Origin of the sequence: Streptomyces sp. NPDC059454 (genome assembly GCF_042749965.1) — a bacterium.
Classification (GTDB): Bacteria; Actinomycetota; Actinomycetes; order Streptomycetales; family Streptomycetaceae; genus Streptomyces.
Genome location: NZ_JBHYVC010000003.1, coordinates 56,246 through 169,316 on the forward strand (window position 1 = coordinate 56,246; position 113,071 = coordinate 169,316).

General features: G+C 71.5%; 102 protein-coding genes and 5 tRNA genes (1 of these 107 only partly in view). 31 read left to right on the forward strand and 76 right to left on the reverse strand.

The window, feature by feature from the left end; genetic code table 11:
• Positions 1-21: 21 nt before the first annotated feature.
• From ACFXAE_RS02830 to ACFXAE_RS02850, 5 genes are all read right to left on the reverse strand, one after another.
• Positions 22-1,119 carry an ATP synthase F0 subunit B gene (locus tag ACFXAE_RS02830; RefSeq protein WP_384706983.1) on the reverse strand — a complete coding sequence of 366 codons (1,098 nt, stop codon included), beginning with the start codon at positions 1,117-1,119 and terminating at the stop codon, positions 22-24.
• A 96-nt stretch (positions 1,120-1,215) separates the two neighbouring features.
• The gene (coaD, locus tag ACFXAE_RS02835; protein ID WP_384706985.1) at positions 1,216-1,695 is read right to left on the reverse strand and encodes a pantetheine-phosphate adenylyltransferase; all 480 of its coding nucleotides are present in this window, start codon (positions 1,693-1,695) and stop codon (positions 1,216-1,218) included.
• A gap of 26 nt (positions 1,696-1,721) precedes the next feature.
• The gene (gene rsmD / locus ACFXAE_RS02840) at positions 1,722-2,309 is read right to left on the reverse strand and encodes a 16S rRNA (guanine(966)-N(2))-methyltransferase RsmD (protein ID WP_384706987.1); all 588 of its coding nucleotides are present in this window, start codon (positions 2,307-2,309) and stop codon (positions 1,722-1,724) included.
• A 49-nt stretch (positions 2,310-2,358) separates the two neighbouring features.
• Positions 2,359-4,566 carry an ATP-dependent DNA helicase RecG gene (gene recG / locus ACFXAE_RS02845; protein ID WP_384706989.1) on the reverse strand — a complete coding sequence of 736 codons (2,208 nt, stop codon included), beginning with the start codon at positions 4,564-4,566 and terminating at the stop codon, positions 2,359-2,361.
• A gap of 64 nt (positions 4,567-4,630) precedes the next feature.
• Positions 4,631-6,367, reverse strand: coding sequence for a DAK2 domain-containing protein (locus ACFXAE_RS02850; protein ID WP_384706991.1), 1,737 nt, complete (start codon positions 6,365-6,367; stop codon positions 4,631-4,633).
• Positions 6,368-6,634: 267 nt separating this feature from the next.
• Between ACFXAE_RS02850 and rpmB the strand changes: the two genes are divergently transcribed.
• On the forward strand, positions 6,635-6,820 hold the full coding sequence (gene rpmB, locus ACFXAE_RS02855) for a 50S ribosomal protein L28 (protein WP_004924906.1): 186 nt from the start codon (positions 6,635-6,637) through the stop codon (positions 6,818-6,820).
• A 150-nt stretch (positions 6,821-6,970) separates the two neighbouring features.
• On the opposite strand, the gene thiD is transcribed toward rpmB, so the two are convergent.
• Positions 6,971-7,819, reverse strand: coding sequence for a bifunctional hydroxymethylpyrimidine kinase/phosphomethylpyrimidine kinase (gene thiD, locus ACFXAE_RS02860; RefSeq protein ID WP_384706993.1), 849 nt, complete (start codon positions 7,817-7,819; stop codon positions 6,971-6,973).
• Positions 7,816-8,781, reverse strand: a complete 966-nt coding sequence (locus ACFXAE_RS02865) for a thiamine-phosphate kinase (RefSeq protein WP_030866190.1) — start codon at positions 8,779-8,781, stop codon at positions 7,816-7,818. Before ACFXAE_RS02865 ends, thiD begins: the two co-directional genes overlap by 4 nt.
• Positions 8,782-8,987: 206 nt before the next feature.
• Here ACFXAE_RS02865 and ACFXAE_RS02870 point away from each other — a divergent pair, with 206 nt between their 5' ends.
• Together ACFXAE_RS02870 and ACFXAE_RS02875 are read left to right on the forward strand one after the other, a co-directional pair.
• On the forward strand, positions 8,988-9,221 hold the full coding sequence (locus tag ACFXAE_RS02870) for an Lrp/AsnC family transcriptional regulator (RefSeq protein ID WP_037933238.1): 234 nt from the start codon (positions 8,988-8,990) through the stop codon (positions 9,219-9,221).
• A 20-nt stretch (positions 9,222-9,241) separates the two neighbouring features.
• Positions 9,242-9,742, forward strand: a complete 501-nt coding sequence (locus ACFXAE_RS02875; protein WP_384706996.1) for a DUF3515 domain-containing protein — start codon at positions 9,242-9,244, stop codon at positions 9,740-9,742.
• A gap of 19 nt (positions 9,743-9,761) precedes the next feature.
• On the opposite strand, the gene ACFXAE_RS02880 is transcribed toward ACFXAE_RS02875, so the two are convergent.
• The 3 genes from ACFXAE_RS02880 to ACFXAE_RS02890 all read right to left on the reverse strand — a co-directional run bounded on the left by ACFXAE_RS02880 (position 9,762) and on the right by ACFXAE_RS02890 (position 12,818).
• Positions 9,762-10,919, reverse strand: coding sequence for a D-alanine--D-alanine ligase family protein (locus ACFXAE_RS02880; protein WP_384706998.1), 1,158 nt, complete (start codon positions 10,917-10,919; stop codon positions 9,762-9,764).
• An 82-nt stretch (positions 10,920-11,001) separates the two neighbouring features.
• Positions 11,002-12,012, reverse strand: coding sequence for an NAD(P)H-dependent glycerol-3-phosphate dehydrogenase (locus ACFXAE_RS02885; protein WP_384707000.1), 1,011 nt, complete (start codon positions 12,010-12,012; stop codon positions 11,002-11,004).
• Positions 12,009-12,818, reverse strand: a complete 810-nt coding sequence (locus ACFXAE_RS02890) for a lysophospholipid acyltransferase family protein (protein ID WP_384707003.1) — start codon at positions 12,816-12,818, stop codon at positions 12,009-12,011. The genes ACFXAE_RS02885 and ACFXAE_RS02890 overlap by 4 nt, the downstream gene beginning before the upstream one ends.
• Positions 12,819-13,039: 221 nt before the next feature.
• On the opposite strand from ACFXAE_RS02890, the gene cofC reads away from it, so the two are divergent.
• Positions 13,040-13,678 carry a 2-phospho-L-lactate guanylyltransferase gene (cofC, locus tag ACFXAE_RS02895; RefSeq protein WP_384707007.1) on the forward strand — a complete coding sequence of 213 codons (639 nt, stop codon included), beginning with the start codon at positions 13,040-13,042 and terminating at the stop codon, positions 13,676-13,678.
• A gap of 9 nt (positions 13,679-13,687) precedes the next feature.
• Positions 13,688-13,891, forward strand: a complete 204-nt coding sequence (locus tag ACFXAE_RS02900) for a hypothetical protein (protein ID WP_030824720.1) — start codon at positions 13,688-13,690, stop codon at positions 13,889-13,891.
• Positions 13,892-13,990: 99 nt separating this feature from the next.
• Here ACFXAE_RS02900 and ACFXAE_RS02905 read toward each other — a convergent pair whose 3' ends face one another.
• From ACFXAE_RS02905 to leuC, 4 genes are all read right to left on the reverse strand, one after another.
• A complete protein-coding gene (locus ACFXAE_RS02905) occupies positions 13,991-14,635 on the reverse strand; it encodes an HU family DNA-binding protein (protein ID WP_384707010.1) in 645 nt (214 codons plus the stop codon).
• Between the two features lie 136 nt (positions 14,636-14,771).
• Positions 14,772-15,002, reverse strand: a complete 231-nt coding sequence (locus ACFXAE_RS02910) for a hypothetical protein (protein WP_384707013.1) — start codon at positions 15,000-15,002, stop codon at positions 14,772-14,774.
• Positions 15,003-15,278: 276 nt separating this feature from the next.
• The gene (gene leuD, locus ACFXAE_RS02915) at positions 15,279-15,872 is read right to left on the reverse strand and encodes a 3-isopropylmalate dehydratase small subunit (RefSeq protein ID WP_384707016.1); all 594 of its coding nucleotides are present in this window, start codon (positions 15,870-15,872) and stop codon (positions 15,279-15,281) included.
• A 6-nt stretch (positions 15,873-15,878) separates the two neighbouring features.
• Positions 15,879-17,309 (reverse strand): 3-isopropylmalate dehydratase large subunit, encoded by a 1,431-nt coding sequence (leuC, locus tag ACFXAE_RS02920; RefSeq protein ID WP_384707018.1) that lies wholly within the window; start codon positions 17,307-17,309, stop codon positions 15,879-15,881.
• A gap of 195 nt (positions 17,310-17,504) precedes the next feature.
• On the opposite strand from leuC, the gene ndgR reads away from it, so the two are divergent.
• Positions 17,505-18,218, forward strand: coding sequence for an IclR family transcriptional regulator NdgR (gene ndgR / locus ACFXAE_RS02925; protein WP_384707021.1), 714 nt, complete (start codon positions 17,505-17,507; stop codon positions 18,216-18,218).
• A gap of 125 nt (positions 18,219-18,343) precedes the next feature.
• Here ndgR and ACFXAE_RS02930 read toward each other — a convergent pair.
• The 9 genes from ACFXAE_RS02930 to ACFXAE_RS02970 form a co-directional block, all read right to left on the reverse strand.
• Positions 18,344-18,416: transfer RNA gene (locus ACFXAE_RS02930), tRNA-Glu, on the reverse strand.
• 27 nt (positions 18,417-18,443) lie between these two features.
• A tRNA-Gln gene (locus tag ACFXAE_RS02935) sits at positions 18,444-18,515 on the reverse strand.
• Positions 18,516-18,535: 20 nt separating this feature from the next.
• Positions 18,536-18,608, reverse strand: a tRNA-Glu gene (locus ACFXAE_RS02940).
• Positions 18,609-18,670: 62 nt separating this feature from the next.
• Positions 18,671-18,743 (reverse strand) — tRNA-Glu (locus ACFXAE_RS02945).
• Positions 18,744-18,782: 39 nt separating this feature from the next.
• A tRNA-Gln gene (locus tag ACFXAE_RS02950) sits at positions 18,783-18,854 on the reverse strand.
• A 91-nt stretch (positions 18,855-18,945) separates the two neighbouring features.
• Positions 18,946-19,680: an HAD family hydrolase gene (locus ACFXAE_RS02955; RefSeq protein WP_384707024.1), complete on the reverse strand. Its 735-nt coding sequence runs from the start codon at positions 19,678-19,680 to the stop codon at positions 18,946-18,948.
• Positions 19,681-19,755: 75 nt separating this feature from the next.
• Positions 19,756-21,270: a glutamate--tRNA ligase gene (gene gltX, locus ACFXAE_RS02960; RefSeq protein ID WP_384707027.1), complete on the reverse strand. Its 1,515-nt coding sequence runs from the start codon at positions 21,268-21,270 to the stop codon at positions 19,756-19,758.
• Positions 21,263-22,048, reverse strand: coding sequence for a fumarylacetoacetate hydrolase family protein (locus tag ACFXAE_RS02965; RefSeq protein ID WP_384707030.1), 786 nt, complete (start codon positions 22,046-22,048; stop codon positions 21,263-21,265). Before ACFXAE_RS02965 ends, gltX begins: the two co-directional genes overlap by 8 nt.
• Positions 22,049-22,211: 163 nt before the next feature.
• Entirely contained in the window at positions 22,212-22,400 is a 189-nt protein-coding gene (locus ACFXAE_RS02970) for a hypothetical protein (RefSeq protein WP_384707393.1), read from the reverse strand.
• 605 nt (positions 22,401-23,005) lie between these two features.
• Here ACFXAE_RS02970 and ACFXAE_RS02975 point away from each other — a divergent pair.
• The 8 genes from ACFXAE_RS02975 to ACFXAE_RS03010 all read left to right on the forward strand — a co-directional run bounded on the left by ACFXAE_RS02975 (position 23,006) and on the right by ACFXAE_RS03010 (position 33,639).
• Positions 23,006-26,851 carry a nitrate- and nitrite sensing domain-containing protein gene (locus ACFXAE_RS02975; RefSeq protein ID WP_384707033.1) on the forward strand — a complete coding sequence of 1,282 codons (3,846 nt, stop codon included), beginning with the start codon at positions 23,006-23,008 and terminating at the stop codon, positions 26,849-26,851.
• Positions 26,852-26,860: 9 nt separating this feature from the next.
• Positions 26,861-27,274 (forward strand): roadblock/LC7 domain-containing protein, encoded by a 414-nt coding sequence (locus tag ACFXAE_RS02980; protein WP_003993189.1) that lies wholly within the window; start codon positions 26,861-26,863, stop codon positions 27,272-27,274.
• A gap of 111 nt (positions 27,275-27,385) precedes the next feature.
• Entirely contained in the window at positions 27,386-27,781 is a 396-nt protein-coding gene (locus ACFXAE_RS02985) for a DUF742 domain-containing protein (protein ID WP_004924977.1), read from the forward strand.
• Positions 27,762-28,352 (forward strand): ATP/GTP-binding protein, encoded by a 591-nt coding sequence (locus ACFXAE_RS02990; protein WP_384707037.1) that lies wholly within the window; start codon positions 27,762-27,764, stop codon positions 28,350-28,352. Before ACFXAE_RS02985 ends, ACFXAE_RS02990 begins: the two co-directional genes overlap by 20 nt.
• A 376-nt stretch (positions 28,353-28,728) precedes the next feature.
• Positions 28,729-31,986, forward strand: a complete 3,258-nt coding sequence (locus ACFXAE_RS02995; protein ID WP_384707040.1) for a nitrate- and nitrite sensing domain-containing protein — start codon at positions 28,729-28,731, stop codon at positions 31,984-31,986.
• Positions 31,987-31,996: 10 nt separating this feature from the next.
• Positions 31,997-32,410 carry a roadblock/LC7 domain-containing protein gene (locus ACFXAE_RS03000; RefSeq protein ID WP_004983065.1) on the forward strand — a complete coding sequence of 138 codons (414 nt, stop codon included), beginning with the start codon at positions 31,997-31,999 and terminating at the stop codon, positions 32,408-32,410.
• A gap of 94 nt (positions 32,411-32,504) precedes the next feature.
• Positions 32,505-33,077: a DUF742 domain-containing protein gene (locus tag ACFXAE_RS03005; RefSeq protein WP_384707044.1), complete on the forward strand. Its 573-nt coding sequence runs from the start codon at positions 32,505-32,507 to the stop codon at positions 33,075-33,077.
• Entirely contained in the window at positions 33,058-33,639 is a 582-nt protein-coding gene (locus tag ACFXAE_RS03010) for an ATP/GTP-binding protein (RefSeq protein WP_030216560.1), read from the forward strand. The genes ACFXAE_RS03005 and ACFXAE_RS03010 overlap by 20 nt, the downstream gene beginning before the upstream one ends.
• A 225-nt stretch (positions 33,640-33,864) precedes the next feature.
• Here ACFXAE_RS03010 and ACFXAE_RS03015 read toward each other — a convergent pair whose 3' ends face one another.
• From ACFXAE_RS03015 to ACFXAE_RS03025, 3 genes are all read right to left on the reverse strand, one after another.
• Positions 33,865-34,059: an acyl-CoA carboxylase subunit epsilon gene (locus ACFXAE_RS03015; RefSeq protein WP_384707047.1), complete on the reverse strand. Its 195-nt coding sequence runs from the start codon at positions 34,057-34,059 to the stop codon at positions 33,865-33,867.
• 35 nt (positions 34,060-34,094) lie between these two features.
• The gene (locus ACFXAE_RS03020; RefSeq protein WP_384707050.1) at positions 34,095-35,678 is read right to left on the reverse strand and encodes an acyl-CoA carboxylase subunit beta; all 1,584 of its coding nucleotides are present in this window, start codon (positions 35,676-35,678) and stop codon (positions 34,095-34,097) included.
• 257 nt (positions 35,679-35,935) lie between these two features.
• The gene (locus ACFXAE_RS03025) at positions 35,936-36,799 is read right to left on the reverse strand and encodes an SDR family NAD(P)-dependent oxidoreductase (RefSeq protein WP_384707384.1); all 864 of its coding nucleotides are present in this window, start codon (positions 36,797-36,799) and stop codon (positions 35,936-35,938) included.
• A gap of 285 nt (positions 36,800-37,084) precedes the next feature.
• Between ACFXAE_RS03025 and hpnR the strand changes: the two genes are divergently transcribed.
• Together hpnR and ACFXAE_RS03035 are read left to right on the forward strand one after the other, a co-directional pair.
• Positions 37,085-38,584: a hopanoid C-3 methylase HpnR gene (hpnR, locus tag ACFXAE_RS03030; RefSeq protein ID WP_384707053.1), complete on the forward strand. Its 1,500-nt coding sequence runs from the start codon at positions 37,085-37,087 to the stop codon at positions 38,582-38,584.
• Between the two features lie 24 nt (positions 38,585-38,608).
• Positions 38,609-39,484, forward strand: coding sequence for a DMT family transporter (locus ACFXAE_RS03035; RefSeq protein ID WP_384707056.1), 876 nt, complete (start codon positions 38,609-38,611; stop codon positions 39,482-39,484).
• Between the two features lie 212 nt (positions 39,485-39,696).
• On the opposite strand, the gene ACFXAE_RS03040 is transcribed toward ACFXAE_RS03035, so the two are convergent.
• Positions 39,697-41,037 (reverse strand): glycosyltransferase, encoded by a 1,341-nt coding sequence (locus ACFXAE_RS03040; RefSeq protein WP_384707059.1) that lies wholly within the window; start codon positions 41,035-41,037, stop codon positions 39,697-39,699.
• Between the two features lie 104 nt (positions 41,038-41,141).
• Between ACFXAE_RS03040 and ACFXAE_RS03045 the strand changes: the two genes are divergently transcribed.
• Complete coding sequence (locus tag ACFXAE_RS03045) at positions 41,142-41,750, forward strand: YceI family protein (RefSeq protein WP_384707062.1); 609 nt, start codon at positions 41,142-41,144, stop codon at positions 41,748-41,750.
• Positions 41,751-41,861: 111 nt separating this feature from the next.
• Here ACFXAE_RS03045 and ACFXAE_RS03050 read toward each other — a convergent pair whose 3' ends face one another.
• From ACFXAE_RS03050 to ACFXAE_RS03080, 7 genes are all read right to left on the reverse strand, one after another.
• Positions 41,862-43,235: a hypothetical protein gene (locus ACFXAE_RS03050; protein WP_384707065.1), complete on the reverse strand. Its 1,374-nt coding sequence runs from the start codon at positions 43,233-43,235 to the stop codon at positions 41,862-41,864.
• Positions 43,236-43,321: 86 nt separating this feature from the next.
• Positions 43,322-44,926, reverse strand: coding sequence for a citramalate synthase (cimA, locus tag ACFXAE_RS03055; RefSeq protein ID WP_384707068.1), 1,605 nt, complete (start codon positions 44,924-44,926; stop codon positions 43,322-43,324).
• Between the two features lie 322 nt (positions 44,927-45,248).
• Positions 45,249-46,337: a branched-chain amino acid aminotransferase gene (locus tag ACFXAE_RS03060; RefSeq protein ID WP_384707071.1), complete on the reverse strand. Its 1,089-nt coding sequence runs from the start codon at positions 46,335-46,337 to the stop codon at positions 45,249-45,251.
• Positions 46,338-46,585: 248 nt separating this feature from the next.
• A complete protein-coding gene (locus tag ACFXAE_RS03065; RefSeq protein ID WP_384707074.1) occupies positions 46,586-47,629 on the reverse strand; it encodes a 3-isopropylmalate dehydrogenase in 1,044 nt (347 codons plus the stop codon).
• A gap of 67 nt (positions 47,630-47,696) precedes the next feature.
• Positions 47,697-47,825 carry a hypothetical protein gene (locus tag ACFXAE_RS03070; RefSeq protein ID WP_384707077.1) on the reverse strand — a complete coding sequence of 43 codons (129 nt, stop codon included), beginning with the start codon at positions 47,823-47,825 and terminating at the stop codon, positions 47,697-47,699.
• Between the two features lie 303 nt (positions 47,826-48,128).
• Positions 48,129-49,760, reverse strand: coding sequence for an L-glutamate gamma-semialdehyde dehydrogenase (pruA, locus tag ACFXAE_RS03075; protein ID WP_384707080.1), 1,632 nt, complete (start codon positions 49,758-49,760; stop codon positions 48,129-48,131).
• Between the two features lie 174 nt (positions 49,761-49,934).
• Positions 49,935-50,861, reverse strand: coding sequence for a proline dehydrogenase family protein (locus ACFXAE_RS03080; protein WP_384707083.1), 927 nt, complete (start codon positions 50,859-50,861; stop codon positions 49,935-49,937).
• Positions 50,862-50,999: 138 nt separating this feature from the next.
• Here ACFXAE_RS03080 and ACFXAE_RS03085 point away from each other — a divergent pair, with 138 nt between their 5' ends.
• On the forward strand, positions 51,000-52,235 hold the full coding sequence (locus tag ACFXAE_RS03085; RefSeq protein WP_384707086.1) for a PucR family transcriptional regulator: 1,236 nt from the start codon (positions 51,000-51,002) through the stop codon (positions 52,233-52,235).
• Here ACFXAE_RS03085 and ACFXAE_RS03090 read toward each other — a convergent pair.
• Entirely contained in the window at positions 52,216-52,809 is a 594-nt protein-coding gene (locus ACFXAE_RS03090) for a TetR/AcrR family transcriptional regulator (RefSeq protein ID WP_384707089.1), read from the reverse strand. The genes ACFXAE_RS03085 and ACFXAE_RS03090 overlap by 20 nt on opposite strands.
• 84 nt (positions 52,810-52,893) lie before the next feature.
• Between ACFXAE_RS03090 and ACFXAE_RS03095 the strand changes: the two genes are divergently transcribed.
• Positions 52,894-54,432: an MFS transporter gene (locus tag ACFXAE_RS03095; RefSeq protein WP_384707092.1), complete on the forward strand. Its 1,539-nt coding sequence runs from the start codon at positions 52,894-52,896 to the stop codon at positions 54,430-54,432.
• A gap of 51 nt (positions 54,433-54,483) precedes the next feature.
• Here the strand turns inward: ACFXAE_RS03095 and serA are convergent, their stop codons facing one another.
• The 6 genes from serA to ACFXAE_RS03125 all read right to left on the reverse strand — a co-directional run bounded on the left by serA (position 54,484) and on the right by ACFXAE_RS03125 (position 64,498).
• Complete coding sequence (gene serA / locus ACFXAE_RS03100; protein ID WP_384707095.1) at positions 54,484-56,073, reverse strand: phosphoglycerate dehydrogenase; 1,590 nt, start codon at positions 56,071-56,073, stop codon at positions 54,484-54,486.
• 267 nt (positions 56,074-56,340) lie between these two features.
• Positions 56,341-57,339, reverse strand: a complete 999-nt coding sequence (gene ilvC, locus ACFXAE_RS03105; protein ID WP_384707098.1) for a ketol-acid reductoisomerase — start codon at positions 57,337-57,339, stop codon at positions 56,341-56,343.
• A gap of 120 nt (positions 57,340-57,459) precedes the next feature.
• A complete protein-coding gene (gene ilvN, locus ACFXAE_RS03110; RefSeq protein WP_384707101.1) occupies positions 57,460-57,984 on the reverse strand; it encodes an acetolactate synthase small subunit in 525 nt (174 codons plus the stop codon).
• 21 nt (positions 57,985-58,005) lie between these two features.
• A complete protein-coding gene (locus tag ACFXAE_RS03115; RefSeq protein ID WP_384707104.1) occupies positions 58,006-59,862 on the reverse strand; it encodes an acetolactate synthase large subunit in 1,857 nt (618 codons plus the stop codon).
• A gap of 224 nt (positions 59,863-60,086) precedes the next feature.
• Positions 60,087-63,131 carry an EAL domain-containing protein gene (locus ACFXAE_RS03120; protein WP_384707107.1) on the reverse strand — a complete coding sequence of 1,015 codons (3,045 nt, stop codon included), beginning with the start codon at positions 63,129-63,131 and terminating at the stop codon, positions 60,087-60,089.
• A gap of 413 nt (positions 63,132-63,544) precedes the next feature.
• Positions 63,545-64,498, reverse strand: a complete 954-nt coding sequence (locus ACFXAE_RS03125; RefSeq protein ID WP_384707110.1) for a 2-hydroxyacid dehydrogenase — start codon at positions 64,496-64,498, stop codon at positions 63,545-63,547.
• Between the two features lie 75 nt (positions 64,499-64,573).
• Here ACFXAE_RS03125 and ACFXAE_RS03130 point away from each other — a divergent pair, with 75 nt between their 5' ends.
• Positions 64,574-65,572 carry an aldo/keto reductase gene (locus ACFXAE_RS03130; RefSeq protein ID WP_384707113.1) on the forward strand — a complete coding sequence of 333 codons (999 nt, stop codon included), beginning with the start codon at positions 64,574-64,576 and terminating at the stop codon, positions 65,570-65,572.
• A gap of 72 nt (positions 65,573-65,644) precedes the next feature.
• Positions 65,645-66,850, forward strand: coding sequence for a PQQ-dependent sugar dehydrogenase (locus ACFXAE_RS03135; protein ID WP_384707116.1), 1,206 nt, complete (start codon positions 65,645-65,647; stop codon positions 66,848-66,850).
• 4 nt (positions 66,851-66,854) lie between these two features.
• Here the strand turns inward: ACFXAE_RS03135 and ACFXAE_RS03140 are convergent, their stop codons facing one another.
• From ACFXAE_RS03140 to ACFXAE_RS03180, 9 genes are all read right to left on the reverse strand, one after another.
• Positions 66,855-67,043, reverse strand: coding sequence for a DUF6191 domain-containing protein (locus tag ACFXAE_RS03140; protein ID WP_384707119.1), 189 nt, complete (start codon positions 67,041-67,043; stop codon positions 66,855-66,857).
• Between the two features lie 34 nt (positions 67,044-67,077).
• Positions 67,078-70,155 carry an AAA family ATPase gene (locus ACFXAE_RS03145; RefSeq protein ID WP_384707122.1) on the reverse strand — a complete coding sequence of 1,026 codons (3,078 nt, stop codon included), beginning with the start codon at positions 70,153-70,155 and terminating at the stop codon, positions 67,078-67,080.
• Between the two features lie 316 nt (positions 70,156-70,471).
• The gene (locus ACFXAE_RS03150) at positions 70,472-70,648 is read right to left on the reverse strand and encodes a hypothetical protein (RefSeq protein ID WP_384707124.1); all 177 of its coding nucleotides are present in this window, start codon (positions 70,646-70,648) and stop codon (positions 70,472-70,474) included.
• A 131-nt stretch (positions 70,649-70,779) separates the two neighbouring features.
• Entirely contained in the window at positions 70,780-71,514 is a 735-nt protein-coding gene (locus tag ACFXAE_RS03155) for a TSUP family transporter (RefSeq protein WP_384707127.1), read from the reverse strand.
• On the reverse strand, positions 71,505-72,548 hold the full coding sequence (locus tag ACFXAE_RS03160) for an ABC transporter ATP-binding protein (RefSeq protein WP_384707130.1): 1,044 nt from the start codon (positions 72,546-72,548) through the stop codon (positions 71,505-71,507). Before ACFXAE_RS03160 ends, ACFXAE_RS03155 begins: the two co-directional genes overlap by 10 nt.
• Complete coding sequence (locus ACFXAE_RS03165) at positions 72,541-73,551, reverse strand: ABC transporter ATP-binding protein (protein WP_384707134.1); 1,011 nt, start codon at positions 73,549-73,551, stop codon at positions 72,541-72,543. The genes ACFXAE_RS03160 and ACFXAE_RS03165 overlap by 8 nt, the downstream gene beginning before the upstream one ends.
• Entirely contained in the window at positions 73,548-74,525 is a 978-nt protein-coding gene (locus ACFXAE_RS03170; protein WP_384707137.1) for an ABC transporter permease, read from the reverse strand. Before ACFXAE_RS03170 ends, ACFXAE_RS03165 begins: the two co-directional genes overlap by 4 nt.
• Positions 74,526-74,539: 14 nt before the next feature.
• Positions 74,540-75,469, reverse strand: coding sequence for an ABC transporter permease (locus ACFXAE_RS03175; protein WP_384707140.1), 930 nt, complete (start codon positions 75,467-75,469; stop codon positions 74,540-74,542).
• Position 75,470: 1 nt separating this feature from the next.
• Entirely contained in the window at positions 75,471-77,063 is a 1,593-nt protein-coding gene (locus tag ACFXAE_RS03180) for an ABC transporter substrate-binding protein (RefSeq protein ID WP_384707143.1), read from the reverse strand.
• Positions 77,064-77,374: 311 nt separating this feature from the next.
• Here ACFXAE_RS03180 and ACFXAE_RS03185 point away from each other — a divergent pair, with 311 nt between their 5' ends.
• The 4 genes from ACFXAE_RS03185 (at position 77,375) to ACFXAE_RS03200 (ending at position 81,636) form a co-directional block, all read left to right on the forward strand.
• Complete coding sequence (locus tag ACFXAE_RS03185) at positions 77,375-78,343, forward strand: 2-hydroxyacid dehydrogenase (RefSeq protein ID WP_384707146.1); 969 nt, start codon at positions 77,375-77,377, stop codon at positions 78,341-78,343.
• 68 nt (positions 78,344-78,411) lie between these two features.
• Positions 78,412-79,686, forward strand: coding sequence for a glucarate dehydratase family protein (locus ACFXAE_RS03190; protein WP_384707149.1), 1,275 nt, complete (start codon positions 78,412-78,414; stop codon positions 79,684-79,686).
• Positions 79,687-79,693: 7 nt separating this feature from the next.
• Positions 79,694-80,683, forward strand: a complete 990-nt coding sequence (locus ACFXAE_RS03195; RefSeq protein WP_384707152.1) for a 2-hydroxyacid dehydrogenase — start codon at positions 79,694-79,696, stop codon at positions 80,681-80,683.
• Between the two features lie 20 nt (positions 80,684-80,703).
• A complete protein-coding gene (locus ACFXAE_RS03200; RefSeq protein ID WP_384707387.1) occupies positions 80,704-81,636 on the forward strand; it encodes a 5-dehydro-4-deoxyglucarate dehydratase in 933 nt (310 codons plus the stop codon).
• A 58-nt stretch (positions 81,637-81,694) separates the two neighbouring features.
• On the opposite strand, the gene ACFXAE_RS03205 is transcribed toward ACFXAE_RS03200, so the two are convergent.
• From ACFXAE_RS03205 to ACFXAE_RS03220, 4 genes are all read right to left on the reverse strand, one after another.
• Positions 81,695-82,228, reverse strand: a complete 534-nt coding sequence (locus tag ACFXAE_RS03205; protein WP_384707155.1) for a hypothetical protein — start codon at positions 82,226-82,228, stop codon at positions 81,695-81,697.
• Positions 82,229-82,282: 54 nt separating this feature from the next.
• Positions 82,283-82,840, reverse strand: coding sequence for a GNAT family N-acetyltransferase (locus ACFXAE_RS03210; RefSeq protein WP_384707158.1), 558 nt, complete (start codon positions 82,838-82,840; stop codon positions 82,283-82,285).
• The gene (locus ACFXAE_RS03215) at positions 82,818-85,064 is read right to left on the reverse strand and encodes an MMPL family transporter (protein WP_384707161.1); all 2,247 of its coding nucleotides are present in this window, start codon (positions 85,062-85,064) and stop codon (positions 82,818-82,820) included. Before ACFXAE_RS03215 ends, ACFXAE_RS03210 begins: the two co-directional genes overlap by 23 nt.
• Positions 85,065-85,227: 163 nt before the next feature.
• Positions 85,228-85,530, reverse strand: coding sequence for a hypothetical protein (locus tag ACFXAE_RS03220; protein ID WP_384707164.1), 303 nt, complete (start codon positions 85,528-85,530; stop codon positions 85,228-85,230).
• Between the two features lie 187 nt (positions 85,531-85,717).
• Between ACFXAE_RS03220 and ACFXAE_RS03225 the strand changes: the two genes are divergently transcribed.
• Positions 85,718-86,521, forward strand: a complete 804-nt coding sequence (locus tag ACFXAE_RS03225; RefSeq protein WP_384707166.1) for a methyltransferase domain-containing protein — start codon at positions 85,718-85,720, stop codon at positions 86,519-86,521.
• Positions 86,522-86,587: 66 nt separating this feature from the next.
• Here the strand turns inward: ACFXAE_RS03225 and gatB are convergent, their stop codons facing one another.
• From gatB to ACFXAE_RS03250, 5 genes are all read right to left on the reverse strand, one after another.
• Positions 86,588-88,102 (reverse strand): Asp-tRNA(Asn)/Glu-tRNA(Gln) amidotransferase subunit GatB, encoded by a 1,515-nt coding sequence (gene gatB / locus ACFXAE_RS03230; RefSeq protein WP_384707169.1) that lies wholly within the window; start codon positions 88,100-88,102, stop codon positions 86,588-86,590.
• Between the two features lie 15 nt (positions 88,103-88,117).
• A complete protein-coding gene (locus ACFXAE_RS03235; RefSeq protein WP_384707172.1) occupies positions 88,118-88,357 on the reverse strand; it encodes a hypothetical protein in 240 nt (79 codons plus the stop codon).
• Complete coding sequence (gene gatA, locus ACFXAE_RS03240; RefSeq protein ID WP_384707175.1) at positions 88,354-89,850, reverse strand: Asp-tRNA(Asn)/Glu-tRNA(Gln) amidotransferase subunit GatA; 1,497 nt, start codon at positions 89,848-89,850, stop codon at positions 88,354-88,356. Before gatA ends, ACFXAE_RS03235 begins: the two co-directional genes overlap by 4 nt.
• Before the next feature lie 6 nt (positions 89,851-89,856).
• A complete protein-coding gene (gene gatC, locus ACFXAE_RS03245; protein ID WP_006130840.1) occupies positions 89,857-90,153 on the reverse strand; it encodes an Asp-tRNA(Asn)/Glu-tRNA(Gln) amidotransferase subunit GatC in 297 nt (98 codons plus the stop codon).
• A 403-nt stretch (positions 90,154-90,556) separates the two neighbouring features.
• Positions 90,557-90,928, reverse strand: a complete 372-nt coding sequence (locus tag ACFXAE_RS03250; RefSeq protein ID WP_384707178.1) for a DUF4267 domain-containing protein — start codon at positions 90,926-90,928, stop codon at positions 90,557-90,559.
• An 85-nt stretch (positions 90,929-91,013) separates the two neighbouring features.
• On the opposite strand from ACFXAE_RS03250, the gene ACFXAE_RS03255 reads away from it, so the two are divergent.
• Complete coding sequence (locus ACFXAE_RS03255; RefSeq protein ID WP_384707181.1) at positions 91,014-91,604, forward strand: TetR/AcrR family transcriptional regulator; 591 nt, start codon at positions 91,014-91,016, stop codon at positions 91,602-91,604.
• A gap of 81 nt (positions 91,605-91,685) precedes the next feature.
• Here the strand turns inward: ACFXAE_RS03255 and ACFXAE_RS03260 are convergent, their stop codons facing one another.
• The 6 genes from ACFXAE_RS03260 to ACFXAE_RS03285 all read right to left on the reverse strand — a co-directional run bounded on the left by ACFXAE_RS03260 (position 91,686) and on the right by ACFXAE_RS03285 (position 99,646).
• Positions 91,686-93,950: a putative bifunctional diguanylate cyclase/phosphodiesterase gene (locus ACFXAE_RS03260; protein ID WP_384707184.1), complete on the reverse strand. Its 2,265-nt coding sequence runs from the start codon at positions 93,948-93,950 to the stop codon at positions 91,686-91,688.
• Between the two features lie 260 nt (positions 93,951-94,210).
• The gene (gene ligA / locus ACFXAE_RS03265; RefSeq protein WP_384707187.1) at positions 94,211-96,406 is read right to left on the reverse strand and encodes an NAD-dependent DNA ligase LigA; all 2,196 of its coding nucleotides are present in this window, start codon (positions 96,404-96,406) and stop codon (positions 94,211-94,213) included.
• 14 nt (positions 96,407-96,420) lie between these two features.
• On the reverse strand, positions 96,421-97,428 hold the full coding sequence (locus ACFXAE_RS03270) for a methionine synthase (RefSeq protein ID WP_384707190.1): 1,008 nt from the start codon (positions 97,426-97,428) through the stop codon (positions 96,421-96,423).
• A 161-nt stretch (positions 97,429-97,589) separates the two neighbouring features.
• On the reverse strand, positions 97,590-98,288 hold the full coding sequence (locus ACFXAE_RS03275) for an SDR family oxidoreductase (protein WP_384707193.1): 699 nt from the start codon (positions 98,286-98,288) through the stop codon (positions 97,590-97,592).
• An 18-nt stretch (positions 98,289-98,306) separates the two neighbouring features.
• A complete protein-coding gene (locus ACFXAE_RS03280; RefSeq protein ID WP_384707196.1) occupies positions 98,307-98,846 on the reverse strand; it encodes a TIGR00730 family Rossman fold protein in 540 nt (179 codons plus the stop codon).
• Positions 98,843-99,646 (reverse strand): class I SAM-dependent methyltransferase, encoded by an 804-nt coding sequence (locus ACFXAE_RS03285; protein WP_384707199.1) that lies wholly within the window; start codon positions 99,644-99,646, stop codon positions 98,843-98,845. The genes ACFXAE_RS03280 and ACFXAE_RS03285 overlap by 4 nt, the downstream gene beginning before the upstream one ends.
• A gap of 87 nt (positions 99,647-99,733) precedes the next feature.
• Between ACFXAE_RS03285 and ACFXAE_RS03290 the strand changes: the two genes are divergently transcribed.
• A complete protein-coding gene (locus ACFXAE_RS03290) occupies positions 99,734-100,057 on the forward strand; it encodes a DUF427 domain-containing protein (RefSeq protein WP_384707201.1) in 324 nt (107 codons plus the stop codon).
• Positions 100,058-100,137: 80 nt separating this feature from the next.
• Positions 100,138-100,917 carry an alpha/beta fold hydrolase gene (locus ACFXAE_RS03295; protein ID WP_384707204.1) on the forward strand — a complete coding sequence of 260 codons (780 nt, stop codon included), beginning with the start codon at positions 100,138-100,140 and terminating at the stop codon, positions 100,915-100,917.
• Between the two features lie 28 nt (positions 100,918-100,945).
• Here ACFXAE_RS03295 and mnmA read toward each other — a convergent pair whose 3' ends face one another.
• The gene (gene mnmA, locus ACFXAE_RS03300) at positions 100,946-102,076 is read right to left on the reverse strand and encodes a tRNA 2-thiouridine(34) synthase MnmA (protein ID WP_384707207.1); all 1,131 of its coding nucleotides are present in this window, start codon (positions 102,074-102,076) and stop codon (positions 100,946-100,948) included.
• 60 nt (positions 102,077-102,136) lie between these two features.
• On the opposite strand from mnmA, the gene ACFXAE_RS03305 reads away from it, so the two are divergent.
• Entirely contained in the window at positions 102,137-102,841 is a 705-nt protein-coding gene (locus ACFXAE_RS03305; RefSeq protein WP_384707210.1) for an N-acetylmuramoyl-L-alanine amidase, read from the forward strand.
• Here ACFXAE_RS03305 and ACFXAE_RS03310 read toward each other — a convergent pair.
• The 3 genes from ACFXAE_RS03310 to ACFXAE_RS03320 form a co-directional block, all read right to left on the reverse strand.
• Entirely contained in the window at positions 102,838-104,007 is a 1,170-nt protein-coding gene (locus ACFXAE_RS03310) for a cysteine desulfurase family protein (protein ID WP_384707213.1), read from the reverse strand. The genes ACFXAE_RS03305 and ACFXAE_RS03310 overlap by 4 nt on opposite strands.
• A 69-nt stretch (positions 104,008-104,076) precedes the next feature.
• Entirely contained in the window at positions 104,077-104,343 is a 267-nt protein-coding gene (locus tag ACFXAE_RS03315; protein WP_384707216.1) for a DUF4190 domain-containing protein, read from the reverse strand.
• A gap of 52 nt (positions 104,344-104,395) precedes the next feature.
• Positions 104,396-104,563: a hypothetical protein gene (locus tag ACFXAE_RS03320; protein ID WP_384707219.1), complete on the reverse strand. Its 168-nt coding sequence runs from the start codon at positions 104,561-104,563 to the stop codon at positions 104,396-104,398.
• Positions 104,564-104,675: 112 nt separating this feature from the next.
• Here ACFXAE_RS03320 and ACFXAE_RS03325 point away from each other — a divergent pair, with 112 nt between their 5' ends.
• A complete protein-coding gene (locus ACFXAE_RS03325; RefSeq protein WP_384707222.1) occupies positions 104,676-105,332 on the forward strand; it encodes a TetR family transcriptional regulator in 657 nt (218 codons plus the stop codon).
• Between the two features lie 129 nt (positions 105,333-105,461).
• Here the strand turns inward: ACFXAE_RS03325 and ACFXAE_RS03330 are convergent, their stop codons facing one another.
• The 7 genes from ACFXAE_RS03330 to ACFXAE_RS03360 all read right to left on the reverse strand — a co-directional run.
• Positions 105,462-106,322, reverse strand: coding sequence for a thioesterase family protein (locus ACFXAE_RS03330; protein ID WP_384707225.1), 861 nt, complete (start codon positions 106,320-106,322; stop codon positions 105,462-105,464).
• Positions 106,323-106,381: 59 nt separating this feature from the next.
• Positions 106,382-107,038, reverse strand: a complete 657-nt coding sequence (locus ACFXAE_RS03335) for a trimeric intracellular cation channel family protein (RefSeq protein ID WP_384707228.1) — start codon at positions 107,036-107,038, stop codon at positions 106,382-106,384.
• 122 nt (positions 107,039-107,160) lie between these two features.
• Positions 107,161-108,414: an ABC transporter ATP-binding protein gene (locus ACFXAE_RS03340; protein WP_384707231.1), complete on the reverse strand. Its 1,254-nt coding sequence runs from the start codon at positions 108,412-108,414 to the stop codon at positions 107,161-107,163.
• A complete protein-coding gene (locus tag ACFXAE_RS03345; RefSeq protein ID WP_384707234.1) occupies positions 108,411-109,412 on the reverse strand; it encodes an ABC transporter ATP-binding protein in 1,002 nt (333 codons plus the stop codon). The genes ACFXAE_RS03340 and ACFXAE_RS03345 overlap by 4 nt, the downstream gene beginning before the upstream one ends.
• A gap of 6 nt (positions 109,413-109,418) precedes the next feature.
• Positions 109,419-110,378, reverse strand: a complete 960-nt coding sequence (locus ACFXAE_RS03350) for an ABC transporter permease (protein WP_384707237.1) — start codon at positions 110,376-110,378, stop codon at positions 109,419-109,421.
• A gap of 1 nt (position 110,379) precedes the next feature.
• Positions 110,380-111,384: an ABC transporter permease gene (locus ACFXAE_RS03355; protein ID WP_384707240.1), complete on the reverse strand. Its 1,005-nt coding sequence runs from the start codon at positions 111,382-111,384 to the stop codon at positions 110,380-110,382.
• A 107-nt stretch (positions 111,385-111,491) separates the two neighbouring features.
• Positions 111,492-113,071: the 3' portion of an ABC transporter substrate-binding protein gene (locus ACFXAE_RS03360; RefSeq protein ID WP_384707243.1), read on the reverse strand. It continues 91 nt past the right edge of the window; 1,580 of the gene's 1,671 nt are visible here — the last part of the coding sequence; the start codon falls outside the window, past its right edge; its stop codon occupies positions 111,492-111,494.

Here is a 113,071-nt window from a genome sequence, read left to right on the forward strand (position 1 = left end):
CGCTCTCGGCCCAATCCGCCCCTACAGACCCCGCTCGCGCTCGTAGGCCCGCAGCTGTTCGGGCGTGATCATGCTGGTGTCGAAGAGGCTGGTCTCGTCCAGGGCATAGCCCTGCTGGGCCTGCTGGTCGTGCGCGGCCTGCTGCCCCTGGTTCGGGTCGTACGCCTGCCCTTGCCCGTCGTAGCCCTGGTACGCGGCGTACGGGTCGGCCTGCTGCTGGTAGCCGTAGGCGTCCTGCTGTCCGCCGTACTGCTGCTGGTAGCCGGCGTACGGGTCCGGCTGCTGCTGGACGGGGGCGCCTCCCGCCGGAGCGTAGCCGGAGGTGGGGGAGTAGGCGGGCTCCGGCGGGGCGTACGCCTGCTGCGGCGGCTCGGGCTGCCTGGCCGCGGCGGCGTCCTGCTCGGCGAGGGACGCGAGGTCGGCGAGGTAGTCGGCGTCGCTGGAGTGCTGGACGGTCGTCGGGTCGTCGGCGAGGGCACCGAGGTCGTCGGTGGCGATCCGGCCGTGCAGCTTCTGGCGGCCCCGCCCGACCGCCTCCAGGGTCTTGGCCAGGACCGCCTCGAAGGCGCCGAGCTTGACGTCGACGTACTCGTCGGCGGTGCGGCGCAGGGTCTCCGGGTCGTGGCTGCGCTCGGGGGCGTCCTCGTCCTCGTAGCCCTGCTCGTCCAGGCCGGGGCCGGTGCCGAGCAGCTTCTCGCGGCCACGGCCGACCGAGCCGAGCGTCTTGGTGAGGACGACCTCGAAGTTGGCCAGCTTGGAGTCGACGTAGTCGTCGGCCTCCGCGCGGATCTCCTCGGCCTCCTTGCGGGCCTCTCCGAGGATCCGGTCCGCCTCGGACTGCGAGCGGCGGGCGATCTCGGTGTCGGAGATCAGGGAGCCGCGCTGGGCGTGCGCGCCCTCGATGATCCGCTCGGCCTCCTGGCGGGCCTGCTCGACCATCTGCTCCCGGCCGCCGATCAGTTCCTCGGCCTGGGCGAGGGAGTCGGGCAGCGCCGCACGCACCTCTTCGAGCATCGAGAGCAGTTCGGCGCGGTTGACCACGCACGAGGCCGACATGGGCATCGACCTGGCACTGGAGACCGCGGCGACGATCTCATCGAGCTTCTTCTGCACGTCCACCGTGTGCTCGCCACTCTCTACAGCTGTGTTGGAGACGGACGGGACGACTGTACGGCCATGGGGCGTCCGGTGGACACCGGACGGCCGTACGGACGGTCAGTCCTTGCGCAGGCGTTCGGTGAGGGCCGTCAGGACCTCCGGCGGCACCAGGTGGGCGACGTCGCCGCCCCAGGCCGCGACCTCCTTGACGAGCGAGGAGGACAGGAAGCTGTAGGTGGGGTTGGTGGGGACGAAGAGGGTCTCCACGCCCGAGAGGCCGTTGTTCATCTGGGCCATCTGCAGTTCGTAGTCGAAGTCGCTGACCGCGCGCAGGCCCTTGACGATGGCGGGGATGTCGCGCTGCTTGCAGAAGTCGACGAGCAGGCCGTGGAAGGCCTCGACGCGGACGTTGCCGTACTCGGCGGTGACCCGGCGGATCAGGTCGATCCGCTCCTCGATCTCGAACAGGCCCTTCTTGGACTGGTTGATCATCACCGCGACGTAGACCTCGTCGTACAGCCGGGAGGCCCGGGCGATGATGTCGAGGTGTCCGTTGGTGATCGGGTCGAACGACCCGGGGCATACGGCGCGGCGCACTTGTGATCCCTCGCTCTCCGGTCCGGTCATCGTGCGTCTTCGCACGTAGAGGCGGCGCGACCGTACCAAAACGTTCCCTCGCCGTAGCGACGGGCCCGGATCGCCTCGAAACCGGACGGCCAGGCGAATTCCCCGCCTCGGGTGCTGCGCTCCACGGTGACGAGGGCTTCCTCGGCGAGCCAGCCCTGCGAGCGGAGTGTGAGCAGGATCTCGCGGAGATCGTCATCTGGGACGGCGTAGGGCGGGTCGAGGAAGACGATGTCGTACGGCTCCCGCGGGGGCGCGGCGCGGACGATCTGTTCCGCTCTGCCGGATCCGACCTCGGCGCCGGGCAGTCCGATCGCCTTCACGTTCTCCCGGACCGTGCGGACGGCGCGGGCGTCGGCCTCCACGAGCAGGACGTGTCCGGCGCCGCGGGACAGGGCCTCCAGGCCGACGGCGCCGGAACCGGCGTACAGGTCGAGGACGCGTTCGCCGTCCAGCGGGCCCCCGAGCAGGGACTGCCAGGTGGAGAAGAGGCCCTCGCGCGCGCGGTCGGAGGTCGGGCGGGTCCCCTGTCCCGGCGGAACGGCCAGGCGGCGTCCGCCGGCCGCGCCGGCGATCACGCGAGTCATGTCCTCGGTCCTTGTCGGTGTGTGCTGGTCGATGGCCGTCCCCAGTCTGTCAGCCCTTCTCCAGGTACTGCTCCCGCTCCTCGTCCAGCAGGGCGTCCAGCGCCGTGCGCAGGGCGGGCAGGTCCGCCAGGTCCGGGTCCGCGGCGACCACCGCCGCCGCCTCCTCCCGCGCCTCGGCGATGATCTCCTCGTCGTCGATGACGGTGAGCATGCGCAGGCTGGAGCGGGTGCCGGACTGGGCCTGGCCCAGGACGTCGCCCTCGCGGCGCTGCTCCAGGTCGATGCGGGAGAGTTCGAAGCCGTCGAGGGTGGCGGCGACGGCGTTCAGCCGCTGCCGGGCCGCGCTCGCCTCGGGCATCTCGGTGACCAGCAGGCACAGGCCCGGGGCCGAGCCGCGGCCGACCCGGCCGCGCAGCTGGTGGAGCTGGGAGACGCCGAAGCGGTCGGCGTCCATGATCACCATCGCGGTGGCGTTGGGGACGTTGACCCCGACCTCGATGACGGTCGTGGCGACCAGGACGTCGGCCTCGCCGGCGGCGAAGCGGCGCATGACGGCGTCCTTGTCGTCGGGCTGCATGCGCCCGTGCAGGACCTCGACCCGGAGCCCTTGCAGCGGCCCTCTCGCGAGCTGCTCCGCGATGTCGAGGACGGCGAGCGGGGGCCGCTTCTCCGCCTCGTCCTCGGGGGACTTCTTCCTGCCGGCCTTCTTCGGGTCGTCCTCCTCGTCACCGATGCGCGGGCAGACCACGTACGCCTGGTGCCCGTTGGCGACCTCCTCGCGGACCCGCTCCCAGGCGCGGGCGAGGAAGTGCGGCTTGTCGGCGGCCGGGACGACATGGCTGGCGATGGGCGAGCGGCCGGCCGGGAGCTGGTCGAGGACGGAGGTCTCCAGGTCGCCGAAGACCGTCATCGCGACCGTGCGCGGGATGGGGGTGGCGGTCATGACGAGCAGGTGCGGGGGCTGCTTGCCCTTGCCGCGCAGGGCGTCGCGCTGCTCCACACCGAAGCGGTGCTGTTCGTCGACCACGACCAGGCCCAGGTCGTGGAACTTCACCTTGTCCTCGATCAGCGCGTGCGTGCCGATGACGAGGCCGGCCTCGCCGGTGGCCAGGTCGAGCAGCGCGTGGCGCCGCGCCGCCGCCCCCATGGACCCGGTGAGCAGCACCACCTTGGTGGCGGCCTCCGCTCCCCCGAGCATCCCGCCCTCGGCCAGCTCCCCCATCATCTCGGTGACCGACCGGTGGTGCTGCTGGGCGAGCACCTCGGTGGGCGCGAGCATCGCCGCCTGCCCGCCCGCGTCGACGACGGCGAGCATGGCGCGCAGGGCGACCAGGGTCTTCCCGCTGCCGACCTCGCCCTGGAGCAGGCGGTGCATGGGGTGTTCGGTGGCGAGGTCGGCGAAGATCTCGGCGGAGACCTTCTGCTGGCCCTCGGTGAGGGTGAAGGGGAGGCGGTCGTCGAAGGCGGTGAGGAGGCCGTCCGGCTCGGGGCGGCGGGCCACGGCGGGGAGTTGCCCGTCGGCGTGGCGGCGGCGGGCGAGGGCGACCTGGAGGACGAAGGCCTCGTCCCACTTGAGGCGGGCGCGGGCGTCCTCGACGTCCGCCTTGGTGTGCGGGCGGTGGATCTTGAGGAGCGCTTCGGGGAGGGGGATCAGGCCGCGGCCCGCGCGGAGGGACTCCGGGAGGGGATCGGCGGCCTCCTGGGCGCCGGGCAGGACCGTCTGGAGCGCCTTGCCGATCTTCCAGGACTCCAGCTTGGCGGTGGCGGGGTAGATCGGGATGAGGGCGCCCGCCCACGTCTCGACCGTCTCCTCGGCATCACCACGCAGCAACTCGTAAGCAGGATGCGCTAGTTGAAGGCGACGGTTGAAGACGGAGACCTTGCCGGCGAACATCGCGCGGGTGCCCGGCAGAAGTTCCTTGTGCGGTTTGTGGACACCGGCGCCGAAGAAGACCAGTTGCAGCCGGCCGCTGCCGTCCGTGATGGTCACCTCCAGGCGCTGGCCCTTGCCGCGCGGGGCCTTGGCGGAGGCGAAGGTGTGCAGGCGGGCGTCGGCGACCTGGGCGACCACCGTGACGTGCTCGTCCATGGGGAGGTCGGCGAGGTGGGTGAGCTGGCCGCGCTCCTCGTACCTGCGCGGGTAGTGGTGCAGGAGGTCGCCGACGGTGTGCAGGCCGAGATGCTCGGCCATCACCTTCGCGGTGGCGGGGCCGAGCACCTTCTTCAGTGGTTCGTCGAGTGCGGGCACGGCATCCATTGCACACCACGGCACTGACAACACGCGGGTGCCGGGGCCCGGCTCCTCACGGAAGCCCGCCGGGTCACTCCACCCCGATGAGCAGCAGGGCGCCCTGTCTGCCGCCGTGGTACACCACCGTGTCGACGGCGAGGTAGCCCTCGCGGACGCGGGTCTCCAGGTGTGCGGCGACGGAATCGGGGGTGTCGTCGCCGAGGACCAGGGTGACCAGTTCGCCGCCGGCCGCGAGCATGCGGTCGAGGACGGTCTCGGCGGTGGCCGTGAGGTCCTGTCCGATCACGGCCACGTCCCCGTCGACCAGGCCGAGGACGTCCCCGGCCTGGCAGATGCCCGCCATGGTCCAGGACTGGCGCTCGGCGACGGTGACCTCGGCGTAGCGGGTCGCGCCCGCCGCCGACGTCATCGACACCACGTCCTCGTCGAAGCGGCGTTCCGGTTCGTGCACCGCGAGCGCCGCGATGCCCTGGACCGCGGAGCGGGTCGGGATGAGGGCCACCCGGACGCCCTCCGCCCGGACCTGCTCGGCCGCCGCGGCGGCGGTGTGGCGCAGGTCGGCGTCGTTGGGCAGCAGCACCACCTCCCGCGCGTGTGCACGCCGTACGGCCTGGACGAGTTCACCGCTCGCGGGCGGCTCCCCGGGGCGGGCGAGCACGGTGGTCGCGCCCGCCTCGGCGTACAGGCCCGCCAGGCCCTCGCCGGGCACCACGGCCACGACGGCCCGCTGAGCGCGTTTCCCGGGCGCCACCGGCTCGGCCCCACTCGTGTGGACGTCCCCCGCGCCGAAGTGGGTGATCCGGATCCGGTACGGCCGTCCGGCCTCGACCCCGGCCTCCACGGCGGCGCCCGCGTCGTCGACGTGCACATGGACGTTCCACAGGCCGTCCCCGCCGACCACCACGAGGGAGTCGCCCAGCGCGTCGAGCCGGTCCCGCAGCCGTGCGACGGCGGCGTCCGCGGCCTCCAGCAGATAGATCACCTCGAAGGCGGGCCCCCCGGGCCCCGTCCCCGTGGCCGCCCCCGGTGCGGCACCGCTGTCCGCACACTCGCCGAGGCCGCCGGCGTCCTCCACGCGCGTGTGCGGCCCGGGACCGGCGACACGTACGGAGCCGCTCCACGGGCCGCTCACCGCCGGCATGCTCCGCGGCGCCTCCCCCGTGAACGTCTCCGTCAGCGCCGCGAGCACCGCCACCAGTCCCCTGCCGCCCGCGTCCACCACCCCGGCGCGCCGGAGCACGGCCAGCCGGGCCGGAGTCTCGGCGAGTGCCGCGCGGGCGCCCTCGTAGGCCGCCCGCGCCACCGCCCCGCAGTCGCCCGCCGCCCCGCCGGCCGCTTCGGCGGCGGCCGAGGCGACGGTGAGGACCGTGCCCTCGACGGGATGCGCGACCGCCTGTCGCGCGGAGTCGGCCGCGTGCCGCAGGGCGGTCCGCAGCCCCTCCCCGTCGGCGTGGGCCGGGGCCCCGTCCCCGGCCAGCACCTGGGCCATGCCGCGCAGCAGCTGCGCCAGGATCGTCCCGGAGTTGCCGCGGGCGCCGATCAGCGCCCCGTGCGCCATCGCCCGTACGGCGTCGGCCAGCGCCGGCCGCCGGTCCCCGTCGGCCTCGTGCCCCGCGAACACCGCCTCCACCGCCGCGGTCGCCGACTCGACGGTCAGGTAGAGATTCGTCCCGGTGTCCCCGTCCGCCACCGGGTAGACGTTGATCGCGTCGATCTCCTCACGGGCCCGTCCCAGCGCTTCGAGCGCGAGACCGCACCAGGAACGCACCGCGAGAGCATCGAAGAATGTCTGCGGCACCTGCGCCACCTGCGCCTCCCTGAGCTGCCGACCGTGGCAGGCAGCGTAGACCGTGGGACGCCGCCCACCGGAAGAGGGCCGGAGGCGGGCCTCTGAGCTGCCGTGGTAGTTTCGTTCTACGGATGCAGCCGTTGTATGCTGCTCCGGTTGCCCGATCCCATCGGGCCTCTCCCCCGGCAACGCCACTCGGATTCCACAGGGCTCCTGGAGCTCGGAATCTCGATCCCGGCATGCCGGGATCAACCGTAAGTGCATCTGAAGTCTTTGGAGTGACCCGTGGCTGCCAACTGCGACGTCTGCGGCAAGGGGCCGGGCTTCGGCAACAACATCTCGCACTCGCACCGCCGTACGCCCCGTCGCTGGAACCCGAACATCCAGCGCGTGCGTACCGTGGTCGGTGGGACGCCGAAGCGCGTGAACGCCTGCACCTCGTGCATCAAGGCCGGCAAGGTCTCGCGCTGACGCTTTCGCTGAGCGCGCGGCCGTAGTCGGTTTCGCCGCAACAGCCGGTCCACCTTGGGGTGGGCCGGCTTCTTGCTGTGGGCCGGCCCGGTGCGCTTGCACGGTGGCCTGCGTTGGGCGGGCCGGGGGTGTGTTCGCGCAGTCCGGCGCTTACGGGGTGCCGTCGCGCCCACCCGTGCCGCCCCAGCGGCACGACTGCCCGCGGTGGGTGGGGCTGAGGTCCCACCCATGGTTCACCGGACCGATCCCCTCGCCCAGCGCGAAGCCGGCCGCTATCGCGCCGGTGACGTAGTCCTTGGCGGCTGTCACCGCCTCCGGGACGGATCGGCCCTTCGCCAGTCCCGACGCGATCGCCGACGCCAGGGTGCAGCCCGTGCCGTGGGTGTGGCGGTTGTCGTGCCTGGGAGCGCGCAGCCAGTACTCCCACGAGCCGTCCGTCAGCAGATCCACGGCGTCACCGGACAGGTGACCTCCCTTGATCACCACCCAGCGCGGCCCGAACTCCAGTACCGCCCGGGCCGCCCGGCGCAGATCGTCCTCCGCCTCGACCCGTACGCCGGTCAGTTGCGCCACCTCGTCCAGGTTCGGTGTGGCCACGGTCGCCACCGGCAGCAGCCTCGTCCGTACGGAGTCCAGCGCGGAGGCCGCGAGCAGCGGGTCCCCGTGTTTGGAGACCCCCACCGGGTCGACGACCGCCGGCGCGTCCGTGCCGGCGATCAAGTCGGCCACCGCCTCGACGAGTTCGGCGGAGGACAGCATGCCGGTCTTGACCGCCTGTACCCCGATGTCGTCGACGACGCTGCGGTACTGGGCCCGCACCGCCTCCACGGGCAGTTCCCAGGCGCCCTGCACGCCCAGGGAGTTCTGCGCGGTCACCGCGGTGAGCACGCTCATGCCGTGCACGCCGAGCGCCAGCATCGTCTTCAGATCGGCCTGGATCCCGGCGCCGCCGCCCGAGTCGGAGCCGGCCACGGTGAGCACCCTGGGCGGCGCGCTCATGACTCGATGTCCCCGAAGTGGTCCCAGCCGCCCTGGGTGGTCCAGGGTGCCCCGTCGACCGTCACCTGGGGCAGCGCCGACGGGTTGAGCACCTCGCCGATCACCTTCCAGCGGGCGGGCAGCTTCACGTCCGGCGGGAAGGTCGCCACGATCGCGTGGTCCTCTCCCCCGGTCAGCACCCACTGCATGGGGTCGACGCCGACGGCTTGGCCGATGTCGTTCATCTGCGAGGGGATGTCGATCGCGCCGGAGCGGATGTCGATGCGGACCTTGCTGGCCTCGGCGATGTGCCCGAGGTCGGCGATCAGCCCGTCGCTCACGTCGCACATCGCGGTGGCACCGAGCCCGGCGGCGGCCGGTCCCGCGTGGTACGGCGGTTCGGGGCGCCGGTGCGCCTCGACGAAGGCGCGCGGCGAGCGGAACCCGCGCGAGAGCACCGCGTGCCCGGCCGCGGACCAGCCCAGCCAGCCGGTCACCGCGACGAGGTCGCCGGGCTGCGCGCCGCCCCGGGTCACGGGCTCCTGGTTGCGCAGATCGCCGAGCGCGGTGATCGACACCATGATCGTGTCGCCGCGTACGACATCGCCGCCGACGACCGCGGCACCGGCCACCTGGCACTCGTCGCGCAGTCCGTCCATCAGCTCGCTGGGCCAGGTCACCGGCAGTTCCGCCGGGACGACGAGACCGAGCAGCAGGGCGGTCGGCACGGCGCCCATGGCGGCGATGTCGGCGAGGTTCTGCGCGGCGGCCTTGCGGCCCACGTCGTAGGCCGTGGACCAGTCGCGGCGGAAGTGCCGGCCCTCCAGCAGGATGTCGGTGCTGGCCACGACCCTGCGGTCGGGCGCGGAGACCACCGCGGCGTCGTCGCCGGGGCCGACCCGGACCGCCGGGGTGGTGGTGAGACGGGAGGTGAGCTCCCTGATGAGCCCGAACTCCCCGAGCTCACCAACAGTGCCCTTCATTTCCCTTTCGACCCTTCTATCCCTGTCCGTGCCCGGTCGCGAGTGATGCGAGCCCTCGCTACGGTCGAAGTGACCGTCAACTTCTCTCGTGTCTGTACCCCGGCGCGCAAGGCCCGGTTCCCGCAGGTCTCCCCGCGAGGAGCGGCGACGCGATACCGTGGCGTTCCTTTTCCCCACATGATCCTCGTGGCCGCCCTGGAGGTTCCGTGGTACAGGCGTACATCCTGATCCAGACAGAGGTCGGCAAGGCGTCGACCGTCGCCGAGCTGATCGGCAAGATCCCTGGAGTCATCCAGGCCGAGGACGTGACCGGACCGTACGACGTGATCGTGCGCGCCCAGGCCGACACCGTCGACGACCTGGGCCGCATGGTGGTCGCCAAGGTCCAGCAAGTGGACGGCATCACCCGCACCCTGACCTGCCCGGTCGTCCATCTTTAGCCCCCGTCTACCCTGTGCCCGTGAACTCTTCCCGTCACCGGCACGCCGTCCTGTCCGCACTCGCGGTGCTGATCACCGCCGCGGGCTGCTCCTCAGCAGACGACAGCGCGTCCGCGGCGGTTCCCCGCCCGGACGCGAAGGTCACCGAGCTGTGTCAGAACCTGGACAAGGCCCTGCCGGCGACGGTGGACGGTGAGAGTCGCGACGATCCCGAGCCCGCGTCCGAACTGACCGCGGGCTGGGGCGGCGTGGCGATCATACTGCGGTGCGGTGTCGAGCGACCGCCGAAGATGGCCGATCCCAAGGTGGCCAACGGCCGCGACGCCGACGCGGTGCCGGGCGGAGTGAACGGCGTCGACTGGCTCATGGAGACGCGGGACGACGACATGCAGCGCTTCACCACCGCCAATCGCGAGGCCTATGTCGAGGTCGAGGTGGTCGACGGACGGGACAGCACGGGCGTGCTGATCGACCTCGCCCCGGCCCTTCAGAAGGCGATCCCCGAGGGGATCGCCTTCTGAAGCGTGCGTGCGCGGCGGCTCAGCGCAGCCCCGTCGACCGGCGCAGCGCCGCCCGCACCAGCAGGTCGACCAGCTCCGGGTAGCTCACCCCGGTGGCCTGCCACATCTGCGGGTACATCGAGATGGGCGTGAAGCCGGGCATGGTGTTGATCTCGTTGATCACGAACTCGCCGTCCTCGGTGAGGAAGAAGTCCGCGCGGACGAGCCCTTCGCAGGAGGCCGCGTCGAACGCCTCCACCGCGAGCCGCCGCACCTCGGCCGTCTCCTCGTCGGTCAGCGGCGCGGGCACGATGCCGGGAGTGGAGTCGATGTACTTGGCCTCGAAGTCGTAGTACGCGTGCGCGTCGGGCGGCGGGATCTCGGCCGGCAGCGAGGCGCGCGGGCCGTCCTCGAACTCCAGCACTCCGCACTCGATCTCGCGGCCGCGCAGCGCCGCCTCGACGAGGATCTTCGGGTCGTGGCGCCGGGCCTCGGTGATCGCCTCGTCCAGGCCGGACAGGTCGTCGACCTTGGTGATGCCGATCGACGAGCCCGCACGCGCGGGCTTCACGAACAGCGGCCAGCCGTGCTCGCCGGCGAAGTCGACGATCTTCCTGCGGGCGGCGGACTCGTCCCGCTCCCACTCGCGCGGCCGGATCACCACGTACGGGCCGACCTTCAGCCCGAAGGAGGTGAACACCCGCTTCATGTACTCCTTGTCCTGGCCGACGGCCGAGGCGAGCACGCCCGAGCCGACGTAGGGGACGCCGGAGAGCTCCAGCAGGCCCTGGAGGGTGCCGTCCTCACCGTAGGGGCCGTGCAGCACCGGGAAGACCACGTCGACCTCGCCGAGCGCCTTGGGCACCGAACCCGGCTCGCTGTAGACGACTTCGCGGTTGGCGGGGTCGACGGGGAGCACCACGCCGCCCTCCGTCGACTCGGCGAGCTGCTCGACGCTGGGCGTACGGCGGTCGCTGATCGCCATGCGTTCCGGCTCGTCGGCGGTGAGTGCCCACCGACCGTCCTGGGTGATGCCGATCGGCAGGACGTCGTACGTGGTCCGGTCGATGGCCTTGAGGACGGCGCCGGCGGTGACCACGGAGATCCCGTGTTCGGAGCTGCGCCCGCCGAACACGACGGCCACACGCGGCTTGCGGGACGGCTGCCCGGGGCTCTGGGAGAGGTTCTCGGTGCTCATATCGCGATGAGAGTACCCGCCCGCGGTGCCGGGACGCAGCGCCCGCAACGCCGTGCGTGAGCCGAACGGAGGGGGCCGTCGCTCAGCGTCGTTCGGGCTTCGCGCTGCGCGACATCAGCTCCTCGACGGCGACCACCGGGGGCTTGCCCTCGTGCACGATGCCGACGACCGTCTCGGTGAGCGGCATGTCGACGCCGTGCCGGCGGGCCAGGTCCAGCACCGACTCGCAGGACTTGACGCCCTCCGCGGTCTGCTTGGTGACCGCGATGGTCTCCTTGAGGGTCAGGCCCTTGCCGAGGTTGGTGCCGAAGGTGTGGTTGCGCGACAGCGGCGAGGAGCAGGTGGCCACCAGGTCGCCCAGGCCCGCGAGTCCGGAGAAGGTCAGCGGGTCGGCGCCGAGCGCGACGCCGAGCCGGGTGGTCTCGGCGAGGCCGCGGGTGATGAGCGAGCCCTTGGCGTTGTCGCCGAGCCCCATGCCGTCCGCGATGCCGACGGCAAGGCCGATCACGTTCTTCACGGCGCCGCCCAGTTCGCAGCCGATGACGTCGGTGTTGGTGTACGGCCGGAAGTACGACGTGTGGCAGGAGGTCTGGAGCCGCCGGGCGACGCCTTCGTCGGTGCAGGCCACCACGGCGGCGGCCGGCATCCGGGCGGCGATCTCCCGGGCCAGGTTGGGCCCGGTGACCACGGCGATGCGGTCGGCGCCGACCTTGGCGACGTCGTCGATCACCTCGCTCATCCGCATCGCGGAGCCGAGTTCGACGCCCTTCATCAGCGACACCAGGACCGTGCCGGGCGCGAGCAGCGGCGCCCACTCGGCGAGGTTGCCGCGCAGCGTCTGCGAGGGGACCGCGAGGACGGTGAAGTCGGCGTCGCGCGCGGCCTCGGCCGCGTCCGCGGTGGCCCGCAGGTTCTCCGGGAGTTCGATCCCCGGCAGGTAGTCGGGGTTGGTGCGGGTGGAGTTGACCGCCTCGGCGAGTTCGGGGCGCCGCCCCCACAGCACGACGTCGCAGCCCGCGTCGGCGAGGACCATGCCGAAGGCCGTCCCCCACGATCCGGTGCCGAAGACGGCCGCCTTGACCGGCTCGCTCACGTGCTCAGCCCTTCTTCCCGCGCGGTGGGCCTGCCGCCCCGCGCCCGCTCCTGCGACCGGTTCTCCCGCCGCTGCGCGTACGTCCTGCGGCGCTGCTCGGCCCGCTCACGGCGCGGGTCGTACGGCGTCTCGGGGGCCTTCTCGCCGCGGATGTGCTCCAGCTGGCACGTGACGGCCGCCATGATGGCCTCCGTCGCCTCCTTGAGCAGTTCCGGGGTCATCTCCCGGTCGTAGAAGCGGTCGAGGTCCACCGGCGGCCCGGCCAGCACCCGGCTGGTCTTGCGGGGGAGCAGACTGGGCTTCCTGGCGTACGGCGGCAGCAACTCGTTGGCGCCCCACTGGGCGACCGGGATCACGGGGCACTTGGTCTGCAGGGCGACGCGGGCGGCGCCGGTCTTGCCGGTCATGGGCCAGCCGTCCGGGTCGCGGGTGAGGGTGCCCTCGGGGTAGAAAGCGACGCATTCGCCGCGCTCCACGGCGTCGATCGCGGCCCGGAAGGCGCTGAGCGCGTCGGTGCTCTCGCGGTAGACGGGGATCTGCCCGGTGCCGCGCATCGCGGCGCCGATGAATCCCTTGTCGAAAAGCCCGCTCTTCGCCAGGAATCTCGGAACACGTCCGGTGTTGTACTGAAAGTGCCCGTAGGCGAAGGGATCGATGTGCGAATTGTGGTTCACCGCGGTGATAAATCCACCCTCGGCCGGAATGTTCTCCATTCCGCGCCAGTCCCGCTTGAGCAGAACCACCAGCGGCGGTTTGCAGAGAACCGCGGCGAAGCGGTACCAGAAGCCGATTCTGCGGCGCGGCACAAGTACACCTTCCTCTTCCGAATGACAGGCCCAGGGCCCGGCCCCGGAGGCCGGGCGGGCCGCACAAGTGTCGCCCCGGGCCGCCGGTCTGTCGAGAACACCGTACGCCCGCCCGTCTCCCGCCACTGCCCTCGCAAGGAGCTTCGTGCCCCTTCCCCGACCCGTCCGCGGCCTGCTGCTCCGGGCGACAATGGCCGCGACAAGAGAGGGACGTAGCACTCGTGCAGTGGACCTTGGTGGTACCCCTGAAGCCGCTGGACCGGGCCAAGAGCAGGCTCTCGGACACCGCGGACGACGCCCTGCGCCCGGGCCTCGCGCTCGCCTTCGCCCAGGACACGGTGGCGGCCGCGCTGAAATGCCCGGCGGTACGGGATGTGGTGGTCGTCACGGACGACGCCCTCGCTTCCCGGGAGCTGGCCGCACTGGGGGCCGGAATCGTCCCGGACGAGCCGCGCGGCGGCCTCAACGCGGCTCTCGCCCATGGCGCGGCGGTGGCGGGCGCCGCTCGCCGCGCGGCTTGTGTCGCGGCCCTCAACGCCGATCTTCCGGCGCTCCGCCCGCCGGAACTGGCCCGTGTTCTCGATACGGCCGCCGCATTTCCGCGCGCGTTCCTCGCCGATGCCGCCGGGCTCGGCACGACATTGCTGGCCGCGAGCCGGGGCCGGGAATTGCGCCCGTTCTTCGGCTCCGGTTCCCGGGCCCGGCACCGGGAGTCCGGAGCCGTGGAGCTGGGCCTCGACGGTGTGGACTCGGTACGGCAGGACGTGGACACCGGTGACGATCTGCGGGCGGCGCTGGCGCTGGGCGTCGGCCCTCACACGGCCGCGGTCGCCGCGCGGTCGCTCATCGCGGAGCAGTAGGCTGCCGGCATGCAGGCCACCGCGTACACCTACGACCCCGACAGCCGCAGCGGTCAGGTGCTCCTGGACGACGGCACGCCGGTGCCCTTCGACGCCCCGGCGTTCGACGCGGGGGGTCTGCTGCTGCTGCGTCCCGGGCAGCGGGTGCGCATCGAGACCGAGGGCGAGGGCGGGGCCCGGCGGATCACGCTGGTGACGCTCCAGACGTTCTGACCGCCCGGGGCGCCCCCGCACACACCGCGGGCCGGACTCCCGGGGGAGTCCGGCCCGGCGCGTGAGTGCCGCTCGCCCGAAGGGGCAGGCCCCGGCCCGCTACTTCTTGCGGGCGGTGGTCTTCTTGGCGGTGGTCTTGCGCGCGGTCGACTTCTTGGCGGGCGCCTTCGTGGCCGTCGCCTTCTTCGCCGGGGCCTTCTTGGCGGTCGTCTTCTTCGCGGCGGCGGTCTTCGCCGTCGCCGCGGTCTTGGCGGGCGCCTTCGTGGCCGTGGTCTTCTTGGCCGCCGCCGTCTTGGTGGTGGCCTTCTTCGCGGTGGCGGCCTTCTTGGCCGTCGTCTTCTTCGCGGCGGCGGCCTTCTTCGCCGTCGTCTTCTTCGCGGCGGCCTTCTTGACCGTGGCCGAAGCGCCCCCGGTCAGGCTGCCCTTGGGCGCCTTCTTGACCGAGACCTCACCACCGCGCGGCAGCTTCTTCGAGCCGCTCACCAGGTCCTTGAAACCCTGGCCCGCGCGAAAGCGCGGAACGGAGGTCTTCTTGACCCGAACCCGCTCGCCCGTCTGGGGGTTACGGGCGTAGCGGGCCGGGCGGTCGACCTTCTCGAACGAACCGAAGCCGGTGACCGAGACCCGCTCACCCGAGACGACCGCGCGGACGATGGCGTCCAGTACGTGGTCGACGGCCTCGGCGGCCTGCTGGCGGCCGCCCACCTTGTCGGCAATCGCTTCTACGAGCTGCGCCTTGTTCACGTCTTCCCCTTCGGAGACATCGCCAGAACGAAAGTGTTCAAGCTTTTTCGCACGTTAGGCAGATATATACCGCAAATCAAACACGAAACGGGCTAATCACCCTTGTGCCGCAACGAACTCGGCTGCCTCGACTGGTTCAGCGTTCCTCTTCGGGGAATCGACCCTCGTCGAGGTCCTCGGTGAACCGCTCCAGACGCCCTGCCGCACCGGCGAGATCGTGTTTGGCCGCGGCCGTAATGACCAGCAGCTTCCGGGTCAGCGCCATCCGTACGCCCTCCGGGACTTGCAGTGCGCGCACCTTTGCGTGCGCTTCCTTGAGCTGGACCGCGACCGCCGTATAGAGCTGGAGTTGGCCGTCGTGTTCCATGCACAGATTGTGCCATCTGGGGCGAGTTGTCGCCTGCGCAGGGGGCAACTGCCGCCTCGGACGGCCGTCCGGACACACGCGGGGATCACGGGCACGTGACACGTGTACCCCAACAACCACCTTCGTAACGTGGCAAGTTGAGGGACCTCAAGGCGGCACGCGGGGCCGAACGGGTGCAGACGTGCCCGTACCCCCGATCGGGGCGATCGGGGGTACGGGAGGGATGATCCGGTGGCCGAAAGTCGACCTCAGGCGAGGACTTCGGCCGCGGTGGGGTCAGGCCGTGAGTGTCCTCGGCTTGAACGACGGGCGCTTCGCCTCGTACGCGGCGATGTCCGCCTCGTTCTGCAGCGTGATGGAGATGTCGTCGAGGCCGTTCAGCAGCCGCCAGCGGGAGTTCTCGTCGAGCTCGAAGGAGGCGGTGATGCCTTCGGCACGCACCTCGCGGGCCTCGAGGTCGACGGTGATCTCCGCCGTGGGGTCGGCTTCGGTGAGCTCCCACAGCGCGTCCACGATCTTCTGGTCGATCACCACCGTCAGCAGGCCGTTCTTCAGCGAGTTGCCGCGGAAGATGTCGGCGAAGCGGGAGGAGATCACGGTCTTGAAGCCGTAGTTCTGCAGCGCCCAGACGGCGTGCTCACGGGAGGAGCCGGTGCCGAAGTCGGGGCCGGCGACCAGCACGGTCGCCCCTGTGCGCTCGGGCTGGTTGAGGATGAAGGACGCGTCCTTGCGCCAGGCCTCGAACAACCCGTCCTCGAACCCGTCCCGGGTCACCTTCTTGAGCCAGTGGGCGGGGATGATCTGGTCGGTGTCGACGTTGCTGCGGCGCAGCGGGACGGCCCGGCCGGTGTGGGCGGTGAATGCTTCCATGACTGATCAGACTCCAGCGGGCGTACGGGCGTCGGCGGCGGCGAGGTCGGCCGGGGAGGCCAGGTGACCGAGGACCGCGGTGGCGGCGGCGACCTGCGGTGACACCAGGTGGGTGCGGCCGCCCTTGCCCTGCCGGCCCTCGAAGTTGCGGTTGGAGGTGGAGGCGGAGCGCTCACCGGGGGCGAGCTGGTCGGGGTTCATGCCCAGGCACATCGAGCAGCCGGCGTGCCGCCACTCGGCGCCGGCCTCCTTGAAGACCACGTCCAGCCCTTCGGAGACGGCCTGCAGCCCCACCCGCGCGGAGCCCGGGACGACCAGCATCCGCACGCCGTCGGCGACTTTACGACCCTTGATGATGTCCGCGACGGCGCGCAGGTCCTCGATCCGGCCGTTGGTGCAGGAACCTACGAAGACGGTGTCCACGCCGATGGAGCGCAGCTCCTGGCCGGCCTCCAACCCCATGTACTCCAGGGCCTTTTCGGCGGCGAGCCGCTCCGAGGCGTCTTCGTACGAAGCCGGGTCGGGGACGGACGCCGAGAGCGGGGCGCCCTGGCCCGGGTTGGTGCCCCAGGTGACGAACGGCGACAGTTCGGCGGCCTCGATGACCACCTCGGCGTCGAACTCGGCGTCCTCGTCGGACTTCAGCGTCTTCCAGTAGGCGACGGCCGCGTCCCAGTCCTCGCCCTTCGGGGCGTGCGGACGGCCCTCGAGGTAGGCGAACGTCGTCTCGTCGGGGGCGATCATGCCCGCGCGGGCGCCGGCCTCGATCGACATGTTGCAGATGGTCATCCGGGCCTCCATCGAGAGCTTCTCGATGGCCTCGCCGCGGTACTCCAGGACGTAGCCCTGGCCGCCGCCGGTGCCGATCCTCGCGATGATCGCCAGGATCAGGTCCTTGGCCGTGACGCCCTCGGGCAGTTCGCCGTTGACGGTGATCGCCATGGTCTTCGGGCGGGCCATCGGCAGTGTCTGGGTGGCCAGCACGTGCTCGACCTGGGAGGTGCCGATGCCGAACGCGAGTCCGCCGAAGGCGCCGTGCGTGGAGGTGTGCGAGTCGCCGCAGACGACGGTCATGCCGGGCTGGGTCAGGCCCAGCTGCGGGCCGACGACGTGCACGACGCCCTGCTCGACGTCACCCAGCGAGTGCAGCCGGACGCCGAACTCGGCGCAGTTCCCCCGCAGCGTCTCCAGCTGGATCCGGGAGACCGGGTCGGCGATCGGCTTGTCGATGTCGAGGGTCGGGGTGTTGTGGTCCTCGGTCGCGATGGTGAGGTCGAGACGGCGCACCCGGCGGCCGCTCTTGCGCAGGCCGTCGAAGGCCTGCGGGCTGGTCACCTCGTGCAGCAGGTGCAGATCGATGAAGAGGAGGTCGGGCTCGCCCTCGGCGCGCCGGACGACGTGGTCGTCCCAGACCTTCTCCGCGAGTGTCCTACCCATCGCTGTCCCTCCGGCCGGCAGGTGGTGCGCCGGCCCAACTAGATCTGTGCGGAGACGGCGCCCGCACCCCTGCTTCCGGGTGTCCGCCGCCGGGCCCGGTGGTCCACGGGCCTCGTCGCTTCCGTGCTTCCAGAGTGGCGGGTTCCATCGAAAATTGAACTTGCGTTTCACAGAGTGAGACGCAAGTATCGTTGCATGGACAACAGTAGCGGCGTCGGCGTTCTGGACAAGGCGGCCCTCGTCCTGAGCGCTCTGGAGTCCGGTCCGGCCACCCTCGCGGGGTTGGTCGGGGCCACCGGACTGGCACGACCCACGGCCCACCGCCTGGCGGTGGCGCTGGAACACCACCGCCTGGTGGCGCGCGACATGCAGGGCCGTTTCATCCTCGGCCCCCGCCTGGCCGAACTGGCCGCGGCGGCGGGCGAGGACCGACTGCTCGCCACGGCGGGCCCGGTGCTCACGCATCTGCGCGACATGACCGGCGAGAGCGCCCAGCTCTACCGGCGCCAGGGCGACATGCGCATCTGCGTCGCCGCGGCGGAGCGCCTCTCGGGCCTGCGGGACACGGTGCCGGTGGGCTCCACGCTCACGATGAAGGCCGGCTCCTCGGCACAGATCCTCATGGCCTGGGAGGAGCCGGAGCGGCTGCACCGGGGCCTGCAGGGCGCCCGGTTCACGGCGACGGCCCTCTCGGGCGTACGACGCCGGGGCTGGGCCCAGTCGATCGGTGAGCGCGAGCCGGGCGTGGCGTCCGTCTCCGCGCCGGTGCGCGGGCCGTCGAACCGCGTGGTGGCCGCCGTCTCGGTCTCCGGCCCCATCGAGCGCCTGTCCCGCCACCCGGGCCGGATGCACGCCCAGGCCGTCATCGATGCCGCCGGCCGCCTCTCGGAGGCACTGCGCCGCTCCTGAAACCCGTCCGTACCGTCCTGTGGGAACAGGCCCGCCCCAACGCCGCGGCGGGCCCTCCCCCGATTGCCGGGTACGCGTTCCGGAACGCCGAAAGCCCTCCACCGAGGTGGAGGGCTTTCCCTGTGTACCCCCGACCGGATTCGAACCGGCGCTACCGCCTTGAGAGGGCGGCGTGCTAGGCCGCTACACAACGGGGGCGTGGATCATACGTTGCCGCAGATCCTGCTGGTCTACCTGGACTCGAACCAAGACTAACTGAACCAGAATCAGTCGTGCTGCCAATTACACCATAGACCAATGATGGTTTAGACCAGTCGTACCCCCGACCGGATTCGAACCGGCGCTACCGCCTTGAGAGGGCGGCGTGCTAGGCCGCTACACAACGGGGGCCCTAGCGATCCTGCGTCGATGACGGCGGGAGCTACCCTGACCACCCTCGCGGGAAGGATCTGTACCCCCGACCGGATTCGAACCGGCGCTACTGCCTTGAGAGGGCAGCGTGCTAGGCCGCTACACAACGGGGGCTTTGCGGATGAGATCCGCGGTGCAGATGAGCTCTGCGAGCTGGCCTACCTGGACTCGAACCAAGACTAACTGAACCAGAATCAGTCGTGCTGCCAATTACACCATAGGCCACTGGAACGCAATCCCCTGAGGGGTTCTTGTTCTAGTTTGACGCTTGGGGGTTCCGGCCTTCCGGCCCGCTCCCCGCGGCGCAGGAAGAACATTACCCGAAGGTGGACGGGGCTCCAAAACGAGTATCGGCGGCGAGTATCGCGGGAAGTTCGGCGAGGGTGGCGATACGGCGTGGTCCCACGGGCGGTTCGACGGTCGCGCAGGCACCGCCGCGGTCGATCCACACGGACAGCAGTCCGGCCTCCGCGGCGCCCCGGCCGTCGATCTCCGGATGGTCACCGACGTACGCCACCTGGTCCGGGGGCAGCGCCAGCGCGTCGCAGGCGGCGAGGAACGCGCCGGCCTCGGGCTTGGAGACGCCCAGCTCGGCGGCGCACAGGATGGCCTCGAAGCGGTCGTGGACGCCCAGGACGCGCAGCTTGCGGTCCTGGACGTGGAGGCTGGAGTTGGAGAGCACGGCGTGGCGGTGGCTGGCGGCGAGGGCGTCGAGGACGGGCAGCACGTCCGGGAAGAGGCTCCAGGCGGACTCGTAGTGCGTGACGTACCGCCGGAACCAGTCGTCGGCCTCGGCGTCCGTCAGCTCCGGGCGGCCCAGGAAGACCCGGGTGCGGTCGCGCCGCTGCGTCTCGAAGTCCACCTCCCGCGCGGCGAACCGCGCCCACTGCTGCTCGGTGACCTCCCGCCAGCGCACGAGGGCCTCCTCGGCCGACCCGTACCCGGCGATGATCCCCTCGGCCGCCAGGTGCGCGCGCATGCCCTCGCGGTCGGCGGTGGTGTAGTCGAAAAGTGTGTCGTCCACATCCCAGACGACGGCTTGGATCGCCATGCCTCCGACCGTACCCGGAACGTGAAGGGGCGGCGTCCGGATGCTTCCGGGCGCCGCCCCTTCACGGTCTGCGGGCTACGCGGCGAGCTTCGCCAGCGCCGCGTCGATCCTGGCCAGCGTCTTCTCCTTGCCCAGGACCTCCAGGGACTCGAAGAGCGGCAGGCCGACCGTGCGGCCGGTGACGGCGACGCGGACCGGGGCCTGGGCCTTGCCGAGCTTGAGGCCGTGGGCCTCGCCGGCGGCCAGGACGGCCTCCTTGAGGGACTCGGGGGACGTCCAGTCCGCCGCGTCCAGCTTCTCGCGGGCCGTACGGAGCAGGGCGTCGCTGCCCTCCTTCATGGCCTTGTTCCAGGACGCCTCGTCGAAGACCGGCTCCGGCAGGAACAGGAAGTCGACGTTGTCCGTGATCTCCGAGAGGACCTTGAGGCGGGTCTGCGCGTGCGGGGCGATGGCCTGCCACTTGGCCTCGTCGAAGGCCTCCGGGGCCCAGGGCGCGAAGGGGGCCTTGAGCCAGGGCGCGCAGCGCTCGGCGAAGTCCTTCACGTCGAGCATGCGGATGTGGTCGCCGTTGATCGCCTCGCACTTCTTCAGGTCGAAGCGGGCCGGGTTCGGCTGCACGTCGGCGACGTCGAAGGCCGCGATCATCTCGTCGATCGAGAAGACGTCCTGGTCGGCGGAGAGCGACCAGCCGAGCAGGGAGAGGTAGTTGAGCAGGCCCTCGGGCAGGAAGCCGCGCTCGCGGTAGAGGTTGAGCGAGGACTGCGGGTCGCGCTTGGAGAGCTTCTTGTTGCCCTCGCCCATCACGTACGGCAGGTGGCCGAAGGCCGGCGTCCGCTTGGCGATGCCCAGCCCGGTCAGCGCCTTGTACAGGGCGATCTGGCGCGGGGTGGAGGAGAGCAGGTCCTCGCCGCGCAGGACGTGGGTGATCTCCATCAGGGCGTCGTCGACCGGGTTGACCAGCGTGTAGAGCGGGGCCCCGTTGGCGCGGACGATGCCGTAGTCCGGGACGTTCTCCGGGGTGAAGGTCAGCTCGCCGCGGACCAGGTCGGTGAAGGTGATCGTCTCGTCGGGCATCCGGAAGCGGACGATCGGCTCGCGGCCCTGGGCCTTGTAGTCCTCGACCTGGGCGTCGGTCAGCTCGCGGCAGTGGCCGTCGTACCCGGAGGGCCTGCCGGCGGCGCGGGCGGCCTCGCGGCGGCTGTCCAGCTCCTCCTGGGAGCAGTAGCAGTGGTACGCGTGGCCGGCGTCCAGGAGCTTCGCCGCGACATCCTTGTAGAGGTCCATGCGCTGCGACTGGCGGTACGGCGCGTGCGGGCCGCCGATCTCGGGGCCCTCGTCCCAGTCGAAGCCGAGCCAGCGCATGGAGTCCAGCAGCTGGTTGTACGACTCCTCGGAGTCGCGGGCCGCGTCGGTGTCCTCGATGCGGAAGACCAGGGTGCCGCCGTGGTGCTTGGCGAACGCCCAGTTGAACAGGGCGGTGCGGACCAGGCCCACGTGGGGGTTACCGGTGGGCGACGGGCAGAAACGTACGCGTGGGGGTACCCCCTGCGCGAGCGAAGTCGAGGGCTTGGGGGAGGGTGCGCTAGCCACGCTTGACAACCTTGTTGGTGAGAGTGCCGATGCCTTCGATGGTGACGGCGACCTCGTCGCCGACGTTGAGGGGGCCGACGCCGGCCGGGGTGCCCGTGAGGACGACGTCGCCCGGGAGCAGTGTCATGGCCTCGGAGATGTTGACGATCAGGTCCTCGATGGAGTGGATCATCTCGCTGGTGCGGCCGAGCTGGCGCTGGGCGCCGTTGACCGTGAGCTGGATGGTCAGGTCGCCCGCGGCGGCGAGGTCGAGGTCCGTCTCCACCCAGGGGCCGAGCGGGCAGGAGGTGTCGAAGCCCTTGGCCCGGGCCCACTGCTTCTCGCGCTTCTGGACGTCGCGTGCGGTGACGTCGTTGGCGCAGGTGTAGCCGAAGATCACGTCCTTGACGCGCTCGCGCGGGACCTCGCGGCACATCCGTCCGATCACCACGGCCAGCTCGGCCTCGTGGTGCACCTCCTGGGAGAAGGAGGGGTACTGGATCTCGTCGCCGGGGCCGATCACCGAGGTGGCGGGCTTGAAGAAGGCGAACGGGGCGTCGGGCACCTCGTTGCCGAGTTCCCTGGCGTGTTCGGCGTAGTTGCGGCCGAAGGCCACCACCTTGTTGGGGAGCACCGGGGGCAGCAGCCTGACCTTGCTCACCGGGACCTTGGTGCCGGAGAGCTCGAAGTCCGCGAACGGGATGCCCTTGATGATGTCCAGGACGAGTTCGTCCTGCTTCTCGCCCTCGACCGCGCCGAAGGCGACGTTCCCGTCGATGGAGAATCTGGCGATGCGCACGGGATGCTTGTCCCCTTGACCGATCGGCTGAAGTCTGACGCTCCAGGCTAACGCGCAGGGGTCCTCGCCTCGCGCAATGACGAAGGGCGCCCCCGTTGCCGTGGGGCGCCCCTCGTTCGGTGGGCCTTGAGTGTTTCGCGGCCGGTGTCCGTATGGACCGGTGTCACTGCGCGGCGTCGGCCGCGACCGGGATCTCCATGAGGACGGTGCGCTTGGGGTTGGCAGTCTGGGTCGGGAGGTCGACGGTGTGCTCCTGCTGGACCGGCGTCTGCAGTTCATCGGCGCCGTCCAGGTGGGCCAGCGTGGTGCGCCGCGGGTTGGCGATCTTGTGGAACATCGTCGTCGTCTTCACTGTTTACTTGACCCTGTCCTGTTCACGGGCGCCCGGAGGGGGTCGGAGACCCCGGTGAGGGCGCGGGTTGTCGGTTTTGCCGTCCCTGTAAAGCGTCAGGCTAAACATGCGATTCCCCGCCGACCGCGGGCGAAGGCCTTGATCAGGGTGTGAGTTTGCTCACGGATCGCTGGACAAATCACCCATTCCGGCCCAGGTTCCGGCGAGACGGAATCGGACATTCACCCCCTGAAGCCATCATTCCGCTCCTGATCATGGCGACTGGGACACCCGACCTCCCCTGCCGACTCGCGGGCATACGTCCCTTATGGGGAGGTCGTTTTCTACCCGTGGTGATACGCCACTCACGTGGTGTCACGTATCTCACGGGTACACCCATGGGCCTTGTTGGAGATCCTGCACTGTGCTGGAATTCCACGGAACCGCCGCAGGATCGAGCCGGCGCACAGGGAGCGCACAGACGCGCCGAGTGGCGGGCGAGAAGGGGGAACCAGCGCCGGTCACTCACGACCACCACGGGGGCGTATTCAGGGCGCCCCTATGACGCCGACACCGTGCCTCGCCGTTCACGCGGAGGGGTGCCTGGTTCAGAGGTTGCGACGCTAGTGCAGGGACGTTTCAAGAGGGATGGCAGCGCTTCGGCGGAGCCGGAGCCGCACGGCGGGACTGGCCCCAAGGCCGTCAGCTCCTCGCCCCAGCACGCCCAGAACCAGGGCCCGACCACGTCCGGGAACGGCGGCGAGGGCTCCGCCGCGCCGGCCGGAGCACCGAGCCCGGCGCCGAAGGGCTCGACCGGCCCGGGGGCACGAATAGCCCTGCGGAACTGGCGGATCTCGACCCGTCTGGTGTCGCTGCTCGCCCTCCCGGTCGTCGCGGCCACCTCGCTGGGCGCACTGCGTATCAACCAGTCGATGGACGACATCCAGCAGCTCGACAACATGAAGCTGCTGACGGACATGACCAAGCAGGCCACCGAACTGGCCGCCGCGCTCCAGGAGGAGCGCGACCAGTCGGCCGGCCCGCTGGCGCACGGCGGCAAGGCCACCGACTTCTCGGTCAAGGGCTACCGCGAGAAGACCGACCGGGCGCGCAACCTCTTCATCGACAGCTCCGAGGAGATCGACGACGCCAGCAAGGACGGCAACCTCAAGGGCGTCCGCGACAACCTGGTGCAGCTCGCCGGTGAACTGGGCGAGCTCGAGAAGATCCGCAACACGGCGTTCCAGTCGGAGCGGAACTCCACCCAGACCGTCGAGGGCTACCACCGTCTGATCGAGAAGCTGGTCGAGCTCTCGCAGGACATGGCGGAGGCCACCAGCAACCCCGAGATGATCCAGCGCACCCGTGCCCTGGCGTCCTTCTCCTCCGCCAAGGAGTACGCGTCGATCCAGCGCGCGGTCCTCGCCGCGGCGCTGCCCGCCAGCAACACCACCAAGGGCGAGCTCTCCGACAACGACCGGCTCTACGCCGAGTCGGCGCTGGCGAGCCAGAAGTCCGAGATCCGCAGCTTCAAGAGCATCTACGGCGACGTCGCCGCCACCGAGCTGCTGCTGCCGATCGAGGAGGGCAACAGCACGATCAAGGCCACCGACGAGTACGCCGGGCGTGCCCTGGCCTCGGAGTTCGGCCTCTCGTCGGTCGGCAAGCGGTCCTACCGCGACTGGCTGGACGACAGCTCCACCAAGATCCAGCAGATGAAGAACATCGAGCTCACGCTGCTCGAGGACATGGAACAGAAGGCCCGTGAGCTGCGCAGCGCCACCGAGCGCGACGCGATCGTCTCCGGTGTGCTGATCCTGCTCGTGCTCGGTGTGTCGCTGGTCGGCGCCTTCGTCGTGGCCCGCTCCATGATCCGCTCGCTGCGCCGGCTGGAGGACACCGCCACCAAGGTCGCCCAGGAACGCCTGCCCGAGCTGGTCAAGCAGCTCTCCGAGTCCGACCCGCAGGACGTCGACACCTCCGTGGAGTCGGTCGGTGTGCACTCCCGGGACGAGATCGGCAAGGTGGCCGCGGCCTTCGACGACGTGCACCGCGAGGCGGTCCGCCTCGCCGCCGAGCAGGCCCTGCTGCGGGGCAACGTCAACGCGATGTTCACCAACCTCTCGCGCCGCTCCCAGGGTCTGATCCAGCGCCAGCTGTCGCTGATCTCCGAGCTGGAGTCCCGCGAGGCCGACCCGGACCAGCTGTCCTCGCTGTTCAAGCTGGACCACCTCGCCACGCGTATGCGCCGTAACGGTGAGAACCTGCTGGTTCTCGCGGGTGAGGAGCCCGGCCGCCGGTGGACCCGTCCGGTCCCGCTGGTCGACGTGCTCCGTGCCGCCGCCTCCGAGGTGGAGCAGTACGAGCGCATCGAGCTGTCCTCCGTGCCCAGCACCGAAGTGGCCGGCCGCGTGGTCAACGACCTCGTGCACCTGCTCGCCGAGCTGCTGGAGAACGCGACCTCGTTCTCCTCGCCGCAGACCAAGGTCAAGGTCACCGGTCACGCGCTGCCCGACGGCCGGGTGCTGATCGAGATCCACGACACCGGCATCGGCCTGTCGCCGGAGGACCTGGCGGCGATCAACGAGCGGCTCGCCGCGCCGCCCACCGTGGACGTCTCCGTCTCCCGCCGCATGGGTCTGTTCGTGGTCGGCCGGCTGTCGCAGCGCCACGGCATCCGCATCCAGCTGCGTCCGTCCGACTCCGGTGGTACGACCGCGCTGGTCATGCTGCCCGTCGACGTCGCCCAGGGCGGCAAGAAGCCGCAGGGCAAGCCGGGCCAGCCGGGCGCGGGTGGCGGTGGCCCCGCCGCCGCGCAGGCGGCCGCGGGTGCCGCGGCCGCACGGCGTGCCGCCGGCGCCGGTCAGTCCGCGGGCGGTGCCCTCGGTGCCGGTGCGTCCGGTGGTGGCCTGCTCGGTGCCGGTCAGGGTCCGCGGGCCGCGCTGCCCGGGCGGGACGGCGCGGGCCGGCCCGACGGAGCGCGGGGGCCGCAGGGTCAGCCGGGCAACTCCACGCCGTCGCTGTTCGACCGGGGTGCTCCCGGTGCGGCTCCGCAGGGCCGTCCGGCTCCGGCCGGCTTCGGCGGCCAGGCGCCCGGTGCCCCGCAGGGCACGCAGGCCGCGGGCCCGGGCGGACAGCAGGAGCAGGACGCCTTCGGTGGCGGTCGCGGCCAGGTGCCGCCGCAGCGCGGCAGCGGAAAGCCCGAGCGCGGCCGTCGTCCGCAGCTGCCGCCGCGCGGCGGTGCGCGCCCGGAACTGCCCGGCGGTGACCAGCAGCAGCCGCGCGTGCCCAGCTGGAGCGACGAGAACGCCCAGCCGCCGGTGCCGCGCGCCTCGCTGGACGCCCCGCGCGGTCACGAGGAGCCGGACGTCGCCCGGACGTCGGCCATGCCCCGGTTCGACGACCGGCAGGGCCCCGGCGCGACGGCGGAGATCCCCCGGTTCGACGAGCGTCAGAACCCCGGTGCGCCCGGCTACGGCGCTCCCGGTACCGACGCCCCGCAGAACACGGGCCAGTACGCCCAGCCCGGTGCGAACGGTGTCCAGAACACGGGCCAGTACGCCCAGCCCGGTGCGAACGGTGTCCAGAACGCGGGCCAGTACGCCCAGCCCAGTGCGAACGGTGTCCAGAACACCGGCCAGTACGCCCGCGGTGACGTCTTCGGCGCCCCGCAGGGCGGTCCGGGCGGACAGAACCCGGCCGCGACGGGCCAGTTCCCGGTCCCGCAGGGCTACGACAACGGCTCCACCGGCCAGTTCCAACTGCCGGGCCAGGACAACGGTGCCACGGGCCGTCACTCCCTCCCGGAGCGTCCGAGCGCCGCGGACCCGGCCGTCACCGGCCAGTTCGAGCGTCCGCAGCCGAACGGCGCGCACGCCGGCGGCCTGAACGCCCCGCGTCCGCCGGCCCCGCAGCAGCGGCCGGCCCACCCGCAGCAGCAGGGCAACGGCGGTGCCGCGCAGCGGCCCGACGAGCGCGCGGTGTCCGACGCGTGGGCGCTGCCGCCCGCGTCCGGCCCGGGCGACGGCCGTACGCCGCTGTACGACACCCTGGAGACCAACTGGTTCCACGGTGGCGGTGAGCAGGAGCAGGGCAACGGCTCGGCTCCGGCACCCCAGCAGCCGCAACAGCAACCCCAGCAGCCGCAGGGCCCCACCGGCCCGCAGCGGTCCGCTTCCACCGCCTGGCGCAGCTCGCCCAATGACGAGCTGGTCCGGCAGGCCGAACGCGTCCGGCAGCCGGCCGCGGGCGGCGTCACCACCTCCGGCCTGCCGCGCCGGGTGCCCAAGGCGAACCTCGTCCCGGGCACAGCTCAGCAGCAACAACACCAGAGCGGTCCTCAGGTCTCGCGCGCCCCCGATGACGTGCGCGGCCGGCTGACCAATCTCCGTCGGGGTATCGCACAGGGTCGTCAGGCCGGTACCACCCAGACCGGCACCTTCCCGAACCCCACTCACCAGCAGGAGCGATAGTTGAGCCCGATGAGCCAGGCGGCACAGAACCTCAACTGGTTGATCACCAACTTCGTGGACAACACCCCAGGGGTGTCCCACACCGTCGTCGTGTCCGCCGACGGTCTCCTGCTGGCCATGTCCGAGGGGTTCCCGCGCGACCGCGCGGACCAGCTCGCGGCCGTCGCTTCGGGACTGACCTCCCTGACGGCCGGCGCCTCCCGGATCTTCGAAGGCGGCAGCGTGGCCCAGACGGTCGTCGAGATGGAGCGAGGATTCCTTTTCCTCATGTCCGTCTCGGACGGCTCGTCGCTGGCCGTTCTCGCGCACCCCGAGTGCGACATCGGCCTCGTCGGCTACGAAATGGCGCTCCTGGTCGACCGCGCGGGGGCGGTCCTCACCCCGGACCTGCGCGCCGAACTACAGGGAAGTCTGCTCCACTGATCGGCCCCGGCACCACCCGTCTCACCAAATCACCGTCCGGCCGCCACATTCCCCCCACCGGCCCCGTCAGACGGCTTGACTGACCGACTTGCTGTCCCGCCCGGAGGACCCATGACCCCGCCCACCGCCTCTCATGATCCGTATGCGGAACCGTACGAGGACGAGGGCGACCAGCCGCTGGTGCGTCCCTATGCGATGACCGGTGGCCGGACCAGGCCGCGTTATCAACTGGCCATCGAGGCACTGATCAGTACGACGGCCGACCCGGCAGCGCTCATGGGGCTCCTTCCGGAGCACCAGCGCATCTGCCATCTGTGCCGTGAGGTGAAGTCGGTCGCCGAGGTCTCGGCGCTGCTCAACATGCCACTGGGTGTTGCCCGGATCCTGGTGGCCGACTTGGCGGAGGCGGGACTCGTCGCCGTGCACCAGCCGGGCGGCGACGAGACGACCGGCGCCCCGGATGTGACACTGCTCGAAAGGGTGCTCAGTGGACTTCGCAAGCTCTAGCGGCGGGGCGGTCTCCGACAGCCGTACCACCACGTCCGCGAAAATCGTGGTGGCGGGCGGCTTCGGCGTGGGCAAGACCACGTTCGTCGGCGCCGTCTCGGAGATCAACCCGCTGCGCACGGAGGCCGTCATGACGTCTGCTTCGGCAGGCATCGACGACCTCACCCACACCGGAGGCAAGACGACCACGACGGTCGCCATGGACTTCGGCCGTATCACCCTGGACCAGGACCTGATCCTGTACCTGTTCGGCACGCCCGGTCAGGACCGCTTCTGGTTCATGTGGGACGACCTGGTACGCGGCGCCATCGGCGCGGTGGTCCTGGTGGACACCCGTCGGCTGGCGGACTGCTTCCCGGCGGTGGACTACTTCGAGAACTCGGGTCTTCCCTTCGTGGTCGCCCTCAACGGGTTCGACGGGCAGCAGCCCTACCAGCCGGAAGAGGTGCGCGAGGCGCTGCAGATCGGACCCGACACCCCGATCATCACCACCGACGCCCGCCACCGCGCGGACGCGAAGAGTGCGCTGATCACATTGGTCGAGCACGCCCTCATGGCGCGTCTCAGGTAGAACCGAACAAGGAGCGACGTACGACGGTCGCCGTAGACGCACCGGAGCCGGCCGTGTCCTTCGACACGGTCGGCCTCGGTGTTCATAACGTTTCGGCAGAGGAATCGAGGGAGCCCGACACGCGATGCGGTCGCACAGTGCCGCTGCGCGCACGAACCGCTTGCCTTTTGCTGAAGCTCGTTCTTTATGACCGTTTTATCTGGGACTTGCATCACTCGGATTCCCCGCCTTCCAGTGTTTGGAAGAGCGCTGGTCGGCATGCTGGAATGCCTGAACTGCCCATTAGTCAAAGACGTATTCCGTAGTCGATGGCACATCGGGCGCTGAGACACTGCGGCACAACGTTGGTGCCGACCGCCGAGAGGTTGTTGGTCGAGTGAGGCGAAGCAAGAACAGTCCCGAGCCGTCGGCCCGGGGCAACTTCACGCCGCCGTCGCGCACAGCGGCGCCCGCCCCCGTACCCGGTCCCGAACCGACGGCCGCGCCCGCCAAGAGCGGAGGTCGCCTTTCCCCGCGCAACTGGTGCGTGACGACCAGACTGAACGCGATCCTGCTCATACCCGTGCTGGTCGGCCTGGTCATGGGCGGCTTCCAGGTGAAGGGCTCGATCGACACCTGGAACGAGGCCGAGGACGCGGAGAACACCGCGCGTCTGGTGCAGGCCTCCCTCACCTACGCCAACGCCCTCTACAACGAGCGGGACGTCACCGCGGTCCCCCTGCTGCAGGGCAAGGGCAAGGACGACCCGGACGTCGCCAAGGCCCGCGCCGCGACCGACAAGGCCGCCGACGCCTTCGACGAGGCCGCGCAGAGCATGCCGGACAAGCCCGGCCTGAAGCGCCGGATGGAGCTGTTCCGCCAGGCCGAGCCCCAGCTGACCGCGCTGCGCGCCGGGGCGTACACCTCCAAGCTCAAGGGTGTCGCGACCGAGGAGGGTTACGTCACCGTCGCCCACCCCTTGATGGAGTTCGCCAACGACCTCGGTCTCGGCACCGGCAACGTCACCAGCTACGGACGTACGGTCTACGCGATCTCGCTGACCAAGTCGGCGCTGTCGCTGCAGCGTTCCATCGGTATGCACCTGCTGGTGAAGCCCGGCCCGACCGACAGCCAGCTCGCCAGCCAGCGCGTGGCCCTCACCTCCTACGCCTACCTCGAGCGCATCGCCGTCGAGGAGTACAGGGGCGGTGGCACCGAGGCCGACGCGGAGAAGCTGGAGCAGACGGCGCAGCGGATCCAGGCCGAGGGCACGGCCATGGCCCGGGAGGCCAAGCAGCGGGACCCGGACTACGTGGCACCGCCCGCGAAGCCGGAGACGATGATCTCCGAGCTGGGCCGGCTCCCCTCCACCGACGCGGCCGCGCGCGGCGAACTCGCCGCCCAGGGCATCACCCCCGCCAACTGGTGGGCCGTGAGCACACTCAAGTTCGACGGTTACAGCGAGATCGAGTCCGACCTCACCGACGCCGCGGTGAGCGAGGCCGCGCAGATCGCCGACGACGCCCAGCGCGACGCCTTCATCACCGGTGCCGCCGTCGTCATCGCCCTGCTCGCCGCGTTCATCCTGGCCGGCATGGTGGCCCGCCAGATGAGCCGCTCCATGCGCCAGCTGCGCAACGCCGCCTTCGGCATCGCCGAGCAGCGCCTTCCGATGCTGGTCGACCAGCTCTCCCGGACCGACCCCGGCCGGGTCGACACCAAGGTCACACCGATCCCGATCTCCACCACCGACGAGATCGGCGAGGTCGCCCGCGCCTTCGACCAGGTCCACCGCGAGGCCGTCCGGCTCGCCGCCGAGCAGGCCCTGCTGCGGGGCAACATCAACGCGATCTTCACCAACCTGTCGCGCCGCAACCAGTCGCTGATCGAGGGCCAGCTGACCCTGATCACCGACCTGGAGAACAACGAGGCCGACCCGGACCAGCTGGAGAACCTCTTCCGTCTGGACCACCTCGCGACCCGTATGCGCCGCAACGGCGAGAACCTCCTCGTCCTCGCCGGCGAGGAGCCCGGCCGCCGCTGGGACCAGCCGGTGCCGCTGGTCGACGTGTTGCGCGCCGCCTCCTCCGAGGTGGAGCAGTACGAGCGCATCGAGCTGTCCGGCGTCCCCGAGGCCGAGATCCACGGCCGCGCGGTGACCGACCTCGTGCACCTGCTCGCCGAGCTCCTTGAGAACGCCACCACGTTCTCCTCCCCGCAGACCAAGGTCCGCGTCACCGCGACCCGTCTCCCCGACGGCCGCGTGATGGTCGAGATCCATGACAAGGGCATCGGCCTCACCGCCGAGGACTTCGCGGACATCAACCACAAGCTGGCCAACCCGCCGACCGTGGACGCCGCGATCTCGCAGCGCATGGGTCTGTTCGTGGTCGGCCGGCTGTCCGACCGGCACGGCATCCGGGTCCAGCTGCGCCCCTCGGGCGAGCAGGCCGGCACCACGTCGCTGGTCATGCTGCCGGACGCGATCACCCATGGTGGTGGCGGCGAGCAGCAGCTGGACCGCGACGAGTTCACGGTCTCGCAGATCATCCCGGAGCAGAACTTCCAGGGTGAGGACTTCGGCCGGCAGCCGCTGCGCACCGCCGCGGAGCTGGGTTTCGACGACACCCGCTACACGGAGGTCCCGGACGACATCCGCGATCTGGACCCGGTCGGCCGTTCCCGGATGCGCGAGGAGCGCCGGGCGGCCCTGGAGTCCCACGCGCAGCCCGAGCCGGGCGCCGCGAACGCCCAGGAGACTCCCGAGGCGCCCGCCTACCCGGACGAGTTCGCCGCTCCGCAGGGCTACGGCAACGGTCAGGGCTTCGACGGCGGCTACCAGGAGCAGCAGACCGCCGGGTACGACCAGCACGCGTACGGCAACGGGCAGCGGGCGGCGTACGAGGAGCCGCAGCAGCAGGCGTACGGCGAGGGGTTCTACGCGCCGGACGGCCAGGTGCCGCAGAACGACGCCTTCCCGGCCAACGGTGGCTACCCGGACCCCTCCTACGGGCAGCCGGTCCAGGACGGCGGCGCGGCGGCGGGTGCCGCCGACCCCTTCTCGTCCTTCGCCGAGCGGCGCCAGGCGGACGACTGGCCGCAGCAGGGCGGTTACCGGAACGGTCACCCGGACCAGTACCCTGCTCAGGCCCCGGAATCGGAAAATACGCAGGCCGCTGACGCGCGTGAGCAGGACAGCGTAGGCTTCGACCGTCCGGAACCAGCTGCCTCCGACGTCCACGCGATGACCGACGCCGGGCTTCCCCGCCGCGGACCCACCGCGGGCGGCGCGAACGGCTCGGGCGGGCCACGGCACGTGAACCAGGAGCCGTCGGCCTCCACTCCGGAGAGTGACGGCGACAGTGGCTGGCGTTCGACGAACGACGAGCGCTGGCAGCAGGCCTCGTCGCTCCGGAAGCCCAAGGCCGGCGGAGTGACCTCCTCCGGTCTGCCGCGACGGGTCCCCAAGGCCAACCTGGTCCAGGGAGCCGCCGAAACCACCCCTCAGGGAGGCCCCCAGGTCTCCCGCGCCCCGGAAGACGTCCGGGGCAGGCTGAGCAACCTGCGACGCGGTGTCCAACGGGGCCGCGGTGCGGGCAGTGAAACGAACGGTCAGGGCTTCGGTTCTGACAGCACCTACAACCAGGAGCGTTAGTGTGAGCCCGATGAGCCAGGCGGCACAGAACCTGAACTGGTTGATCACCAACTTCGTGGACAACACCCCGGGGGTGTCCCACACGGTGGTGGTCTCCGCCGACGGACTCCTTCTGGCGATGTCCGAAGGCTTTCCCCGCGACCGTGCCGACCAGCTCGCGGCCGTCGCCTCCGGTCTGACGTCTCTGACGGCGGGCGCCTCCCGGATCTTCGAGGGCGGCAGCGTGAACCAGACGGTTGTGGAGATGGAGCGGGGATTCCTGTTCATCATGTCCATTTCCGACGGTTCGTCGCTCGCGGTTCTCGCACATCCGGAGGCGGACATCGGCCTCATTGGGTACGAGATGGCCCTTCTGGTCGACCGTGCCGGTACGGTCCTGACACCGGACCTTCGAGCGGAGCTCCAAGGGAGCCTTCTCAACTAGAGGACGGACGGTGCGTTTTGGCGGCCCGGGGCCGTAAGGTTTCGGGACGCGGCTCCACAGAGATGGGCTCCAGGCACAGTCGGAGGAGGAGAAAGTGGCAACACCCCCAGGCGGTTCGTCGTCGGGCAACTGGTCGTACGGTCCCGCACAGGGCCAGAACGACGGTGCCCAGAGCGGGTACGGCTACCCCTCCGCCCCGAGCCACCGGCAGCCGTACGCGCCACAGGGCCCTGGTCCCTCGCCGTACGACCAGCCGCACGCCCCGCGCATCCAGCCCGTGCAGCCGCAGCGCCGAGCACCCGAACCGGCACCCGCCGGGGCGTCGCACAATCCCCTGGTGCGCCCGTACGCGATGACGGGCGGCCGCACCAGGCCGCGTTACCAGCTCGCCATCGAGGCACTGGTGCACACCACCGCGCAGCCGCACCAGATGCAGGGCCAGTTGCCCGAGCATCAGCGGATCTGCAACCTCTGCCGGGAGATCAAGTCGGTGGCCGAGATCTCGGCCCTGCTGACCATCCCTCTCGGCGTGGCCAGGATCCTCGTCGCCGACTTGGCGGAGGCGGGCCTGGTCGCCATCCATCAGCCCGGCGGCGACGAGAACGCCGGCGGCCAGCCAGACGTGACACTGCTCGAAAGGGTGCTCAGTGGACTTCGCAAGCTCTAGCGGCGGTCCTTCCCGCTCCACCACCTCGGCGAAGATCGTGGTGGCGGGTGGCTTCGGCGTGGGCAAGACCACGTTCGTCGGGGCCGTTTCGGAGATCAACCCGCTGCGCACGGAGGCCGTCATGACGTCTGCTTCGGCAGGCATCGACGACCTCACCCACACCGGGGACAAGACGACCACGACGGTCGCCATGGACTTCGGCCGTATCACCCTGGACCAGGACCTGATCCTGTACCTGTTCGGCACGCCCGGCCAGGACCGCTTCTGGTTCATGTGGGACGACCTGGTACGCGGCGCCATCGGCGCGATCGTGCTGGTGGACACCCGGCGTCTCGCCGACTGTTTCCCCGCGGTCGACTACTTCGAGAACTCGGGTCTCCCCTTCGTGATCGCCCTCAACGGCTTCGACGGCCAGCAGCCCTACCAGCCGGACGAGGTCCGGGAGGCGCTGCAGATCGGGCCCGACACCCCGATCATCACCACCGACGCGCGCCACCGTGCCGACGCGAAGTCGGCGCTGATCACTCTCGTGGAGCACGCGCTGATGGCGCGCCTGCGCTGACGGCTACGGCCGCCACAGGCGGCACCTCGTAGCGCCGAGTTGCGCAACGCCCCCTGCGGCCACCGGGCTGCCGGGGGCTGTTGCATGCCGGGTGCGGGCCGGTGCGGGCCGGTCGTGCCCACGCGACGGAGCCGCATGCCGTCACAGCCCTCGCGCCCCCGGGGGCGTTGCCCCGGCCGGGATACGAGAAGGGCCCCTCCTTCGGCGGAGGGGCCCTTCTCGGAGTCAGCGCCAGCTGTGGGGGGCTCGGAAGCCGCCTTCGCGTTCCAGACGGCGCCAGCCCGCGCGCGCACGGCCGTGGTGGGCCGGCGCGGCGGCGGACGGCTGCGCGGCCGCCCGCGCCAGCAGGATCGCCGTGATCGCGGCGACCTCCTCCGGCCCGGCGTGGCCCTTCTCGACGCGGATGTCAGGTGTGCTCATGGCTCTCAGTCTCCCTGGGAGAGATGTCCGCCGGGTTACTGCGGCGGGTTGCCGTGCTTACGGGACGGCAGATCGGCGTGCTTGGTCTGCAGCATCGCCAGCGAACGGATCAGCACCTCACGCGTCTGGGCGGGGTCGATCACGTCGTCGACCAGACCGCGCTCGGCCGCGTAGTACGGGTGCATCAGCTCGGACTTGTACTCCTTGACCATGCGTGCCCGCATGGCGTCGGGGTCCTCGGCCTCGGCGATCTGGCGGCGGAAGATGACGTTGGCCGCGCCCTCCGCGCCCATCACGGCGATCTCGTTCGTCGGCCAGGCGTAGGTGAGGTCGGCGCCGATGGACTGGCTGTCCATGACGATGTAGGCACCGCCGTACGCCTTGCGCAGGATCAGCGAGATCCGCGGCACGGTGGCGTTGCAGTAGGCGTAGAGCAGCTTCGCGCCGTGCCGGATGATGCCGCCGTGCTCCTGGTCGACGCCCGGGAGGAAGCCGGGGACGTCCAGGAAGGTGAGGATCGGGATGTTGAAGGCGTCGCACATCTGGACAAAGCGGGCGGCCTTCTCGGACGCCTCGATGTCCAGCACGCCCGCCAGCGACTGCGGCTGGTTGGCGACGATGCCGACGACCTGGCCGTCCATCCGGGCCAGGGCGCAGATGATGTTGCGCGCCCAGCGCTCGTGGACCTCCAGGTACTCGCCGTCGTCGACGATCTCCTCGATGACCTTGGCCATGTCGTACGGCCGGTTGCCGTCGGCGGGGACCAGGTCGAGGAGGACGTCGCCGCGGCGGTCCGCGTCGTCGGAGCACTCCACGCGCGGCGGGTTCTCCCGGTTGTTCTGCGGGAGCAGGGAGAGGAGGTAGCGCACCTCGTGGATGCACGTCTCCTCGTCGTCGTAGGCGAAGTGGCAGACACCGGAGGTCTCGGCGTGCACGTCCGCGCCGCCCAGGCCGTTCTGGGTGATCTCCTCGCCGGTGACCGCCTTGACGACGTCCGGCCCCGTGATGAACATCTGCGAGGTGTCGCGGACCATGAACACGAAGTCGGTGAGGGCGGGGCTGTAGGCCGCGCCGCCCGCGCAGGGGCCGAGCATCACGCTGATCTGCGGGATGACGCCGGACGCCCTGGTGTTGCGCTGGAAGATGCCGCCGTAGCCGGCCAGGGCCGAGACGCCCTCCTGGATGCGGGCGCCGGCACCGTCGTTCAGCGACACCAGCGGCGCGCCGGCCGCGATGGCCATGTCCATGATCTTGTGGATCTTGGTGGCGTGGGCCTCGCCCAGCGCGCCGCCGAAGATCCGGAAGTCATGGGCGTAGACGAAGACCGTGCGGCCCTCGACGGTGCCCCAGCCGGTGATCACACCGTCCGTGTACGGCTTCTTCTCCTCCAGACCGAAGCCGGTGGCCCGGTGCCGGCGCAGCTGCTCGACCTCGCGGAAGGACCCCGGGTCCAGCAGCAGTTCGATGCGCTCCCGCGCGGTCAGCTTGCCCTTGGCGTGCTGTGCCCGGGTCGCCTTCTCGCTCGGGCCCGCCAGCGCCTGGGCACGGATCTCGTGCAGTTCGGCCACGCGTCCGCGCGCGTCGGTCGGCTCACCCGGCACCTCATCCAAAACGGTCATGTAGTGACCTTACGAAGCCACCTGGGAATAGGAGCCGTCGACTCCTCACAGTCTCCGGGGTGTTTTCCTGGTACCCCTGAACAGAACCCCGGCGGCATGCAGCCGTTCCGACTGCTCAGAGCGCTTCCGGCTTGTAGGGGTCGCACAAAGACGTCACTTGAGAGCCGCCTCACATTCATGGGTGGCTCATGCACCCGTTCGGGTCGGTCCGCCCACCCGGAGCGTAGCGGTGGCGGTGGTCCGCTCGCGCCGGGGTCTCAGCCGAAGCGGTTCAGGAGCCTGCGGTAGAGGCCGGGAGTGAGGGCGCGCACCCGGGAGGGGAGGGCGAGCCAGGCGGGGATGTAGGTGTCGTCACGGCCCTGGGAGACGGCGTTCCAGACGGCGGCCGCGACCCGGCCGGGCGAGGTGGGGCGCGGGTGGGAGCGGTGGTACGGCGTGCCGCGGCGGGCGAAGAAGCCCGTCTCGACGGGGCCCGGCACGACGAGCGTCACCCCCACGCCCGTACCGAGCAGTTCCTGCCGGAGCGCCTCGGCGAACGCGGCGAGCCCGGCCTTGGCGGCGGAGTACACCGCCTCCTCCCGTACGCCCACCGAGCCGGCCACCGAGCCGACGAGCACCACCCGGCCGCCACCGGCCGCCACCATCGCGGGCAGCACCTCCCGTACGAGGTGCAGCGTCGCGTTGAGGTCCAGGAACAGCACCCGGTCGATGTCGGTGTGCGGCATCGTCAGGAACGGCCCCGCCCAGCCGATGCCCGCCCCGGCGACCAGCACGTCGATGCGTCCGGTCTCCCGCAGCGCGGCCTGGGCCAGCATCTTGGCCCCGTCCGGCGCGGCGAGGTCGGCGGGCAGCAGGACCGCCGAGGTGCCGGACGCCGTCTCCTCAAGGCGCCGCCGGTCCCGGCCGCTGAGCAGCAGGTGCCAGCCCCCGGCGGCGAAGCGCCGCGCGATGGCCGCGCCGATGCCCGAGGAGGCACCGGTGACGAGGACGACGCGCCGGTCCGTGCGCGTCGGCGGGCCGTGGTCGCGCGCCGCCGACGGGGCGGGGGCGGCGGCACGGGCGGCGCCGTGTGCGGGGCCCGCCGGGGGGTCGTAGGTGGAACCGGAGCCGGTGGTGGTCACGAGTCGGTCTCCCATGCGCTGTCGCTGCGGGTCCTCGTCATCCAGGACACCCCCGTTCCGGTGCACCTCGCCAGCGCTGGAGCCCGTCCCGCCCGGCCCGCTCCGGTCCCCGTCGGCGGGCGGTGTCCGGGCTCCCGGGGGCAGTGCGCCGCACCGCAGGACCACTCCTGTGGGCCGCGGGATGCGGCCAGGCGGGCGTATGGCGGGTACGCGGCCGCGTCTGCCGGGATACGAAGAGGGCACCCTTCCGTACCCGGTCCGTCCGGCCCCCGTGGCGAGGTCACCATGCGTCTGCTGCTCGTCCACCCCAGCGCCCTGATGTACTCCGAGATCTTCCTCCGGCTCGAACCGCTGGGCCTGGAACGGGTGGCGGGCGCCGCCCGCGAGGCCGGTCACGAGGTCCGGGTCGTCGACCTCCAGGTGCGGGGCGTGAACCGGCTGCGCGACGAGGTGCGGTCCTTCCGTCCGGAGGCGCTCGGCATTTCGCTGAACTACCTGGCGAACATCCCCGAGGCGATCGCGCTGGCGACGCGGGTGAAACGGGAGGTGCCGGGCTGCTTCGTGTTCCTCGGCGGGCACAGTGTCTCGTTCGTCGCCGAGGAGGTCGTCGAGCAGGCGGAGGGCGCGGTCGACGCGGTGGTCCGCGGAGAGGGGGAGCCGGCGGTCGCGCCGCTGCTGGAGGCGGTGCGCGACGGCGGGGTGGAGGGCGTGCCGGGCGTCGTCACGGCGGCCGGGCGCGGGCCGGCGCCGCTGATGCTGCACGGCATCGACGGACCGCTCCCGGCCCGCGATCTGATGCGCGACCGGCGCCGCTACTTCATCGGCGAGCTCGACCCGTGCGCGTCCGTCGAGTTCACCCGCGGCTGTCCCTGGGACTGCTCGTTCTGCTCGGCGTGGACGTTCTACGGCCGCAGCTACCGCAAGGCCTCGCCCGAGGCGGCGGCGGAGGACCTGGCGAGGATCCGCGAGCCGAACGTGTTCATCGTGGACGACGTGGCCTTCATCCGGCCCGAGCACGGGAACGCCATCGCCGCCGAGGTGGAGCGGCGCGGCATCCGGAAGAAGTACTACCTGGAGACGCGCGCCGACGTCCTGCTGCGCCATCCCGAGGTGTTCGAGCGGTGGGCGCGGCTGGGGCTGCGCTACATGTTCCTCGGCATGGAGGCGATCGACGCCGAGGGGCTCGACCTGTACCGCAAGCGGGTCGGCCCGGACGAGAACCTGAAGGCGCTGGAGACGGCACGGCGGCTCGGCATCAAGGTCGCCGTCAACCTGATCGTGGATCCGGCCTGGGACGAGGAACGCTTCCGCGTGGTGCGGGAGTTCGCGCTGGCCGTGCCGGAGATCGTGCACTTCACGGTGATGACGCCGTATCCGGGTACGGAGATCTGGCACACCGAGTCGCGCCGGCTCACCACCCGCGACTACCGCCTCTTCGACATCCAGCACGCGGTGGTGCCGACCGCGCTGCCGCTGGAGCGCTTCTACGAGGAGCTGGTGCGGACCCAGGCGGTCATCAACCGCAAACACCTGGGGGTGCGCACGGCGTTCGGCGCGGCGCGCGTGCTCGGGCGCAACCTGCTGCACGGGCAGACCAACTTCGCCCGCATGCTGTGGAAGTTCAACCAGGTGTACAACCCGCGCCGGCAACTCGCCGACCACGCACGGCCGGTGCGTTACGAACTGCCGCTCCCCCAGCGTCTCGACGTCGGCGACCGGCGCATGCTGTACGTCCACACCCGGGAGGCGACGCGGGGCGCGCCGACCGACCGGACACCGGACTGACCGGCCGCCGGGGGCCCCTCCGCCATGGCGATCGCCGTCCTCGCCTCGCTCGCCGCCGGTGTGTGTTTCGCCGTCGCGGGAGTCATGCAGCAGTGGGCGGCGGCCACGCGGCCGGACGCGGAGGCGCTCACCGCGCGGCTGCTGGGGCGCCTGGCGCGGGATCCGCTGTGGCTGTGCGGGATCGGGCTGGCGGTGGTGGCGTACGGTTTCCAGTCGCTGGCGCTGGCGTTCGGGCCGCTGAGTCTGGTGCAGCCGCTGATCGTCGCCGAGCTGGTCTTCGCGGTCCCGCTGTCGGCACGGCTGCACCGGCTGCGGCTGGGCCCGCGGGAGTGGTCCGGCACGCTCGCGGTGGCGGTGGGGCTGGCGCTGGCGCTGCTCTCCGCCCGACCGCACGGCGGCGACCCCGGGGCGGCCGGCCTGCTGCCCTGGCTCCTGGCCGTCGGCGCGGTCGCGGCCGTGGTGTGCGGTGCGCTCGCGACCGCGCGGGTGCTGTCCGGCCCGTGGCGGGCCTCGGCGACCGCGCTCGCCGCGGGGGCGGTGATGGGCACCCAGTCCGTCCTGCTGGCCGCGACGGTGGACCGGCTCCGGCACGGGCCGCTCACGGCCCTGGCCGCCTGGCAGACCTACGCGCTCGTCGCCGCCAGTGTGGGCGGCCTGCTGCTCATCCAGAGCGCCTTCCAGCAGGGCCCGCTGGCCGCGAGCATGACGGTCCTGGACGCGACCGAGCCGGTGGTCGCGGTGGCCATGGGCACGCTGCTCCTCGACGAGACGCTCCGCACGGGCTGGCCGGCCTCGGCGGCGACGCTGGCAGGTCTGGGTCTGGTGGCGGCAGGCATCGCGGCCTTGGACACATCACCGGTCATCGCGGCGTCACACGGCCGGCACACGGACCGGCGGTAGGACTTGGGGGCGCGGGGCTGTGTCGACATGCGGCTCCGCCGCGTGGGCGCAAAGGGGCCTGGGCAGAAAAGGGGCGCGGGGAACTGCGCAAAGGGGGTCTGGGGGCGAAGCCCCCAGGGACGGGACGGGAAGGGGCGGCGGGGGCGAAGAAACCCGGCGGCGGACGCGCGGTCGGCCACGGCGTGTGCCCGGGTGTCCCCGGGCGGGATGGTTCAAGCGGTACGGGAGCCGGCACGGCGGGGCGTGCGGGCGGCCGGACGGGTCCAGACCGGGAGGAGGTCCTCCTCGAGCACGCGGTCCCAGGTGGGATGGGTGATCCTGGACGTCTCCGCGGCCCGTCGCCGTACCGCCCCCCGTGCGGCAGGGTCCTCGGCCAGCGGGCGCAGGGCGTCCGCCCAGACCGACGGGTCGTCGGCCGGGACGACGATGCCGTCGAGGCCCGGTGCGGTCAGCCAGCGGGTGGTGTGCGCGCCCTCGGGCAGGACGACCGCCAGGCCGCACGCCATCGCCTCGGCGACGACGTTGCCGCTGGTCTCCGTACGGGACGGGAAGGCGAAGATGTCGCAGCCGGCGTACACCCGTGCCAGCCGGTCCTGCGGGAGCGGCCCGAGCAGGGTGACGTCCCGGCCGAGCACGCGGCGCACGGTGGCCTCCTCGGCGCCGGAGCCCGCCATGACCAGGTGCGCGGCGCCGCCCCGGGCGCGCAGCAGCCGGACGCTCTCGGTCAGCAGCGGTACGCCCTTGCTGGCGTCCAGCCGGCCGGCGAACAGCACCAGCGGGCGGTCGGCCGGGACGCCGTACGCGCGCGTCAGCCAGGCCCGCGCGGTGGGGTCGGGCCGGAAGAGTCCGTGGTCGACGCCCCGGCGCAGCAGGGCGACCCGGTACGGGCCGAGGACCCGGGCGAGTTCCGCGCGGCCTTCCGGGGTCGGGACGAGTACGCGTTCGCAGGGGTCCAGCAGCCGGTCCCGGCGCCGGCGCAGCGCGCTCTCGGCCCGGTCCGCGAGCAGGTCCTCCGCCCTCGGATGACTCCCGGGCAGCCACCGCTCGGCCAGGTAACGGGCGTAGACGGAGGCCAGCAGCGGTACGTCGGTGTGCACGGAGCCGATGAGCCGGGGCCGTGGGGCGGACCGCCGGGCCGCACGGCGGTGGAGCCGTACGGCGGTGGCGGCGAAGGCGAAGCTGTGGGTCAGGTGCCAGACGTCGTGGCGGGGCAGCAGGGCGGCGAGCCGCGGGTGGTACGGGGCGAGGTCGCAGACGTCCTCCGCGCGGTCGGCCGAGCGCGTCGCCGCCGAGCTGAGCACCGGCCGGAGCATCACGAACCGAACGTGCGGGGAGAGCGGCTCGACCCGCTCGCGTTCGCCGAGGAAGTAGACGGTCAGGTCGAGGAGTGCGCCGCCGGAGCCGTCGGGCAGGCGCTCCGTGAGGCGGGCGGCGCTCCGCGCGAAGTGCTCCCAGCACTTCACCTGGCCGCCCGACGTATCGCGCCGCACCAGCTCCACCAGGACCGCGACCGAGGACACGGCCGGCGAGTACCACGCGTCGCGGCGGCCCAATCACGCCACCTTCGCCAAGCATGTTGAAAGTTAAAGGGAATAGGTCTACGGTGGACCTCGTTGGATTAGTTGAACATTAAACGTCATCCCCCGGGAGGAACATCATGGGCATCTTCAGCCGCAAGGACAACGAGACCGCCACCGCTACCGCCGACTCCGCGGTGAACCCGGACCTGGCCGCGCTGACCGGTGAGTACACGATCGACCCCGCGCACAGCACGTTCGGCTTCGTCGCCCGGCACGCCATGGTCACCAACGTCAAGGGCAGCTTCCAGGACTTCACCGGCACGCTGCACCTCGACGGCACCGACCCGTCGAACTCCACGGCCACCATCGACGTGGTGATGGACAGCATCGAGACCGGCAACGCCGACCGTGACGGCCACCTGAAGAGCGCCGACTTCTTCAAGACGGACGAGTTCCCGGCGATGACCTTCCGCACCACCAAGGCGGAGGCCCTCGGCGGCGACGACTACCGCATCACCGGTGACCTGACCATCCTGGGCACCACCCGGCCGCTCACCATCGACCTGGAGTTCAACGGCGCCGCGAAGGACCCCTTCGGCAACGAGCGCGTGGGCTTCGAGGGCAAGGCGGAGATCCTGCGCTCCGAGTGGGGCCTGACCTGGAACGCGGCGCTGGAGACGGGCGGCGTCCTGGTCTCCGACAAGATCAAGCTGAACTTCGACATCTCGGCGATCCGCAACGCCTGATCCCGCCGACGCGGCGCCCCGCCCGGCACCGCCTCCCGAGCACGCCCGCCTCCCGACTCCCCGCAGGGGAAGGCGGGCGCTCGGCATGCCTGCGGGAGACTCCCCGACGGCTCAGAAACCGCCGCCGAAGTCCCCGCCGCCGCCTCCGCCGCCTCCGCCGCCGAAGTCGCCTCCGCCGAAGCCGCCGCCCCCGCCGAAGTCGCCGCCGAAGTCCCCGCCGTCGAAGTCCGCGCCCGAGACGTCGCCGCCCTCGTAGCCGCCGAAGTCCCCGTAACCGGCGCCGTAGTCGGCCCCGTAGGCGGGGCCGGCCATCATGCCGCCGAGCATGGTGCCGACGAGCAGTCCGGGCAGCAGGCCGCCGCCGAAGTAGCCGCCGGCCCAGGGCCCGTACGCGGGACCTGCGTCCCAGTAGGGGCGACGCCCGTACTCGGTGTCGACCTCGCGGACGGCGGGATCGCGGCCGTCGGCCAGCCGGGCCCGGTCGGCCGCGCACACCGGGACCTCGCGCTCGGCGCCGCCCGACGGCGTCCAGACGGCGTCGGCGACCGAGGGACCGTGGCGCGGGTCGAAGAAGCAGGGCGGGCGGCGCTCCGGCAGCGGGCGTCCCTCCCGGCGCGCGGCGAGGGAGGCGAGGGCGAAGCGGCCGTCCTCCACGGCCTGGGTGACGGCCCGGACGTCCTCCGGTTTGCGGGCCGCGGCCATGAACGACTTGGACTTCTCGTAGGCGTCCAGCGCGTGCTCGTAGTCCGCGCGCATCGCGTCGTCCGCGCCGGGCTCGGCCGGGTGGAAGTCGAGGCGGTCGAGTTCCTCGCCGAACGCGGTGATGTCCTCGTCCACCACCACCCGCAGCTTCTCCAGCGCGGCCCGCCGCTCCTCCTCGTGGCGCCGCCGGTTGCGGCGGGACACGGCGTAGATGCCCGCGCCGCCGGCCGCCACCAGCGCTCCGACGGTGATCAGCCCGCCGACGGGGACGTCACCGCCGGACCCGTCGCTCCAGGAGTTCGGCGCCGAGCCGCCGGTGTTGCGCAGCGCGCTGTCGACGAAGTCGTTCAGCTGGGCCTTGGCGTCACCGGTGTCCTGCACGGACGCGACCAGGTTCCGCACGCCCTGGCCGCTGAGCACGCTGCTGTCGGCGCGCGCGTCGAACTCGTCGCCGAGGCGGATGCCGTACAGACCGGTGACGCCGGTCTCGGTACGCAGGTCCCGGAAGAGGTCCTGCGTCGGATAGTCCGCCGGGAGGACCGCCACGAAGACCGGCGCGTCCGCGTCCTCGATCTTGTCGGCCAGGGCCTCGGCGTCGGATTCGGCCAGGATGTCCCGGGCCTCGGGGTCGACGTAGACGGGACTCTCGCGCAGTTCGCGGGCGATCTCCGAGAGGTCCGTGGCCGCCTGCGCCCCGGGCGCACCGGCCATCAGGACCGCCAGTACGGCGGCCACCGGCACGATCAGCAGGCGTACGAGGGTACGCATCAACGCGTCCTTCATACCTTCGAAGCTACCCGAATCCACCTGGAAACGGACATACGGACCGGCAGGGGTTCTCGGGGCCGCCCCTGCCGGTCCCGGATCTCCTACGACGCCGGTTCCACGCCGGCCCGCAGCAGCCCGTACGCGTACGCGTCCTCCAGCGCCTGCCAGGACGCGGCGATGACGTTCTCGGCGACGCCCACCGTCGACCACTCCCCCGCCCCGTCGGACGTGGAGATCAAGACGCGGGTGGTGGACTGGGTTCCGTGCTTGCCCTCGAGGATGCGGACCTTGTAGTCGACCAGCTCCAGCTTGGCGAGCTGCGGGTAGATCTTCTCCAGGGCGACCCGCAGGGCGCGGTCCAGGGCGTTGACCGGGCCGTTGCCCTCCGCGGTGGCGACGATGCGCTCGCTCTTGGCCCACAGCTTGACCGTGGCCTCGTTGGCGTGGGTGCCGTCGGGGCGGTCCTCGACGATCGCGCGCCAGGACTCGACGTCGAAGTACTTCAGCGGCCTGCCCTCGGCCTCCGCGCGGAGCAGCAGCTCGAAGGAGGCATCGGCCGCCTCGTACGTGTAGCCCTTGAGTTCGCGCTCCTTGACCCGCTCGACGACCCGGCCGACCAGTTCGCGGTCGCCGCCGAGGTCGATGCCGAGCTCCTTGCCCTTGAGCTCGATGGAGGCGCGCCCGGCCATGTCGGAGACCAGCATCCGCATGGTGTTGCCGACCTGCTCGGGGTCGATGTGCTGGTACAGGTCCGGGTCGACCTTGATCGCGGAGGCGTGCAGTCCGGCCTTGTGCGCGAAGGCGGAGACACCGACGTACGGCTGGTGCGTGGACGGGGTGAGGTTGACGACCTCGGCGACGGCGTGCGAGATGCGGGTCATCTCCCGCAGCCGGCCCTCGGGCAGGACCCGCTTGCCGTACTTCAGTTCCAGGGCGGCCACCACCGGGAACAGGTTGGCGTTGCCGACCCGCTCGCCGTAGCCGTTGGCCGTGCACTGGACGTGGGTGGCGCCCGCGTCGACGGCGGCGAGGGTGTTGGCGACCGCGCAGCCGGTGTCGTCCTGGGCGTGGATGCCGAGCCGGGCGCCGGTGTCGGCGAGCACGGTGGCGACCACGGCCTGGATCTGCGCCGGGAGCATGCCGCCGTTGGTGTCGCACAGGACGACGACGTCGGCGCCGGCCTCGGAGGCGGCGCGGACCACCGCCTTCGCGTACTCGGGGTTGGCGCGGTAGCCGTCGAAGAAGTGCTCGCAGTCGACGAAGACCCGGCGGCCCTCCCCCTTGAGGAAGGAGACCGTGTCGCGGACCATCTCCAGGTTCTCGTCGAGGGTGGTGCGCAGGGCGAGCTCGACATGACGGTCGTGGGACTTCGCGACCAGCGTGATCACCTGTGCGCCGGAGTCGAGGAGTGCCCTGACCTGGGGGTCCTTCGCGGCGGTGGCGCCGGCGCGGCGGGTGGCGCCGAAGGCGACCAGCGCCGCGTGCCGGAACTCGATCTCCTGCTGGGCGCGGGCGAAGAACTCGGTGTCCCGCGGGTTCGCGCCGGGCCAGCCGCCCTCGATGAAGCCCACGCCGAACTCGTCCAGGTGCCGTGCGATGGCGAGCTTGTCGGCGACCGTGAGGTTGATGCCCTCGCGCTGGGCGCCGTCGCGCAGGGTGGTGTCGAAGACGTGGAACGAGTCGTCGGGCTCGCTGGTTGCGGTCATGGTCTGAAGGCTCCTGAGTTGATCTCGGTCTACCGGAATGACCGGTTCCACCGTTCCCGCATGGTCCCTCGCGCCCCGTTGCCCGGCTGTGGGTGGGCCAGGAAACAGAAAAACCTCTCGCGGGTGCGAGAGGTCTGCGCGCGGGTCGAGGACGACGGTGTCCGCCCGTACGGTGTCGTACGTGCGGTCACTGCGGACCGGCGCGCCTGCTGCCAATAATCGTGGCGAACGAGAGCACGGGGGCAGTCTGGCACAATCCGCCCCCGCGCTCACGATCCGTCTCAGGATGCGGGCGGTGCGTGCTCACCCGCAGGGAGCCGGCCTAGCCGAGCGGGTGCATCCAGCCGTGCTTGTCCTCGGCGGTGCCGCGCTGGATGTCGAGGAGGGCCTGGCGCAGGCGGAGGGTGACCTCGCCGGGCTCGCCGCCGCCCTGCCGCCACTCGGCGCCGGCCCGCTTCACCGTGCCGACCGGGGTGATGACGGCCGCCGTACCGCAGGCGAAGACCTCGGTGAGGGTGCCGTTCTCCGAGTCGCGCTGCCACTGCTCGACGGAGACGCGCTCCTCGACGGCCTCGTAGCCGAGGTCGCGGGCGACGCCCAGCAGGGAGTCACGGGTGACGCCCTCCAGGATGGAGCCGCTGAGGGTGGGGGTGACGATCCTGTCTCCGTAGACGAAGTACAGGTTCATGCCGCCCAGTTCCTCGACCCACTGGTGCTCGACCGCGTCGAGGTAGCAGACCTGGTCGCAGCCCTTGGCCGCGGCCTCGGCCTGCGCGAGCAGGGAGGCCGCGTAGTTGCCGCCGGTCTTGGCGTCGCCCATGCCGCCGGGGACGGCGCGGACGCGGTCCTCGGAGACCCAGATGGAGACGGGCTTCACGCCGCCCGGGAAGTAGGCGCCGGCCGGGGAGGCGATGACCAGGAACAGGTACTCGTTGGCGGGCTTCACACCCAGTCCGACCTCGGTGGCGATCATGAAGGGGCGCAGGTAGAGGGACTCCTCACCGCCGTGCGCCGGCACCCACGCCTTGTCCTGCGTGACGAGGGCGTCGCACGCCTCGATGAAGGTCTCGACCGGTAGTTCGGGCATCGCGAGGCGCCTGGCGGAGCGCTGGAAGCGCTCGGCGTTCTTCTCCGGCCGGAAGGTGGCGACGGAACCGTCGGGCCGGCGGTAGGCCTTCAGGCCCTCGAAGATCTCCTGCGCGTAGTGCAGGACGGTGGTCGCGGGGTCGAGGGAGATCGGCGCGTACGGGACGAGCCGGCCGTCGTGCCAGCCGCGGCCCTCGGTCCACTTGATCGTCACCATGTGATCGGTGAAGTGGCGGCCGAACCCGGGGTTGGCCAGGATCGCCTCGCGCTCTGCGTCCGAGAGCGGGTGCGCCGAGGGCTTGAGCTCGATCGTGGGCGTCGTCATGAGTGGTTGTCCTTCACCGGTTGTAGTGACGGGCCGCGCACACGCCCGCACGGCCCGTGGCCAGTACTAGGACGTCCGAGCATTCCCTCATTCCGCGGCTCCGCGTCCGATTATCGCCCGGAGGCGACGGCGGAAGAAACAGGGTGAATGCGGCCCGGTGGTCGATGGTGGCACCCGGCGGGGACAGGGGGAAGCCGCCGGGTGCGGATGCGACCCGGCGGCTTCGAGTGTTCTCGGTGTACGCCGGGTCAGCCGGCTACTCGTGCGGCGAGCGCGTCGCCGATCTCCGAGGTGCTGCGGGCGGGCAGGTCGCCGCGCTCCGCGAGGTCGGCGGAGACGGCGTCCTCGATGCGGACCGCCTCGGCGTCGTGGCCGAGGTGGCGCAGCAGCAGGGCGACGGACAGGACCGTGGCGCTGGGGTCGGCCTTGCCCTGGCCGGCGATGTCCGGGGCCGAGCCGTGCACGGGCTCGAACATGGACGGGTACGCGCGGTCCGGGTTGATGTTGCCGGAGGCCGCGACGCCGATGCCGCCGGAGACAGCCGCGGCGAGGTCGGTGATGATGTCGCCGAAGAGGTTGTCGGTGACGATGACGTCGAAGCGGCCCGGGTCGGTGACCAGGTAGATCGTCGCGGCGTCGACGTGGATGTAGTCGGTGGTGACCTCGGGGAACTCCTCGGCCACCTTGGTGAAGACGTTCGTCCACAGGTGGCCGGCGAAGGTCAGCACGTTGTTCTTGTGGACCAGCGTGAGCTTCTTGCGCGGGCGGGCCCGGGCGCGGGCGAAGGCGTCGCGGACCACGCGCTCGACACCGAAGGCCGTGTTGACGGACACCTCGGTGGCGACCTCGTGCGGCGTGCCCTTGCGGATGGTGCCGCCGTTGCCCGTGTACGGGCCCTCGGTGCCCTCGCGGACCACGACGAAGTCGATCTCCGGCTGGTCGGCGAGCGGGGTGGCGACGCCCGGGAGGAGCTTCGAAGGACGCAGGTTGACGTGGTGGTCGAAGGCGAAGCGGAGCTTGAGCAGGAAGCCGCGCTCGAGCACGCCGGAGGGGACCGACGGGTCACCGATGGCGCCGAGCAGGATGGCGTCGTGCCGCTTCAGCTCGTCGAGGTCGGCGTCGGTGAGGGTCTCACCGGTGGCGTGGTAGCGCTTGGCCCCGAAGTCGTACTCCTTGGTCTCCAGCTTCACATCCTGCGGAAGGACGGCGGAGAGGACCTTGAGACCTTCGGCCACGACCTCCTGGCCGATGCCGTCACCGGGGATCACTGCGAGATTGAGGCTGCGAGACATGCGGGCACCCTACTCCTCGTCCCACGGGATGACATGCGGCGTCCGGCATACGGACGCCGTCGGCGTGTCAGTGGCCGGTCGAACCGCCGTTGTCCCTGCGGTCGAGGGCGCGCTGGAGCGCCGCGGCGGCTTTCTTGCGGTCGGATTCGCTGGTGCGGGAGGTGTGGCGGACGCGGCGGGCGGTCGTCTCGGCCATGGGTCATCGACTCCTTCGGCATACGGGGAGCGCGGAAAGGGGGTTGCGAGACACCGGAAGGGGCGGGGAGCGACGGGCCGCAGGGGTTGCCTGCACGGGGCCCGGCTCACGACCGCCGTTCGCTCGATCGAGCGAATCGTTCGGCTCCTACAAAGCTAGAGGAGCGGACTGCATCTGTCTGCACAATTACTCGGACTTCCTACTATCTGAGACGGCGGACCGGGTCGCACCGCTCCCACCTGCGAAAACACCGAACGGGCCAGGTCGGGGGGTGACCTGGCCCGTCCGGGGTCGGGGTGGGCGTCAGCCCATGTGCGGGTAGCCGTAGTCGGTCGGCGGGACCAGCGTCTCCTTGATGGCGCGGGTCAGGGTCCAGCGCATCAGGTTCTGCGGGGCGCCGGCCTTGTCGTTGGTGCCGGAGGCGCGGCCGCCGCCGAAGGGCTGCTGGCCGACGACGGCGCCGGTCGACTTGTCGTTGATGTAGAAGTTGCCGGCCGCGTAGCGCAGCCTGTCCATCGTGTACGCCGCCGCCGCGCGGTCGTTCGCGATGACCGAGCCGGTGAGGGCGTAGTCGGACACCGACTCCATCTGGGTCAGCATCTCGTCGTACTTCTCGTCGTCGTAGACGTGCACGGCGAGGATCGGGCCGAAGTACTCGGTGCGGAACACCTCGTTCTCCGGGTCGTCGCACTCGATGACGGTCGGGCGCACGAACCAGCCCTCGGAGTCGTCGTAGGAGCCGCCCGCGACGATCGTGCAGGAGGCGTCCTCCTTGGCGCGGTCGATGGCGGCCTTGTTCTTGGCGAAGGACCGCTCGTCGATGACGGCGCCGATGAAGTTGGACAGGTCGGTGACGTCACCCATCTTGATGCCGTCGACCTCGGCCGCGAACTCCTCCTTGAAGCCGGAGTTCCAGATCGACGCCGGGATGTACGCGCGGGAGGTCGCGGAGCACTTCTGGCCCTGGTACTCGAAGGCGCCGCGGGTCAGCGCGGTCTTGAGGATCGCGGGGTCGGCGCTCGGGTGGGCGACGACGAAGTCCTTGCCGCCGGTCTCGCCGACCAGGCGCGGGTAGGTGCGGTACTTCTCGATGTTGTTGCCGACCGTCTTCCACAGGTGCTGGAAGGTCTTGGTCGAGCCGGTGAAGTGGATGCCGGCGAGGTCGCGGTGTTCCAGGGCGACCTCGGAGACCGCGATGCCGTCACCGGTGAGCAGGTTGATGACGCCCTTGGGCAGACCGGCCTCCTCCAGCAGCTTCATCAGCAGCACGGCGGCGTGGGTCTGGGTCGGGGACGGCTTCCAGACCACCACGTTGCCCATGAGGGCCGGCGCGGTGGGCAGGTTGGCGGCGATCGCGCTGAAGTTGAACGGCGTGATCGCGTAGACGAAGCCCTCCAGCGGGCGGTGGTCGAGGCGGTTCCACACGCCCGGCGAGTTGGCCGGCGGCTGCTCGGCGAGGATGCCGCGCGCGTAGTGGACGTTGAACCGCCAGAAGTCGACCAGCTCGCAGGGGCTGTCGATCTCGGCCTGCTGCGCGGTCTTGGACTGGCCCAGCATGGTGGAGGCGGCGATGGTCTCGCGCCAGGGGCCGGCCAGCAGTTCGGCGGCGCGCAGGATGATCGCCGCGCGGTCGTCGAAGGACATGGCGCGCCAGGCGGGCGCGGCGGCGAGGGCCGCGTCGATGGCGTCCTGGGCGTCCTGCCGGGTGGCGTTGGCGTAGGTACCCAGACGGGCCTTGTGGTGGTGCGGCTGCACGACGTCGAAGCGCTCGCCGCCGCCCATGCGCTTCTCGCCGCCGATGGTGCAGGTGAGGTCGATCGGGTTGTCGGCCAGCTCCTTGAGCTTGGCCTCCAGCCGGGCGCGCTCGGGCGTCCCGGGGGCGTAGCCGTGCACCGGCTCGTTGACGGGGGTGGGGACCTGGGTCACAGCGTCCATGGGTGGCGTAACTCCTTGTCGTGAGCGGTGTGGTGTCAGCCCTTGGTGAGCATGCTTCGGGCGGAGAAGCGCAGGTTCGCCGGCTTCTCCGCGAGCCGCCGCATGCTGTGCCTTCCCGGCCGGCGACCCCCGGACCCCCGGCCGGGGCCGGGGCTGCGGCACAGCCGAGTTGTCTCAGCCACGACTGATCATGCTCCGCAGGAAGAACCGCAGATTCGCGGGCTTCTCAGCCAGTCGTCGCATGAAGTAGCCGTACCAGTCGGTGCCGTAGGCCGTGTAGACGCGCATGCGGTGGCCCTCGGCGGCCAGTCGCAGGTGCTCGTCGCCGCGGATGCCGTAGAGCATCTGGAACTCGTACTCGTCGAGTTTGCGCCCGGCGGTGCGGGCCAGTTCCTGGGCGATGGAGATCAGACGCGGGTCGTGGGACCCGATCATCGGGTAACCCTCGCCCTCCATCAGCGTCCGCAGGATGCGCACGTACGCCTTGTCGATCTCGTGCTTCTGCTGGTAGGCGACCTCGGCGGGCTCCTTGTAGGCGCCCTTCACCAACCGTACGCGACTGCCGGCCGCGGCGAGGCGGCGCGCGTCCTCCTCGGTGCGGAAGAGGTAGGCCTGGATGACACAGCCCGTCTGCGGGACGTCCCTGCGCAGTTCCTCGTGGATCGCGAACATCGAGTCGAGGGTGGTGTGGTCCTCGGCGTCCAGCGTGACGGTGGTGCCGATCTCGGCGGCGGCCTCGACGACCGGGCGGACGTTGGCGAGCGCCAGTTCGTGGCCGCCGGGGAGCGCCTGGCCGAACATCGACAGCTTCACCGACATCTCGGCGCGGGTGCCGAGCTCCAGCGGCTTCAGCCGGCCGATCAGCTCCAGGTAGGCGTCGCGGGCGGCGGCGGCCTGCTCGGGGGTGGTGATGTCCTCGCCGACGACGTCCATGGTGAGTTCCAGGCCGTTGCCGGTGAGCTCCTGGATGATCGGCAGGATCTCGTCGACGGTCTCACCGGGGATGAAGCGGTCGACGACCTGCTTGGTCACCGGGGCCGCCGAGATCAGGCGTCGCATCCGGTCGCTGCGCGACGCGGCGAGAATCACGGGACCCAGCACGGGGCACCTCCACAAGCTGCACGAGGCCGTCACCCGACGATTCGGATACGGCACGGAGAACCACCGTGAAACCTACGGATGCCCCCGATCGTGGGCCATCGACAGTTGTCACGCATCCGTGCCGCGGATCTCAGACAGATGTATGAAGGGGTCGGGGGTGTGCGGCAGAATGCCCGGGTGACGTCGGAACACAGGGATGACCACCAGGAGCTGGTGGACGAGATCTCGGAGCTGCTCGGCGCTCCGGCGACCCTGGAGAACCGGGACTTCGAGCTGATCGCCTTCGGGGCGTACGACAGCGAGGGCGACCTCGATCCGTCCGTGCTGGACCCGGTGCGCACCCGCTCGATCCTGACCCGCCGTTCGACGGCCGCCGTCCGCGCCTGGTTCGAGGGCTTCGGCATCACCCGGGCGACCGGCCCGGTCCGTATTCCGCGCACCCCGGAGGCAGGCGTGCACCGGGGGCGCATCTGTCTGCCGGTACGCCATCGGGGAGTCGTCCTCGGCTACGTCTGGCTGCTCGACTACGACCCGGGCCCCTCCGAGCGGCAGCTGGACGCCGCCATGCGGGTGACGGCCAGGATCGGGGCGCTGCTCGCGGACGAGGCGCAGCACGGCGCCGACCTCACGCGCGAGTTGCGGGCGGTGCTGACGGCGGAGCGGGACTGGCAGCGGGAGATGGCGGTCGCCGAGCTGCGCACCGCCCTCGGCAACCGGGCCGACGGTCCGCACACGGTGGTCTGTGTCGCCCCCTGGCCCTCCGCCGATCCGGACGACGCCCCCTCGGTCCGTACGGTGCCGGGGGCGACGGCGCTGTGCGTCCTGCCGTGGGGCGCCACCGCCCTGTCCCTGGCCCTGCTGCTGCGGCTGCGCTCGACGGACGTACTGGCCCCGGCGGCGACGGCGGCCTCGCGGCTGCTGGAGCGGGCGGGTTCGAGCGGTCCCGGAAGCCGGGGCGGCCCACCGTCGGCCGCCGGGATCGCCGCGCCCCGCGCGGGCCTCGCCGAACTGGGCGCGGCCTGGACGGAGGCGTCGGCGTCGGCGCGGGCGGCGCTGGCCGAACCCCGGCTCGGACCGGTGGCCCAGTGGGCGTCGATCGGCCCCTTCCGCCTGCTGACCGCGCTGCCCCCGGGCGCCGCCCACGATCCCGTCGTCGGCCCCCTGCTCTCCCCCGCACACGCCGCACTGGCCCGCACCGCCGAGGTCTACCTCGACCGCGCGGGCCAGGCCGGCCGCACGGCGGCCGAGCTGGGCATCCACCGCCAGACCCTGTACTACCGCCTGTCGCGGATCGAGCAGCTCACGGGCCTGGACCTGGACGACGGCGAGGACCGGCTGCTGCTGCACATGGCGCTCAAGGGGCATCGCCTGTAGCGGCGGCCCCCTCGATCACCCGGCGCAGGCCGGCGGTCAGCTGCTCGCCGTCGGGCGCGGTTCCCGGGTCGAAGGTCCACTGGGCGATGAGGCCCGTCATCAAGGTCACGTAGAACATGCCGAGGGTGTCCGCGGCCTCGTCGGACACGTCCTCCTCGCGGCCGCCCATCAGCAGCGGGACCAGACCCCGTCCGGCCTCGCGCTGTGCCGCCGCCAGGCGCTCGCGCACCTCGGGGAGCCGGTCACCGAGGGCGAGGACCTCCATGCTGAGCCGCCACACCGAGCCGGGCTCCTTCATGGTGCCGATGATGTTCGACCACACCCGCTCGAACCGCTCCAGGGAGCCGGGCGCGGTGTCGTCCACGGTCCCGTCGCCCTCGAAGGCGTCGCCCATCCCCTCGACCAGCGACACGTAGGCCTGCGCGAGCAGGGCGTCCTTCGAGCCGTAGTGGTAGCCGATGGACGCCAGGTTGGTCCCCGACTCCCTGACGATGTCACGCGCCGTCGTGCGCGCGAATCCCTTGTCGAGCAGGCAGCGCTTGGCGCCCTCGAGCAGATCCTCACGGTGTCCCATGCGGCCACCCTACCCACCCTTCCATACGCACGTCTTATACGATCGTTCTAGACAAGCGTATAAGACGTGCGTACAGTCGCCGCCATGACAACCGACCCGACCCGTGCCGGCCGCCGCGAGTGGACCGCGCTCACCGTGCTGATGCTTCCGCTGCTGCTGGTCTCGATGGACGTCTCCGTCCTCTACTTCGCGATCCCGGAGATCAGCGCGGACCTGGAGCCGAGCGGCACCCAGCAGCTGTGGATCTTCGACATCTACGGCTTCGTCCTGGCCGGCCTGCTGATGACGATGGGCGCGCTGGGCGACCGCGTCGGCCGCCGCAGGCTGCTGCTCCTCGGCGCCGCCGCCTTCGGTGCCGCCTCACTGCTCGCGGCCTACGCGCACACCGCCGAGACGCTGATCGCGGCCCGCGCGATCCTCGGCATCGGCGGCGCGACCCTGATGCCGTCGACGATGGCGCTGGTCCGCACGATGTTCACCGACCCCGCCCAGCGGACCAGGGCGATCGGGCTGTGGTCCGGGGTGATGACGGCCGGGATCGCGCTCGGCTCGGTGATGAGCGGTGTCCTCGTCGAGCACTTCTGGTGGGGCTCGGTCTTCCTGGTCAACCTGCCCGCGATGGCCCTGCTGCTGGTCCTCGGCCCGGTACTGCTCCCCGAGTCGAAGAACCCCTCCCCCGGCCGCTTCGACCTGCTGAGCGTCCCGCTGTCGATGGCGGCGGTCCTGCCCGTGGTCTACGGCCTGAAGGAACTGCCCTCCGAGGGCTGGAACGTCCGCTACGTCGTCGCGATCACCGTCGGCCTGCTGTTCGCGGCACTGTTCGTGCACCGGCAGCGCACCACGGCCTCGCCGATGATCTCGCCGTCCCTCTTCCGCGGGCACGGCTTCACCCCGGCGCTCGTCCTCAACACCCTGTCGGCCTTCGGGATGATGGGCTCGGCGTACTTCACCACCCAGTACCTGCAGTCGGTCCTCGGCAAGAGCGCGCTGGAGGCCGCGCTGTGGAGCCTGCTGCCGTCGGTGCTCATCGGCGTCGCCGCGCCGGTCGCCGCCCAGGTGGTCCAGCGGGGCGTGGAGCGCGCGTACGTCGTGACGGCCGGTTTCGTCATCGCGGCGGGCGGCTACGGGCTGCTGGCCCTGGCCGGTACGGACTCCCTGTGGCTGGTGCTGGCCGCGTGCGGGGTGCTGGCCGCCGGCATCGTCATCGTGCTGTCCCTGCTCACCGACCTGGCCCTCAGCTCGGCACCGGTCGAGAAGGCGGGTGCGGCGTCCTCCCTGCTGGAGACCGGCACCGAGTTCGGTGGTGCGCTGGGTATGGCCGCCCTCGGCTCCATCGGCACCGCCGTCTACCACCACGAGATGCCGGACACGGCCCCGGCCCTGGCACAGGAGACCCTGGCCGGCGCGCTGGCCGTCGCCGCCGGACTGCCGGGACGTGCGGGGGACGCCCTGGCGACGGCGGCACGGGAGGCGTTCACCGGCGGGATGCGGGGAGCGGCGATCGCGGCGGCGGTACTGCTGCTCGGGGCGGCGTTCCTGGCGGCGGGGCTGCGGCGGATCCGGGTGCGCGGGGAAACGGAGAACGCCGGACGGGCTGACCGGGTCAGCCCGTCCGGCGTGTGAGAGCGAGTCCGTTCAGGACGAACGGGGCCTCGGGTCGGAGCCCCGGTGGCGTCAGACCAGGTTGACCGACCGGGCGGAGGTCGCCCCGATCTCCGCGGCGAGCTCTCCGAGCACTCCGGTGGCCACCGTGTCGTCGACCGTCAGCACCGCGAGCGCCTCGCCGCCGACCGTCGCGCGGGCGACCTGCATGCCGGCGATGTTGATGCCCGCCTCGCCGAGGATGCGGCCCACGGTGCCGACGACACCCGGACGGTCCTCGTAACGCAGGACGACCATGTGGTCGGCGAGCGCGAGGTCCACGTCGTAGTCGCCGACCGCGACGATCTTCTGGACGTGCTTGGGGCCGGCCAGCGTGCCGGAGACCGAGATCTCCTCGCCGTCGGAGAGGGTGCCGCGCACGGTGACGACATTGCGGTGGTCGGCCGACTCCGAGCTGGTGGTCAGCCGTACCTCGACACCGCGCTCCTGGGCGAACAGCGGGGCGTTGACGTAGGACACCGTCTCGTCGACGACGTCCTCGAAGACGCCCTTGAGCGCGGACAGCTCCAGCACCTTCACGTCGTGCTGGGTGATCTCGCCGTACACCTCGACGTCGAGGCGGGCCGCGACCTCACCGGCGAGCGCGGTGAAGATCCGACCGAGGCGCTCGGCGAGCGGCAGGCCCGGCTTGACGTCCTCGGCGATGACACCGCCCTGCACGTTCACCGCGTCCGGGACCAGCTCGCCGGCGAGGGCGAGGCGCACCGAGCGGGCGACCGCGATACCGGCCTTCTCCTGCGCCTCGTCGGTGGAGGCCCCGAGGTGCGGGGTGCAGACGACCTGGTCGAACTCGAACAGCGGGGAGTCCGTGCAGGGCTCCTTCGCGTACACGTCGAGACCGGCGCCGGCGACCCGGCCCTCCTTGAGCGCCGAGTACAGCGCCTCCTCGTCGACGATGCCACCGCGCGCGGCGTTGATGACGCGCACGCTCGGCTTGACCTTGCGCAGCGCCTCGTCGCCGATGAGGCCGACGGTCTCGGGGGTCTTGGGCAGGTGGACGGTGATGAAGTCGGAGACCTCGAGCAGCTCGTCCAGCGACAGGACCTTGACACCCATCTGCGCGGCCCGCGCGGGCTGGATGTAGGGGTCGTAGGCGACGACCTTCATGCCGAAGCCGGACATGCGCTGGGCGACCAGCGCACCGATGCGGCCCAGACCCACGACACCGAGGGTCTTCTCGGCCAGCTCGACGCCCGTGTACTTGCTGCGCTTCCACTCGCCGTTCTTCAGCGCGGCGTTGGCCTGCGGGATGTGGCGGGCGGTGGCGACGATCAGACCGCAGGCGAGTTCGGCGGCGGTGACGATGTTCGAGGTGGGGGCGTTGACGACCATCACGCCGGCCTTGGTGGCGGCGGAGACGTCGACGTTGTCCAGGCCGACGCCGGCGCGGGCGACGACCTTGAGCCTGTTCGCGGCGGCGATCGCCTCGGCGTCGACCTTGGTGGCCGAGCGGATCAGGATCGCGTCCACCTCGGCGATGGCCGGGAGCAGCTCGGTGCGGTCCGCGCCGTTGCAGTGGCGGATCTCGAAGTCCGGGCCGAGTGCGTCGACGGTCGCGGGCGACAGCTCTTCAGCGATGAGTACGACGGGTTTCGAGCTCACGTGAGTCCTCACAAGTCCCAGTGCGGACGGCCGTCCCGACGGCCGCAGGCGGTGAAGAAGTGCTAGCCGCGTGGAAGACGCACGACGCTGTGGGCCTGACGCGTATGTAGTGCAGCAGTCTAGTGGCGCCGAGGGCGTCGTCTTACGCCGCTTCGGAAGGATCACCCGTCCGTGGCGGGACGGGATGGACAACGCCGTACCACCGACGTTACCCCTGGTCGGCCCGAGGGGCCGGAGCATTCCGCTCCGGCCCCTCGGCCATGAGGCTTACGCCTCCTCGTCGACCCAGCTCATGAGCTTGCGCAGCTCCTTGCCGGTGGTCTCAAGGAGGTGCTCGGAGTCCTGCTGCTTGTACTCGTTGTACTTCTTCAGGCCGCCGTGGTACTCGTCCATCCAGTTCTTGGCGAAGGTGCCGTCCTGGATCTCGGCGAGGACCTTCTTCATCTCGGCCTTGGTGGCGTCGGTGATGATCCGCGGGCCGGTGACGTAGTCGCCCCACTCGGCGGTCTCGGAGATCGACCAGCGCATCTTCTCCAGGCCGCCCTCGTACATGAGGTCCACGATCAGCTTCAGCTCGTGCAGGCACTCGAAGTAGGCGATCTCCGGCTGGTAGCCCGCCTCGGTCAGCGTCTCGAAGCCGGCCTTGACCAGCGCCGCGGTGCCACCGCAGAGGACGGCCTGCTCGCCGAACAGGTCGGTCTCGGTCTCCTCGGTGAAGGTCGTCTTGATGACGCCGGCGCGGGTGCCGCCGATGCCCTTCGCGTACGACAGGGCCAGCTCGAAGCCGTTGCCGGTGGCGTCCTGTTCGACGGCGGCGATGCAGGGAACGCCGCGGCCCTCCTCGTACTGACGGCGCACCAGGTGGCCCGGGCCCTTGGGGGCGACCATGCAGACGTCCACGCCGGCCGGGGGCTTGATGAAGCCGTAGCGGATGTTCAGGCCGTGACCGAAGAACAGCGCGTCGCCGTCCTTCAGGTTGTCCTTGATGTGCTCCTCGTAGACCTGGGCCTGGATCGGGTCCGGGACCAGGATCATGATGACGTCGGCCTCGGCGGCGGCCTCGGACGGGCTCACCACGCGCAGGCCCTGCTCCTCGGCCTTGGCCTTGGACGTGGAGCCCTCGTGCAGACCGACGCGCACGTCGACACCCGAGTCGCGCAGCGACAGGGCGTGGGCGTGGCCCTGGCTGCCGTAACCGATGACCGCGACCTTGCGGCCCTGGATGATGGACAGGTCGGCGTCGGCGTCGTAGAACAGCTCGGCCACTTTGGGTTCTCTCCTTGAGTGCAGGTGTTGCGTCCCACCGTATGACGGTGGGGGGAGGGGAAGTTCCGGAGTCTCGGAATACGGGCGGCCGGTGTCGCGGCCGGCCGCCCGTTTCACGTCTCAGGCCGACCGGTCCAGGGCGCGCAGCGACCGGTCCGTGATGGAACGGGCACCGCGTCCGATCGCGATCGTGCCGGACTGGACGAGCTCCTTGATGCCGAACGGCTCCAGCATCTTGAGCATGGCGGACAGCTTGTCGCTGCTGCCGGTGGCCTCGATGGTCACGGCCTCCGGGGAGACGTCCACGGTCTTGGCGCGGAACAGCTGGACGATCTCGACGATCTGGGAGCGCGTCTCGTTGTCGGCGCGCACCTTCACCAGAACGAGTTCACGCTGGACGGCGTGCCCGGGTTCGAGCTCGACGATCTTCAGCACGTTGACGAGCTTGTTGAGCTGCTTGGTCACCTGCTCCAGCGGGAACTCCTCGACGCTCACCACGATGGTGATCCGGGAGATGTCGGGGTGCTCGGTGACGCCGACGGCGAGCGAGTCGATGTTGAAGCCGCGGCGGGAGAACAGGGCGGCGATCCGGGCCAGGATGCCAGGGGTGTTCTCCACCAGGACGGAGAGCGTGTGCTTGGACATGATCTGCTTCCTTTACGGCTCTCAGTCGTCTTCGTTGTCGCCGAAGTCGGGGCGGACGTCCCGGGCGGCCATGATCTCGTCGTTGGAGGTGCCGGCGGCGACCATCGGCCACACCATCGCGTCCTCGTGGACGATGAAGTCCACGACGACCGGGCGGTCGTTGATGGAGTTCGCCTCCTCGATGACCTTGTCGAGGTCGGCCGGGTCCTCGCAGCGGATCGCGTAGCAGCCCATGGCCTCCGACAGCTTCACGAAGTCGGGGACGCGGGTGCCGGCGCTCTTCTCCGTGCTGTCGGCTCCGGGGCCGGAGTGCAGCACCGTGTTGGAGTACCGCTGGTTGTAGAAGAGGGTCTGCCACTGGCGGACCATCCCGAGGGCGCCGTTGTTGATGATGGCGACCTTGATCGGGATGTTGTTCAGGGCGCAGGTGGTGAGCTCCTGGTTGGTCATCTGGAAGCAGCCGTCGCCGTCGATCGCCCAGACGGCGCGGTCGGGGACGCCGGCCTTGGCTCCCATGGCGGCCGGGACCGCGTAGCCCATGGTTCCGGCGCCGCCGGAGTTCAGCCAGGTGGCGGGCCTGTCGTACTGGATGAAGTGCGAGGCCCACATCTGGTGCTGGCCGACGCCGGCCGCGAAGATCGTGCCCTCGGGCGCCAGCTGTCCGATGCGCTCGATGACCTGCTGCGGGGAGAGCGAGCCGTCCTCGGGCAGGTCGTAGCCGAGCGGGTAGGTCTCGCGCCAGCGGTTCAGGTCCTTCCACCAGGCGGTGCAGTCGCCCCGGTTGCCCTCGGCGTGCTCCTTCTGGACGGCCTGGACCAGGTCGGCGAGGACCTCGCGGGCGTCACCGACGATCGGCACGTCGGCGGCGCGGTTCTTGCCGATCTCGGCCGGGTCGATGTCGGCATGGACGATCTTGGCGTACGGGGCGAAGCTGTCCAGCTTGCCGGTGACGCGGTCGTCGAAGCGGGCGCCGAGGGCGACGATCAGGTCGGCCTTCTGCAGCGCGGTGACGGCGGTGACCGCACCGTGCATGCCCGGCATCCCCACGTGCAGCTCGTGGCTGTCGGGGAATGCGCCGAGTCCCATCAGGGTGGTGGTGACGGGAGCTCCGGTGAGTTCCGCGAGGACCTTCAGCTCGGCGGTGGCGCGGGCCTTGAGGACGCCGCCGCCGACGTAGAGGACCGGCCGCTTGGCGGCGGTGATCAGCTTGGCGGCCTCGCGGATCTGCTTGGCGTGCGGCTTGGTGACGGGCCGGTAGCCGGGCAGGTCCATGGTGGGCGGCCAGGAGAAGGTGGTCTTCGCCTGGAGGGCGTCCTTGGCGATGTCGACCAGCACCGGGCCGGGACGGCCGGTGGCGGCGATGTGGAACGCCTGGGCGATCACCCGCGGGATGTCCTCGGCCTTGGTGACCAGGAAGTTGTGCTTGGTGATCGGCATGGTGATGCCGACGATGTCCGCCTCCTGGAAGGCGTCCGTGCCGATCGCCTTGGAGGCGACCTGGCCGGTGATCGCGACCATCGGCACCGAGTCCATGTGCGCGTCGGCGATCGGGGTGACCAGGTTGGTGGCGCCGGGACCCGAGGTCGCCATGCAGACGCCCACCTTGCCGGTGGCCTGCGCGTAACCCGTGGCCGCGTGGCCGGCGCCCTGCTCGTGCCGGACCAGGACGTGGCGCACCCGGGTGGAGTCCATCAGCGGGTCGTAGGCGGGGAGGATCGCACCGCCGGGAATGCCGAATACCGTGTCGGCGCCGACCTCCTCGAGAGAGCGAATGAGGGACTGTGCGCCCGTGACGTGCTCGACGGGGGCGGACTGTCCTCCGGATCGGGGCCGGGGCTGCGGGTGATGGGCCCCGGTGGCCTGCTCGGTCATCGGCATTCTCTTCTCGATGCTTAGGGTTTTTGCGAAGTTTGTACGGGTCACGCATGGTGCTCGGCAGGTGCCTGTGCAACAAAAAACCCCTCGTGCCATAAGGCAAGCGAGGGGAGCGCGCCGGGTGGTGGTCGCTGAGCGGTGGAGGCTCAGCGTCAGCCGACGCGCTTTCCAAGTACGAGAATTCGGGTGCGCATGGCACTGACCCTCCACCCGCCGCGCACCCAGTGTCAAGTGGGTGGGACGGGAGTCTCATTATGTGAGCGCAGTGCCGTACCGCCCTGGAGTACGGCGGTCACTCCGGTGGAGTAGACCCCGGAGCCCCCGCCGACCAACACGGGTTCGGCCGGCCCGGGCGGCACCGGGTAGTGCCCGGCGGCCAGCGCCCTGCGCAGCCGGTACTCGTCCAGCGGCCCGGAGAAGGCCTTGCCCTGCCCGTGCGTGCAGCCCATCGCGCGCAGGGCCGCGACCTGCTCGGGCAGATCCACGCCGTCGGCCACGGACTGCATCCCGAGATCGGAGGCGATCCGCAGCAGACCGCTGGTGATCTTGTACAGCCGCGCGGACTCCACCACGCCGTCGATCAGGCCCCGGTCGAGCTTCAGCACGTCGACGGGGAGCCGCCTCAGGGCCATGATCGCCGCGGGTCCGCTGCCGAAGCCGTCGAGCGCGATCCGGACGCCGAGCCGCTTGAGCACGGTCAGCCGGCGCTCCAGCTCGTCGAGCGACGCCCTGGGATCGGTGTCGGCCAGCTCTACGACCAGGGAGCCGGACGGCAGTCCGTGCCGGGTCAGCAGGGCCTCGATCGAGCCCAGGGGCAGTGACCGGTCCAGCAGCCGGTGCGCGCTCAGCCGGACGGCCACCGGGACGGGCAGACCGGTCGCGTGCCGTTCGGCGGCCTGCTCGACGGCCTCCTCCAGCACCCAGCGGCCCAGCTCGGCGGTCTTCTCGCTGTCCTCGGCCACGCGCAGGAACTCCGCGGGGGTGAACAGCACCCCCTGGGAGGAGCGCCAGCGCGCCTGGGCGCAGACCGAGGTGATCCGGCCGTCCTCCAGGGACACCACCGGTTGGTGCAGCAGGGCGAACTCGCCGTGGTGCAGCGCCGCGCGCAGCCGGGTGGCCAGCTCCGCCCTGCGCACCACGTCCTGCTGCATCTGCGGCTTGTACAGCTCCACACGGCCCTTGCCGGCGGCCTTGGCCCGGTACATGGCGAGGTCGGCGTTGCGCAGCAGTTCGCCCGCGCCGAGACCGGGTTCGGCGAAGGCCACACCGATGGAGGCGTTGACCCGGACATCGTTGCCGTCGATGACGTAGGGCTGGGAGAGGGTCACTCTCAGGCGGTCGGCGAGCTCCAGGATGTGCCGCTCGCGGGCGTCCCGGTCGCGGGCGCCGTCGCCGACGATCAGGGCCGCGAACTCGTCGCCGCCCAGCCGGGACGCGGTGTCTCCCTTGCGGACCGCGTCCTGGAGTCTGCGGGCGGCCTGGACCAGCAGTTCGTCCCCTGCCTGGTGCCCGATGGTGTCGTTGACGCCCTTGAAGCCGTCCAGGTCGATGAAGAGCACCGCCGTGCCCCTGAGGGCGGCCCCGCGGTCCGAGGCGCGGCGGCCGGACAGGGCCTGCTGGACGCGCCGGGTGAACAGGGCGCGGTTGGGCAGGTCGGTGAGCGGATCGTGCTCCGCGTTGTGCTGGAGCTGCGCCTGGAGCCGCACGCGCTCGGTCACGTCACGGCTGTTGAAGATCAGGCCGCCGTGGTGCCGGTTGACGGTCGACTCGACGTTCAGCCAGCCTCCCCCACTCTCGGCTTCGCCCGAGCGGGGGGACCCCCATGAGCGGGAGGTGCCCCCACCGCCGGAGCGGAAGCGGCACTCGATGCGGGTGGTGGGTTCCTCGACCGGGTCGGCGGCGAGGAAGCGGCGCACCTCGTGCACGACACAGCCCAGGTCCTCCGGGTGGATGAGACTGGCCAGTTCGGTCCCCTCCAGCTCCTCCGCGGGCCTGCCGTACACCTTGGCGGCGGCCGGGGAGACGTAGCGGAGGATGCCGCTGGGGGCGGCGATCATGATGACGTCGCTGGAGCCCTGCACCAGGGAGCGGAAGTGGTTCTCCTGCTGCGCCAGTTCCTGGGTCAGGGTGATGTTGTCGAGCAGCATGATGCCCTGGCGCACGACGAGCGCGAGCACGACGGTGCCCCCGGTGAGCAGGACGACGCGGTCGACGCTGCGGCCGTTGAGGACGTTGTAGAGGATTCCCAGGGTGCACACGGCCGCGGCGAGGTACGGCGTGAGCGCGGCGAGGGAACCGGCGATGGGCCGGGAGAGCGGATACCGGGTGGGCTCGCCGGGCGGCGGCCCGTGGTGGTGGTCCGGCGCGCCGCACCGCCCGGGCAGGTGCTCGCGGACCACGCGCGTGTGCCCGTCCCGCTCCGGCCGTCCGCCACGGGGCGCGGTCCAGGGGGCGTACGCCAGGAGCAGCGAGCCGGCGAACCAGCCGGCGTCGAGCAGCTGTCCGGAGCGGTAGCCGGCGTGCAGCAGCGGGGAGGTGAACAGGGCGTCGCACATCACGGTCAGCGCGAGCGCGCCGATCGCGGTGTTGACCGCGGACCGGTTGACCGCCGAGCGCCGGAAGTGCAGCGCGAGCACCATGCTGACCAGGGCGATGTCGAGCAGTGGGTACGCCAGTGACAGCGCGGTGCGCGCGACGTCCGGCCCTCCTGCCCGGGCGGCCTGGGCGAGCGCGAGGCTCCACGCGAGGGTGAGCAGGGAGCCGCCGATCAGCCAGGCGTCCAGGGCGAGACAGACCCAGCCGGCCTTGGTCACGGGCCGTTTGGCGAGCACCAGCAGTCCCACGATGGCGGGCGGCGCGAAGCACAGGAAGAACAGGTCGGCGTAGCTGGGGCTGGGCACGGGAAGCCCGAGGACGACCTCGTACCACCCCCAGACCAGGTTGCCCAGGGAGGCCATGGCCGAGGAGAGGCCGAACATCACCCAGGCGGGTCGAAACCGGGTGCGGGGGCTGCGGGCGTAGACGAAGCAGGACACGGCGGCGACACCGGCCGCCGCGCTCAGTCCGAAGTCGCCCATGATCAGCGCGAGGCGCTCCGAGCCCCAGCCGAACGCGGCGCCGACGGCGTAGGCCGCGCAGACCAGGGCCAGAACGAGTTGGGCGACCGGGCCGGGCCGGCGGCCGGCGGCCGGCGCGCCGGACAGCAGCGCTGCCGGCGCGGGCTGCTGCCGCAGTGCTCCGTCGAGTGTGGGGGCGGGGGTCGGCGCGCTCACCGGCACCTCCCGTTCCGCTCCGCTCCCGGGTCCTTCGGCCCCCGGCGCACCAGGTGGGCGTGCCCGCGGCGGCTGCCGTGCCCGGGGTGGTGACGGCCGGGACCGTCGTGAGGGCCGCTGTGCCGGGCGTGGTGGCCGCTGTGGTGACCGCGGCCGCGCGCGGCCGTGCGCCACGGTCGTCGCCGACGGCTCCGCCGCGTCGGATCGCTCGTCCACAAGCCGTGCATCGTCCGTCGCCCCCCTCACTGTCCGCACTGTCCTGCCCCCGCGCCGTTGGTCAGCGGCGCGGCCCCTGTCGGGACGATACACCAGTGTCGTCACTCAGGGACATAGGTTCTCTACGCTCCGTAACGATCAACTGATGTACGAGTACCCACCGCGCCCGGAGAAACGCGGACGGTACTCGAAGCGGACTACAGGGCTTCCGCTCCCGTCACCAGGATCACGTTGCCGAGCTCCTCCCGGTTCAGGTAACGGCGCAACTGATTGACCAGCAACCGCTCGGCGCGCGGCCGGAAGGCGGAGGTGGGTCCGCCGACGTGCGGGCTGATGAGGACGCCCGGCGCCCGCCACAGGGGATGTTCCGAGGGCAGCGGTTCGGGATCGGTGACGTCGAGGGCCGCGGTGATGCGGCCGCTCTCCAGCTCGGTGAGCAGCGCCTTGGTGTCGACGACGCCGCCGCGGGCCACGTTCACCAGCAGGGCGCCGTCCTTCATCCGGGCCAGGAACGCGGCGTCCACGAGGTGCCGGGTGGTCTCGGTCAGCGGCGTGGACAGGACGACGACGTCCGCCTCGGGGAGCAGGGCGGGCAGTTCGGTGAGCGGGTGCACCGGCCCGCGCTCCGTGGCGCGTGCGGAGCGCGCGACGCGCGCCACCCGCGCGAGCTCGAACGGAACGAGCCGGTCCTCGATGGCCGCGCCGATCGAGCCGTACCCCACGATGAGCACGTTCTTGTCGGCGAGCGCGGGCCGGAATCCGCCGCGCCACTCCCCCTCGTCCTGTGCCCGCACGAAATCGGGGATGCCGCGCAGGGAGGCCAGGATCAGCGCGAGCGTGAGCTCGGCGGTGCTGGCCTCGTGCACACCGCGTGCGTTGCACAGCCGTACGCCGGGGGGCAGGTCCTTCAGGCCGGACTCCACGTGGTCGGTGCCGGCCGACAGGGTCTGTACGACGCGGACGGAACGCATCAGCGGCATCGGGCGCACCACGGTCCCGGCGGGCTTCATGTAGGGCACGACGTAGAAGCCGCAGTCGGCCGGGTCGGCGGGGAACTCCTCGTCTCCGTCCCAGAAGAGGTAGCGCGGCCCCTCGGGAAGGCCCTCGATCTCGTCCGGCGGAATGGGAAGCCATACGTCAGCAGCAGTCATGGTCCGGAGGCTAGTTCAGGAGCGCGGGGACGCAGAGGTTAGGTTGGGGGGCCGGAGAGGGAGGGTCACGACCAGGTGGAGCGCAGGACGATCGGCGCGGGGGCGCTCGCGGTGGGGGCCGTCGGACTCGGGTGCATGCCGATGAGCTGGGCCTACAGCACGTCCCGGCAGCGCGGCGAGGAGTCGCTCAGGGCGGTGCACCGGGCGCTGGACGCGGGCTCGACGCTCCTCGACACCGCCGACATGTACGGCCCGTTCACCAACGAGCTGCTGCTCGGGCGGGTGTTGAAGGAGCGGCGCTCCGACGCCTTCGTGTCCACGAAGGTCGGGCTGCTGGTGGGCGACCAGCACATCGTGGCCAACGGCCGTCCCGGGTACGTGAGAAGGGCCTGCGACGCGTCGCTGCGCCGGCTCCAGACCGATGTCATCGACCTCTACCAGCTGCACCGCGCCGACCCGGAGGTCCCGGTCGAGGAGACCTGGGGCGCGATGGCCGAGCTCGTACAGGCCGGAAAGGTACGGGCGTTGGGGCTGTGCGCGGTGGGGGCGCGTTCGGCGCGGCGGCCGGGGGCGCGGCTGCACGACTCGACGATCCGGCAGCTGGAGCGGGTGCAGCAGGTCTTTCCGGTGAGCGCGGTGGAGGCGGAGCTGTCGGTGTGGTCGCCGGAGGCGCTCCGGGCGCTGCTGCCGTGGTGCGCGTCGCGGGGGATCGGCTTCCTGGCGGCGATGCCGCTGGGCAACGGCTTCCTGACCGGGACGCTGACGCCCGGCGTGGGCTTCGAGGCGGACGACCTGCGCGCCCGGCACCCCCGCTTCACGGCCGAGATGATGGCCGCGAACCAGCCGATCGTGGCCGGCCTGCGCCGCGTCGCCCGCCGGCACGGCGCGCACGTCACCCCGGCGCAGGTGGCGCTGGCCTGGGTGCTGGGCCGGGGCCGCCAGGTGATCCCGGTCCCCGGCACCAAGCGGGAGCGGTGGGTCGTGGAGAACGCAGCCGCGGCGGACCTGCGCCTGACGGAACGCGACCTCGCGGAGATCGCGGAACTGCCCGCGGCACAGGGGTCCTGGGACTGAGCGACGGACCGGCGGCGGCGATCCCGCGGTTCGGGGTTCCGCGATCGGGAACCTGTGAGCCGCGAGCGGTGTATGACAGGTAGGACCCCACCGCGTCGAAGGGACGAGATCGTGCAACGACGAGCCGTGACGGCCGTACTGGCCGCCGCCGCGCTCCTGCTGACCGCCGGCTGCTCCTCCGACGACGGAGGACCGCCGGGCGGAGACGGCGGCGCCTCCCCGACCGGTACGGCGGGGACGTCGTCCTCGTCGCCGGAGGGGGCCGCGGAGGAGGCACCGCCCGCGAAGGGCTCGGTGAAGGTGGTCCGCACGGTGACCACGGGCCTGAGCTCCCCCTGGGGCCTGGCCCCGCTGGCCGACGGTGATCTGCTGGTCTCCTCCCGGGACGAGGCGACGATCACCCGGGTCGACGGGAGGACCGGCGAGAAGACCGAGCTGGGCGAGGTGCCCGGGGTGTCGCCGTCCGGCGAGGGCGGCCTGCTCGGCATCGCCCTCTCCCCCGAGTACGCCGCGGACCGCATGGTGTACGCGTACTTCACCTCGGCCTCCGACAACCGCATCGTCCGCATGATCTACGACGAGAAGAAGCCGGCCGGTGAGCAGCTGGGCGCGCCGGACACGGTCTTCCGGGGCATCCCCAAGGGCGAGATCCACAACGGCGGCCGGATCGCCTTCGGCCCGGACAGGATGCTGTACGCGGGCACGGGCGAGAGCGGTGACACAGGTCTGTCCCAGGACAAGGAGTCCCTGGGCGGCAAGATCCTGCGGCTGACCCCGGAGGGCGAGCCGGCCCCGGGCAATCCGTTCCCCGGCTCCGCGGTGTACTCGTACGGCCACCGCAATGTGCAGGGCCTGGCGTGGGACGGCAAGCAGCGACTGTTCGCCGCGGAGTTCGGCCAGAACACCTGGGACGAGCTGAACGCGATCAAGCCGGGCGACAACTACGGCTGGCCGGAGGCGGAGGGCGAGTCGGACGACGGCGGCTTCCACGACCCGATCGACCAGTGGAGCACCGACGAGGCCTCCCCCAGCGGTATCGCCCACGCCGAGGGCTCGGTCTGGATGGCGGGACTGCGCGGCCAGCGGCTGTGGCGCATACCGCTCAAGGGCACGGAGGCCTCGGCGGACCCTCAGGCCTTCCTGGAGGGCGAGTACGGCCGGCTGCGCACGGTGGCGGCGGCGGGCGGCAACAAGCTGTGGCTGGTCACCAGCAACACGGACGGGCGCGGCAGCCCGAAGGAGAGCGACGACCGGATCCTGGAGCTGGAGGTGGGCTAGTCTTTCAGTCCACCTCGGGCGCCTCCTCCGGCGCCGTCGGCGGGCGTACGGTGACCTTTCCGGACGCGAGGTCTATCGGTCCGCGTCCGGAATCGGCGTCGCCGACGTCCTCCCGGGTCAGTTCCAGGCGGTTCTGCTCGTCGTGGGTGTGTTTACGGCCGGGGGCGAACAGTTCCTCGAAGGCGTTGAACATCGCTCCTCTTCCCAAGGGTAAATGGGTCGTGCACCTATTGCCCCGCCGCCAGCCGTTCACCCGTCTCCGTCGTGAACAGACCGAGCCGGTGCGCCATCGCCGCCGCCTCGCCCCGCCCGGAGACGCCCAGCTTGGCGAGGATGTTGGAGACGTGGACGCTGGCCGTCTTCGGGGAGATGAACAGTTTCTCGGCGATACGGCGGTTGGTGTGGCCGGCTGCCACCAGCCGCAGGACGTCGCGCTCCCGGCTGGTGAGGCCGAGCGCGTCGGCCGGGTCGGCGGGGGCCGGCTCACGGGAGGCGGCGGGCAGTGCGAGGCGGGCGCGCTGCGCCAGCAGCACGGCGGACCGGGCCAGCGGTGCGGCGCCGAGGTGGTCGGCGACGGCGGTCACCAGCCGCAGCAGTTCCGTGGCGCGGGCGCGCTCGTCGTCGCCCGCGCCGGTGGCGAGCAGTGCCTGGGCGAGCCTGAACCGGACGCGTACGAGGTCGTAGGGCCGCTCCAGTGGCTCGACCGCCGCGACGGCCGCGGACCATGCGTCCGGCGCGGTCCTGCCCTCGGCGCGCAGCAGCTCGGCGCGCAGCCACAGGTCGTACGCCTTCCATACGGGGACGCCGGTCGCCAGGGTCCTGGCCGCGGTGCGGATCCGGTCCAGGATCTCCGGGCGGCCGGGCTCGGTCGCCGGGTCACCGTGGGCGTCGGCCTCCGCGGTGGTGGCGGCGAGCAGCAGGGGCCAGCCGTAGCGCTGGGTGCCGGGCGGGAGTCCGGTGTCGAGGGCGGTGAGCAGTTCGGCGCGGGCGTCGGCCAGGCGGCCCTCGGCGGCGGCGATACCGATGGCGACCCATTTCATGGGGAGGGCGTACTGCGGCATCGGGTCGTGGGTGCCGAAGACGGTGCGGGCGTCGGCGAGCCGGCGGGCCGCCTCGGCCAGGTCCCCCCGGTCGTACGCGAGAGACGCCAGGCGCATCGAGCCTCCGGCACGCTGCTTGGCGCTCTGTTCGAGACGCTGGGCGTTGGCCGCGGCGCGGGCCGCCTCGTCCCAGCGGCCGAGGGTGTGGAGGGACTCGGCGAGGTTGCCCCACACCCAGCCCTCGGAGTCCAGCAGCCCGAGCCTGCGGGTGACGTGGACACCTTCTTGGAGGAGCCTGGCGGCTTCCGCGGAGCGGCCGACGCCTTCGAGGACGGACGGGAGGTTCACATGGGCGCGGCATACCACCATGTCCACACCCAGTTCGGTCGCCCGGTCCTTGACCTCGTACATCTCGGCGAGTCCGGTCTCGATGTCACCGGCGTCGACCATGAGGCCGCCGAGGGTGAGCCGGGCGTTGAGCTCGATGTCGTGGGCGCCGACCATGCGGGCGTACTCGACGGCGCGTTCGGCGGCGGCCATGGCCTCCGGGCCGGGTTCGTGCAGCATGGACCAACCGGCGGCGGAGGCGAGGACCTCGGCGTGCACCTCGGACGGGGGCAGTCCGCGCACCAAGTCCTGTGCGGTGCCGAGTTCGGCCCAGCCGTCGCCACGGGCGAGGGCCTGGGTGAGCCGGGAGCGCTGCACCCAGAACCAGGCGGCGCGCAGGGGGTCGGGGTCCTCGTCGAGGAGGCGCAGCGCCCGCTTGGTGATCTTCATCGAGCGTTCGCGTTCCCCGCAGAGGCGGCCGGCGACGGCGGCTTCGGCCATCAGGTCGAGATAACGCAGCGGCGTCGTCCCGGGGTCGCAGCCGCTGGGGGTCCCCCCGCGCCCTTCAGGCAGTGGGGGAGGATAGACCTCGGCGTGATCGAGGGGGCGCAGGGTGTCCCGTACGGCGTCGGGAACGGCGTCCCACAGCTCCATCGCCCGCTCCAGCAAGCCCAGTTGCTCGGAGTAGGCGTGGCGTCGGCGGGCTTCGACGGAGGCGTCGAGGACGGCGGGCAGGGCCTTGGCCGCGTCGTGGGCGTGATACCAGTAGCTGGCCAGGCGGGTCACCCGCTCGTCGGCGGGGACGAGGGTGGGGTCGGCCTCCAGGGCCTCGGCGTAACGGCGGTTGAGGCGGGAGCGTTCGCCGGGCAGCAGGTCGTCGCTGACGGCCTCGCGGACCAGGGAGTGGCGGAAGCGGTAGCCGTCGCGGTCGGGTACGGGGGTGAGGATGCTGGCGTTGACGCCGGCCCGCAGGGCCTCGATGAGGTCGTCCTCGGTGAGCCGGGCGACGGCGGCCAGCAGCCGGTCCTCGACGGTGGAGCCGCCCTCGGCGACGATCCGGGCGACCTGTTGGGCGCTCTCCGGCAGTCCCTCGACCCGGACCAGGAGCAGGTCGCGCAGGGAGTCGGTGAGGCCGGTGCAGCAGCCCTCGCCGGCGGCGACGGCGAGTTCCTCGACGAAGAAGGCGTTGCCGTCGGAGCGCTCGAAGATGTCGTCGACGCGGTCGGGTTCGGGTTCGCGGGCGATGATGCCGGCGATCTGCCGGGCGACCTCCTCGCGGTTGAAGCGGCCGAGTTCGGCGCGCTGGACCGTGCGGAGCCGGTCGAGTTCGGCGAGGAGGGGGCGCAGGGGATGGCGGCGGTGGATGTCGTCGGAGCGGTAGGTGGCGAGGACGACGAGGCGGCCGGTGCGCAAGGTGCGGAACAGGTAGGCGAGCAGGTGGCGGGTGGAGGCGTCGGCCCAGTGCAGGTCCTCCAGGACGAGGACGACGGTGTGGTCGGCGGCGACGCGCTCCAGCAGGCGGGCGGTGAGCTCGAAGAGGCGGGCCATGCCCTGTTCGTCGCGGCGGGCCTCGCGGGCGGCGGTGCCGATTTCGGGGAGCAGGCGGGCGAGTTCCTCCTCCTGTCCGGAGGCGGCGGCGGCGAGCTGGTCGGGCAGTTCGCGGCGGAGTTGGCGCAGGGCGGTGGAGAAGGGGGCGAAGGGCAGTCCGTCGGCGCCGATCTCGACGCAGCCGCCGAGGGCGACGATCGCGCCGCGGCGGCGGGCGGCTGCGGCGAACTCCTCGACCAGGCGGGTCTTGCCGACGCCGGCCTCACCTCCGACGAGCAGTGCCTGGGGCTCGGCGGCGGCGCGGGTGAGGGCGGTGTTCAGTGTGTCGAGTTCGGTGCTGCGGCCCACGAACACGGGACTGACGGACTTGGTCTCCACGCGCCTGAGCATCGCATGCTCCCCCGACAACGGGTCACCGGTTTTCCTTGTGGGGCGGGGCGGCGCCGTTGGGCGTGCGGACCGGCGCCTGCGGGGTGCCCGGTGTGAGGGCTGGGCGGGGGTGGGTCGCGCGGCCCGGCGTTCGCGGGGTGCCTCCCCGCTCTCGACTGCTCCCCCGCTCTCGGCTGCTCCCCCGCTCTCGGCTGCGCTCGAGCGGGGTGCCCCCATGAGCGGGGGGTGCTCCCACCGCCCACCCGTGCCGCTGGGGACATCCCCAGGCCCTTGGGGCACGGGGGAGGCACGATTGCCCGCGGTTACGCGGCGGGTCTCATGCGGCCCCGGTGAAGCGGTAGCGCCGGGTATGGCTTTCCGCCTCGGTGTTGCGTGGGGCGGCGTTGTGGCGGGTGGCGCGGCGGAGGCGGAGGGCCTCCCGGACCTGGCGCTCTTCCTCCGCCCGGCGGACGAGCTCGTCGTGACGGAGTCGGTGGAGTGCGTACGCGAACATGGTGTGTTCCCCCCGGAGGAGTCGGTGTCGGCCATCGCTTTCCGCGATGCCTCCACCTTCGTCTCCAAGGCGGGTCCGCCACATCGGGAGGGTTCCGTATCTTGCAGCCGGCCCGGGGCCTTAGAAGGTACTTAGGCGTTCTGAGGCCCCAGTTGCTGCGCCACCAGCCCCGCCGCACCGGCGACCGCGAGCGCCATGGCCGCCGTACGTGTGTGCCGGGCGTTCAGCCGCCGGGTCAGCGGACCGGCGAGCAGCACGCCGGCGACCGCCGCCGGCGCGAGCAGCACCGCGCGCTGCACGGTGTGCGCCCCGACGGCTCCCGCCGCCGCCAGCGCGACCAGGCTCATCAACGAACCGGCCAGGAAGAACGCGCTCATCGTGGCCCGCAGCCGCGGCCCGCTCAGCCGCTGCCACACCATCGCCATCGGCGGGCCCCCGATGGAGGTCGCCGTGCCCATCAGCCCCGACGCCATCCCGGCCAGAAGCACCGAGGAGCGCCGCGCGCGGGGTACGTACCCCGCCACGCTCACCGCGACGCCGGTGAGCACCACTCCGGCGATGAGCAGCGCGAGGTACTTCGCCGGCAGCACCACCACGAGCAGTGCGCCCGCGGCCGCTCCCGGCACCCGTCCGACGAGGGCCCAGCCGCAGCCGCGCAGATCCGCCGTGCCCCGCTCCCGCAGCAGTACCGCCGCCGTCACCCCGGCGGCGAGCAGCAGCACCACCGGTGGCGCCAGGGTGGGGTCGACCAGGGAGAACACCGGCGCGGCGATCATGCCCAGGCCGAAGCCGACGGACACCTGGAGCACCGTGCCGACGCCCACCGTGAGGGAGAGCAGGGCGAACTCCGCGCCGGTCAGGCCCACCCGGACCGCTCCCCCAGGGGGAAGTGGCACAGGGCGGTGTGGTCGTCGCCCGCGCCCTCGGACTCCCGGACGACGAGCGGGGGCGCCTCGGTGGCGCACGTGTCCTCGGCGTGCCGGCAGCGGGTGCGGAAGCGGCAGCCGGAGGGGATGTCGAAGGGCGAGGGGATCTCGCCCTTGAGCTGGATCTCCCGGTCGTGGGCGGCACGGGAGGCGTCCAGGACCGGTGCGGCCGACATCAGCGCGGCGGTGTAGGGGTGCTGGGGACGGTCGAAGACGTCCTCGGTCCCGCCGTGTTCGATGACCTTGCCCAGGTACATCACCGTCACCCGGTCGGAGATGTACCGCACCACGGACAGGTCGTGGGAGATGAACACGTACGCGACGCCGAGCCGGGACTGGAGTTCGGAGAGCACGTTGAGGACCTGGGCCTGCACCGACAGGTCCAGGGCGGAGACCGGTTCGTCGCACACGATGAGGTCGGGGTCCAGGGCGAGCGCGCGGGCGATGCCGATGCGCTGGCGCTGCCCGCCGGAGAACTCGTTGGGGTAGCGGTGGGCGTCGCTGTCCCGGAGCCCGACCAGGGAGAGCAGTTCACGGATCCGCTTCTCGCGGGCCTTCGCGTCCGGGACGACGTCCTTGTGGGTGCGCCAGGGCTCGCCGATCAGATCGGCGGCCGACATCCGGGCGTTGAGCGAGGCGAAGGGGTCCTGGAAGACCATCTGGACGCGGCGCCGCCAGTTGAGCAGCTCCTTGCCGCGCAGGGCGAACGGGTCGACGCCGTCGTAGCGCACCGTGCCCGCGTCGGGGCGTTCCAGGCCGAGCAGTACCCGGGCGAGGGTGGACTTGCCGCAGCCGGACTCGCCGACGAGCCCGAGGGTCTCGCCCCGGCCGAGCCGTATGTCCACGCCGTCCAGGGCGGTCAGCCGACGGCGGCCGCTGCCGAAGCTCTTGGTGACACCGCTGACCTCCAGCAGTGGCGGGTGTCCGTCGGTCCGGGGCCCGGGGATCGCAGGGGTGGTGCGGGAGTCAGTCACGGTCGAGCTCCTCGGAGAAGTGACAGGCCGCCGACCGTCCGTCGCCGGCGGCGCGCAGGGCCGGCCGTTCCCGGACGCAGCGCTCCCGCACCAGCGGGCAGCGGGCCTGGAAGACACAGCCGGGCGGCACCGCGCTCAGCTCGGGCGGGCTGCCGGGGACGGCGGGCAGCGGCTGTCCGCGCTCGGCGTCCTCGGGGACGGAGTCGAGCAGCCCGCGGGTGTAGGGGTGGCGGGGCGCGGAGAAGACCTCGCGCACCGTGCCCTGCTCCACGACCGTTCCGGCGTACATCACGACGACGTCGTCGGCGCGCTGGGCGACCACGGCGAGGTCGTGGGTGATCAGTACGACGGCCATGTCCCGCTCGTCCTGGAGGTCCCGCAGCAGCCGCATGATCTGGGCCTGCACGGTGACGTCGAGGGCGGTGGTCGGCTCGTCGGCGATGAGCACGTCGGGGTCGAGGGCGACGGCCATCGCGATCAGCAGCCGCTGGCGCATGCCTCCGGAGAACTGGTGCGGGTAGGACTTGGCCCGCTGCCTCGGTTCGGGGATGCCGACGCGGGTCATCAGCTCGACCGCCTTCTCCCGGGCCTCGCGCCGGGAGAGTCCGCGGTGGATGCGGAACGGCTCGCCGATCTGCCGGCCCACCGGCTGCACCGGGTTGAGGGCGGTCAGGGCGTCCTGGAAGACGATGGACAGGACGGGTCCGGCCAGCTTGCGGCGTTCGGCCGGGCTCATCCGCAGGGTGTCCTCGCCCCTGACCCGCACGGCGCCTCCGGTCACCTCGGCCGCGGGGTCGAGCAGGCCCACGACCGACAGCGCGGTCATCGACTTGCCGCAGCCGGACTCGCCGAGGAGGGCCAGGGTGCGGCCGCGGCGGACGCTGAAGCTGACGCCGTCCACGGCGCGTACCGTCCCGGAGGCCGTGCGCAGGTCCACGCAGAGCCCTTCGACGTCGAGGGCGGGGCCGGTGGCGGACGGGGCGGTGGCGGATGTGGTCGTCACGGGATCATCTCCGGGGGAACGGCGGCGGAGGCTCCGCGGCGCTTGCGGGGCAGCGTCAGACGCCAGCGCTGGGCGGGGTCGGTGGCGATGCGGGCCCAGGCGGCGAGCACCGTGGCGGACACGGTGGTGAGCACGATGGCCAGTCCGGGCAGCACGGTGATCCACCAGGCGGTCTGGAGGTACTGCCGGCCCTGGGCGACCATCAGGCCCCAGCTGACGTCCGGGGGCTGGATGCCGATGCCGAGGAAGCTCAGCGAGGACTCGGTGAGCATCACGAAGCAGAAGTCGAGGGTGGCGACCGTCAGCAGCGTCGGCAGGGCGATCGGCAGGATGTGCCGGTGGATGATGTTCCGGCTGGGGGTGCCGAAGGTGCGGGCCGCGTCGACGAACAGGCGGCTGCGCAGTTCGGCGGCCTCCGCGCGGGAGGTGCGCAGGTACACCGGGATGCGGGCCACGGCGAGGATCAGCACGATGTTGAGCGCGGAGGGCGAGAAGACGTACAGCACGACGACCGCGACGAGCAGGGAGGGGAAGCTGAGGATGACGTCGGCGACGCGCATCGCCACGCTCTCCCGGCGGCCCCCGTGGTAGCCGGCCCACAGGCCGATCGCCGATCCGATGATCAGTGAGCAGAGCACCGCGGGGACGGCCACGGACAAGGTCGTCCCCGCCGCGTCGATCAGCCGGGCCAGCACGCTGCGCCCGAGGACGTCGGTGCCGAGCAGTCCGTAGAAGCCGTCGCTCAGGGAGGGCGCCCGCAGGGAGGCGTCCAGGTCCTGGCGCTGTGCGCGGTCGCCGATGAACAGCCGGCCGAAGAGGGCGACCAGGACGACCACGGTGAGGACGGCGGCTCCGACGGCGGCGGCGCGGTCCCGGCCGAGCAGCCGCCACCAGCGCGGCGGGCTCTTGTGGGCGGGGGCGGACTCCGGGGCGTCCGCACGCCCGTCCCCGGCCGCGGTCTCTTCTTCGGTCATGATGCTTCCTTCACTCACGCCGGCACCGCCTGACGTACTCGGGGGTCGGTCAGCGCGTGGCAGACGTCGACGAGGATGTTCAGCGCGAAGATCGTCACGGCGGTCAGCAGGACGGCCGCCTGGAGGACCGCGAAGTCGCGCTGGAGGATGGAGTCGATCATGAGTTTGCCGATGCCGGGCCAGCCGAAGATCGTCTCCACGATGACGGCGCCGTTGACCAGGCCCACCGTCAGGTCGCCGGCCACGGTCAGCACCGGCGTCACGGCGTTGCGCAGGGCGTGACCGAAGATCACCCGCTGGGGCGTGGCGCCCTTGGCGCGGGCGATCTTGACGTAGGGCGCGGAGAGCGCGGAGACCATGCTGCCGCGCACCACCTGGACGAGCACGCCGAACGGGCGGATGAGCAGGGTCGCGATGGGCAGCACCCAGACCTCGGGTCCGCCCAGGGTGCCCGAGGTGGGCAGCCAGGCGAGGCTCACGCCGAAGACGAGGACGCCCATGACGGCGAACCAGAAGTCGGGGATGCTGGCGGCCGTCATCGACAGCAGGCTGGCGATCCGGTCGACCAGGGAGTTGGGCCGGTAGGCGGCCAGGCTGCCGATCAGCACCGCGCCGGTGATCGCAAGGAGCATGGTGACGCCGGCGAGCTGGAGGGTGACGGGGAAGGCGTCCAGCACCATCTCGGTGGCGGACTGCCCGGTCCGCAGCGAGGTGCCGAAGTCCAGGTGCGCGGCGTCGACGAGGTAGTTCCACAGCTGGGCCGGGACGGAGAGGTCGAAGCCCTGCGCGGCGGAGAACTCCGCGCGCTGCTCGGCGGTGGCGCTCAGCGGGAGGTAGAGGTCGACCGGGTCGCCGGTCATCCGGGCCAGGAAGAACACGCCCAGCACCACGCACACCAGGGGGATGGCGCTGGAGAGGATGCGTTTGCGCAGAAAGGTGACCATGTCAGTGCTGTCCTGCCTTCGCCGGGCCGACCTCTGCCAGCCGCATCTCGTCGCCGGTGGCGGAGTTCGGCTCGTACCGGATGGACGGTGACAGGCCGAGCAGTCCGCTCATGTGGGCCAGGTGGGCGTACTGGACGACCGACCTGTTCTGGTCCGCGAGCAGGCCGGCGAACGCCTTCTGGCGCTGCTCGCCGGAGAGGGCGCCGGCGTCGGCGATGCGCCGGTCGAGCTCCTCGGTGCCGAAGGTGGACTGGGGTCCGTCGCTCAGCAGGTACTGGCTCGTGGTGAAGGCCGCGTCACCGGCCTGGTTGCCGTGCATGATCAGCAGGGCGATGGGGCCGACGTTCTCGGGCAGCGGCCGGAGCTGGTACTGGAGCTGGGTGGCGGTGTCCGCCATCCTGACCTTGACGTTCAGCCCGATCCGCTGCATCTGGTACTGGAGGGCCTCCGCCGTCTCCGACACCCCGGAGAACATGCCGTTGCGGGCGACCAGGGTGATCTGCCGGCCGACGGGTACGCCGTCGGCCTCGGCCGCCTCGATCAGGGCCTTGGCCTCGGCCACGTTCTGCCGGGTCGGTTCGATCGCCTCGTCGTGTCCCACCACTCCGGGCGGGACCAGCTGGCCGGCCGGTTCGGCGAGTCCGCCGAGCAGGGCGTCGATGATGCCGTCCCGGTCCACGGCCAGGTCGACGGCGCGGCGTACGCGCAGGTCGTCGAGCGGCGCCTCGCGGCCGTCCAGCCGCAGCGCGGTCGTCTCGTTGTTGGGGAAGGCGACCGTGGTGTCCTTCTCCGCCTCGACGGGGTCGAGGGCCACGGCGATCTCCGCCTCACCCTTGTCGATCATGGCGGCGCGGACACTGGCGTCGCTGCGCCACACGTAGCGGGCGCGGGGGAAGTCCGGGGCGTCGCCCCAGTAGTCGTCGTGGCGGCTGAGGTCGATCGCCGCCCCGGGCTGCCAGGAGCTGACGGCGTAGGGGCCGGTGCCGATCGGGACACGGACCTTGGCCTCGGCGTTCGTCGTGCGCGGCACGATCTCCACGAAGCTCAGGCGCAGCGGCAGGATCGGATCGGGCTGCTCGGTGGTGACGGTCAGCCGGGTGTCGCTCTCCGCCTCGACCTTCAGGTCCTCGTCGCCGAAGACATAGCCCTCGACGTTGCAGGCGAGGTCGGAGTTGACGGCCCGGTCGATGGAGAAGGCGGCGTCCCGCGCGGTGAACGGCTCGCCGTTCTGGAAGGTCACCCCCTCGCGCGTGTCGAAGGTCCAGGTGCGGTCACCGGTCTGTTTCCAGCCGGTGGCGAGCAGGGGGTGCAGCTCGCCGGAGTCGGGGTCGCGTTCGACGAGGGGCTCGGTGATGTTGGACCGGACGACCACGCCGGTGCCGGTCAGCGATGCCTCGCAGGGTTCCAGGGTCGGTGGTTCCTGGGTGAGCACCACCCGCAGGGTGCGGCCGTCGGCACGGCCGGCGTCGCCGGCGGCGCTGCCCGCCACGGCGCAGCCGCTGGACAGCAGCACCGTGCCCGCCAGGAGTGTCGCCGTCGGCGCGCGGCGGCGCCTTCGTCCGGTGGGCGGGAGGGAGGAAACGGAGAACTTCATCGTCGGCCTGTCTCCGGTGAGTGCTGGTGTGTCGCGTTCCACGTACGGGTGACTGCGAGAGGCTGTCTACACTTGCGTACTCGGTCCGCATCTGTGAACGCCGAAGCTAAACCGGCACCGGGGCAGCGTCAAGACATGCGCAGGAACGGATCTGTCCAGCTCCACTCCCGCTCCACCTCCGCCGCACTCACGCCCCCGGACCCTCCGGGCCCGGCCGGGCGCCCGCGCCGGCCCGTCGCGACGACCACGGGATCCCGCCGCAGAGGGCGGAGCGCCACGTTCCGGAAACTCGCCGAAGACAGGAGAACACCATGTCCAGCCCCGGCACCACCCCCGTCGGCCCGGCCACCCTGCTCCAGGTCTCCCCCTTGCTCCCCCGCCTGGAGCGGACCCTGGCCGAGCGCCACCGCACGGTGCGGCTGCACGAGCTGCCCGACCCGGACGGCTTCCTCCGCGACCACGGCGGGGACGTGGTCGCCGCCGTCACCAGCGCACGGTTCGGGGTCGGCGACGCCCTGATGGACGCGCTGCCGAGGCTGGGCGCGATCGTCCACTTCGGCGTCGGATACGAGACCACGGACGTGGTCCGCGCCCGGGCGCACGGCATCGACGTCAGCAACACCCCGGACGTGCTCACCGACTGCGTGGCCGACCTCGCCGTCGGGGCGCTGATCGACGTCATGCGCCGGATGTCGGCGGCCGACCGGTACGTGCGGGCCGGCCACTGGAGCACCGCACCCTTCCCGCTGGCCTCGCGGGTGAGCGGCAAGCGGGTCGGCGTCCTCGGGCTGGGCCGGATCGGCCGGGCCGTGGCGCGACGACTCGAGGGGTTCGGCGTGGAGGTGGCGTACTGCTCGCGCGTCCCGGTGCCCGGTGTCGCGTACCGTCACCTGCCCACCGCCGAGTCGCTGGCCGAGGCGTGCGACGCGCTCGTCGTCACCGTCGCGGGCGGCGCGGACACGGAGGGGCTGGTGTCGGCGCGGGTGCTGGAGGCGCTCGGCCCCGAGGGGCATCTGGTGAACGTCGCGCGGGGCAGCGTCGTCGACGAGTCCGCCCTGGTCGCGGCGGTGGAGGCGGGACGGATCGCGGGAGCGGCGCTCGATGTCTTCGCCGACGAGCCGAACGTGCCGCGGGCGCTCCTGGACTCGGACCGGGTGGTCCTGCTCCCCCACATCGCCAGCGCCACCCGGGAGACCCGCGAGGCCATGGCCGACCTGGTGCTGCGCAATGTGGAGCGTTTCATGACCGAGGGGGTGCTGCTCACCCCGGTACCGGGGTGAGCCCATTGACACCACCCCACCCGGCTGTCTACAAATGAGAACGCCGACTACATATGAGGATGGCATTCATGGTTCGGACCTCAGAGCGGATCGCCGGCGTCACCGTGACCCCCGTGGCCTTCCGGGACCACCCCTTGCTGAACACGGTCGGGGTGCACGAGCCCTACGCACTGCGCACCATCGTGGAGATCACCACCGAGTCCGGTGTCAGCGGCGTCGGTGAGACCTACGGCGGCACGGTGCATCTGGAGCGGCTGCGGCGCGCCGCCGAGGAACTGACCGGCATGGACGTCTGGAGCCTGAACGAGCTGATCACCCGCACCACCCGCGCGCTGGGTGCCGACACCACCGGCGGCGACGGCATGTCCGGCATGGTCACGGGCAGCAGCGCCGTGGACCGGGTCATGTCCCCGTTCGACGTCGCCTGCCTGGACATCCAGGGCAAGCTCGTGGGCCGGCCGGTCAGCGACCTGCTGGGCGGAGCGGTGCGCGACTCGGTGCCCTACAGCGCGTACCTCTTCTACAAGTGGGCCGCCCACCCGGGCCAGGAGGACGACGACTGGGGCCCCGCCCTCACCCCGGAAGGGCTGGTCGAACAGGCCCGCCGCATGATCGGCGCGTACGGCTTCACCTCCATCAAGCTCAAGGGCGGCGTCTTCCCGCCCGACGAGGAGATCGCCGCGGTCAGGGCGCTGCGGAAGGCGTTCCCGGACCTTCCGCTGCGGCTCGACCCCAACGCGGCGTGGAGTACGGAGACGTCCCTGCGCGTCGCCCGGGAGCTGGACGGTGTCCTGCAGTACCTGGAGGACCCGACCGAGGGCATCGGGGGCATGGCCGCCGTGGCCCGCGGGACCGCCACCCCGCTGGCCACCAACATGTGCGTGGTCTCCTTCGACGACCTGGCCCCCGCCGTGGCCGAGGGAGCCGTGGGCATCGTCCTGTCCGACCACCACTTCTGGGGCGGTCTGCGGCGCTGCGGGCAGCTCGCCGCGATCTGCGAGACCTTCGGCCTCGGCCTGTCGATGCACTCCAACTCGCACCTCGGCATCAGCCTCGCGGCCATGACCCACCTGGCCGCCGCGACACCGCGGCTGACCTACGCCTGTGACACGCACTGGCCCTGGAAGCGGCCCGACGAGGACGTCGTCGACCCCACGCCGCTGCGGTTCGACGAGGGCCGGCTCGCCGTACCGAAGGCTCCGGGTCTCGGCGTGGAACTGGACCGGGACGCCCTCGCCCGGCTGCACCGGCAGTACCTCGACTGCGGGCTGCGCGACCGCGACGACACCGGCTACATGCGCCGTTTCGAGCCGTCCTTCTCCACCAAGACCCCCCGGTGGTGAGCGGCTGATGCGCATCATGCTCAACCACCGCATCCTGAGCCGCTTCCACGACCGGCTCAAGGCGTCCACGCACGGCGAGCACGACTGGCTGGAGGCCTTCGACCTGGACGCCGTGCGGCTCTCCGAGGCCATCGGCGACATCGACGTCTACGTCGGCTCGAAGCTGCGCCCCGAGGACGCCCGGCGCGCGCGGCGGCTGCGGCTCGTCCATGTCGTCGGCGCCGGCTACGACGGCATCCCGCTGGACGCGCTCCACCCGGGAGTCACGGTCGCCACCACCCACCACCACGGCCGCTCCATCGCCGAGCACGTGCTCATGTCGATGCTGATGCTCTCCCGCGACGTCCTGGGCGCCGACCGCGCGCTGCGCGCCGGGCGGTGGCGCAACGTGGCGGTCGATCCCGCGCTGCCCTTCGGGACCACGCTGCGGGGCCGCCGGGTCGGCGTCGTCGGCTTCGGCGAGACCGGCACCGAGGTCGCCCGGCTGTGCCAGGCGGTCGGCCTGCGCGTCCGCGCCGTGCGCCGCGACCCCTCCGCCCCGTTCCCCGCGGACCTGCGGCCCGACTGGATCGGCGGCGACGACCGGCTGCCGGAGCTCCTCGCCGACTCCGACGTCGTGGTGGTCACCGTCCCGCTGAGCCCCGCGACCCGCGGACTGATCGGCCCCGCCGAGCTGAAGGTCATGGGCCCCGAGGCCCTGCTGGTCAACGTGGCGCGGGGGCCGGTGGTCCAGGAGGAGGCGCTCTACGAGGCGCTCGCCTCCGGCACCATCGCGGGCGCCGCGCTGGACGTGTGGTGGTCGGCACCGCCCGACGCGCCGAGCCGGCTGCCCTTCCACGACCTGCCGAACGTGCTGATGACCCCGCACCACTCGGGCCACACGGCCGACACCTTCGCCGCCCGTGCGACCGAGATCGCCGAGAACATCGACCGGCTGGAGCGGGGGGACGCGCTCACCCACGTGGTCCGTGCCGGTTCCCCCTCCCCCGGCCACTGACCACACCGCTCCCGTCCCTCATCCAGAGTAGGAAAACACCCATGCTCGAAGGCGTTCTCTTCTTCCCCGTCACCCCGTTCACCGCGACCGGTGACGTCGACCTCGACGCCCTGCGCCGGCACATCGCGGACCGGGTCGACGCCGGCCCGGGCGGAGTCTTCGTCGCCTGCGGCACCGGCGAGTTCCACGCCCTGGACCACGAGGAGTACGGCGCGGTCGTGCGCACCGCCGTCGAGGCGGTGGGCGGACGCGTCCCGGTGTACGCCGGAGCCGGCGGCTCCGTCGGCCAGGCCCGCCGGCTCGCGCGGGCGGCCGCTCAGGCCGGTGCGGACGGTCTGCTGCTCATGCCGCCGTACCTGGTCGAGGCCCCCGCCGACGGGCTCGTCGCCTACACCCGCGAGGTGGCCGGGGAGACCGCCCTGCCGCTGATCGTCTACAACCGGGCGAACGCCCGCTTCGACGAGCGCTCGGCGGCGGCGATCGCCCGGCTGCCCACCGTGACGGGCTTCAAGGACGGCACCGGTGACCTCGATCTGCTCGCACGGATCGTCCCCGCCGTGCGGGAGGCGCTCGACGGGACCGGCAAGGAGTTCCAGTTCTTCAACGGCATGCCCACGGCCGAGGCGAGCCAGCTCGCGTACCGGGCGCTGGGCGTGGAGCTGTACTCGTCGGCCGCCTTCGCCTTCGCGCCCGATGTCTCCCTCGCCTTCCACCGCGCGGTGGAGGAGGGCGACCAGAAGCGCATCGACGCGCTGCAGCGCACCTTCTTCCACCCGCTGGTCCGGCTGCGCAAGCGGGTTCCGGGGTACGCGGTGGCGCTGGTGAAGGCCGGGGTCACCCTGGAGGGCCTCGAAGCCGGGCCGGTCCGTCCGCCGCTGACCTCCCTCACCGCGCCCGAGACCGAGGAGCTGGCGGCCATCATCGCCGAAGCGCGCGCCGTGATCGCCTCCTGAGCCTCCTGAACGCGCGTAAGGGGGTCTCCGGACACCCGGAGACCCCCTGCGGCACGGCTCAGCCGGTCGCCGGCAGGCCCAGGAGCACGTCGGTGTACTTGAGTACGGCCAGCAGCAGTCCGATGACGCCGAGCGCCACGCCCGCCCAGGCGACCGACTTGATCCAGGGCGCCTGGACCGTCCGGCCCGGCGCCCCGAACGCGGGCCTCGCCAGCACCACCGCGCCCACGATCAGCGCGGTCAGCGCGAACAGGCCGCCCCACAGCGCGCTGGTGTGCCAGGCGTCGCCGTAGACCTCCTTGACCTGGGTGGCGACGCCGGCGTCCGCGGCCGTCTCCAGCTGGCCCACGAGGGTCTCCCGCGCGGCGGCCACCGTGCCCAGCCAACTGCCGGTGAGCGAGACGAGGCCGAGGGCCGCGGAGACGACCGCGGCGGCGCCCTGTCCGACACCGGACGGGCCGTCCTCCTCGCCGGCCTCGGTCTCGGGTGCGTCCTGCGCCTCGTCCGTGGCGTCGTCCGGCTCGGTGGCGTCCACCGCCGTCTCGTCGTGCTCGGTCCCGGTCCCGGTTTCGTCCACTGTCCTGGTTCCCATGCCCCGCACCGTACGGACGCTCTCTGAGAGTCCGCTTAATGATCGCCGTGCGCGTCAGTGATCGTTGTGCGCGCGCCACTCCGGGGCCAGGACGGACCAGACCTCCAGGTCGTGGCGTACCCCGTGGTGGAGGTGGGCCTGGCGGCGGACGCCGTCGCGGGTCATGCCGAGCCGGCGGGCGACGTCGATGCTCGGCCCGTTGCCGGCCGCCGCGACCCATTCGACGCGGTGGATGCCGCGCCGCTCGACCGCCCAGTCGATGAGCACCCGCATCGCGCGGGTGACGAGCCCGCGCCCGGTGGCGGCGGGCTCCAGCCAGCAGCCGACCTCGCAGGTGCCGTTCGCGGCGTCGAAGTTCAGGGTGAGCACCCCGCCCACGAGCGTGCCGTCCAGCCACAGCCCGTGCAGCGAGGCCGTGTCGGCGGCGCGCCAGTCGGCGTACCGCTGGAGCATCTCCCGGGCGCCGGCCACGTCCGTGGCCTTGGAGCCGAAGGGGATGTACCGGTTGACGAACTCCCGGCCCCGGTCCAGATGGGCCAGGAACTCCTCGGCGTGCCAGGGCTCCAGGGGGCGCAGTTCGGCTCCGTCGTCACCCAGTCGTATCGCGTACATCCCGCTGCTGCTCCTCCTCGGCCAGCACGTCCGCCGCCTCGGCGTCCGTGGCGGCGGCCAGCCTCTCATGGGCGGCACGGGCCTCGGGCGGCTCGATGCTGATCCGCGGCAGGATCCGGTCCAGCGAGCGCGGCAGCCACCAGTTGGCGCCGCCGAGGAGGTGCATGAGGGCGGGGACGAGCAGGGTGCGCAGGACGAAGGCGTCGAGGGCGACGGCCGCGGCGAGCGCGATGCCGAACATGGCGATCACCCGGTCGCCGCTGAGGACGAAGGCGAGGAAGACCGAGATCATGATCACGGCGGCGGAGTTGATCACCCGGCTGGTCTCCGCGAGGCCGACGCGGACGGCGCGCCGGTTGTCACCGGTCTCCAGCCACTCCTCGTACATCCGGCCGACCAGGAAGACCTGGTAGTCCATGGAGAGCCCGAAGAGCACCGACACCATGATCACGGGCAGGAAGGGCTCGATGGGGCCCGCGCTGCCGAGGCCGAGCGGTTCGCTGCCCCAGCCCCACTGGAAGATCGCGACGACGACGCCGAAGGCGGCGCCGACGGCGGCCACGTTCATCGCCGCCGCCTTGAGCGGGATGCCGATCGAGCGGAAGGCGAGCAGGAGCAGCAGACAGCCCAGGCCGATCACGACACCGACGAAGAGGGGCAGCTTGTCGACTATGACGTCGGCGAAGTCGTCGTACCCGGCCGTCACGCCGCCGACCTGCAGGTCGAGCGAGGTGCCCGACTCGGCCCGCGGCAGCACGTCGTCGCGCAGCCGGTCGACCAGGTCACTGGTCCGCTTCGACTGCGGGGAGGACTCCGGTACGACGGTGAGGTACGCGGTGTCGCCGCCCGCGCCGTAGGCCGCGGGCGACACCGACGCGACGCCCTCGGTGGCGCGCAGGGTGGTGTCGAGGTTGTCCAGGGCGAGCCGGTCCCCGGCGCCGTCGACGTGGGTGACGAGGGTGAGGGGGCCGTTCACGCCGGGGCCGAAACCGTCGGCGAGGAGGTCGTAGGCCTGGCGGGTGGTGGACGTCTCGGGATCGTTGCCCTGGTCGGAGGTGCCCAGGTGGAGGGAGAGGGTGGGCAGCGCGAGGACGGCCATGACGACGATCGCGAGGGCGCCGAGCAGCTTGGGGTGGCGCTCGACGAACGCCGACCAGCGGGCGGCGAACCCCGTCGGCACCTCCGGCTCGGGCCCGTGCTCCGCCAGTCGGCGCCGCTCCCGGCGGTTGAGCGCGCGCATGCCGATGAACGACAGCAGGGCGGGCAGCAGGGTGACGGAGGCGGCGACGGTCAGGACGACGGTGAGCGAGGCCGCGATGGCGACGCCGTTGAGGAAGTTCAGCCGGAGGATCAGCATGCCCAGCAGGGCGATGCACACGGTGGCGCCCGCGAAGACGACCGCCCGTCCGGTGGTGGCGACGGCGTGGGTGGCGGCCTCGGTGACGGTGAGGCCGCGCTTCAGTCCGCGCCGGTGCCGGGTCACGATGAACAGCGCGTAGTCGATGCCGACGCCGAGCCCGATCAGCATGCCGAGCATGGGGGCGAAGTCGGCGACGGTCATGGCGTGCCCGAGGAGCACGATCCCGGCGTAGGCGGTGCCGACGCCGACCAGGGCGGTGGCTATGGGGAGCAGCGAGGCGGCGAGGGAGCCGAAGGCGAGGAACAGGACGACGGCGGCGACCAGCACGCCGACGATCTCGGCGGTGTGCCCGCCGGAGGACTCGCCGAGTTCGACGGCGCTGCCGCTCAGCTCGACCTGGAGTCCGTCGGTCCCGGCGGCCTCGGCCGTCTCCATCACGGCGGTGGCCTCGCCCGCGTCGATGTCCTCGGCCTGGTCGTCGAAGGTGACCGTGGCGTAGGCGGTGCGGCCGTCGGCGCTGACCCGGCCGGCGCCCCGGTCGTCGTACGGACCGCTCACGGCGGCCACGCCGGGCAGGTCCCCGATCCGGTCCAGGGTGCGGGTCATGGCCTGCTCGACGCCGGTGTCCCGGACGCTGCCGGACGCGGTGTGCCAGACCACGTTGTCGCTGTCGCCGCCGAGGTCCGGGAAGCCCTCCTCCAGCAACTGGGTGGCCCGCCCGGACTCGGTACCGGGCACCTCGTAGTCGTTCGAGTAGGCGGAGCCGGCGGCGAAGGCCCCGGCAAAGACCCCGCCGAGGGCGAGGAGCCAGAGCAGAACGGTGATCAGACGGCGTTGGACACACCAGCGTGCGAGGGCTGCCACGAAACGTGCTCCCGGGATGACTGAAGTGTGGATCTTTGACCGGGAACAGCCGAACGTGAACCGAGCATCCCGCAAAGAACGCATGGGCAATGCACTGCCCACCCTTGCAGGCAAGAGTGATCGTTTGTCGCTTTCGTGTACTAATTCACATGTCCCGGGCGGCTCAGTCGAACTGGTCCCCCAGCGCCATGACCATGAGCCCCGCGATCAGCAGCCACAGCGCCCTGCGGGTCCGCCCCCGGGAGCCCAGCACCGCGGCCAGGGCGCAGACGGCGGCTCCGCAGGCGTACGCGACGGGGACGAGGACCGGCGCGGGGCCGGTGAGACGGAGGAGGGCGGCGGCCGCCCCGCACAACGCGAGGACGGCACCGGCGCCCACGGCGGTCCACCGGGCCCGGCGCACCTCCCGCGCGGCGTCTTCCGCGTGGAGGTCCGGAGACGGTTCGGAATCGGCACGTCCGCTCATGGCGCGCGAGCGTAGCGCCCGAGGTCCCGAAACCCGGATGCGGGGGTGCGGGGCCGCCTGCTAGCGTCCGCCGTTCCGATGTTCCGCGGCAGTCCGCCGCCGGCCGAAGCAGGTGCTTTGATGCTTGTCCGCCCGATCTCCGACGCGACCCCTTCCCTCTTCACGGCCCCAAGGAGCCCGTTCACCGATGTCGGACATCACATCGAACACCCCGCACGACGACCTCGCTAGCCGCCTCACCCTGCCCCGGTACCCCCGCAGCAGCGCCTACGACGCCCGCTGGACCGTCGACAACCAGATGGGCCCGCACGCGCTGTGGCTGCTGGAGTGGCTCGCCCCGGCCCTCGGCCTCGACACCCTGCGCCCCGGCGCACGCGTGCTCGACCTGGGCTGCGGACGCGCCATGACGTCGGTCTTCCTGGCCAGGGAGTACGACGTCCAGGTCACCGCGGCCGACCTGTGGATCAAGCCGGACGACAACGCGCGCCGCATCGCCGGGGCGGGCGTCGCCGACCGGGTGTTTCCGGTCCTCGCCGAGGCGCACGACCTGCCCTTCGGGGAGGAGAGCTTCGACGCGATCGTCTCGATCGACGCGTACCAGTACTTCGGCACCGACGACCTGTACCTGCCGACGCTGACCCGGCTGCTGAAGCCGGGCGGGCGGATCGGTGTCGTCGTCCCGTCGATGCCCGGGGAGATCGAGGGCAGCGAACCGCCGGAGCACCTGAAGCCCTTCTGGGACCCCGCGTTCTGGTGCTTCCACAGCCCCGCCTGGTGGCGCCGCCACTGGACCCGCAGCGGGGCCGTGGAGGTCGAGACGGCCGACTGGCTGGAGGACGGCTGGCGGGAGTGGCTGCTCTGGTGCGACGTCGTCGCCGAGGAGAGCACGGAGGAGTTCCATGTGCGGATGAGCCGGGAGAGCGCGGAGATGCTGCGCGCGGACCGGGGCCGCACGCTGGGCTTCACACGCGTGGTGGGCCGCCGGCCCTGATCGTGTGACGGCATGAGGGAGGGGGCGCGTCGAACCCGATGCGCCCCCTCCCGTGCTCTTCGGCGATCAGCCCTCGCCGACGCCCAGCTTCTGAAGGATCAGCTCCTTGACGCGGGCCGCGTCCGCCTGCCCGCGCGTGGCCTTCATGACCGCGCCGACCAGGGCACCCGCCGCGGCCACCTTGCCGCCGCGGATCTTGTCCGCGATGCCCGGGTTGCCGGCGATGGCCTCGTCGACGGCGGTGCCCAGGGCGCCCTCGTCGGAGACGACCTTCAGGCCGCGCTTGTCGACCACCTCGTCCGGGGTGCCCTCACCGGCGAGCACGCCCTCGATGACCTGACGGGCCAGCTTGTCGTTGAGATCACCGCCGTTCACCAGCTCGGTGACCCGGGCCACCTGCTCCGGGGTGATCGCCAGCTCGTCGAGCCCCTTGCCGGACTCGTTGGCGGCGCGCGCCAGCTCGCCCATCCACCACTTGCGGGCGGAGGCCGCGTCGGCGCCGGCGTCGATGGTGGCGACGATCGGGTCCAGCGCACCGGCGTTGAGGATCGACTGCATGTCGGTGCCGGAGATCCCCCACTCCTCGCGGAGCCGGTTGCGGCGCACCAGCGGCAGCTCGGGCAGGGCGGAACGGATCTCCTCGACCCACTCGCGGGACGGGGCGACCGGCACCAGGTCGGGCTCCGGGAAGTACCGGTAGTCCTCGGCCTCCTCCTTCACGCGGCCCGAGGTCGTGGACCCCGTGTCCTCGTGGAAGTGGCGGGTCTCCTGGATGATCGTGCCGCCGCCGTTCAGCACGGCGGCGTGCCGCTGGATCTCGAAGCGGGCCGCGCGCTCGACGGACCGCAGCGAGTTGACGTTCTTGGTCTCGCTGCGGGTGCCGAACTTCTCGGTGCCGTGCGGGCGCAGCGACAGGTTCACGTCGCAGCGCATCTGGCCCATCTCCATGCGGGCCTCGGACACGCCGAGCGCCCGGATGAGCTCGCGCAGCTCACGGACGTACGCCCGGGCGACCTCGGGGGCGCGCTCGCCCGCTCCCTCGATCGGCTTGGTGACGATCTCGATCAGCGGGATGCCGGCACGGTTGTAGTCCAGCAGGGAGTGGGACGCGCCGTGGATGCGGCCGGTGGCGCCGCCGACGTGCGTCGACTTGCCGGTGTCCTCCTCCATGTGGGCGCGCTCGATCTGGACGCGGAAGGTCTCGCCGTCCTCCAGCTGCACGTCGAGGTAGCCGTCGAAGGCGATCGGTTCGTCGTACTGGGAGGTCTGGAAGTTCTTCGGCATGTCCGGATAGAAGTAGTTCTTCCGGGCGAAGCGGCACCACTCGGCGATCTCGCAGTTCAGCGCGAGACCGATCTTGATCGCCGACTCGACGCCGGTCGCGTTGACGACCGGGAGCGCGCCGGGCATGCCGAGGCAGACGGGGCAGGTCTGGGTGTTCGGGTCGGCGCCGAGCGCCGTCGAGCAGCCGCAGAACATCTTGGTCCGGGTGCCGAGTTCGACATGGACCTCTAGGCCCATGACGGGGTCGTACGACGCCAGCGCGTCCTCGTACGACACCAGGTCAGTCGTGGTGGTCACGGTGAAACTTCCCTCTCAGCCCAGCAGGACGTCGTCGTCGCCGAGGCTCTTCAGCTCGCGGTAGAGGATGGCGAGGTTGGTGACGACCGCGGCACCGGTGACGACCGCGTCGAGCAGCCGCAGCGTGTCGTTCTCGCCACGCGCCTTCTTGATCTGCTTGTACACACCGACGGCGCCGAACGCCGAGGTGGCAATGGAGACGTACAGACCGGACTTGGACTTCTTGAAGCCCTTGGCCTTGGACAGTGCGCTCACAGCGACGGTGCCTCCTCGATCAGCGGGTGGCCCCACTTTTCCACGAAGGCGGCCTCGACGGCGGCGCCGACCTTGTAGAGCCGGTCGTCCTTCATGGCGGGGGCGATGATCTGCAGCCCCACCGGCAGGTTGTCCTCGGGAGCGAGGCCGCAGGGCAGTGACATGGCCGCGTTGCCGGCCAGGTTGGTGGGGATGGTGCACAGGTCGGCGAGGTACATCGCCATCGGGTCGTCGGCGCGCTCGCCGATCGGGAAGGCGGTGGTCGGGGTCGTCGGGGAGACGATCACGTCGACCTGCTCGAACGCCTTGTCGAAGTCCTGCTTGATCAGCGTGCGGACCTTCTGGGCGCTGCCGTAGTACGCGTCGTAGTAGCCGGAGCTGAGCGCGTACGTACCGAGCATGATGCGGCGCTTGACCTCGTCGCCGAAGCCGGCCTCACGGGTCAGCGAGGTGACCTCCTCGGCGGAGTGCGAGCCGTCGTCGCCGGTCCGCAGGCCGTAGCGCAGGCCGTCGAAGCGGGCGAGGTTGGAGGAGCACTCGGAGGGCGCGATCAGGTAGTACGCGGAGAGCGCCAGGTCGAAGGACGGGCAGTCCAGCTCGACGACCTCGGCGCCCAGCTCCTTCAGCAGCTCGACGGACTCGTCGAACCGCTGGACGACACCGGCCTGGTACCCCTCACCGCGGAACTGCTTGACGACGCCGACGCGCATGCCGGCGACGCTGCCGTTGCGGGCGGCCTCGACGACCGGCGGGACCGGGGCGTCGACGGAGGTGGAGTCCATCGGGTCGTGCCCGGCGATCACCTCGTGCAGCAGGGCGGCGTCCAGGACCGTACGGGCACAGGGGCCGCCCTGGTCGAGCGAGGAGGAGAAGGCGACCATGCCGTACCGGGACACGGCGCCGTACGTCGGCTTCACACCGACGGTGCCGGTGACGGCGGCCGGCTGGCGGATGGAACCGCCGGTGTCGGTGCCGATGGCGAGCGGCGCCTGGAAGGAGGCGAGCGCGGCGGACGAGCCACCGCCCGACCCGCCGGGGATCCTGGTCAGGTCCCAGGGGTTGCCGGTCGGCCCGTAGGCGCTGTTCTCGGTGCTGGACCCCATGGCGAACTCGTCCATGTTGGTCTTGCCGAGGATGACGACGTCGGCGGCCTTCAGCCGCTTGGTGAGCGTCGCGTCGTACGGCGGGATCCAGCCCTCGAGGATCTTGGAACCGACGGTGGTCGGGATGCCCTCGGTGGTGAAGATGTCCTTGAGCGCGAGCGGGACGCCGGCCAGCGGGCCGAGCTTCTCGCCCTTGGCCCGCTTCTCGTCGACGGCACGCGCCTGGGCGAGGGCGCCCTCACGGTCGACGTGCAGGAAGGCGTGCACCTTCTCGTCGACGGCCTCGATCCGGGCCAGGTGCGCCTCGGTGACCTCTACGGCCGTGAGCTCACCGGAGGCGATCTTCTCGGCGGTCTCGGCGGCGGTGAGCCTGATGATGTGATCGCTCATGGCGGGTTACTCCTCCCCCAGGATCTGCGGCACCTTGAAACGCTGCTGCTCCTGGGCCGGGGCGCCGGAGAGCGCCTGCTCGGGGGTGAGCGAGGGACGGACCTCGTCCGCGCGCATGACGTTCGTCAGCGGGAGCGGGTGCGAGGTCGGCGGTACGTCTTGGTCGGCGACCTCGCTGACGCGGGCGACCGCGCCGATGATGTCGTCCAGCTGGCCCGCGAAGTGGTCGAGCTCTTCGGGCTTCAGCTCCAGACGCGCCAGCCGGGCGAGGTGGGCGACCTCCTCGCGCGTAATGCCAGGCATGCAGCGATCCTCTGGGGTGAGTGTGCGGTTTGGGCAAGTCGTTTTGGCCCAATCCTATGGGGCCGGGTCCCCTGGCCGTTAAACGGTTTCCCCCGAGGCCGCTTCCCGGTGTCGCGCGCCCCGGGCGGTGCTGCTCGGAAAGCGGTGGCCGTAACGGTCCCGGACCTCCGGCAGGCGCTCCGGGGTGGCCCCGCCGAGGGCGCCGCGCCGCAGGTGACGGAAGTGCTCGAAGCGTTCGGCGCCCTGAGCGAGGGCGACGAGCAGGCCGGCGCCGGCTCCGGGCACGGCGGCGAAGGCGTGCGGCGCGCCGGGCGGGACGACGACGGGGCCGCCGGGGCCGGCGGTGCGGACCGCGTCGCCCGGAGTGGCACTTCCGCGCCTTCTGGAGACGGCGGGACGGTGCTCAGACCGCGAAGAGCAGACCGGCCCCGATCAGGACGACGACCGCGGTGGCGAAGTGGATCCCGAAGGCCACGGCCTTCGTACCCCCGTGGCGCAGCACTACGAGCGTGTCACCGAGCGGCACGAGGGCCGCGCACAGCAGGAACCACGCCTCGGCGCGGGCGCCCGCGAAGGCGAGCAGCGCCAGACCCGCCAGGCCGAACGTGCCGTCCCTCAGGCCCTTGACCGTCAGGTAGGCGCCGGCGTCGCCGCTCGGGTCGGCCGGGACACCGTAGCCGGCGGCGGCGGAGGCGGGCCGGAACAGGAAGCGGTACCCGAGGAACACGCAGAACAGGTTGAGCACGACGGCCAGGGTGTACGCGGTGACGGTCACGGCTTCTCCTTGCTAGCAGCGCTAGGGACTAGAGCGAAGCTAGCAGAGCGGCGACAGGATGGCTAGCATTGCTAGAATCACGGTCATGACGATCCAGACGCGCCGGGAGCGCGAACGAGCGGAACGCGAGCGGCTGATCGTGACGGCCGCGCAGGAACTGGCCGAGGCGGAGGGCTGGGAAGCGGTCACCACCCGCCGGCTGGCCGCCGAGATCGAGTACAGCCAGCCGGTCCTGTACAGCCACTTCAAGGGCAAGGACGCGATCATGGCGGCGGTCGCGGTGCGGGGCTGCGAGGAACTCGCCGCCGAACTGCGGTCCTCGGCCGCGGCGGCCGAGGACGCGCGCGCGAGGCTGGCGGCGGTCGGGGAGGCGTACACGGCCTTCGCGCGACGGCGGCCCGCGCTCTACGACGCGATGTTCACCCACCTGGTGGACCTGCCGTTCGCCACCCCCGAGGCGCCGGCGGCCCTCCAGGAGGCGTTCGGCGAACTGCTGAGGGCCGTCGAGCCCATCGCGGCCGAGGGCGACGACCTGGAGCTGCTCACGGAGACGTACTGGGCGAGCCTGCACGGGCTGGTGACCCTGATGCGCAGCGGCCGACTGCCGGAGGAGGCCCACGACCGCCGACTCGCCCTGCTGACGGGGCACTTCGCGCCGCGGGACACCACGGGCTGAGCGGGACGAGCCGGGAGCGCCGACGGCGGGCGCCTCATGCGGGACGGCGCACCCGTCAACCGGGGCCGCGGAGTGGTCGGGTCACTCGTCGGTCGCCGCGGCGGGCAGTGCCGCCGCGGCGCGCACCCAGCCCCGGGAACCGCGGGCCAGCAGCCAGGCCGTCGTCTCCTCGGGCGGCATCGCCGCGGCGACCAGCCAGCCCTGGACCGCGTCGCAGCGCAGATCGCGCAGGCGCTCCCACGTCTCGTCGTCCTCCACCCCCTCGGCGACGACGAGCAGCCCCAGCGAATGCGCCAGGTCGATGGTGCAGCGCACGATCTCGGCGTCCTCGGTGTCCACGGCCAGCCGGGCCACGAACGACCGGTCGATCTTCAGCTCACTGACCGGCAGCCGCCGCAGATGCACCAACGACGAGTACCCCGTGCCGAAGTCGTCCAGGGACATCTTCACCCCGTGCCCGGTCAACGCGTTCAACGTGTCGGCCGCACGCTGCGGATCCTCCAGCAGCACATGCTCGGTGATCTCCAACTGCAGCGCCCCCGCCGGCACCCCGTGCCGAGCCAGCCGCGCCGCCACGGAGCCCGCGAAGCCGGGCGTGTGGACATCGCGCGGGGACACGTTCACGGCGACCGGCACGAACAGCCCCTGGGCGCGCCACTTCGCGACCTGCCCCAGCGCGGTCTCCAGCACGTATTCGGTGAGGTGCGGCATCAGCCCGGACGACTCGGCGATCGCTATGAACTCGTCCGGCGGCACCTTCCCCCGCTCCGGATGCACCCACCGCACCAACGCCTCGAGCCCCGCGACCTGCCCGTCGAAGCGGACCTTCGGCTGGTAGTGCAGCTCGACCTCCCGGGCGTCCAGCGCCCGCCGCAGATCGCCCAGCAGCCCCAGCCGGTCAGGGGTGTTGGAGTCCCGCTTGGACTCGTACGCCTCGACCCCCGTACGGTCCCGCTTGGCCTGGTACATCGCCACGTCCGCCCGCCGCAACAGCCCCTCCGCGTCGTCCGCGTGGTCGGGAAAGACGGCGACTCCCGCACTCGCCTCCAGGACGAGGGTGAGTCCGTCGAGGTCGAGCGGGGAGCTGAGGGCGGCGACGAGGGCGCGGGCGACGCGGGTCGCGGACGTCGTGGAGTCGGCGACGGGCAGTAAGACGGCGAACTCGTCACCGCCGAGCCGCGCGGCCTCCGCCCCGCGCGGCAGGGCGAGTCTGAGCCGGTCGGCTATCTGCAGCAGCAGCCGGTCACCGGCGAGATGACCGAGGGTGTCGTTGACCGACCGGAACCGGTCCAGGTCGATCAGCATGAGCGCGGCACGGGCGCCGATCCGCTCGGCGTCGTCCAGCGCGGTCCAGATGCGTTCCAGCAGCCACTGCCGGTTGGGCAGTCCGGTCAGCGGATCGCGCAGCTGCTCCTCGGCCCGCGCGCGGGCTATCCACAGGGTGGAGTCGAGGGCGATCAGCGGAATGGAGAAGAGCGGCAGCAGCACCGGCTTGGCGACCGCGACCACACACACCAGGGGCGCTATACCGAGCAGGGCGACCGCTACGAGCCCCTGCCGGGCCAGAGCGGTACGGGCCACGGTCGGCAGTCCCGCGCGAGGGGTGTGCAGATACCAGAGCAGCGTGCGCGTGACCACGAGGTACGTGGCGGCGACCAGCACCACTCCCGGCGCGGTGTACAGCGTCCAGGTGTCCGGAGCCGACGGCGACTCGACGGACGGCACCCGGCCGAACGCGGCCAGCACCAGCGCACCGGCGCCGATGCCGAGCAGGTCCACCGCGCCGTGCAGCACGCCCTGCCGCCAGCGGCCCCGCCGGGCCATGCCGACCAGCACGACGACGGTGAGGCTGATCATCCCGGCCGCGACCCAGCCGTAGAGCAGCAGCACGGCGAGGGTGAGGGCGGCACCCGAGCCGGTGCCCCCCCACCAGCGGGAGCGGCCCAGCATCACCAGATGGCCGACGATGATTCCGGTCAGCACGGCCAGGGACCAGCCGACGGCCCCGGACGGGAAGAGCGCGTGCCCTCCGGTGAACGCCCGCAGGAAGCCGGCGCCCAGCACGAAACCGGCGGCGGCGACGACCGCCGTGGGCAACGCGGGCCAGGACGGGTGCCGTTCCGTGTCCGCATCGGACAGCCCGGCCGGCCCGGGACCGTGCCCGGCGACCGGCTGCCCGGCCCCGCGCGCATCCACCCCGCGCACGTCCGCGGTACGCGCCCCGGTGCGCCCCATTGCGCCCGGTCGCCCCGCGGGCCGCCCGTCCTCACGGCCGCGCAGCCATGCGACCGCCATGCGGCGCAGGCGCGGCCGTGAGCCCGGGGCGGCGCTCTCGGTCGGTTCCATTCCCGTCCCTTTCCCAGCCGGCGGTGCCCACGCCACGCGGCCCGATGCCCGACGACCCTCAGCGGCTCCGCGGTGGAAAGCCCTTACCCCGGATCCCTCACGAGTACGGGGTTGCCCCGACCGCAGCTGGGCACGGCAGGCGCACATCTCAACAGTAGGCCGCACAGGGCCCGTACGGGCACCGGTCGCCGACGGTTGCCCGAATGCGCCCCTGCCACCCGTATGCATCTGATATGCACCGATCGGCCGACCTTCAACCGCTACTCCTCGGCCGAAAGAGCGACGTCCGCCGCGGCCTCTGGGCCTTGTCCGAGGAGGACGGCGAAGCCGTCCTCGTTCAGAACCGGCACCTTGAGCTGCATCGCCTTGTCATATTTCGTCCCGGGATTGTCACCCACAACGACGAACGACGTCTTCTTGGAGACGGATCCGGTCACCTTCGCCCCCTGGCTCTGCAGCGCCTCCTTCGCGCCGTCCCGGGTGAAGTTCTCCAGGGTTCCGGTCACCACGACGGTGAGCCCTTCCAGCGGACGCGGCCCTTCGTCCTCCCCCGCCCCCTCGTCCTCCATGCGGACACCGGCCGCCTTCCACTTGCGGATGATCTCGCGGTGCCAGTCCTCGGCGAACCACTCCTTCACGGAGGCGGCGATGGTCTCGCCGACCCCCTGGGTCTCCGCCAGCTCCTTCTCGGTGGCCTGCTCGATGCGGTCGACGGAGCGGAACTCACGGGCCAGCGCCTCCGCCGCGACCGGACCGACATGACGGATCGACAGACCGGTCAGCACGCGCGCCAGCGGACGCTCCTTGGCCGCCGCGATGTTCGCCAGCATCGCGACCGCGTTCTTCCTCGGCTCGCCCACCTGGTTGGCGAAGACGGTGGCGGTCTTCTCCTCTCCGGTCTCCGGGTCCCGCTTGGGCAGACCGCTGTCCTGGTCGAGGACGTACGCCTTGATGGGCAGCAGCTGTTCGACGGTGAGGTCGAACAGGTCCCCTTCGTCCTTCAGCGGCGGGTCCTCCGGCTCCAGCGGCCTGGTCAGCGCCGCCGCGGCGACGTACCCGAAGTGCTCGATGTCCAGCGCCTTGCGCCCGGCGAGGTAGAACAGCCGCTCCCGCAACTGGGCCGGGCACGTACGGGCGTTGGGGCAGCGCAGGTCGACGTCGCCCTCCTTCATCGCCTTCAGCGGCGTACCGCACTCCGGGCACTCGGACGGCATCACGAACTCGCGCTCGCTGCCGTCCCGTTTGTCGACGACCGGACCGAGGATCTCGGGGATCACGTCACCGGCCTTGCGCAGCACCACCGTGTCGCCGATGAGGACGCCCTTGGCCTTGACCACGTCCTGGTTGTGCAGGGTGGCGAACTCGACCTCGGAGCCGGCCACCGTCTTCGGCTCGACCTGCGCGTACGGCGTGACCCTGCCCGTACGTCCCACCCCCACGCGGATGTCGACCAGCTTGGTGTTGACCTCCTCGGGCGCGTACTTGTACGCGATGGCCCAGCGCGGGGCGCGCGAGGTGGTGCCGAGACGGCCCTGCAGGGAGATCTCGTCGAGCTTGACGACGACCCCGTCGATCTCGTGCGCCACTGAGTGCCGGTTCTCGCCGTAGTGGGCGATGAACTCCCGTACGCCGGCGAGGTCGTCGACGACCCTGTTGTGCCCGGAGGTGGGCAGGCCCCAGCTCTTGAGCAGGTCGTAGCCCTGGGAGAGGCGGGTCATGCCCTTGTAGCCCTCCAGGACACCGATGCCGTGCACCACCATGTGCAGCGGGCGGGAGGCGGTGACCCGGGGGTCCTTCTGGCGCAGCGAACCGGCCGCCGCGTTGCGCGGGTTGGCGAAGGGCTTGTCGCCGGCCGCGTTCAGCCGCGCGTTGAGCTCCTGGAACTTCTCCATCGGGAAGTAGACCTCGCCCCGGATCTCCACCAGGTCCGGAACCTCGTCGCCCTTCAGCCGGTCCGGGATCTCCGCGATAGTGCGCACGTTGGGCGTGATGTCCTCACCCGTGCGGCCGTCGCCGCGGGTCGCCGCGCGGACGAGCCGGCCCTTCTGGTACGTCAGGTTCACCGCGAGGCCGTCGACCTTCAGCTCGCACAGGAAGTGGTACGTCTGCGTGCCCAGTTCCCGGTGGATGCGCTCCACCCACGCGGCGAGGTCGTCGTCGTTGAACGTGTTGTCGAGGGAGAGCATGCGCGAGACGTGCCGCACGGAGGTGAACTCCGTCTCGTACGCCCCGGCGACCTTCTGGGTCGGCGAGTCCGGGGTGCGCAGCTCCGGGTGCTCCTCCTCCAGCGCCTCCAACTCGCGCAGCAGCCGGTCGAAGTCGGCGTCGCTGATGACGGGGGCGTCGTTCACGTAGTACCGGAAGCGGTGCTCCTCGATCTGCTCAGCGAGCCTGGCGTGCTTCTCCCGTGCCTCGGCGGGCACGCTCGTCGTCTCCGCTTGCTTGTCGCCGGCCACCGTGTGTCCTCCCGTCACTCTGGGTTGTCCGCGAGGGATCTCGCCGCCAGGACGCAATGGGCGAGGGCCCTGCGCGCGTACTCCGGGGAAGCTCCCGCGAGTCCGCATGCCGGAGTGAGCGTGACCACCTCCGGGAGGAGTCCCGGCCGCAGCCCCAGCCTGCGCCAGAGCGTCCTGACACCCATGACGCTACCCGCAGGGTCCGACAACGGGCCGTCCGTGCCCGGGACGACACCGGCGAACAGCCGGGTCCCGCTCTCCACCGCTTCCCCGATCACCTCGTCGTCACGCTCGGTGAGAAGGGAGAAGTCGAAGGAGATCGCCGCCGCACCCGCCCGGCGCAGCAGGGCGAACGGGACGTCCGGTGCGCACGAGTGGACCACGACGGGCCCGCCGTCGTGCACCCCGACGACATCCCGCAGCGTGGCTTCGACGATCTGCCGGTCCACCGCGCGGTGGGTGCGGTAGCCGCTGGCGGTCCTCACCTGTCCGCGCAGTACGGCGGTGAGGGAGGGCTCGTCGAGCTGGAGGACGAGCTGCGCGCCGGGTACGCGCCGCCGCACCTCGGCGAGGTGGAGGCGCAGTCCCTCGGCGAGGGAGGCGGCGAGGTCGCGGCAGGCTCCGGGGTCGGAGAGGGCGGCCTCGCCGCCTCGCAGCTCAAGTGCGGCGGCGAGCGTCCACGGGCCGACCGCCTGGACCTTCAGGAGCCCCTGGTGGTCCTGGGTGAACTCCTCCAGCGCGTCGAGGTCCTCGCCGAGCCAGGAGCGGGCGCGCCTGGTGTCGCGGCCCGGACGGTCGCCGATGCGCCAACCGCTGGGCTCGACGCGGGCGTAGAGCTCGACGAGCAGGCCGGCGGTGCGGCCGATCATGTCCGCGCCGGGGCCGCGGGCGGGGAGCTCGGGGAGGTGGGGGAAGGTCTCGAAGCTGCCGGTGACCGTTCTGGCGGCCTCTCGGGCGTCCCCGCCCGGCATGGAGCCGATGCCGGTGGCGGGGCCGAAGCTGAACTGGCTGTTTTCGCTCACTCGTAGAGCGTACGGAGGTTTTCCGCCCCCGCCGCCCCTACCCGTCCCGTACCCGGGGCCTCCGCCCCCGGGCCCCGCTCCTCAAACGCCGGAGGGGCTGAATGACGCCGGAGGGGCCGGAGCGGAGCCGGACGGGCCAGTGGGTGTCACCCGGGATGTGGTTACCGCCCCGGTCGGACCGTCAGGTCGTTGACCTCCGCGTCCGTCGGCAGGTCCAGGGCCATCACGATCGTCGTGGCGACCGACTCGGGGTCGATCCACCGGGCCGGGTCGTACTCCTTGCCCTCCTGCTGGTGGACCTTGGCCTGCATGGGGCCGGCCGTACGGCCGGGGTAGACCGACGTCACGCGGACGCCGTTGCCGTGCTCCTCGTGGCGCAGGGAGTCGGCGAGGGCCTTGAGGCCGTGCTTGGAGGCCGCGTACGCGGACCAGCCGGCGTGGGCGGCCAGGCCGGCGCCGGAGTTGACGAAGACCACGTGGCCGCGGCTCGTGCGGAGCTGGGGCAGGAAGTGGCGGGTCAGCTCGGCGGGGGCGATCAGGTTGACGTTGAGCTGGTGCCGCCAGGTCTTCGGGGTCAGCTCGCCGACCGGACCGAGGTCGACCACACCGGCGATGTGGAGGAGGGAGTCCACCCGGCCCGGGAGCGACTGGTGGGAGAAGGCCCAGGAGAGCTTGTCCGGGTCCGCCAGGTCGCCGACGAGGGTGCGGGCGCCGGGGAACTCGGCCGCCAGCTCCTTCGCCCGGCCCGCGTCGCGCGCGTGCAGTACGAGTTCGTCCCCGCGCGCGTGCAGGCGGCGGGCGACGGCCGCGCCGATGCCGGAGCCCGCTCCGGTGATCACATGTGTAGCCATGCCCGCCATGCTCGCATCACCAGGCGGTCACTCCGCGCCCAGGCTCTCCTCCAGGTACGCCAGCGCGCCCACCGGCTCCTCGGCGAAGAACACCAGGTCGGTCAGCGGACGGGGCAGGAAGCCCTCGTCCTCCATACGGCGGAACTGCTCCTTGAGGCCGTCGTAGAAGCCCGCGGTGTTGAGCAGGACCACCGGCTTCTCGGTGTGCCCGTGCTTCTTCAGCTCCAGGATCTCGGTCGCCTCGTCGAGGGTGCCGGTGCCACCGACCATGACGACCACCGCGTCGGCCTTCTCCAGCAGCAGGCGCTTGCGCTCGGCGAGGTCACGCGCGATCACCATCTCGTCGACGCCGTCGCGCGCCTTCGCCGCGAGGAACTCCACGGAGACGCCGAGGAGCCGCCCGCCCGCCTCCTCCACGCCGTCGGCGACGACCTTCATCAGGCCGACGTCCGAACCGCCCCACACCAGCGTGTGCCCGCCCTTGCCGAGCAGTCGCGCGAACTCCCGCGCGGGGCGTGTGTAGCGTTCGTCGAGGTCGGCGGCGGAGAGGAAGACGCAGATGTTCACGGCCCCACAGTACGGGCCCGCTCCGACATCGCGGTCAGCCGCATCCTGGACTGCCGGTGCGGCAGTTCCTCCCAGTCGTCCATGAACCGGGCCGCCAGACCGTACGCGGCGGCCAGGTCCACGAGCGTCTCCGTCCGGTAGTAGAAGTCCTCGTGCAGCACCTGGTGCTCCTCGCCCTCCGTGCGGTCGAAGGTGAAGTCGAAGAACCCGCCGGGTGCGAGCACCCTCCCGACGTGCGCGAAGCACTCCTCGATGACGTGGCGGGGCGAGTGCGAGAAGACGCTGTGCGCGTGGACGACGTCGAAGTGCCCGTCGGGCAGGAAGGCGAGGGCGAGGTCGTTCGCGAGCGCCAGGTACGGCAGCTTGGCCTGGAGTCCGTCGCGTACGAGGGTGTCCTGGGCGGCGAGCAGGATGTGCGGCGAGATGTCGATGCCGTAGTAGTGCCCGGGTTCCAGGTGGTCGATGAAGAGGCGTCCCGCGCGGAGGTTGCCGCAGCCGATCTCCAGCATCCGGTGGTGCGGCTCCAGGCCGTGCCGCACCAGGTAGTCGAACTGCATCCGGCCGATGCGCGCCCACTGCTCGCGCGAGGGATTGTGGCCGACCGCCGCCTCGGCGCTGCGGGCCGCGTCGGAGGCCATCACCGCGCGGTAGTAGGCGATGTGGTCGCGGTTGCGCAGCCGCAGCCAGGTGTCGCGCAGCGCGCGCCGCGCGTGGGCGGGGACGCGCCGCGGGTGACGCAGGGCGTAGCCGGCCCGGTGGGCGAGGGTGCCGCGGTTCCGGCCGGTGTCCTCGGCTCCCATGGTTGCCTCCTGCGGATCCTCCTCGGGAAGAAGTCCGCTTCAGCGTGCGCTGTACTCGCGGAGTCGGCTACCCGAGGAGGGACGATCGTGACCACAGGCCACCACATCACCATCGAGGCCAGTGACCGGCACGTGCGCGTGGTGCGCGGCGGGCAGGTGCTGGCGGAGAGCGACGGGGCGCTGCTGCTGAAGGAGACGGGTTGTCCGGACCGGTACTACATCCCGCCGGCGGACGTACGGCTCGACCTGCTGACGCCCTCCGGGACGCACACGCACTGCCCCTTCAAGGGCACCGCGTCCTACTGGTCGCTGCCGGACGCGGCGGATCTGGTCTGGGCGTACCCGGAGCCGAAGCCGGACGTCGCGCGGATCAAGGACCACCTCTGCTTCTACGAGGTGGAAGTCGGCTGATCAGGTAAACGGGTTGTGATGGGCGAACGCGCCGCCCGCCTCACCGATGATTGCCGCCCCGTGCGGCAGTCTGGGGTGACATGGACAGGAACATCTCTTCGCGTGACGGCACCTCCCTGGCGTACGAGAGCGCCGGGCGGGGTGCCACGATCGTTCTCGTCAGTGGCGCGATGTCGACGGGCGGCACGGTGGCGCCGCTCGCGGCTCCCCTCTCGGAGCGGTTCCGGGTGGTCGTGTACGACCGCCGGGGCCGGGGCGGCAGCGGGGACACGGCGCCGTACGCGGTGGAGCGCGAGGTCGAGGACCTGGCGGCGCTGATCGAGGCGGTGGGCGGCGGGGCCGCGCTGTACGGCGTCTCCTCGGGCGGCGCGCTGGCGCTCAGGGCGGCGGCGAGCGGACTGCCGGTGCACCACGTCGCCGTGTACGAGACGCCGTACGCGACGTCGGCCGACGACCTGGAGGAACGCGCGCGCTACACCGAGCGGCTGACGGCGGCGCTCGCCGAGGGGCGGCGCGGGGACGCGGTGGAGCTCTTCCTGCGGCTGACCGGCCTCGGCGAGGAGGTCATCCGGAGCGCACGGCAGTCACCGATGTGGGCCGGGATGGAGTCCCTCGCACCGAGCCTCGCGTACGACGACGCCGTGATGGGCGACGGGAGCGTGCCGCGCGAGCTGCTGGCGTCGATCCGGGTGCCGGTGCTGTCGATCGCGGGCGACGCGAGCCCGGCGTGGATGCGCGAGGCCGCGCGGGCGATCGCGGAGTCCGTCCCCCGGGGCACGTACCGCACCCTGGAGGGCCAGACCCACATGGTCGAACCGGACGTCCTGGCACCGGTCCTGGCGGAGTTCTTCACGCGGTGAGCGCCCCGCCGGGCCCGGAGGAGGGCCTTCAGGCCACGCCGGCCGTCGCCCGTACGGTCGAGGCGATCGTCGCCGAGCCGACCACGCGGGTGCCGTCGTACAGGACGATCGCCTGGCCGGGGGCGACGCCGCGGACGGGCTCGGTGAACGACACTTCGAGGGATCCGTCGACGAGTTCCGCCGTCACCTCCGTCTCGCCGCCGTGGGCGCGCAGCTGGGCCGTGTAGGTGCCGGGGCCGGACGGGGCGGCGCCGCACCAGCGGGGCTTGACCGCGGTGAGGGCGGTGACGTCGAGGGCCGCCGCGGGGCCGACGGTGACGGTGTTGGTCACCGGGGAGATGTCGAGGACGTAGCGGGGCTTGCCGTCGGGGGCGGGGGTGCCGATCCGCAGGCCCTTGCGCTGGCCGATGGTGAAGCCGTACGCGCCCTCGTGGCTGCCGATCCTGGTGCCGGACTCGTCGACGATGTCGCCCTCGGCCTTGCCGAGGCGGCTCGCGAGGAAGCCCTGGGTGTCGCCGTCGGCGATGAAGCAGATGTCGTGCGAGTCGGGCTTCTTGGCCACCGCGAGTCCCCTGCGCTCGGCCTCCGCGCGGATCTCCTCCTTGGTGGTGACCGTGTCACCGAGGGGGAACATCGCGTGGGCGAGCTGGCGGTCGTCGAGCACGCCGAGGACGTAGCTCTGGTCCTTGGCCATGTCGGAGGCGCGGTGCAGTTCGCGGGTGCCGTCCTCGCGGAGGATCACCTGGGCGTAGTGGCCGGTGCAGACCGCGTCGAAGCCGAGGGCGAGCGCCTTGTCCAGCAGCGCGGCGAACTTGATCTTCTCGTTGCAGCGCAGGCACGGGTTGGGGGTGCGGCCGGCCTCGTACTCGGCGACGAAGTCCTCGACGACGTCCTCGCGGAAGCGGTCGGCGAGGTCCCACACGTAGAACGGGATGCCGATGACGTCGGCGGCGCGGCGGGCGTCGCGCGAGTCCTCGATGGTGCAACAGCCGCGCGCGCCGGTACGGAACGACTGCGGGTTCGCGGAGAGCGCGAGGTGGACGCCGGTCACGTCGTGGCCCGCTTCGGCCGCGCGGGCGGCGGCGACGGCGGAATCGACTCCGCCGGACATGGCGGCCAGGACGCGGAGGGGGCGGGAGCGCTGCGAGGTCTCAGTCATAACCCCTCCAGGGTAAGGGGGCTCGGGAACCACAGCCGTCGAATATGCGTTCACGATCACATGGGGGCACGAAAAGCATCCGAGGACGGGGACCGGCGCATAGGGCGGCGGGCCCTGATCGTGGGCGGGGTGGCGGCCGCGGCGGGCACGGCAGTGCTGGCGCGGGACGAGCTGGCGCGGCTGTGGTGGCGCATACCGGGCGTCGAGAAGCCGCGCGAGCAGGGCGTGGTGGACTACGCGGGCGCCCGCTGGGTGGCGGCCTCGGACGCCAACTGGCGCCGGGCGGACCGGCCGGACGACTTCGGCGTCGACATGGTGATCGTCCATGTCACCCAGGGCAGCTTCGACAGCGCGGTACAGGCGTTCCGGAACCCGGAACACCAGGCCGCCTCGCACTACATCGTGGGCCAGGACGGTCGCGTCACCCAGATGATCCGCGAGCTGGACGTGGCGTACCACGCGGGCAACCGCGACTACAACGAGCGCAGTGTCGGCATCGAGCACGAGGGCTTCGTGGACCGCCCCGAGGACTTCACGGACGAGATGTACGAGGCCTCGGCCCGCCTCACGGCCCGCATATGCGCCCGCTACGACATACCGGTCGACCGCGAGCACATCATCGGCCACGTCGAGGTCCCGGGCACGGACCACACCGACCCGGGCCCCCACTGGGACTGGGACCGCTACATGAAGCTGGTCCGCCGGGCCCGTACGGCGCGGGCGGACACCGGCCCCTCCGGCTCCCCGTCGGCCACGGCCGGCTAGGTCAGTCCCGCCGCGCGGGCGCGTTCCACCGCCGGCCCGATGGCCTTGGCCACGGCCTCCACGTCGGCTTCCGTGGAGGTGTGCCCCAGGGAGAAGCGGAGGGTGCCGCGGGCCAGGTCGGGGTCGGTGCCGGTGGCCAGGAGGACGTGGCTGGGCTGGGCGACGCCGGCGGTGCAGGCGGACCCGGTGGAGCACTCGATGCCCTGCGCGTCCAGCAGGAGCAGCAGGGAGTCGCCCTCGCAGCCGGGGAAGGTGAAGTGCGCGTTGGCCGGAAGGCGTCCCCCGGGGGCGGGGTCGCCGCCGAGGATCGCGTCCGGGACGGCCTCGCGGACCGCGGCGACCAGGTCGTCGCGCAGCCGGCCGATCTCACGGGCGAACCACTCCTGCTGCTCGGCGGCGAGCCGCCCGGCCGCCGCGAAGGAGGCGACGGCGGGGACGTCGAGGGTGCCGGAGCGGACGTGGCGTTCCTGGCCGCCGCCGTGCAGGACGGGCACGGGGGTGTGCTCGCGGCCCAGGAGCAGCGCGCCGATGCCGTACGGCCCGCCGATCTTGTGGCCGGACACGGTCATCGCGGCGAGCCCCGACGCGGCGAAGTCCACCGGGACCTGGCCGAAGGCCTGGACCGCGTCGGAGTGCAGCGGCACGCCGAACTCGGCGGCGGTATCGGCGAGTTCGCGGACCGGCAGGATCGTCCCGATCTCGTTGTTGGCCCACATGACCGTGGCGAGGGCGACGTCGTCGGGGTTGCGGGCGATGGCCTCGCGCAGGGTGTCCGGGTGGACCCGGCCGTGGGGGTCGACCGGCAGGTACTCGACGGTGGCGCCCTCGTGCTCGCCGAGCCAGTGGACGGCGTCGAGGACGGCGTGGTGCTCGACGGGGCTGGCGAGGACCCGGGTGCGGGCCGGGTCCGCGTCGTGGCGGGACCAGTAGAGCCCCTTCACGGCGAGGTTGTCGGCCTCGGTTCCGCCGGAGGTGAAGACGATCTCGCTGGGCCGGGCGCCGAGGGCCTCGGCGAGGGTTTCGCGGGCCTCCTCGACGGTGCGCCGGGCTCGGCGGCCGGCCGCGTGGAGGGAGGAGGCGTTGCCGGTGACGCCCAGGTGCGCGGCGAGTGCCTCGACTGCCTCGGGAAGCATCGGGGTGGTCGCGGCGTGGTCGAGGTAAGCCATGGTGGGGCCGATTCTACGGGGCCCCGTGCACCGGCCACGGATCACGGTCGGCCGGGATGCGGCTCCCGCTCAGAAGTTCCACGAGACCGTGTTGTCCGCCTGCATGAACGCGGCGAGGACGAGGAGGTCGGCGACGCCGAGTCCGAGCCCCAGGAAGGCACGGCCGCGTCGGGTGGTGCCCCGCCACAGCGCCACGGACGCCAGCACGATGGCGGTCGGGCCGAGGAAGACGTTGAGGACGAGCAGGCCCAGCAGGCCCAGGACGAAGGACGCGACGGCCATGCCGTCGACGTCACGGAGACCGGTGCGCCGGGCGGCCGGTGCGGTCAGGTGCATGGTGATCGGCTCCCACGGTCGGAGGGACGGGGTTCGAACGGCCCGGTGCGGGTCAGTGCGCCGAGCTGCCGCGTCCGCGGCCGTGGCGCTCGCGCAGGGCGAAGACGCCGAGCCATACGACGATGACGGCACCCGCGACGACGGAGAAGGAGAGCGGGGCGTGGGCGACGGTGCCCAGGGCGACGCCCAGCAGCATCAGCGCGGCGACGAGGAACAGCATGAGTGGATCCCCCAGATCGGTGAACGGTTGTAGTTACAGTTGTTCACTGAGTTCCCAGCCTAGCGGGGTCCATGGCTTTCCCATGGCGGAGAACAGTTGTTGACTGCATGGCATGAGTCACACATTCGGCGTCCGGCAGGCCCAGAAGCAGAGGACACGGCGGGCGCTGCTCGACGCGGCACTGGAGCTGCTCGAGGAGCAGAGCCTGAGCAGCCTGGGACTGCGCGAGGTCACCCGCGCGGCGGGGATCGCGCCGACCGCCTTCTACCGGCACTTCCGTTCCGTCGAGGATCTGGGGGTGGCACTGGTCGAGGAGGCCTTGGGCAGTCTGCACCCGATGATCCGGACGATCGTGTCCACGACCGGCGACGGCGAGGAGCGCATCGCGCGGGCCATCGGACTGATCGCCGGCCATGTCGACGCGCATCCCGCGCACGTGCGGTTCATCGCCCGGGAGCGGCACGGCGGGGTGCAGTCGGTGCGGGAGGCGATACGGGATCAGCTGGCGTTGTTCGCCGTGGAGGTGGGGGAGGCGCTGGCGGAGGATCCGGTGTCCGCGGGGTGGGGCGAGGAGGATCTGATGATGCTGGCTCAGCTGTACGTGGATCAGATGCTCGGCACCGCTTCGCTGTTCCTGGAGACGCCGGCGAGGGGGGCGGGGGCTCGGGAGCAGGAGCGGGAGCGGGTGTTTCGGACGGCGGCGCGCCGGATGCGGTTGATCGGCATCGGGCGTGCGCACTGGCTGGAGGGGGCGGGTGGGGGTGGGTGAGGGTTTTCGCCCCCGCCGCCCCTACCCGTCCCGTACCCGGGGGCTCTGCCCCGGCCCCCCTTCGGCCCTGAACGGGCTTTGTCCTCGGACGCCGGACGGGCCGGCTGGTGCCGGGCGGGGTGATGAGGGTCAGGTCAGGCGGGCGCGGGCCAGTTGGCGGGACTGGGCCACCAGGCGGTCGGTGCTGTCCCAGACCTCGGCGTCCTCCTCCAGGAAGCCGCCGGCGAGGTTGCGGGTGGTGATCGAGACGCGCAGCGGGCCCGGAGCCGGGCGGCAGCGGACGTGGACGGTCAGCTCCACCGTCGGGACCCAGCCGGACAGACCCAGCTCGAAGGCGGTCGGCGGCAGGGCGTCCACCGCGAGGAGCAGCGAGAGCGGGTCGGGGTCCCGGCCGTCGGCGAGACCGAACCAGGCCCGCATCTCCCCCTTGCCGGAGGGCTGCCCGAGCGCCCATCCCAGGGTCGAGGGGTCGAGCTTGAGCATCAGGCGGTCGGCGATGGCGGAGCTGCCGTCGACCGGGTTGGGGCCGTCCTCCGGGCCGAAGCACTGTTCCATCGGCGGTATCGCCGGCGGCTCGGCCGTCGTACGGACGTCGTCGGGGAGGGAGTCCAGATCGCCGTAGGAGGCGAGGACGCGGATGCGCTCCACCTCGTCGCCCTGCTCGTCGAACTGGAACAGGGATGCCTGACCGGTCGACAGGGTCCGTCCGGTGCGCACGGTCTCGGTGCGGACGACCGCCGGGCCCGGCTGGGAGGCGGTCAGATAGTGCGCGGAGACGGTGAACGGGTCGGCGTGCGGCAGGGCGTCCGCGAGCGCGCGGCCCAGGACGGCCAGCAGATAGCCGCCGTTGACGGCGTTGATGATCGTCCAGCCGGCGGAGAGGTCGATGTCGTAGACGCCGGGCGCGCGCGGGGTGACCGCGGTGTCGCGGTCGAACTCACTGGCGCCGACGGCGGCCCGGGTGGGCTGGGCGGTGGCTGCTTCTGGCATGGCTGAACAGTACAAGAAGACAATACTAAGCGGTAGCTTTGTCCGTGCGCCCCGGAGAACTACTCCTCCTGGACCGTCGAACGGCGGTGCCACGCGCGAGGAGCCCGCCAGTGGTAGCGCATCGCGAGCAGCCGCAGCACGAAGGCCGTGACCACGGCGAGGCCGCTGGTCCCCGCGTTCAGCGCGTCGTAGCGGAGGCACAGCGCGGTCAGGGCGGCGCCGACGACGGCCGGGACGGCGTACAGGTCGCGGTCCCAGCGCAGCAGCGACGGCACCTCGTTGGCGAGTACGTCGCGCAGCACACCGCCGCCGACCGCGGTCGCCAGACCCAGACAGGCGGAGGCGGTCAGGCCGAGGCCGTAGTCGTACGCCTTGGTCGTGCCGACGACGCAGAACAGGCCGAGGCCGGCCGCGTCGAACACGTTGACGCCGGTCTGGATGCGCTCCACGTGCGGGTGGAGGAAGAACACCAGAACCGTGGCGAGCAGCGGGGTGACGAAGTACCCCAGGTCGGTGAAGGCGGCGGGCGGTACGGCGCCGATGACCAGGTCGCGGAAGAGTCCGCCGCCGAGCGCGGTGACCTCGGCGAGTACGGCGATGCCGAAGACGTCGAAGTTCTTGCGGACGGCCAGCAGGGCGCCGGAGATCGCGAAGACGAAGATGCCGATCAGGTCGAGCGTGTGCAGGACGGACGGACTGAACAGTTGCTGGAGCACCCATACATTCTCACCCAACAAGAACCCCTCGCCTTGCAAAGCAAGGCGAGGGGTGGTGTGAACTTGCTGTCCGCAAACCGTTCAGCGGAGCCGTACGAGGCCCCGGGAAGTACGGCGGTCCGTCAGCCGGTCTTGCCCTGATCCTTGTCGGACGCGTCCGGCCCCGCGGCGTCGAGGTCCTTCGCGACGGCGTCGGCCGTCCGGTCGCCCGGGGCCTCGGCCGCCGACGGCACCTTCTCCTTGACCGCCGCGGCGTCCGGTTTGGTCGTCGAGTCGGCCGGCAGGAGTGCGGCGGGGACCTCCGCCTCGTCCTCGGTCCGCTCGACCACCACGTCTTCGGTCTCCGTGACGGCCTCGATGCCGGTGGGCCGGGTCAGCGCCAGCTTCCCCGACTCGATCTCCTCGGCGAAGTGGCACGCCACCCGGTGGCCGCCGCCGACGTCCCGCAGCTCCGGCCGCTCGGTCGCGCACCGCTCGGCCTGCGCCCACGGGCAGCGCGTGTGGAAACGGCAGCCGCTGGGCGGGTTCGCCGGGGAGGGCAGGTCGCCGGTGAGCAGGATGCGCTCGCGCTTGTCCTCCACCTCCGGGTCCGGCACCGGCACCGCCGACATCAGGGCCTTGGTGTACGGGTGCTTCGGCTCGGCGTACAGCGCGTCGCTGGGCGCCTCCTCGACCAGCGAGCCCAGGTACATCACGCCGATCGTGTCGGAGATGTGCCGGACCACGGCGAGGTCGTGGGCGATCACCACGTAGGTCAGGCCGAGCTCCTCCTGGAGCTCGTCCAGCAGGTTGATGACCTGGGCCTGGACCGACACGTCGAGCGCGGAGACCGGCTCGTCGCAGATGATCACGTCCGGTTCGAGGACGAGGGCGCGGGCGATGCCGATGCGCTGGCGCTGGCCGCCGGAGAACTCGTGCGGGTAGCGGGAGAGCGCGTTGGAGGGCAGGCCGACCTTGTCCAGGATCGACTTGATCTTCTCCCGGCGCTCCTCCTGGTCCTTGCCGATGCCGTGGGCGACCATGCCCTCGGACAGGATCGACTCGATGTTCTGCCGGGGGTTGAGCGAGCCCAGCGGGTCCTGGAAGACCATCTGGAGCCGGCGCCGGAAGCGGCGCATCTCCTCGCCGGGCAGCTTCGCCAGGTCGGTGCCGTCGAGGACGACGGAACCCTCGGTGATGTCCACCAGCCGCAGCACGGACCGCCCGAGGGTGGTCTTGCCGCAGCCGGACTCGCCGACCAGACCGTAGGTCTCGCCGGCCTCGACCTTCAGGGACACCCCGTCCACGGCGTAGACGTGACCGACCGTGCGGTCGACGAAGATGCCCTTCTTGATGGGGAAGTGGACCTTGACGCCGTCCAGTTCGAGCAGGCTCATGCGGTGACCTCCTCGGCCTTCGCGTCGTCGAGTACGGGGTTGACGCACCGCACCTGGTGGCCGGCCGCGCGCGGCTCGGTGAGCTGCGGAGGGCCGGTCAGGCAGCCCATCTCGTACCGGTCGCAGCGGGGTGCGAAGGCGCAGCCGTCGGCCCAGGCGATGCGGTCGTTGATGGAGCCCCGGATGGGGGTGAGGGGTTCGCCCCGGGGAGCGTCCAGACGCGGGATGGAGCCCAGCAGTCCGTGCGCGTAGGGGTGGGTCGGGTGGCCGAACAGCTCGCGGCGCCCGGCGGACTCGACGGTCTTGCCCGCGTAGAGCACGTTGACCTGGTCGCAGAGGCCGGCGACCACGCCGAGGTCGTGGGTGATCATCAGCAGGGCGGTGCCCTCCTGGTCCACCAGTTCCTTGAGCAGTTCCAGGATCTGCGCCTGGATCGTCACGTCGAGGGCCGTGGTGGGCTCGTCGGCGATGAGCATGCGGGGGGCGCAGGCCACCGCCATGGCGATCAGTGCGCGCTGGCGCATACCGCCGGAGAGCTGGTGCGGGTACTCCTTGAGCCGCCGGGTCGGGTCGGGGATGCCGACCCGGTCCAGCAGGTGGGCGGCCTCCTTGCGGGCGGCCTCGCCCTTCAGTCCGCGGTGGCGTTCCAGGATCTCGGTGACCTGCACGCCGATCGGTACGACCGGGTTGAGCGAGGACAGCGGGTCCTGGAAGATCATCGCCATTTCGCTGCCGCGCAGGTCGCGGCGGGCGGACGGACTCATGGTGAACAGGTCCGTGCCGTCGAACTCGGCGCGGCCGCCGATGGTGACGCCCTTGTGGGGCAGCAGGCCCATCAGGGCCAGGGAGGTGACGGACTTACCGCAGCCGGACTCGCCGACCAGGCCCACGACCTGGCCCTGGTCGACCTCGAAGGAGACGCCGTCGACCGCCCGGGACTCCTTGCGGCCGCGGCCGCCGAAGGTGATGGTCAGTTCGTCGACAGTGAGCAGAGACATGGTGGTTCAGCCCCTCAGCTTCGGGTCGAGGGCTTCCCGCATGGCCTCGCCGAGGAGGGTGAAGCCGAGGGCGGTGATGATGATGCCGACGGCGGGGTAGACCGCCATCATCGGCGCGTTGTCGAAGAACCGCTGCGCCTGGGTGAGCATGACGCCCCACTCGGGGATGGCCGGGTCGGGGTTGCCGAGGCCCAGGTAGGACAGGGCGGCGGCCTCGATGATCGCGGTGGCCAGGGAGAGCGTGGCCTGCACGATCACCGGGCTGAGCGAGTTGGGGATGATCTGCGAGAGGACGATGCGCCGCTTGCGCACACCGAGGGACCTGGCCGCGAGCACGTACTCCGCACTGCCCTGGGCCAGCATGGAGCCGCGCAGCAGCCGGGCGAAGACAGGGATCTGCACGACACCCACGGCGATCATCACTGTGGTCAGCGACTGTCCCATGACGGCGGCGATGGACACGGCCAGCAGCAGCGAGGGCATCGCCAGCATGATGTCGATGAAGCGCATGACGACGGAGTCGACGCGCTTGCCGGTGTCACCGCCGAGGGTGGCGAAGGCGCCGGCGAGGCCGCCGATCAGGAAGCCGATGACCAGGCCGATCAGTGTGGCGACGACGCCGACGAGCAGCGTCTGGCGGGCACCGACCAGCATGCGGGAGAACATGTCCCGGCCGAGGTGGTCGAGGCCGAACCAGTTCTCGCCGCGCATGCCGACGAACTCGCCCCGGTTGGGGAAGACCTCGTTCCGCCAGGTCTGGGCGGTCGGGGAGTGCGGGGCGAGGTAGGGCCCGACGATCGCGAGGACGATGAACAGGGCGATGACGACCGCACCGATGATCGCCATCTTGCTGCGCTTGAGGCGTCGGAACGCCTCCCGCCACAGGCTGGCGCCGGTGCTGGTCTCCTTGGTCGCGGCCAGTTCCGCGAGGCGCTGGATCTTGTCGGTCTTGGTGGCGACACTCATGTCAGTGCACCCGCACTCTCGGGTCGATGAGGCTGTACGCCAGGTCCACCAGCAAGTTGATCAGGACGTATATCAGCGCGATGAACATGATGAAACCGACGAGCACGGGGTAGTCGCGACCGTCGATCGCGGTCCGGATGAAGGAGCCGATGCCTCCGAAGGAGAACACGGACTCGGTCAGGACCGCGCCGGACAGCAGGGAGCCCGTGAGCAGGCCGACCGCGGTCACCACGGGGAGCATCGCGTTGCGCAGCACGTGCCGGCTCCGGACGACGCTCCGCTTGAGGCCCTTGGCCTCGGCGGTGCGGACGTAGTCCTCGTCCTGCACTTCGAGAACGCTGGCTCGGGTCATGCGCACGATGACCGCGAGCGGGATGGAGGCCAGGGCGACGGAGGGCAGGATCAGGTGCATGATCGCGTCCCAGGAGGCGTCGAACTCCCCGGTGAGGATGCCGTCCAGGACGGCGAAGCCGGTCACGTCCGTGGCGTTGATGCCGGTGTCCTGACGTCCGTAGCTGGGGAAGAAACCGAGCTCGACGGCGAAGACGCCCTTGAGGATCAGAGCCAGGAAGAAGACCGGGATGCAGATCCCGATCAGCGATCCGGAGACCGCGCTGACGTCGAGCCAGCCGCCGCGGTTGCGGGCCGCGAAGTAGCCGAGCGGGACACCGACGACCACGGCGATGAGGATCGCGAGGAGGGACAGCTCCACGGTCGCGGGGAAGCGCAGGACGAACTCGTCCCACACCGGCTGACCGGTCTGGGTGGAGGTGCCCAGGTCGAGTTCGGCGATGCGCTTCAGGAAACGCCAGTACTGGACGTAGACGGGCTGGTCCAGCCCGAGCGCGCGGTTGATGCGCGCCACTTCGGCCTCGGTGGCCTTCTCCCCCAGGATCGCTGAGGCGGGTCCACCGGGCAGACGGTCGAGCCACAGGAAGAGCAGAACCGACAGGCCGAGCAGCGTGGGTATGAGCTGGAGCAGTCTTCGTACGACGAGACGCAGCACCCCGCATGCCCCTTTCTTACGTGATGTCTTACATGAATGGACCCGCCCGGTCGCCGAGTTGCGACGACCGGGCGGACCCCCCGTTTTGGTTTCCTACCGCTGTTCGCCTACTTGAAGGAGGTCTCGGCGAAGACTTCCTGGGTCAGCGGGGAGACGTTCGGCGGGTTCACGTTCTTGGCGAAGGCGATGGCCGGCGGGGAGGACGAGACCGGGACACCCGGGAGGTACTCCATGATGGCCTCGTTGGCCTTCTCGTACGCGGCGACGCGCTCCTCGGCCTTGCCCAGCTTCGAGCCGGCGTTCACGGCCTCGAAGACCTTCTTGTCCTTGAAGCCCCACTGCTTGTCGTACTCGGCGAACCAGGTGCCGATGAAGTTGTAGCCGTCGTTGAAGTCACCGGTCCAGCCGAGCATGTGCAGGTCGCAGGAGCCCGCCTCGGTGGCGTCCAGGTAGTCCGGGGCCCACTTCATGGCCTTCGGCGTGACGGTGATGCCGGCCTTCTCCAGGTCGGCCTTCATCAGCTCGAACAGGTCCTGCGGGGCAGGCATGTACGGGCGGGTGACCTCGGTCGGGTAGCAGAACTCGACCTTGAGCTTCTCCTCGCCGGCCTTCTTGAGGAGTCCCTTGGCCGCCGCGGTGTCGTACGGGTACTTCTTGACGTTCTTGGAGTAGCCCGCGATGGTGTCCGGCACGAACTGGTCGGCGACCTTGCCGCCCTCGGGCAGCTGGGTCTTGACCAGGTTCTCCTTGTCGATCGCCTGCGCGATCGCCTGGCGGACTTCCTTCTTCTTGAGGGCCTTGTTGGCCCCCTGGCTCATGCCCACGTAGAAGAGGTTGAAGACGCCACGGGTCGGGACGACGTAGCCCTCGTCCTCGAGGGTCTTGACGTCGGCCGGGGCGACGAGGTCGTAGCCGTCGATGTCACCGGCCTGGAGCGCCTGGCGGCGGCCCTCTTCGGTGTCGATGGTGCGGAAGACCAGGTTCTTGATCTTGGCCTTGTCGCCCCAGTAGTCGTCGAAGCGCTCAAGGGTGACTTCCTTGTTGCCCTTGTTCCACTTCGTGATCTTGTACGGGCCGGTGCCGGCGACCGTGCCGGCCTCCTGGCTGTACTTGGGGTAGGTGATGGCGTCGCCCTTGGCGGTCGCCTCTTCCTTCGCGTACGCCTGGAGGGCCTTCGGCGAGTGGATCGCCAGGGCCTGGAGGGAGAAGCCGCCGGGGAGGTTGGCGGAGGGCTTCTTGACCTCGATGACGGCGGTGTTCTCGTCCTTCGCGGTGCAGGACTTGTAGTTCGCCTCGGGCGTTTCCTTGTCCTCGTTCTTCGCGAAGCCGCCCATGATGGTCTGCCAGTAGTAGGAGACCGCGCTGGACTGGTAGGTGCCCGTCCAGTTGAACCAGTGGTCGTAGTTGGCGCAGACGGCCGCGGCGTTGAACGCCTCGCCGTCGTGGAACTTCACGCCCTTGCGGAGGTTGAAGGTCCAGACGGTGCCCTTGTCGTTGCTCGACCAGGTCTCGGCGAGGCCGCCGACCAGCTTGGTGCCGCCGGACTCGTGCTCGAGCAGGGCCTCGAACGCCTGACGCGTCACGCGGAAGGTTTCACCGTCGCTCGCGAGGGCAGGGTCCAGGGAACCGGGGTCACCTGCACCGGCGAACACGAAGGTGTCCTTCTTGCCGCTGCTTTCGTTGTCAG

What these genes read in the sequence shown, in the direction of transcription:
- rsmD (WP_384706987.1), bottom strand. Translation starts at nt 2,309, where the DNA reads ATGACTCGCGTGATCGCCGGCGCGGCCGGCGGACGCCGCCTGGCCGTT.
- recG (WP_384706989.1), bottom strand. Translation starts at nt 4,566, where the DNA reads ATGGATGCCGTGCCCGCACTCGACGAACCACTGAAGAAGGTGCTCGGC.
- thiD (WP_384706993.1), bottom strand. Translation starts at nt 7,819, where the DNA reads ATGAGCGCGCCGCCCAGGGTGCTCACCGTGGCCGGCTCCGACTCGGGC.
- ACFXAE_RS02865 (WP_030866190.1), bottom strand. Translation starts at nt 8,781, where the DNA reads ATGAAGGGCACTGTTGGTGAGCTCGGGGAGTTCGGGCTCATCAGGGAG.
- ACFXAE_RS02880 (WP_384706998.1), bottom strand. Translation starts at nt 10,919, where the DNA reads ATGAGCACCGAGAACCTCTCCCAGAGCCCCGGGCAGCCGTCCCGCAAG.
- ACFXAE_RS02900 (WP_030824720.1), top strand. Translation starts at nt 13,688, where the DNA reads ATGCAGGCCACCGCGTACACCTACGACCCCGACAGCCGCAGCGGTCAG.
- ACFXAE_RS02910 (WP_384707013.1), bottom strand. Translation starts at nt 15,002, where the DNA reads ATGGAACACGACGGCCAACTCCAGCTCTATACGGCGGTCGCGGTCCAG.
- leuD (WP_384707016.1), bottom strand. Translation starts at nt 15,872, where the DNA reads ATGGAAGCATTCACCGCCCACACCGGCCGGGCCGTCCCGCTGCGCCGC.
- leuC (WP_384707018.1), bottom strand. Translation starts at nt 17,309, where the DNA reads ATGGGTAGGACACTCGCGGAGAAGGTCTGGGACGACCACGTCGTCCGG.
- ndgR (WP_384707021.1), top strand. Translation starts at nt 17,505, where the DNA reads ATGGACAACAGTAGCGGCGTCGGCGTTCTGGACAAGGCGGCCCTCGTC.
- ACFXAE_RS02955 (WP_384707024.1), bottom strand. Translation starts at nt 19,680, where the DNA reads ATGGCGATCCAAGCCGTCGTCTGGGATGTGGACGACACACTTTTCGAC.
- ACFXAE_RS02980 (WP_003993189.1), top strand. Translation starts at nt 26,861, where the DNA reads ATGAGCCAGGCGGCACAGAACCTCAACTGGTTGATCACCAACTTCGTG.
- ACFXAE_RS02985 (WP_004924977.1), top strand. Translation starts at nt 27,386, where the DNA reads ATGACCCCGCCCACCGCCTCTCATGATCCGTATGCGGAACCGTACGAG.
- ACFXAE_RS03000 (WP_004983065.1), top strand. Translation starts at nt 31,997, where the DNA reads ATGAGCCAGGCGGCACAGAACCTGAACTGGTTGATCACCAACTTCGTG.
- ACFXAE_RS03015 (WP_384707047.1), bottom strand. Translation starts at nt 34,059, where the DNA reads ATGAGCACACCTGACATCCGCGTCGAGAAGGGCCACGCCGGGCCGGAG.
- ACFXAE_RS03020 (WP_384707050.1), bottom strand. Translation starts at nt 35,678, where the DNA reads ATGACCGTTTTGGATGAGGTGCCGGGTGAGCCGACCGACGCGCGCGGA.
- hpnR (WP_384707053.1), top strand. Translation starts at nt 37,085, where the DNA reads ATGCGTCTGCTGCTCGTCCACCCCAGCGCCCTGATGTACTCCGAGATC.
- ACFXAE_RS03035 (WP_384707056.1), top strand. Translation starts at nt 38,609, where the DNA reads ATGGCGATCGCCGTCCTCGCCTCGCTCGCCGCCGGTGTGTGTTTCGCC.
- ACFXAE_RS03045 (WP_384707062.1), top strand. Translation starts at nt 41,142, where the DNA reads ATGGGCATCTTCAGCCGCAAGGACAACGAGACCGCCACCGCTACCGCC.
- ACFXAE_RS03050 (WP_384707065.1), bottom strand. Translation starts at nt 43,235, where the DNA reads ATGAAGGACGCGTTGATGCGTACCCTCGTACGCCTGCTGATCGTGCCG.
- cimA (WP_384707068.1), bottom strand. Translation starts at nt 44,926, where the DNA reads ATGACCGCAACCAGCGAGCCCGACGACTCGTTCCACGTCTTCGACACC.
- ACFXAE_RS03060 (WP_384707071.1), bottom strand. Translation starts at nt 46,337, where the DNA reads ATGACGACGCCCACGATCGAGCTCAAGCCCTCGGCGCACCCGCTCTCG.
- ACFXAE_RS03065 (WP_384707074.1), bottom strand. Translation starts at nt 47,629, where the DNA reads ATGTCTCGCAGCCTCAATCTCGCAGTGATCCCCGGTGACGGCATCGGC.
- ACFXAE_RS03070 (WP_384707077.1), bottom strand. Translation starts at nt 47,825, where the DNA reads ATGGCCGAGACGACCGCCCGCCGCGTCCGCCACACCTCCCGCACCAGC.
- pruA (WP_384707080.1), bottom strand. Translation starts at nt 49,760, where the DNA reads ATGGACGCTGTGACCCAGGTCCCCACCCCCGTCAACGAGCCGGTGCAC.
- ACFXAE_RS03085 (WP_384707086.1), top strand. Translation starts at nt 51,000, where the DNA reads ATGTATGAAGGGGTCGGGGGTGTGCGGCAGAATGCCCGGGTGACGTCG.
- ACFXAE_RS03090 (WP_384707089.1), bottom strand. Translation starts at nt 52,809, where the DNA reads ATGGGACACCGTGAGGATCTGCTCGAGGGCGCCAAGCGCTGCCTGCTC.
- ACFXAE_RS03095 (WP_384707092.1), top strand. Translation starts at nt 52,894, where the DNA reads ATGACAACCGACCCGACCCGTGCCGGCCGCCGCGAGTGGACCGCGCTC.
- ilvN (WP_384707101.1), bottom strand. Translation starts at nt 57,984, where the DNA reads ATGTCCAAGCACACGCTCTCCGTCCTGGTGGAGAACACCCCTGGCATC.
- ACFXAE_RS03115 (WP_384707104.1), bottom strand. Translation starts at nt 59,862, where the DNA reads ATGCCGATGACCGAGCAGGCCACCGGGGCCCATCACCCGCAGCCCCGG.
- ACFXAE_RS03125 (WP_384707110.1), bottom strand. Translation starts at nt 64,498, where the DNA reads ATGACTGCTGCTGACGTATGGCTTCCCATTCCGCCGGACGAGATCGAG.
- ACFXAE_RS03135 (WP_384707116.1), top strand. Translation starts at nt 65,645, where the DNA reads ATGACAGGTAGGACCCCACCGCGTCGAAGGGACGAGATCGTGCAACGA.
- ACFXAE_RS03140 (WP_384707119.1), bottom strand. Translation starts at nt 67,043, where the DNA reads ATGTTCAACGCCTTCGAGGAACTGTTCGCCCCCGGCCGTAAACACACC.
- ACFXAE_RS03145 (WP_384707122.1), bottom strand. Translation starts at nt 70,155, where the DNA reads ATGCTCAGGCGCGTGGAGACCAAGTCCGTCAGTCCCGTGTTCGTGGGC.
- ACFXAE_RS03150 (WP_384707124.1), bottom strand. Translation starts at nt 70,648, where the DNA reads ATGTTCGCGTACGCACTCCACCGACTCCGTCACGACGAGCTCGTCCGC.
- ACFXAE_RS03170 (WP_384707137.1), bottom strand. Translation starts at nt 74,525, where the DNA reads ATGACCGAAGAAGAGACCGCGGCCGGGGACGGGCGTGCGGACGCCCCG.
- ACFXAE_RS03175 (WP_384707140.1), bottom strand. Translation starts at nt 75,469, where the DNA reads ATGGTCACCTTTCTGCGCAAACGCATCCTCTCCAGCGCCATCCCCCTG.
- ACFXAE_RS03180 (WP_384707143.1), bottom strand. Translation starts at nt 77,063, where the DNA reads ATGAAGTTCTCCGTTTCCTCCCTCCCGCCCACCGGACGAAGGCGCCGC.
- ACFXAE_RS03185 (WP_384707146.1), top strand. Translation starts at nt 77,375, where the DNA reads ATGTCCAGCCCCGGCACCACCCCCGTCGGCCCGGCCACCCTGCTCCAG.
- ACFXAE_RS03190 (WP_384707149.1), top strand. Translation starts at nt 78,412, where the DNA reads ATGGTTCGGACCTCAGAGCGGATCGCCGGCGTCACCGTGACCCCCGTG.
- ACFXAE_RS03195 (WP_384707152.1), top strand. Translation starts at nt 79,694, where the DNA reads ATGCGCATCATGCTCAACCACCGCATCCTGAGCCGCTTCCACGACCGG.
- ACFXAE_RS03205 (WP_384707155.1), bottom strand. Translation starts at nt 82,228, where the DNA reads ATGGGAACCAGGACAGTGGACGAAACCGGGACCGGGACCGAGCACGAC.
- ACFXAE_RS03210 (WP_384707158.1), bottom strand. Translation starts at nt 82,840, where the DNA reads ATGTACGCGATACGACTGGGTGACGACGGAGCCGAACTGCGCCCCCTG.
- ACFXAE_RS03220 (WP_384707164.1), bottom strand. Translation starts at nt 85,530, where the DNA reads ATGAGCGGACGTGCCGATTCCGAACCGTCTCCGGACCTCCACGCGGAA.
- ACFXAE_RS03225 (WP_384707166.1), top strand. Translation starts at nt 85,718, where the DNA reads ATGTCGGACATCACATCGAACACCCCGCACGACGACCTCGCTAGCCGC.
- gatA (WP_384707175.1), bottom strand. Translation starts at nt 89,850, where the DNA reads ATGAGCGATCACATCATCAGGCTCACCGCCGCCGAGACCGCCGAGAAG.
- gatC (WP_006130840.1), bottom strand. Translation starts at nt 90,153, where the DNA reads ATGCCTGGCATTACGCGCGAGGAGGTCGCCCACCTCGCCCGGCTGGCG.
- ACFXAE_RS03255 (WP_384707181.1), top strand. Translation starts at nt 91,014, where the DNA reads ATGACGATCCAGACGCGCCGGGAGCGCGAACGAGCGGAACGCGAGCGG.
- ACFXAE_RS03260 (WP_384707184.1), bottom strand. Translation starts at nt 93,950, where the DNA reads ATGGAACCGACCGAGAGCGCCGCCCCGGGCTCACGGCCGCGCCTGCGC.
- ACFXAE_RS03275 (WP_384707193.1), bottom strand. Translation starts at nt 98,288, where the DNA reads ATGGCGGGCATGGCTACACATGTGATCACCGGAGCGGGCTCCGGCATC.
- ACFXAE_RS03285 (WP_384707199.1), bottom strand. Translation starts at nt 99,646, where the DNA reads ATGGGAGCCGAGGACACCGGCCGGAACCGCGGCACCCTCGCCCACCGG.
- ACFXAE_RS03295 (WP_384707204.1), top strand. Translation starts at nt 100,138, where the DNA reads ATGGACAGGAACATCTCTTCGCGTGACGGCACCTCCCTGGCGTACGAG.
- mnmA (WP_384707207.1), bottom strand. Translation starts at nt 102,076, where the DNA reads ATGACTGAGACCTCGCAGCGCTCCCGCCCCCTCCGCGTCCTGGCCGCC.
- ACFXAE_RS03305 (WP_384707210.1), top strand. Translation starts at nt 102,137, where the DNA reads ATGGGGGCACGAAAAGCATCCGAGGACGGGGACCGGCGCATAGGGCGG.
- ACFXAE_RS03310 (WP_384707213.1), bottom strand. Translation starts at nt 104,007, where the DNA reads ATGGCTTACCTCGACCACGCCGCGACCACCCCGATGCTTCCCGAGGCA.
- ACFXAE_RS03315 (WP_384707216.1), bottom strand. Translation starts at nt 104,343, where the DNA reads ATGCACCTGACCGCACCGGCCGCCCGGCGCACCGGTCTCCGTGACGTC.
- ACFXAE_RS03320 (WP_384707219.1), bottom strand. Translation starts at nt 104,563, where the DNA reads ATGCTGTTCCTCGTCGCCGCGCTGATGCTGCTGGGCGTCGCCCTGGGC.
- ACFXAE_RS03325 (WP_384707222.1), top strand. Translation starts at nt 104,676, where the DNA reads ATGAGTCACACATTCGGCGTCCGGCAGGCCCAGAAGCAGAGGACACGG.
- ACFXAE_RS03330 (WP_384707225.1), bottom strand. Translation starts at nt 106,322, where the DNA reads ATGCCAGAAGCAGCCACCGCCCAGCCCACCCGGGCCGCCGTCGGCGCC.
- ACFXAE_RS03340 (WP_384707231.1), bottom strand. Translation starts at nt 108,414, where the DNA reads ATGAGCCTGCTCGAACTGGACGGCGTCAAGGTCCACTTCCCCATCAAG.
- ACFXAE_RS03345 (WP_384707234.1), bottom strand. Translation starts at nt 109,412, where the DNA reads ATGTCTCTGCTCACTGTCGACGAACTGACCATCACCTTCGGCGGCCGC.
- ACFXAE_RS03350 (WP_384707237.1), bottom strand. Translation starts at nt 110,378, where the DNA reads ATGAGTGTCGCCACCAAGACCGACAAGATCCAGCGCCTCGCGGAACTG.